Origin of the sequence: Agrobacterium fabrum str. C58, assembly GCF_000092025.1 — a bacterium.
GTDB classification, from domain to species: Bacteria; Pseudomonadota; Alphaproteobacteria; order Rhizobiales; family Rhizobiaceae; genus Agrobacterium; species Agrobacterium fabrum.
Window position 1 is genome coordinate 115,344 of record NC_003065.3, and the last position, 98,890, is coordinate 214,233.

Consider the following 98,890-nt stretch of genomic DNA (forward strand, 5'->3'; position numbering starts at 1 on the left):
CCCTGAGCATTTTAGCGCGCTGTCGCTAGAGCGTCAGAAGGCAATCTCGTGCTCATATGCTTCGCTGCTCGCTATGAACGTCATACATCGATTAGAGGCGTTGAATGGCCTGGAAAAATTCGCCCTCTACATCGATTATTGCGCCGAGGTACTGGATCTCATCAGTCTCAAGGAACTGACGATCGCTCGATATGTCTTCGCCCCCGAAAATGGCTTAACTGACCAACTCAGGACGCGGAAAGTAGCTATCACAAACAACTTCGTGAAACTGAAAAAGGGTGGCGGCAAAGGCTTGACACCCGTCAAAGTACTGGAGCGCATCGCTTTGAATGGAGCCAACGACCTGAAGCTGATTGCTGCTGCAGATATCGTGAACAATTCGCGCGAGCAGTTCAACTTCGGGATCATCGAGCATGATGTCTGGATCGCAACGAGCGACGATAAGCTCTACGAGTTTTGCTGCGCCTGCCCGGGCTACATGGGTCGGGAACGTGGCGGTCCCCTGGCTAGATATGTCGAGACACATACTGACATAAAGGGAACCCGCTACTGGCGGGATTCCATCGAAATACAGCAGCGCAGACTTGAGGAGCGCTATTTCACAGTAGATCGCGAAAAGGAAATGGACTCAATTGTGCAGTCAGCCTTTGATATCGAGGCTGACCTGCTGAACGGTAAAGCTGACGATTATTTCAGACTAAGGTCATGGCGATCTGCGCGAGTGATGCATGACTAATACGGGTCCTCGCCCCGGGCCTCTAGACGCAAGCGTTCGAACCCATGCTTTCGCTCCTGCCCCTTTAGCTGTTGAGGCAGTACGGCAATGTCCTCGCTTTTCATCACGCGTTCCAATTTCTTCCTCTGTCCTGGGACCAAGAACACCAGTGCGTGCGATGGCCCTGTTACCAACACCCCAACGCGCGCACGCTGTTCTCACCAGCTCAATCTTACCGCGCCTCTGAATTGATACCAAAACCGGCCTCTGAGGAGAGCAGATCTCGGCGAGATCCGCATTCGCTATAAGGTTTGCTCCCGCATGATCATTGTCGGTTGAACGAGGTCCATAGGAGACGTCCCATTCCGCTCTTGATGGATGGCTTCCTGGTCCGGCCCCGGATCTCCGACGATCAACCCGCTGCGGGGTCGGCTAGCAAGCTGCCGCCGCTCGGCTTCGCCCTCGCGGTGATCGCGACCGGTTCCGGACACTGACGGGAGCCATCGAGCGGGAATGGCCCGCTCCAAAGAGGGAGCCTTCAGATGAACACCGATCTTTCCCTTGCGCAGAACCATGCCTTCCAGCTTTCCCGCACCCTGATGGTTCCGGTCACGCTCTTTAGGTCCGGTAACGAGTTCGGCGTTCTGCCGAGCGACGAACTCGACGACGAAGACGATCTGGAGATCGTGCATGAATACGTTCCGGGCGGGTCTCATTGAGACCCTTCTCGCCTTTTTGGTGCCGCTTGCGAGCCGCAGGCGGCAAGGGAAGCTTCGCCGCTGCTGGCACCCGGGCGGTGGCCCAAGGTGCAGATTGTCATCTTGCCAGCCGCGCCCTTGCCTCCTTTGCTCTTCGCGATGTCCGGAGCGGGCCCGCAAGGTGCGGGGAAAAGAAACAGAAGGAAAGGCGGACGCAAGGGTGCGTCGGGAATTCAAATGGAAAAGAAGGAACTGGAAGAACTGCGGGACCGCGTGCAATGCGCTGCGGTGCTGGAGCAGGCAGGGTTTGCCATCGACCTGAAGGAGAGCACCCGCAGGGCGGTCAAATTCCGCGGCGGCGGGGCCATAATCATCGTGATTCACGAGGGCAGGGGCTGGTTCGATCCGCTGTCCGATGCCAAGGGTGACGTGTTCGGTCTTGTCGAGCATCTCGACCGAGTGCCCTTTGTCGAAGCCCTCGACCATGTCGCATCGCTGGTCGACTTCGTCCCGAAGGAGCCGGTCTGGACCCACGCTGCGCGCGAGATCGATCTGCCGGCCGGAGTTTCAGAACGATGGACGAAGCGCCGCAAGCCGTGGCCGGGTTCGATGACCTGGCGCTATCTCCGCGACGACCGCTGCGTTCCGGAAGCGACCATCCGCGCAGCGATCCGGCATGATCTCGTGCGCGAAGGTCCGCGCGGCAGCATGTGGGCCGCGCACCGTGACAGCGAGGGCGCCGTCACCGGCTGGGAGGAACGCGGGCCGGAATGGCGCGGCTTTTCGACGGGAGGCGCGAAGGTGTTGTTCAGGTTCGGCGCGATCCATGCGCCGCGCCTTTGCGTGACGGAGGCTGCCATCGACGCCATGAGCCTTGCCGCGCTGGAGAGTAATCGGCGCGATAGCCTCTATGTCAGTACCGGCGGCGGCTGGGCCCCTGCCACCGATGCGGCGATCCGTTTATTGGCGGCGCGTAAGGGTATTTTGGTGGTCGCCGCCACGGATAATAACGCGCAGGGCGATATCTACGCTGATCGGTTGGAAGCAGTTGCCCGGGACGCTAACTGCGGCTTTGAGCGCCATCGTCCCCGCCACGAGGACTGGAACGAGGACCTTTGCACTCAGCTGCGCGCGAATTCGAGGAGAGGCGCGATGTCGTGATTATCCGCGGCCTGCAGTGCCGCGACGTATCGCGTGCGCAGATCTCCCACGTCGCCCAGGCTTCCGCTACCCCAGCTGAAGGGCTCGGCGCCCAGTTTTTCCACGAGCAGATCGGCGGCCAGCCGCGCGTGACGTCCGTTGCCGTTTGGAAACGGATGGATGGCGACCAGGCGATGGTGGAAACGTATTGCGATCTCGTCGGCTGCGAAGGTCTCATGCTGGACCCAATACCGCACGTCATCCAGCAAAGCCGCAAGTTCGACCGGGATCCGGTAGGCCTGGATGCCAATATTGCGCTCCGTCGTTCGGAAGCTGCCTGCCCATTGCCAGACCTCGCCGAACATGCGTCGGTGCAATGTACGCATAAAGTCTTCGGTCAGCATCCTGCCGACCGGCATGCGCCGTCGTCCGCGAGCCCAGGCTGCGCCCTCGACGATATTTTCCTGTTCAGCCTCGTTGAGATCCTGCCTGTGGGTGATCCAGCTTTGAAGCAGGCCCTCGCGCTCCTGAGGCTCGAGCGGTGTTGCGTCCTCTGGCTCCTGGAAGAGGTCGGTCATTTTTCTGACCAGAGATCGCGCTCGGAAAGCTGGTTGCGGATGTAGGCCTGGACGCGGGCCTCGAGATCTCCGTCATCCGTTCCCTGTGCCTCCAGACGCATCGTATGCGCGACCCGCTGGAGTTCGCGCATTGCGATCTTGCGCGCTCGCTCATCGACGGTGGCCTCGAGCGACGTATTCGGGACCAGTGCGTAGACGAGGGTGCAGTCGAGTGCCTCTGCCGCGCGTCGCAACGTACTGAGCTGGATCGTTCCGGATGCCTCCGACTTCTCGATCGCTTCCACGGTCTGGGGCCGGATTCCCATCCTCGAGCCGAGCTGCGCTCCTGTCATGCCGAGCGCGTCGCGCAACGCCCGGACCCATCCTTTTGGCGGTGCCCTGAAGCCCTCTGCCGGCTGCAGCCCGCGAAGACGCTCGTCAAGCCTTCTGCGCGCTCGCTTTCTTGCGTCGTCCTTCATCGTTCAACTTTCTACTGCGGCTGATCATCAGACAACAGGCTGATTGTTGCGCACAAATTATCAGGTTACACCCTGATTATCAATGCCAAATAATCAGCCCAAAGTATGATAGAGCGAGCGATCAAACCAGACTGTAAGCTGATTTCACTGAATGAAATAGCAAGGAGGGGAAGGAAGGAGGGGAAGGGGAAGGGAAGGGAAGGCCAGTTGCCGCATGCCCGCCAGCCGCGTCAAGGGTAAAGCTTCGCCCGCTGCGCGGCCCTTGACCCGACCTTGCGGAGAGGCGGCGCCAAGGAGGGGTCAGGAAGGGCTGAAGAGGATGGCGACATCGCGAGGATGAGCCGCGTGTCCTTCCCGACGAGGCTGAAAGGAGCCCGCCGATGACCGTCTCTCCAATACGTAAAGTCTTTGAAGGCATTGCCGACCGCCGGCAGATGTACCGCTTGTTCGACCGCCACGCGCAACGCCTGAACCGCTGGGAGAGCGACGACAGCGCGCTCTATCGAGGCGAATGGTTCGAAGTCGCCCAGGCGCAGCACGATCACATGTTCGAGATCCTGCCGCCGCTGTTCATGCGGGGCGATATGTTCGCCATGCGCGAGTTCCTCACCGACAGCATCACCAGCATCTTTTTCACGCTGACGATCGACGACCGGATGCGGTATTTCCACGGCTACTGCGACTTGTCCGAGAAGGGCTCGCCGGAGCGGATGCGTGCCGCAATCGTAGAGCGCGAAACCCGGCCTGTTCGGGCGATGACGCGCGAGGAACGCCTGGACCACATCTGGTCGAGCACCCATGATGACTATCGCGGCTATGCCGGCGAGCGCTGGCCGGAACGCAACCACGGCAAGCGGACCGTGCTGTTCTACGGCGGACGCCAGGGCACCGTCCTGGAGCTGCTCGACGACCTCACGGATGCGCAGATCGCATCAAAGCTGCCGGTGCATCTGCGCTACCTCCCTGACGCGATAGCGGCGTAAGGGAGGCGGCGATGTTCACCTTTTCCGTGACGGACATCCACGTCGTCATGATGCGCGGACGGCTGGACGCCTACCTCAACGGCGGTTTCCGCAATCCCCACTACGGAGTGTTTCCGGGCCGCGATGAGAAGCCCGGTCTTTGGCTAATCGGCGACGAGGGCGTCTACATCCTCTCCAACGGTAAGCTCGCCGTAGGGCAGCGGCCGTTCGTCGTCTATGCCGAAGAGTGCGATCCGAAGACCAACCCTGACTATTGGCAATACAAGCGCCAGCATTTCGGCGGCGATGACGGGGTCGAGTTTCTCGACGGTGCCATGCTCGTGAAGCTTATCGCCGCCAGCCCCGGCTGCACGCATCTGAGGATCGCCTTCCACGAGGATTCGATGCAATTCACCGTGATCGCGCGAGATTAGCGATCCGTCGACGCTCGCTGTCTGGCGGCCGTCCAGCCCACCCAGTCCTCTTCATCCCCGCACGTCGTCAGCCGACTGGAACCTTCCTTCGGGACGGCGACGCGCGCCTTCACCCAGGAGATTCCAGCATGTCACATGACGATCCCTTCACGATCGATCTTTTCGGCAACACCGCGCTTTCGTCAGGCCTCGGCCTTGGCGTGATGGCCTTCGCCAGCAACTTCGGGCCCGACGACGATCCGGATCCCACAACTCCGGCGCCGGCTTTGCCGATCGCCGCGGTCGTCCGACCGTCGTGCCCGCCGTGTCGTGCCCGTGGCCTTAACTTCCATCTCGCCGATGACCGCGGGCTTGCCCGCCGCTGGAAGGACCGCGCGCGCGCCAATATTGCCGCGATCCGGCTCGCTGCCGAAATAGAGGCGGGCCAACGTTTTGCGACGCGCGAGGAACAGGAGACACTGATCCGCTTCACCGGCTTCGGTGCGTCCGATCTTGCCAACGGCGTCTTCCGCCGTCCGGGCGAGCTCGAATTCCGCAAGGGCTGGGACGAGATCGGTTCCGATCTGGAGGATGCGGTCTGCGAGACCGACTATGCCTCGCTTGCCCGCTGCACCCAGTATGCCCATTTCACACCGGAGTTCATCGTCCGGGCGATCTGGTCAGCGCTTCAGCGTCTCGGATGGCGCGGCGGCCGGGTGCTGGCGCCGGGAATCGGCACGGGCCTGTTTCCGGCGCTGATGCCGGAAGCGCTTCGTGATCTTTCGCACGTAACCGGCGTCGAGCTCGATCCCGTAACGGCACGCATCGTCCGGCTTTTACAGCCGCGGGCGCGGATACTCACTGGAGATTTTGCCCGCACGGAGTTGCCGGCGAGCTTCGACCTCGCCATCGGCAATCCGCCATTCTCGGACCGGACCGTACGCTCCGACCGCGCCTATCGCTCGCTCGGGCTGCGATTGCACGACTATTTCGTCGCCCGGTCGATCGACCTGTTGAAGCCCGGGGCTTTCGCAGCCTTTGTCACCAGCTCCGGCACGATGGACAAGGCGGATTCCTCCGCGCGCGAGCATATTGCAAAGACGGCGGACCTGATTGCCGCCATCCGCCTGCCGGAAGGCAGCTTCCGGGCCGACGCGGGAACCGACGTCGTCGTGGACATCCTGTTCTTCCGCAAGCGCAAGGTCGCCGAACTCGAGGGCGATCTCTCGTGGCTAGACATCGAGGAGGTGCGGCCAGCGACTGCCGACGAGGGTGCCATCCGGGTGAACCGATGGTTCGCGCAGCATCCGGATTTCGTGCTCGGCACCCATGCGCTAACCTCCGGCCCCTTCGGTGAGACCTATACATGCCTTGCCCCCGATGGTGAGGATCTCGACGCCGCACTGTCGGCCGCCGTCCATCTCTTTCCGGAAGGCCGCTATGACGGCGAGCCCACCCAGATCGATCTCGATCTTGAGGACGCCACCGACGATAGTCCTCGCGATCTCCCTGCCGGCCGGCATGTCCGCGAAGGTAGCTTCTTCGTCGATAACGCCCGAGGCCTCATGCAGGTGATCGACGGCGAACCCGTTGCTGTGAAAGTCCGCAAGGGTCGCAATGCCGACGGTATTCCGGAGAAGCATGTCCGGATCATCCGTAAGCTGATCTCGGTCCGCGACGCGGTGCGTGTGGTGCTGAAGGCCCAGGAACTGGACCAGCCCTGGAAGGATTTGCAGGTCAGGCTGCGCATTGCCTGGTCGAGCTTCGTCCGCGATTTCGGCCCGATCAACCACACCACCGTCTCGATCACCGAGGACCCGGAGACTGGCAAGACGCGCGAGAGCCATCGCCGCCCGAACCTCCAGCCGTTCGCAGACGATCCCGATTGCTGGCTGGTCGCCTCGATTGAGGACTATGACCTCGAAAACGATACGGCGAGGCCCGGACCGATCTTCACCGACCGTGTCATCTCGCCGCCCGCGCCGCCGGTGATCACCAGTGCGGCGGACGCGCTCGCTGTGGTGCTCAACGAACGTGGGCACGTCGATCGCGACCATATCGCGGAACTTCTGCACCGTGATCCCGAAGACGTCGTCACTGAGCTTGGCAGCGCGATCTTCCGCGACCCCGCCGACGGCTCCTGGCAGATGGCCGACGCCTATCTGTCCGGTCATGTCCGCGAGAAGCTCAAGGTCGCGGACGCTGCGGCAGGGCTCGATCCCGCCTATGAGCGTAACGTCTCGGCGCTCACTGCCGTCCAGCCGGTCGATCTGCGCCCGTCGGACATCACCGCGCGCCTGGGCGCTCCGTGGATACCGGCTGGAGATGTCGTCGCCTTTGTCAAGGAGATGATGGGAACCGATATCCGGATCCATCACATGCCCGAACTGGCGTCATGGACCGTCGAGGCCCGCCAGCTTTCCTACCTCGCCGCCGGAACATCCGAATGGGGAACGGACCGCCGCCATGCCGGCGAACTGCTGTCCGATGCCCTGAACAGCCGGGTGCCGCAGATCTTCGATACGATCAGGGACGGCGACAGCGAAAAGCGGGTTCTCAACGTCGTCGATACTGAAGCGGCCAAGGAAAAGCTTCACAAGATCAAGCAGGCCTTCCAGCGCTGGATATGGTCCGATCCCGATCGCACCGACCGGCTGGCACGCGTCTATAACGACCGCTTCAACAACATCGCGCCGCGAAAGTTCAACGGCGATCATCTCAAACTTCCAGGCGCCTCAGGCGCCTTTGTTCTTTATGGACATCAGAAACGCGGGATCTGGAGGATCATCTCTGCCGGCTCGACCTATCTTGCCCATGCCGTCGGCGCCGGCAAGACCATGACGATGGCAGCAAGCATCATGGAGCAGCGCCGTCTCGGCCTGGTCGCCAAGGCGATGCAGGTCGTGCCGGGGCATTGCCTTGCGCAGGCCGCGCGCGAGTTCCTGGCGCTCTATCCCACGGCTCGCATCCTCGTTGCGGACGAGACAAATTTTTCGAAGGACAAGCGCGCCCGGTTCCTGTCGCGCGCGGCGACGGCAACCTGGGATGCGATCATCATCACGCATTCCGCCTTCAGGTTCATCGGTGTGCCGGCGGCGTTCGAACAACAGATGATCCACGACGAACTGGAGCTCTACGAAACCCTGCTCCTGAAGGTCGAGGATGAGGACCGCGTCTCTCGCAAGCGTCTCGAGCGCCTGAAGGAAGGGCTGCAGGAGCGGCTCGAAGCGCTTTCCACCCGCAAGGACGATCTCCTCACCATCGCCGAGATCGGCGTCGACCAGATCATCGTCGACGAGGCGCAGGAGTTCAGAAAGCTCAGCTTCGCAACCAATATGTCGACGTTGAAGGGCGTCGATCCGAACGGCTCGCAGCGGGCCTGGGATCTCTATGTGAAATCCCGTTTCATCGAGACGATCAATCCGGGTCGCGCGCTTGTGCTCGCGTCGGGCACGCCGATCACAAATACGCTCGGCGAAATGTTCTCGGTCCAGCGGTTGATGGGCCACCCGGCGCTGATGGAGCGCGGGTTGCACGAGTTCGACGCCTGGGCCTCGACCTTCGGCGACACCACCACCGAGTTGGAGCTTCAGCCATCCCGCAAGTACAAGCCGGTGTCCCGCTTTGCGAGCTTCGTCAACGTGCCAGAGCTGATCGCGATGTTCCGGAGCTTCGCGGATGTCGTGATGCCGGCGGACTTGCGCGAATATGTAAAGGTGCCGGCGATCTCGACCGGCAGGCGCCAGATTGTCACGTCGAAGCCGACACAGGCGTTCAAGCACTACCAGATGGTGCTGGCCGAGCGCATCAAGGCGATCGAGGAGCGCGAAGGGCCGCCGCAGCCGGGCGACGACATCCTGCTCTCCGTTATCACGGACGGCCGGCATGCGGCGATCGACCTGCGCCTCGTGGATGCCGACAATGACAATGAGGCGGACAACAAGCTCAACAACCTCATCTCGAACGCCTTCAATATCTGGAAGGCGACCGAGGGCAGCACCTATCTCCGCCATGACGGCAAGTCGTTTGAGCTGACCGGCGCGGCACAGATGATCTTTTCCGATCTGGGCACTATCAGCGTCGAGAAGACCAGAGGCTTTTCGGCCTATCGCTGGATCCGCGACGAACTGATCCGCTTAGGCGTGCCGGCGTCGCAGATCGCCTTCATGCAGGACTTCAAGAAGTCTGAGGCGAAGCAGCGGCTGTTCGGCGACGTCCGGGCCGGCAGCGTCCGGTTCCTGATCGGCTCCTCGGAGACGATGGGAACCGGGGTCAACGCCCAGCTCCGCCTGAAGGCGCTGCATCATCTCGACGTCCCCTGGCTTCCCTCCCAGATCGAGCAGCGGGAGGGCCGCATCGTGCGTCAGGGCAACCAGCATGACGAGGTCGATATCTTCGCCTATGCCACCGAGGGCTCGCTGGACGCGACGATGTGGCAGAACAACGAGCGCAAGGCGCGCTTCATCGCCGCTGCGCTCTCCGGCGACACCTCGATCCGGCGGCTCGAAGATCTCGGCGAGGGGCAGGCCAACCAGTTCGCAATGGCCAAGGCCATCGCATCGGGCGATCAGCGGCTGATGCAGAAGGCGGGACTTGAAGCCGATATCGCCCGCCTGGAGCGGCTGCGTGCCGCCCATCTGGACGACCAGCATGCCGTTCGCCGGCAGATCCGCGATGCCGAACGCTATGTCGAGTCTGCCACGCGGCGGATCGCGGAGATCGGGCAGGATATCGAGCGCCTGGTTCCGACATCGGGCGACGCCTTCTCGATGACCGTCATGGGCAAGGTCTATGCCGAGCGCAAGGAGGCTGGTCGTGCCTTGATGAAGGAGATCCTAACCCAGGTGCAACTCCAGAGGCAAGGCGAGAAGGTCATCGCTTCGATCGGCGGCTTCGACCTCAAATATGGTGGGGAACGCTTCGGCCGTGACGGTTATCGTTACACCACAATGCTGATGCGCACCGGCGCGGATTTCGAGATCGATCTGGCCGTGACGGTGACGCCGCTCGGGGCCGTCTCCCGCCTCGAACACGCACTTGGCGATTTCGAGGGTGAACGCGAGCGTAATCGCCAACGCCTCGCCGATGCGCGCCGCCGGCTCGCATCATACCAGTCGCGCGACGAAGGCCGCGATTTCGCCTTCGCCGGTGAACTGGCCGAGAAGCTTCGGCAGCTTGCCGAGGTCGACGCGGCACTGGCGACTGATGTCGATGAGCGGATCGCGGCTTGAAAAGCGATACTCGATTTATCGCGAATTTTGCGAGGGATCGGATAGACCTGCAAATGCGACCGATCATTTTGATTTTACAAAATCGCTCTTCTGAAATGAGAAAATAAGGAAGGGGAGAAGCTTGCTCGCAGATCGGGCAGGCCGCTGACGCTTGCGCTCAACCGCGCCACTCGCGATCCCGGCCCGTCGTCCTGCGCAGGGCTGTAAGCCCTGCTTGGCCAGCCGGGCAGGGATGCTCGGCCGCAGTTGCACCGGCCCGTCCGCTCCGCGGTCCGGGAAGTGTCTTTGGAAAGAACTGAAGACTGAAAAGGGCTGGCAAGGCGCCGGTCCATCAATCCCGGAAGGAGCCAATCTCATGCAAATCCTTAAACTTGATCCCCGTGCGCTGAAGGACAATCCCGATGACACGCGTCGCTCGAAATCCTCGCCACAATCCGACGCGCTGTTGCTTGCGACGGTGAAAGCGGTCGGCATCATCCAGCCGCCGGTCATCTCGCCGGAAGTCGACGGTGGCAATGGCTACATCATCCAGGCCGGACACCGCCGCGTGAAGCAAGCGATCGCAGCGGGACTGGAGGAAATCACCGTCCTCGTCGTCGCAGCGGCCAACGACAATGGCGCGATGCGCTCGATGGTGGAAAACATCGCCCGCGAGCCGCTCAACCCCGTCGACCAATGGCGCGGCATCGAACGCCTGGTTGCGCTCGGCTGGACCGAGGAAGCGATCGGCGTGGCTCTCGCACTGCCGGTCCGCCAGATCAGGAAGCTCAGGCTCCTGGCCAACGTGCTGCCTGCCATGCTCGACCATATGGCGCTCGGCGACATGCCGAACGAGCAGCAGCTCCGGACCATCGCCGCAGCCTCGCTCGACGAGCAGAGGCAAGTCTGGAAAGCTCACAAGCCGAAGAAGTCCGAGCGGGCCGACTGGTACAACATCTCTCGAGCACTCTCCAAGACCCGCATGTTCGCCAAGGATGCGAGCTTTGGCGATGACCTCGCTCAGGCCTACGGCATCGAATGGGTCGAGGATCTGTTCGCTCCGGCCGACCAGGACAGCCGCTACACCACCAACGTGGAAGCGTTTCTCGGCGCCCAGCAGGAATGGATGACGAACAACCTTCCGAAGAAGGGGTCGATCATCGAGGTCAACAACTGGGGCCAGCCGGAACTGCCGAAGAAAGCGGAGCGCGTTTACGGCAAGCCGTCCAAGTCCGATCACGTAGGGATGTATCTCGACCGTGACGGCAAGGTGCAGTCAGTCGCGTACCGGATGCCGGAGGATAAGAAAACGAAGAAGGGCGGTTCGTCCAAGACGGGCGGTCTGGCCGAAGCCGATGATGCAATCGTCGACGCGCCGAAGCCGCGCCCCGATGTGACCCAGAAGGGGCAGGACATGATCGGCGACTTCCGCACCGACGCCCTGCATGAGGCGCTTGGACGCGCCCCGATCGAGGACGACATGCTGATGGCCCTGCTCGTGCTTGCGTTCGCCGGCCTGAACGTCCGCGTGGATTCCGGCGCGACCGATACCGTGTTCGGGTCGAAGCGCTTCAAGCGCCACGCCGCCCGGCTGATCGGCGAAGACGGCAGGCTCGCCTTCGACGTGGAGACACTGCGCGTGGCCGCGCGTTCGATGCTGATCGATGTGCTGTCGTGCCGGCGGGGTATGTCCAACGGTGGCGTGATCTCCAGGATCGCAGGTCACGCGATCGGCGCCGACAACTTCCTGCCGAACATGGGCTCGGAGGACTTTCTACTGTGCCTGTCTCGTCAGGCGATGGAAGCAGCGGCGAAGAAGGCGAACGTGCTTCCGCGCCAGAAGGTGCGGGAGACTCGTGCGGCTCTCGTTGATCATTTCAGGCAAGAGCGCTTCGTTCACACGACCGCACTCTTCGCGCCCGATCCGCAGGACATCGTGGATCTCATCAGGAGTGGCGAGGTTCTCGATGACGACAGCGCGGAAGAAGCAGACGTCGATGAGTCCGCCCTTGATGGAGAAGAAGGCCTCGCCGCCCCCGAAGACGAGGCCGATCTTCCAGACATCGCCGACGACACTCCCGAAGCCGTCGATCCTGACGAAGAGCAGGATGCTTACGGGATCGCCGCGGAGTAGCCGCGTCCCTCCTTCCCCTTCCGAACGATTGTCCGCCGCCGGTGATTTCCACCGGCGGCGGCTTCGTTTCCAGCCCTAAAGATCAAGGAGATCAACATGTCCGCACATCTCGCATTCCTGGCGCCGATCGGCACCGTTCTGGCCTGGTCCAACGGCCAGCCGCGCCCGCCGGAGCGCCATCGCAAAAAGCTCTCCGCGTGGAAGACCAACAACAGCAGAGGCCGGCTGATACGCAAGCAGGACGAGCGCGGCGCCGGCAACATCAACCTGCCGCCCAGCTTCACGCTCCACGAAGGCGACTATGGCAGCGGCGGTGTTATTGCGATCCGCGTCCACCGCACATTTTCGCTGGAAACCAGCCTGATGTTCACCATCGTCGAACGTCCGGCGGTCGGCAGTTGCCGTGTCTTCGACCGCCCTGGCGACAGCGCCGACCTCGTCCATCTCGCGACGAGCCGGAAGGCTGCCGAGGAATGGCTGACCACCCATGGCTATCCGTCCGCCGTCCTCGAGGACGTCACGGCGGATGAGATAGCCGCCGATGTCGTGGAAGGGAGGGCTGCCGCATGATCGATCTTCCCAACACGAACACGCCCGACTGCACCCCCGGATTTCCGGGGGTTTCCTTTGGTCTGTCCTGCGAAGGGTTCCCCGTCGCCCGCGTCGGCGATCACGCCTTTGCCATGCTGCCAGGTCATGCCGGACGGCATTATCTGGCCACCGGCTGGAAGATTGGGCGTCCGCTTCCCGAGTGGCGACGGGGAGACTTCTACGGCCATTGCGGCGAACTCGCCGATGAGGCGGCGTTTAGTGCACACGTCCTTGAACAGGCCGAACATCAGCGCGAAATACAGGCGCTCGGACGTCGGAATACCGCCCCCCATGTGCATACGCCATGGGGTTCGGCCCAGCACTCGACAACCTATGCCGAGGGGATCGAATTCCACTCCACTGCAAGCCACGGCGGCTTCAGGCTCTCGGCCGACCGAAACCGCATTGTCCATCCGCTGCTCCGGGCGGACGACGGGTTCTACGAGGAGGATTGCGCCTGGGCTGCCGTGGCGCTCACCTTCCCTGAACTGTTCACCAGCTTCGAGCAGCGTTGCGCCAGCGAGACGCTAAAGGACTGGGAGCCCGATGCGTGGGAGGCGATTTTCGCGACTGTGCTTGCTCACGGCGAATCTCATGTGAAGGATCGCCGCGCGTTCAAGCTGGAGCACGCCAGCGACTGGATTGTGATTTCGGCACTTCGATCGGATCATCATCCAGGCATGACCGAGGTGATCGCCACGCGAGCAGGCAGGCGCGATCATGGCGGCGAGGAACGGCGATTTCTCGTGCCGTCACCCGAATACGAAGCAGGCCGTTTCGGCTACGTCATCGATGAAGCGCGCCATGCAGCCTACGACGGCCCATCAAGCTTTGCCTCATGGAAGGGGAGGACGGCGGCATGAACCGGTCCATCGATCGACAGGCGGAAATGCGGCGCATGGAAGAAGCGTGCCGGCAGACGCGGCATCAGCTCGACCTGATCGAGCGCCAGATCATTCGCAGGATGACCGCGCTGATCCCATCGCTTGGACGGCGCAAATACGGATATCGCCGCGGCAGGCCTCCTGAACCCGAAGCCTTCCTCACCCGCTACCGCTCCAATCTTGCGGCGATCACCGCGCAGCGCCAGCCAGAGATCGATGCTCTGACGCGCAAGCTTATGCGTCAGCAGTCCGCGATTGCGGCATTGCAGGAGACGATGCCATGAACCGCTTCCGTCCCTCACGGATCAGGAGGTAAAGGCGCTTCAGCATTACGCAGCGAGGCACGGCCGATCATGGAAGCGCATCCTCAACACCGTCTCGATGGGCGAAGGGCGCTGCCATGACGGCCAGATTCTTCGCAAGCTGCGCAACACGCACGGCCCGACCTGGCTGGACCGCTATCGGCTGCCGAAACCTTGAGCAATCGGCACAGCCCTGATCAACGCTTGCGCACGAACTCGGTGCGCAGGACCAGGCCTTTGATTGCGTCATGCCGGCAGTCAATCTCTTCCGGCTCGTCTGTCAGCCGGATCGAGCGGATGACCGTGCCCTGCTTCAAGGTCTGGCCGGCGCCTTTGACCTTCAGGTCCTTGATCAGCACGACGGAGTCGCCATCGGCCAACACGTTGCCGGAGGCGTCGCGCACTTCTGCGGCTTTTGCTTTTTCGGCGGAAATCTCGGATGCCGGACGCCATTCGCCGGTTGCTTCGTCATAGACATAATCGTCGCCGCTATGATCGCTCATCTGCGGTGTTCCTTTCGCGAATACTGTTGGTCGGTCGTAACGCCAGATGCGCGTCTATCGTGGAAAGGCGGCGCAAGCAAATCAGGGTGTTCTGACAGGCACTTCGGCATATCGGCGATCCATTCTGGCAACGCGGAGTTAGCCGTGGCGTCAGCAGGGAAGGACCAGTTTGCAGGTGCGGGCCTGGCGCGCATTTTGAATGACCTCCTTTCCGGCTTCGGCATCCGGGATCAGCCCCTTGGCCGTTCTGTCCTTCGGTTTCGTGGCGGTCTGAACCAGCGCCCGTCCGGTTCAAGGCCGCTGTCGCGCCGCGGGGCGGCCGGTCATGCCGCTCTCGACAAAACAGGCACGCGGGCTTCGCAGAACCGTGGGTTCCGCTTGCCCGCCCACCTGCTTCGCTCGATCAGGCCTGCCCGGACCCTGAACCGCCCGGCTTGCGCCGGTTCTTTTCGACCGCACCGAAGGACAGAACGGCCAAGGGGCCGAACGCTTCGGGCAAACCGAAAAGGAAACCATCATGGCAAAGCCCGCAACCTCTTCCCGTCAAGCTTCTCGCCCTGCCGCCCGTGTCGTGCAGCTCCGCAAGGGCGCCACGATCGAAATGGTCCGCCTGACATGCCCCGACGAAGCGCAGGCGCTCCGGATCGTCGAAAGCTTCGGAACGGCCATCCTCGACAGCGACGGCATCCGCGACATGCACGAGCGCCTTATCGTCGAAACCGCGACTGGCCTCTCCGACGGCCTCGGCGAACGGGCGATGCAGATCCATCTCCAGCGCATCGTCGGCGCCTATGTCGGATCGGCCCATGGCGCTGGCCAGTTCTACAGCAAGGCCGTCACCGAAGCACGCGATGCGACCGCCAAGGGTGCGTCGGACGCTCGCGACGAGGATCTCGATGGCCCGGTCGGTTACGACAGCGCCGCCCAGCGCAAGCGCGAGTTCGCAGCCGACATGGGTATTCAGGCCCACGCGCTCCGCCTGGCAGCTGAAGGCGCCGTCGCAGCCTACGAACAGATTGTCGGCGAAGCGTGGAAGCCATTCGATCGGCCGGTCGACAACCCCGGCCAGGCGCTCGACCGCAAGGCGGCCGCAGCACAGATGGACGCTCTTGGCTGAGACGTCTCCGGCGGAGCATCCAGCTCCGCCTTCGTCGGGACGAGGCCGCCTCACTCCGAGGCGGCCATTTTTTGTGTCGCCGTTGGAGTAAAGCTCAATGGGGAAACAGAGGAAAGACGAAGAGACGCGGGGCGACATCCCTGCCCCGTCCCGTTCGTCGGTCCTGCAGGATCCGGCGGCAAGCCGCAACGGCTGCGCCGTCCTCCACTGGCGTTCCGGCCGTTCCGGTGCGCCTTCCCCGATCGCTCCTGCTTTCGGCCCTCCGCGACGGGGCCGCGATGGGCGCGGCCTCCTGAAACGGAGGTTTGGAAATGAGCAGGAAAACAGCAAACACGCGGACCGACATTTATGCACGCATCACCGACAGGATCGTCGCCGATCTGGAAAAGGGCGTGCGCCCATGGGTGCGGCCGTGGAGCGCGGCCAATCTATCGGGCCGGGTGAGCCGGCCGCTTCGTCACAACGGACAAGCTTACACCGGCCTCAATGTTCTCCTTCTGTGGTCGGAGAGCGTCGCCAGTGGTTTCATGTCGTCAACATGGATGACGCTGCGCCAGGCAAACGAACTCGGCGCTCACGTGCGCAAGGGCGAGAGCGGCGCGACCGTCGTCTATGCCAGCCGCTTCACCAAAACCGAACCCGATGCGGGCGGCGGAGAGGTCGAGCGCGATATTCCCTTCCTGAAGGCCTATACAGTTTTCAATTGTGATCAAATCGATGGCCTTGCAGATCATTATTACAGTCGCCCCGAACCGATCGCGAAACCGCTCGAGCGTATCGAGCATGCCGATCGCTTCTTCGATAACACGGGCGCTGTCGTCCGATACGGCGGCGACAAGGCCTATTATTCTCCTGCCTCCGACCACATCCAGCTGCCGCGGCCCGAACAATTCCGGGACATGGCCTCTTTCGTTGCGACGAGAGCGCACGAAACCTTGCATTGGGCGGGCGGTCCCGCCCGACTGAACAGGGACCTGAGCCGCTACCACAAGGATCGCCGCGAGAGGGCGTTCGAAGAGATGCTGGTGGAGCTTGGGGCAGCGATGATCTGCGCCGATCTGGGTATCGTGCCGGAGCTGGAGCCTCGGCCGGATCATGCCGCCTATATCCAGAGTTGGGCCGAAATCCTCGGATCCGACAAGCGGGCGATCTTCAATGCGGCGGCGCATGCGCAGCGCGCTGTCGCCTATCTGCACGACCTTCAGCCGCAGCCGGCTTCCGGACAGGAGGCGGCCTGATGCTACTGGTTCCGAACTTTACCGGGGACGGCGCGTCCTCCCCGATCCGGCTGCGGGCGCTTTCGCTCGGCGCCGGCGTCCAGTCCACCACCATGGCGCTGATGGCAGCGCATGGTGAGATCGGGCCGATACCCGATTGCGCGATCTTCGCCGATACCGGTTGGGAGCCGAAAGCCGTCTACGATCATCTCGAATGGTTGATGTCGCCGAATGTCCTTCCGTTCCCGGTCCATGTCGTGTCGGGCGGCAATATTCTCGACAATCTCATGGACGCCGCCGCCGGCAAACGGTGGGCTTCGATTCCGGCTTTTGCGAAAACCGTGACGCCAGCCGGGAGCGCACGACCGGTTCTCGATGAGGACGATGACGGCGAACTCGTCCAGATCGGTTCCCGCGCGACATCGCGCGAGACCGTATCGATCGGCATGATGCGCAGGGCCTGCACTGCGGATTACAAGATCGTGCCGATCCGGAGGAAGGTCCGGGAATTGTTGGGCCTCACGCGCAAGCGATCACCGGATCATGCGGTCGCGGAGCAGTGGATTGGCATTTCGACAGACGAGGCCAGCCGGATCAAACCCTCGTTCGAGGACTGGCAGATCAATCGTTGGCCGTTGATCGAACAGCGCATGAGCAGGCGCGATTGCCTGGCCTGGTTGCGCCGTCATGATTATCCGACGCCCCCGAAATCGGCCTGCATCGGATGCCCGTTTCACGATAACGGACGCTGGCGCCACATGCGTGATCATGATCCGGAAGCCTGGGCAGAGGCGGTGATAGTCGATCGAGCGCTGCGGACCGGCATTCGACGCATCCGTGGCGAAGTCTATCTTCATCGCTCATGTGTTCCTCTTGACGAAGCCGACCTGTCGACGGCCGCCGATCATGGCCAACTCGATCTCTGGCCCATCTAATGCGAAGGCATCTGTGGCGTCTAGGGCAGCCTTCTGGCGCTGCGGTAACGGATGACCGCTCCATTTGGAGCGGAAGAGGCACCGCCATATGGTGGAACTCTGCCGTGAAAGACGCCGGCCCAGTCAGTTCCTGAAGCGGGGGACACGTTCCATGCCGACCAGCCGTTGCGGTGTGGGGCGCGGAGGGCAAGGGGGATTGCAGCATAGCCGAGGCCCTTGCCGGTTGGGAGGAGACACCATCCAGTCGAAGATGGCTCTGCTGTCGAACGGTCGGTAATGCAGACTCACCCATCGGCGATGGCGTCGAAGGGAACTGCAGGTCCGCAGCCGTGACGTGGTGTGAGAATGGTGCCGAAAACGATTGAGCCAGGGGCGTGCTGGTGGTGAGTTCAACGATTGGTCTCGCGGTAGGTCGTGGTCGATCCGGTTCGGACAGCCACACCCACGCAGACCTCGATCGATCTGGTGTGACCGAAGGACGCCTTCGTCTCGACCGCCTTGGCCGCAACGGCCATACGCAACTTTCTTCCCCTGCGAACAGGTTCGCATTCCTCGCGGGCCAAGAAAGCCGCTCCCGGCCGTCCTCCACTTCGTTCCGGCCGCCAGCGGTGCGGCGTCGATCGCCGTCGGTCTTAACACCGTCATCGAGGACGCGATGGGCGCGGCCCGAGCAAACCGGAAAAGGAACACGACAATGGCAGTCATCGGCGAATTCACCACCAACGGCAACAACTCCATCATCGGCAACGTGCGCACGCTCACCGTCAGCATGAAGGCCCGCCTGAACCCCATCGAGCGCGTCTCGCGCGACGCTCCGGACTTCCGCATCACCGGCGGCAACGGCGTTGAGGTCGGCGCGGGTTGGAACAAGGTCTCCAACGACGGCGAGCCCTTCATCTCCGTCAAGCTCGACGACCCGAGCTTCAATGCCCCGATCACCGCAGCCCTTTGGCCGGGCGAGAAGGAAGGCGACTACGCCCTCATCTGGAACCGCCCGAAGCGGGAGGCCTGATCACCCAGAGGAGCTCCGCTCGACAAGGCGGGGCTCTTTTTCGTCTTTTTCTCACATGGTGAAGCCGGAGGTGGGCATCGAGCCCATTTCATCACTCGGTCGCGATGGATTTCACAGCTGAAGCGACGACGGCGAGAGCATTCTCATCAAGGCCGATCACACCATCCTGTTTTTCGCCGATCAGCTTGGGCGTCGCACCGCTATTGTCCCAAATCCAGGCTCTGTCAGCTCGTTCGAGAAACCACGGAAGTTGATCGAGCGATCTTGCGTAACGGGCACGCACTTTATCAGCCGGAACGTCGTGTCCACCCTTCGCAACGCGAAGTTTGATACGTTCGATCGACCGCTCCGGGCTGTCCAAAACGGTGTAGAAAAGCCAGATGGCAAATCCCACGGCTTCAGCCGCCTCAACCAGACGGCGGTACTTATCCGTCGATAAAACGGTCTCTACCCCGATCGTCTTATGAACGGATATCGATGACTGAATCCAGGCCTCAATGCGCTGAACAGCAACCAAGTTGGCTTCCGGAAGTGGTTTGTTTTCTACCTCACTGATCCGGCCGGCGAGAAGATCGGGGTTGACGATCCATACGGAGCGCCCTTCCAACTCGAGATCCGCATTTGCGTAGACGCTGCTCTTACCGGATCCGTTCGGGCCAGCAACAATCAGAAAGACGGGCTGCTCAAGCTTTTTCAGGCGCACGATCGACAACGCCAGTCACGGCCTTATTATCACGGCGGGCCTTGGCGACATTCCTGCTGAAGACATAGGTAAGATCTTGCCCGAAAGTTTGGCTCTTTGCGTCGATCGTCCGCACAGTGACGAACTGCCCGCTGCTCGAATCCCGAACCCGTTTCTCCGTAACCGCTTTGCCACGCACTCCGGACTTAGGGCCATTAAGCTTTTTCACGACGACTTTTGCCATGTCTGCTCCAATTTTTCACCTTAATATAGCAAGCATCATAGAGCACGAAAAGACCAGTCCTCCTAATGCGTACTCTCGATTCATCCGGTGTCGCCGAGCAGGTTGCGAACAGGATCGCTGTTCGGTAGCCGACCGCTTGGGAGGCGAGAGACGAGACTGCAGAAGCATCGCGCAAACGCTGCCTGAGCACGTTCTACGTTCGCGGCTTGGCCAAGTTCCCCCGTGTGAACGATGCTGCCGCGGGCGTGGTAGAGTTCAATGATACTTTGCTGATAGGAGGAAACGCGGGGAACGCCTTTCATGCAAATTCCAGCCCGGCGCTTGATGCGTTCCGCCACGCCTGGCTGATAGTGGTCGGTGAGCAACGTTTCGAACGCCACCGCAAGAGCGACAATCGCCTCCGACTCGTTGGCATGTGAACCGAATGACTGTCGGAACCAGTCGAGCGCGGTGACGATGCGCTTGTAGAACCTCGCCTCCATCTTTGAGCCGGCCGTGAGATGGACGTGCCGGAAATATCCCTGCTCGACAGTCTTGAGCGCAGCCACGATTTGTCTTTCGAAACGCTTCATCGTGTTCGTCTCCATCGCCTCTGTCGAGACTACGGCGGCGACATCCGACAGTCTCGCGAGATCCAGCGCCGACACGTTCATGGGGACGCGCCGGGTGGCAATCTTTCCAGAGCGTCGACCTTCCCCGATCAGATAGTGGCGGATGTCGAGTGTTTCCCAGTTGTTGACGTGAGCGGACGAGCTGAATTTGTCGATCGAGCCGTCCCGCTCGACCGACAGCGCGTGAAGCATCAGGAGCGCGGACGCAGCCGACCGGATCTTGAGAGTGTAGACAAACTGGTTTTCATACATGTCTCCCGTGTGCGATGTCAGCTTGACGAGCAGCAACGGGTTGGTTTTAAGCCATTGCGCAGCATGCGAGAAATGTTCGATGTCGCCTCGCTCTATACGTTGCCGTATGCCCAACCCGCGTGCCATTTCGATCAGGCGGTCATGTGCCCGCGCGACTGAATTGGTCTGGGCGCTGACGGCAAACCCGGCCGCACGAAACAGGATGTGGCTTTTCAGTCCCGAATTCCTCCAAGGCAGCATCTCCATCTTCATGCCGAAGCTGGTTAGCGGATAAAGGACGAACCCGGGACGCTCGACTCCGGCCGAAGCGAGATCACTCAGCATTTTTCCGGGAACGCCACCCCCACCTTGCTTAGCGCATGCGAGAACATGCTCATCCAAGAGAGACGTACCGACATAAATTTCCTTTGACCACAGCGATCGGGCGATAGCCGCGCGAATATTTACGATATGGTGTTCGATTGCGCCCCGTTCACTGTCGCTGAGTTTCTTCTCATCCGTAACCAGATGATCGATCGAGTTGAACAGATTGAGCTGATTGTGTTTGCTGGCAAGGAAGGCGTCGGACTGGTTGACCGACTTTGACTGCGGAGTGACGACCGTGGCGATTGAGGGATGGCGCAACTGCTCACCATGATGGAGTTTGGACAGAGAAGGTTAATCGAAGCGGCAAAAATCGCCGAATTTTACGAGTAGCTGATGAGCTGCGTCCGGCTTTTCTGCCAGGCCTCGTTGAGATCCAAACGATGCCGTTCAATCCAGGCTACAATCTCCTCCTCGTACGGGCCGGCGCTACCTTCAAGTCGCCGGAGGGTGTCGAGGTTGAAAGCCACGTTGATTCCTCCGCCACGAACGACAACGTTTGCCGGCATCGCGAGATCAGCACAGGTTACGACAGCACTTGCACGGTCATACCCGTGTCGCGACGCGACAACCTCGCGCAATTCCTCCAAGGCCGCTTTCCCTGCCGTATAAATTCCCACGTTCTCAAGCTCGTGGCGGCCGTGAAGTTCGAAGTCATACGGGATGTAGCCGTCCTCCGTCCGGTATAATACTTCTTCAAATTCCTTAGGATCGATGGGCCGGAACGAGAGATACCAGGTCTCTTCTTTCGTCGCTGTCATCAACATCACTCTTTCCAGCTCCGAAGCGTTCAGACCCGCCACGGACTCGACGCAGGAAAGGCCCATGAACTTCGCGAACCTCGGACCGTCGTTTTTCCGGGACCAGGCAGAATAGTTGAAAAGCTTGCGGTCCCGCGTCGGAATTTTGACCTTAATTCTGATGCGCGTCTTATCGGCCGTCCACACACGCCCCTGGCGAAGCTTCGTTTGCTCGACTTTTTCAACATAAGAACGGTGCACTGGATCGAGTTGTTCTCCCGTCGTCAGTCCGTGCCCCTCGTGGCTTTCATCGGTCGTCAGCCATACGACGTCGCGCAATGGCTCTCCGGACCGCCTGGTGACGTGACCCTGGTTGAGCTGAGATGCCAAAATTCCCTCGGCAAGGGAAACAGAAGTATGATGAAAAAGGATCATTGTTATTCCGGGAGACAAATGACTGGAAGTTGCAAACTGCTATAGACCATCGAAATGCGAATGTTTACCCCTGATGGATTGATGCCGCTTAGGTCTGCCGGAAACTATGTAAGTGAAGGGAAGCGCAGCAGATGGCTGAAATTCCGATCCGATGTTTTGCCGTATCCGTCGTACTTCTTCGCAGCGTCGCCGCTGGACCCGAGGTACTGCTTTTACGCCGGAATCGCACGCTGATCGGCGAGTGGTGCCAGATTGCCGGTGGAATTGAAGAGGGGGAGAAAGCATGGGAAGCAGCGCTGCGCGAAGTTCGTGAAGAAACCGGCCTGACTTGTGGTCAGCTCTATTCGGCAGACATATGTGAGCAGTTCTATGAGGCGGATCGCGACGCAATCAGCATGCTGCCGGTCTTCGTTGGTTTCGTGGATGCTGGGGCAACTGTTGTCATCAATCACGAACATAGCGAATTTCGATGGGTGCCGTTCGAAACGGCCTTGGGGATGGTGCCTTTTGCGGGTCAACGCCATGTGCTGAAGCATGTGCAGGCCGAGTTCGTACAGCGACAGCCGGTTCGACACCTCCTTATCTATTCGACGCGTGGAGCAATGCGATGTTCATGACGTCGAGTCAGAGCCGTCTCGGCATCGCTCGACTGTCGAACCACAGGTAGTTCAGACGCACCCATCGGCGATGGCGTCGAAGGAACGGCAGGTCCGCAGCCGTGACGTGGTGTGAGCAGGGTGCCGAAAACGATTGTGCCAGCGGCGTGCTGGTAGTGAGTTCAACAATTGGTTTCTCGGCATGTCGTGCGCAATCCGGTTCTGGCTGGCCACACCCACGCAGACCTCGATGGATCTGGTGTGACCGAAGGACGCCTTCGTCTCGATCGCCTTGGCCGCAACGGCCATACGCGACTTTCTTCCCCTGCAAACAGGTTTGCATTCCTCGCGGGCCAAGAAAGCCGCTCCCGGCCGTCCTCCACTTCGTTCCGGCCGCCAGCGGTGCGGCGTCGATCGCCGTCGGCCTTAACACCGTCATCGAGAACGCGATGGGCGCGGCCCGAGCTAACCGGAAAAGGAGCACGACAATGGCAGTCATCGGCGAATTCAACACCAACGGCAACAACTCCATCATCGGCAACGTGCGCACGCTCACAGTCAGCATGAAGGCCCGCCTGAACCCCATCGAGCGCGTCTCGCGCGACGCTCCGGACTTCCGCATCACCGCCGGCAACGGCGTCGAGGTCGGCGCGGGTTGGAACAAGGTCTCCAACGATGGCGAGCCCTTCATCTCCGTCAAGCTCGACGACCCCAGCTTCAATGCCCCGATCACAGCAGCCCTTTGGCCGGGCGAGAAGGAAGGCGAATACGCCCTCATCTGGAATCGCCCGAAGCGGGAGGCCTGATCACCGCAACGAGCTCCGCCGAAAGGCGGGGCTCTTTTCGTGTCGCGAGGGAGAGCCGGGCGCAGGCATCGAGCCTGCTTCCGGCTTTTCCGGTGCCATACGAGGAGTTGTGGGCTGCTCAGTTCGTCCAAGGGTGCCATGGCGAAACGAAGGCGTCCAGCACGAGCGGCGCCTCCAATTTGCTCCTTCCGCCTATGGCGGCTCCCGCAAATCGGTTCCTCCCCTCGCCGCCTCCGGCGGTCGCGTCCCGCGATGCTGGACCCCTCCGCTCCGCCATGACGCGCGGCGTCGTCTTTCACAAACGTCAAGGAGACGACGATGACGATTTCTCTCGAAATTCAGCGCGAAGAGCTTCGGGCCGAATTCAGGAATGCCTGCGATCCGGCCGAGCGCCGCCGGATTGCGGCGGAGCTGGAGATGGTACAGGCGGAGCTTGCAACGATCGAGGCCGAACAGGACGGACGCATCAGCGCGGAGCCTCCTTTCTAGGAGGCTTCCATCATGCTGCCGTTTCCGGCGGCGTGGTCGCTTCAGCCGTTCAGTGCGTCCTTGACCGCTTTGCCGGGCGTAAAGGTCAGCTTCTTCGATGCCGCGATCTTGATCGTAGCACCCGTCGCCGGATTGCGTCCCTCGCGCTCCGGAGTGTCCTTCAGCTTGAACTTTCCAAATGATGGGATCGACGTTTCTGCGCCAGCAAGCGCCGCGTCGGTGATCTGCTTGAAGACGCTCTCGACGATCGTCTTGGCCTGCGCCTTGGTCAGGCTCTGTTCGGCTGCGATCTTGTCGGCGATTTCGTTGGTCGTGGTCATATGGGGACATTCCTCATGTTGTTTCGGTCCCTCAGCTTTGGCAATGAAGATGTGGCGAAGAAAGGGGCAGAAAGGCAGGAATCCCCGGAAGGAGCGCGTAAGCCACAGGAAATGCAGCAATGCGGTCGATTGAAACCGGCTATTCGGTGTTGCCCGCGTCCCGATAGCCACGTCGCCTCTTCGTTCGTTCGAGACAGGAGAGTGCTGTGTTCGCATCATCCGGATGATCGAAGGTCTGCATCATCGTCTGGCCGCCCGATCCGATCCGGCCCCAGTTGCGGATGACCGAAGCCCCGCCGAACAGTGTCGGCTGGATCGCCAGAATGTAGAAGCGCCGCATGTTCTGCGCCGTCTCGATGCGGTGAAGATGAACCGGGCATGTCTCCTTGTCTTCCATGCCCTCATTGTCGCTATCTCGGCAAGCCGCGTCCAACGAGTTATCTGAATCGATCCGGTGTCACCGATTCATCGCCGTGATGATTTCAGAGAGGGAACTGGGCGAGGCGGCTTCAACGCATGGCTCTATGCGCAAGCGCACCGAACCCGCCATGCGGTTTCGGCCGATCCCGGTTACGATCCATCTCTCATGGCCGGCGATGCCGGCGGATGATAACATTGGAACGGCCTGGTTTGCGGTCAGCTATCGCACCAGCTTCGACGCGCTCCGTCCCATCGACGCGCAAGGCCTTCTCCCACGAGAATCTCGCCAAACGATTGCCCTTTACGGCTGACAGTCCTGAGCTTGCGACCATACCTGTCTTCGTCGCGCAATCCCGTGCTCATCGAGAATGGGCCAACGTTTAGGAGAACCAGAATACGTGCTTTGGCCGCCTCGCCCTTGACCCGTTCTGCCGTGCAACGGGGCGGGCTGAGTTCAGGTGTGTCGATATCGGCGATCCGGATTTTCTCTCCCTTGAACCAGAAGGTGTCGCCGTCGACGACGCAGTTCATGCGGCGGTCTTCACCACAGATCGAGAACGACGCTGAAAGCGTGTCCTCTGCAGGAGCAGAGGTGAGCGCGACCGTCCGATCCAGCCCGCCGGTGCGCTCGAAGCACAACACACCGCCAACCACGAGCACCGCAACCCACATCGACCGATGCATCACGTGCTGACCGTTCTAGCATTCGCCGCAGTGTCGCGTTCGTCCGCCTGCTGCCGACGCTTGCCCTTCGTTGAACGAATTCGGTTCAGGATGGGCGGCAGAAACGCAATGTCTTCCCATATCTCGGCACCTTCGAAGAGCGTCTCGCTGTTGCGATTGCGCCACCGCACCTCTTCTCTCGTCACGATAGGCGGCGCGATCTCGGCAAGGGCTGCGAGCGGCGCAAGGATCAGGACACAGAACATGCCGATTGCTTTCAGGGCCGTTTCCCCAAGCAGCGGGAGCACGCCAAGAGAGGCGATAGCTGCCACACCGAAAAACGGCGTGACGATAATGAACGCGACCCAGATCATCAGCGGGCCGATCAGCGAGTACCAGGTTGTTCTCCAATGCCTCATGGGCGCGTCCCTTCCTTCTGCCATGGCGGCGCATGTTCAGTGTGCGTATCGGTTCCGGTTCCAGTTCGATGGAACCTGTTCTCGCCGACACAGGCTTTCATGTCATCACGGCGGAACCAGATGGCCCGGCCGCACCGGAGCGGCGGATTGCCCGAGGTGAAGACGATCTGCTCGTCGCTGCGCATGTGCAGAACTTCATGCGGCAGGATCAGCGGCCGGCGACTGAGCTGCTTCGATCTCGATCGCGAAGATCCCTTCATTCCGGTTGAACGGTTGGTCTGGTCGACCTCGACGGTGGTGTCTCCACAGCGCTTCGAGATATAGTCGGCGGTATCGGGATCGTTAATTGCCGCAAACGAAATCCACGATGCGGATTCGAACCATTTGCTGGTCGCATCACGCCCGCCATAGGCCTCACGCATCTGGCCGAGCGACTGGAAGATCATCGTCAGCATGATGCCGTATTTGCGGCCTGCGTCGCGAGCGGTTTCGAGGATGCGCAGGTAGCCGAGACGCGCTACCTCGTCGAGCAGGAAGAGGGTGCGACCCTTTACATTGCCGTTGCGGTTATAGATCGCGTTGAGCAGCGAGCCGATGACGACACGCGCGAGGCCGGGATGGGCTTCCAGCACCTTCAGGTCGAGCGCGATGAAGATGTCCGTTCCGCCGTCGGCGAGATCGTCGGTCGAAAAGCTGTCGCCCGATACAAGTCCGGCATAGTTGGGATAGGACAGCCAATGGGTTTCCTTCACCGCATTGGCATAAACACCGGAAAACGTCTCCGGCGTCATGTTGACGAACACTGACACATTCTCCTTCACGAAGTCGGATTCAGACCCTTCGTAGATCTTCGTCAGACGCGCGCGCAGCTTGGGTTCCGGTTCGGACAGGTTGGCGCGGACGCGGCGCAGCGTCTGGTCTTCCGTTTCCGTGTGCCCTGACAGGCACACGTCGGCGATCAGGGCGGTCAGCAGCTGCATGGCGGAAGCGCGGAAGAAGTCGTCGCGGGCGGATGCCGTTCGGGGATTGTCGGTCATGATCCATGTGGCGACGGCGACGATATCCTCTTCCTTGGTATTGCCATGACGGCCGATCCAGTCGAGGGCATTGAAGCCGACACCGCCGGCTGTCGGATCGAGCACGATCACCTTGCGGCCGGCCTGACGCCTGTGCTCGCAGACCATCGGCGCGACCTCGCTTGACGGGTCCAGAACGACAAGCCCGCCGCCCCATTTGAGCGCGGTCGGGATCGTCACCGATGTCGTCTTGAAACCGCCGGAGCCGGCGAAGACGATGCCATGCGACGATCCGAAGGAACCGTCGAAGCAGAGCAGCGGCGACTTGCCGCCAGCGCCCCAGCTTTGTCGATCGTCAGCGCGAAACGGCATGGCGGCAACACTGTCGCGATCAACCCGATAGCGCTCGCCGATGATGATGCCGCCTCGTTCGGGAAACAGTTTTGCCGCCTCCTGGATCTTCATCCAGTCGGCCTCGCCATGCACAGCCCGCTTGCCGCCGATCCGTTTGGGCGCTGTTGTTGCGAACGCGGCATTGCCCTTGATCGCGACACGCAGCGCGAACATTCCGCTGATGAAGGCAATGCTTGCGCCGATCATCGTCACCGGATCAGCATAGGCCAGAACCGATTGTTCGGCCGGCACGCTGCTTGCGATGCTATTCAGGCGGATTACTTCGCGCAGTGTTGCGATGGTAATGACCACGCCGCTTCCGGCCAGCACGCTCAGACCGGCGGCCTTGATGTTGGCCGATCCGTTCGCGGCGAAGAGGCCAATTATGCCGATCGCCACCGCAGCGATGTAGGGGAGCGCGAGCCCGGCGCGTCCCAGCATCAGCTTCGCCTGCGGGGACGTTCCGAATGCCGCCAGTCGCTGCTCCATCCCGGATGTCGCGAACATCGCCGCGAGCATTATGATTGCCGGCAGGATCAACAGCAAAAGCCTATTCATCGTCATGGCCGAACGCCTCCGCGCCGATGGCGGTCAAGCGTGACCGCTCTTCTTCGTCGCCCTTGAGCCGGCGGCCGCCGTCGACCAACAGCCCGAGCAACAGCGCCCGCTTTTCGTAACGCAGTCCTGCCTTGACGATCAGCCCGCCGAGCTCGATTTTTTCGCGGGTGTCCTTCTTGCGTGCGTTTGACGTCATCGACTTTGCCATCCGTTCAAGCCTCGCCAGACCCGCCTTCATCCGCGCCAGACGCGAGCGCCGCGGACGGCTCGGTACCGGTCCGGCTCTCTCCGGCTTGTCTCTTTCCGGTCGCCGAGCCCTTGCCGCCACGAAACCGTTTGGCGACTTCCTCGAAGGCTGCCTGAAGCTGTGACTCCTCGATGTCGATTTCACCAAGACCGGCCTTCAACGCAATCCTGCCGATTCGTTCGGCCTCGCGTGTTTCGGCCTGTTTCAGCTGGTCCTGCAATCTGGCAATTTCTTCCCTGATCTTCGATGATGGTTTCTTCATTCCGGTCGCATCTCCCTGGAAATCCTGCGGCGTCTGTTCCGCTGCAAGATTTCCTCAAAAGCACTTCGGAAGGAATGTGCAGATCTGCACGTCGGCAAAGCCGACACTTTGGAGGATGATCCCGCCGCTCGACGAGAGCGGATCCAAGGGCGCAATTATACGTCGCTGACGCGACGCCTTGCGTAGGGGGCCAAACAGGGGCCCACTGTGGCCTCACCGCTCCCGACGAACGACGTTCAAACGGGAGCTTTTACCGCCGTGGCCATCGCCCACTTCTCAGCCAGCATCGTCAGCCGCGGCGACGGCCGCAGCGTGGTGCTGTCTGCGGCCTACCAGCACTGCGCGAAGATGGAATACGAGCGCGAGGCCCGCACCATCGACTACACCCGCAAGCAAGGGCTGGTGCATCAGGAATTCATACTCCCGGCGGATGCCCCGAAATGGGTCCGCGCGTTGATTGCAGACTGTTCTGTCGCCGGGGCCTCTGAGGCCTTCTGGAACAAGGTCGAGGCTTTCGAAAAACGCTCCGACGCGCAGCTGGCCCGCGACCTGACGATTGCACTGCCGCGGGAGCTTACATCCGAGCAGAACATCGCCCTGGTCCGTGATTTCGTGGAGAAACATATCCTGGGGAAGGGCATGGTCGCCGACTGGGTCTATCACGACAATCCCGGCAATCCGCACATCCACCTGATGACCACATTGCGGCCGCTAACCGAGGACGGGTTCGGGGCCAAGAAGGTAGCGGTCATTGGTGAGGACGGCCAGCTGGTTCGCACGAAATCCGGCAAAATCCTCTACGAACTTTGGGCCGGTTCGACGGACGATTTCAACGTCGTGCGCGATGGATGGTTCGAACGGCTGAACCATCACCTGACGCTTGGCGGCATCGATCTCAAGATCGATGGCCGCTCCTACGAGAAGCAGGGAATCGACCTCGAACCGACGATCCATCTCGGAGTTGGCGCCAAGGCAATCTCGCGGAAAGCGGAACAACAGGGTGTTCGGCCGGAGCTCGAAAGGATCGAACTGAACGAAGAACGCCGCTCGGAAAACACCCGCCGCATCCTCAAAAATCCAGCCATCGTGCTCGACCTGATCATGCGGGAAAAGAGCGTCTTCGATGAACGCGACGTCGCGAAAGTGCTGCACCGCTATGTCGACGATCCCGCCGTCTTCCAGCAGCTGATGTTGCGCATCATCCTGAATCCGGAGGTGCTACGGCTGCAGCGCGACACGATCGAGTTCGCGACCGGAGAGAAAGTGCCGGCGCGCTATTCGACACGGGCGATGATCCGGCTGGAAGCGACGATGGCGCGACAGGCGATGTGGCTGTCGGACAAGGAAACGCATGCCGTTTCCACGGCGGTGCTCGCAGCGACTTTTGGGCGGCATGGGCGGCTGTCGGAGGAACAGAAAGCAGCCATCGAGTGCATCGCCGGTCCGGCACGCATCGCCGCGGTCGTCGGACGCGCGGGTGCTGGCAAGACCACGATGATGAAGGCGGCGCGGGAGGCGTGGGAGCTGGCCGGATATCGTGTCGTCGGTGGCGCGCTCGCCGGCAAGGCGTCGGAGGGTCTGGATAAGGAAGCCGGCATCGAGAGCCGCACGCTCTCCTCCTGGGAGCTGCGCTGGAACCGCGGTCGTGACGTGCTCGACAATAAAACCGTCTTCGTCATGGACGAGGCCGGCATGGTGGCCTCGAAACAGATGGCGGGCTTTGTCGATGCCGTCGTCAGGGCAGGGGCAAAGATCGTGCTAGTCGGCGATCCCGAGCAGCTTCAGCCGATCGAAGCGGGGGCCGCTTTCCGCGCCATTGTCGATCGGATTGGTTACGCTGAACTCGAAACGATCTATCGCCAGCGCGAGGACTGGATGCGAAAGGCGTCGCTCGATCTGGCGCGCGGCAATGTCGAGAAGGCGTTGGCGCTCTACAATGCCAATGCGAGAATTGTTGGCGAACGTCTGAAGGCGGAAGCGGTTGAGCGCCTGATCGCCGACTGGAACCGTGATTACGATCAGACGAAGACGACATTGATCCTCGCCCATCTGCGCCGCGACGTGCGCATGCTCAACGTCATGGCGCGCGAGAAGCTGGTCGAGCGCGGCATCGTCGGCGAGGGCCACGTCTTCAGAACGGCTGACGGCGAACGCCGTTTCCACGCAGGCGATCAGATCGTCTTCCTGAAGAATGAGACCTTACTTGGGGTCAAGAACGGCATGATCGGCCATGTCGTTGAGGCTGTGCCAAACCGCATCGTTGCGGTGGTCGGGGATCGGGATCATCGGCGGCATGTTGTGGTCGAACAACGCTTCTACAGCAATCTCGATCACGGCTATGCGACGACCATCCACAAGTCTCAGGGCGCCACTGTCGACAGGGTCAAGGTGCTGGCCTCTCTCTCGCTCGATCGGCATCTGACCTATGTCGCGATGACCCGCCATCGCGAGGATCTCCAGCTCTATTACGGATGCCGTTCCTTCGCCTTCAACGGTGGCCTAGCCAAGGTTCTTTCCCGAAAGAACGCCAAGGAGACGACGCTCGATTACGAGCGCGGCAAACTCTACCGCGAGGCGCTGCGCTTTGCCGAAAACCGTGGCCTGCACATCATGCAGGTGGCTCGAACAATGCTGCGCGACCGGCTCGACTGGACGCTGCGCCAAAAAACAAAGGTTTCCGATCTCGTTCATAGGCTTCGTGCGCTCGGTGAGCGCCTCGGCCTCGACCAATCCCCAAAAACCCAAACGATGAAGGAGGCCGCGCCCATGGTCACAGGCATCAAGACATTCTCCGGCTCTGTTGCCGATACGGTCGGTGACAAGCTCGGCGCCGATCCCACGCTGAAGCAGCAATGGGAGGAGGTCTCGGCGCGCTTCCGCTACGTCTTCGCCGATCCCGAAACCGCCTTCCGCGCCGTCAACTTCGATACGGTTCTGGCAGATAAGGAGGCAGCGAAAGCGGTCTTGCAGAAGCTTGAGGCGGAGCCGGCATCGATCGGGGCGCTGAAGGGCAAGACCGGTATTCTGGCCAGCAAGACGGAGCGCGAAGCGCGCCGCGTCGCAGAGGTCAATGTTCCCGCCCTGAAGCGCGATCTGGAGCAATATCTGCGGATGCGCGAGACCGCGACGCTGCGGATAGTGACCGAAGAACAAGCCCTGCGCCAGCGCGTCTCGATCGACATCCCGGCGCTCTCGCCGGCCGCACGCGTGGTGCTTGAGCGCGTGCGCGACGCGATCGACCGGAACGATCTGCCGGCGGCCCTTGGATATGCGCTCAGCAATCGCGAGACCAAGCTCGAGATCGACGGGTTCAACCAGGCTGTTACCGAACGCTTCGGGGAGCGGACCCTGCTGAGCAACGTGGCGCGCGAGCCGTCCGGAAAGCTGTACGAAAAACTCTCCGATGGTATGCGGCCGGAGCAGAAAGAGCAGTTGAAGCAAGCCTGGCCGATCATGCGCACGGCCCAGCAGCTCGCCGCCCACGAGCGCACCGTGCAGTCGCTGAAACAGGCCGAGGAATTGCGGCAGACGTTGCGCCAGGCACCGGTGCTGAAACAATGAGCAAACGCGCTGTCATCCGGTTTCTCGGTGTCGCAGGCCTCGTCTTGAGCGGCGCCACCGTCATGGGGCTCATCGGTGGTTATCGAGTGAACGTCACGCCGAGCGAACCCCTTGGGCTCTGGCGTGTGGAAAAGCTCCGACGCCCGGTTCAGTCCGGCGATCTGGTGTTTGTCTGCCCGCCGCACAACGCCTTCTTCGAGGAAGCCTGGCTACGCGGCTATCTCCGTTCCGGGCTCTGCCCAGGTTGGTTCGCGCCGCTCATAAAGTCCGTTCTGGCGCTTCCCGGTCAGCGCGTCGAAATCGCCGATCGGATTGTCATCGACGGTCATCCCGTATCGGCTTCCACTGTCAGCGCGACGGACAGCGAGGGCAGGGCGATCGCGCCCTTCGCCGGCGGCGTCGTGCCGCCAGGATTTCTATTTCTCCATTCTTCCTTTGCGAGTTCCTATGATTCACGATACTTCGGCCCGATCCCGGACAGCGGTCTTCTCGGCCTGGCGCGGCCGGTGTTCACGTTTGACCCGTGACCGCTGGCGTGTGGCGCTCCTGATCCTGCTTTCGATCGCCGTCGGAGCGGTCGGCTGGAGCGGCGAGGCCCTCCTTCTTCCGACAGCCATGCTCTTTCCGTTGCTATGGGCGCAATCTCCATCACGACTGGTTGCGGGCGCGGTGTCTGCCGGGTACTTCCTCACCGCCTCGCGCGGCCTGCCGCAGGGTGTGGCGAACTTCTACGCCGCCGATTTCTGGCACGGCCTCCTGCTATGGCTGGCGGCCTCGGCCGGCTTTGTCGCCGTGCATGCGGCGTTCTGGCCCGCGCGCTTGCAAAAGAGGCTTCCGGGAAGGGGCGCTCTGGGTTGGGGAAAGCCGGTGCGCTACCTTGCGGCCGCGGTGCTGATGGGGCTGCCGCCCTTCGGCATCACCGGGTGGGCGCATCCACTAACCGCAGCGGGCATTCTGTTTCCCGGCTTTGGATGGTGGGGGCTGGGTGCGACCACAGCCGGCCTCGCGATGATGACATCGCGATACTGGCCGGCTGCTGCCATTGCCCTGGGAGGCTTCTGGTTCTGGTCCGCCGCTACGTGGACGCAACCTGTCCTACCGGATGGATGGAAAGGCGTCGACCTCGAACAGGGTCAAACGCTTGGACGTGATGGTTCGCTTGACCATCACCGTGACCTGATCGCAACGGTGCGCGCGGCGGCAGGAGCGGAAACCCGTGTCATCGTTCTTCCCGAAAGCGCCCTCGGCTTATGGACCCCGACTGTCGCACGGCTTTGGCAGGCGGGCTTGCGAGGGGCGGACGTCACCGTGATCGCCGGCGCGGCCGTCATCGATCCGGGCGGCTACGACAACGTCATGGTGACGGTCTCGGAGGGTGAAACACGGATCCTCTATCGCGAGCGGATGCCGATCCCGGTATCGATGTGGCAGCCATGGTTGCAATGGACCGGGCAGGGCGGTGGCGCTCAAGCGCATTTCTTCGCCAACCCGGCCGTGGATCTCGCTGGCACGAGGATCGCGCCGCTGATCTGCTACGAGCAGCTCATCGTCTGGCCCATACTGCACTCGATGCTGTTTTCCCCCGCCGCCATCGTCGCCACGGGCAACGGATGGTGGACCGAGGGAACGTCGATCGTCGCCATCCAACAAGCAGGCGTGATCGCCTGGGCGAAACTCTTCGGGCGACCCGTCGTCACGGCTTTCAACACATAAGGAGACTTTCGCGATGGTCGATTCCGCCCTCATCAAGGAATGCAGCGATCCCGGCCTGAAACCCGCGATCGTCGAACAGTTCATCGAACGGGCAGGGGCGCCGGACCCGCTCGCGGTCACTGTCCGCTCCGGCAACCGCATCGTGCTTGTGCCGAGGCCGACAACGCCGGACGAGGCGCTCGCATTGATACGCCAGAACCTCGGTCGCAATATCGTTCGGGTCGGCTTGACGCAGTATCCCGCCGGGCTCGGTATCGTCGAGGCGGGCCAGTTGAAGCCGGACCTGATCGAGCCTTGCGAAAACATCAAAATGGGCACGGCCCTGTTCGCCAAAGTCTATCGTATCGTCACCAAATGGTACGGTAACCCTACCGAAAGCGAGGTCCTTCCGCAGGTTTTTGAAGACGCGATCATCGCATGGCAAACGGGGTATTTCGAGGGGACAGCGGTGTTCCGGGCAGCCGATCCGGGCGACGTGAAGCTGCCAGAGCCGGATCCTGGGGTGGAAGCGGAAACGTCCGAAGCCGGTAGTGACAAGATGAAGGGCGGCAACGTCGATACTGCACTCGAGGCGGAACCAGCTGACCCGAACAAGGCCGGTATTCGGATCGACCTTTCCGGCATCGGCGCGCGCGGGAAGTGAGGAACAGGTTCCTCGCGTCTGCGTCGATGAACGCGGGCCAGGAGCGAAAAATTGCTCGGTCCGTGTGCCAAGCGAATCGCAGTTAATGAGACCGTGGCGGAAAACAACTAAGTGTCGTCACGCTTCAACAATGCATTCTAACCCTGGTCGCAAGTCGCGTTGATTTCTTCTTCGAAAGCATAGGCCTTGAGGTATTTTGTGCCTTGCATCGAGGTGGGCATGTGAAGATTTGCACCGTCGTTCTGTCGATCGGCGCTGGCATCTCTTTGGAATGGCTCTTATAAAGGGCATGACGCAGTACGCGCTGTGTTGCGGCTTAGAATCCGCAGATGAACGGTTGGCGCTGACCGAAACGGTGCCAGGAACCCTCTGACCTTGTGGCCGGGGGCCTGTGACTCATGTCCAGGCGCCTCGGTGCTAAAGGTCTCAGGGCCGATTCATCTCGGATTCTAACCCCCGGCTAGGGTTCAAAGGGTTCAACGTCAGCGGGGGCGCACCGCAGACAAAACCAGGGTTAGGTCAGGAATGGAATCGGAAGATGCAACATTGACGAAAAAAGTTGAGCTCCGGCCACTGGTCGGCTTAACTCGTGGACTACACCCGGCTGACCTCGAGAAACTGACCATAGACGCAATCCGTGCGCATCGACGACTGGTCGAAAAGGCCGACGAACTTTTCCAGGCCCTGCCGGAAAGCTATAAGTCGGGAAAGGAAGTCGGAGGCCCACAGCATCTGTGTTACATCGAGGCCAGTATCGAGATGCACGCGCAGATGAGCGCTGTCAGCACGCTGATCAGCATTCTTGGCTATATCCCGAACGCCACCGTGAACTGAACCGGTTTCCGTTTGTCTCATGGCTAATTTTTATAGCGGGCTATGATGTCATACCCTGAACTATTGCGGCAGCTCAGACCCGCTATCTTCATCGGAGGAAAGGCGGCCTGACACGAGCTCCTCCGTTCGGTCTCTTTGATAACGACTGCGGTGGAACCCTACGCAGCGAAGACCTGGGCAGCGCGGGTCGACTGTTTGGCGACTGGCGCGACGGATGGCTGATGAACCTGGCCAGCAAACGCTTGCGTTCGGCCGCTATCATCGAACCTGAAATGCTCCAGCAGCTCGAATAGCGCGGCGGCCTCGCGAGCAAGGCTGTGGCTGGCCGCCGTCTGCTCCTCGACCATCGCGGCGTTTTGTTGCGTTCCCTGATCGACGCTGTTCACGGCCTTGTTGATCTCACCGAGAGCGTTCGACTGCTCGCGTGCCGCTTCGACAATCGCGACGACATTCGTGTTGATGTCGTGGACCTGGGTTGCGATTTCCTGCAGCGCGGAACCGGCTTTCGTGACAAGCGATACCCCGCTCTGGACCTGGCTGCCCGACGAGGTGATCAGCGTCTTGATTTCCTTGGCGGCCTTGGCCGATCGCTGCGCGAGCTCGCGGACTTCCTGCGCGACGACCGCGAATCCCTTGCCCGCTTCGCCGGCACGGGCCGCTTCGACACCGGCATTCAGCGCCAGGTGGTTGGTCTGGAACGCGATCTCATCGATGACACCGATGATGTTGGAGATCTCGCGAGAGGACGTTTCGATCTGATCCATGGCGCCGATCGCGTCGCGCACCACCTCCCCGGAATGCTCTGCATGTTCGCGGGTGCGTGCAACGAGTTGGCCAGCCTCCTCCGCCCGACGACTGGAATCCTTGACCGTTGTGGTGATTTCCTCGAGCGCAGCGGCGGTCTCCTCGACCGAGGCGGCTTGTTGCTCGGTGCGTTTTGCCAGCTCGTCGGCGGCGGTCCGAATCTCGCTGGATCCCGCGGAGATCGCCCTGGCGTTGTCGGCGACAGTCGCCATCGCGCGCTTCAGCTTGTCGGAGGCGGCGTTGAAATCGGTGCGCAAACGTTCGAGCGAGGGGATGAACGGTTTTTCGATTTGCTGCGCCAGGTCACCGTCCGCCAGACTGTTCAGGCAGCCCGCGAGCTGTTCGACGTTTTCGACCCGGGTGGTCACGTCGGTCGCGAATTTCACGACCTTGAAAACTCTGCCGTTCATATCGAAGATCGGATTATAGGATGCCTGGATAAAGACCTTGCGACCACCCTTGCCGAGCCGCATGAACTCGTCCGCCATCAAATCCCCGCCTGCAAGCATCTTCCAGAAATTCCGATAGTCGGGCGACGCGGTATAGGATGGTTCGCAGAACATCGAATGGTGTTTGCCCTGGATCTCGCTCAGAGAATATCCGAGGGCGGACAGGAAATTCTCATTTGCGGTCAGGACGTCGCCGGTCGGCGTGAACTCGATAATCGCCTGCGCCCGCGACAAAGCCTCGATCTTGCCGGCATCTTCTGCAACTTTCAGCTTCTGGGCGGTGATGTCGGTGGCGATCTTGACAACCTTGACCGGCTTGCCACGGCGCATGACAGGGTTATAGGACGCCTCGATCCAGACTTCCTTGCCGCCCTTGCCGATGCGCTTATATTGCTGCTGGTCGAAGTTGCCGGCGGCGAGTTTCGCCCAGAACGCCTTATAGTCTGCCGATTTCACAAATGCCGGTTCAACGAACATGCTGTGATGTTTGCCGATAATTTCTGATAGCTCATAGCCAAGCGCCCGGCAGAAATTGTCGTTGGCAGTGAGTATCCTGCCGGACAGATCGAATTCGATCATGGCCTGAGACTTAGAGAGGGCAGCAAGTACCGCGCATGCATTGGCACCACGATTGAGAATATTCACCAGGCGACCTCCCAAGGATACTTACCGGACCGAAGGTCGCGGCAGAGCGCGAATAGTTGCATACGATGTTTAATCTTCATTTAAACATGGAACTGGCATCCATCAATTATGCCCGCTTAAAGCGCTCGAAGAGAAGGAGGAGATTGTATCAACAATCATGTGCCGCTCGATAAGGGCTTCCATGTTGCGATTGAGCAAAGACAGCAGCAGCTCTTTTGTGACGGCCCGGGTCTCGATTTTTTCGAGATAGAGCGGACGCCACGTGAGGTCGAGATCCTGGCTTAGGTCTTCGTGCAACTTGACTAACTCCTGCCGGGCCGCTTCCAGGCTATCGAAAAACTGAACGGTGGTGTGCCCGTGCAGCCAGTGCGCCTGATCATCGGCAGTCGCCTGAGAATAGGTGTAGAACGTATAGGAAGTTACTGACATCATTCCTCTCCCCTGGTTTGTCTGTCACGTTTTCAGATCAGCTTTCTTCTGATTGCGAGGGCGGTGAGATGGGCCTTGCTGCGAACGTCGAAGCGCTTCATGGCCTCGCGGAGCTTGACACGGACGCTGTTGTACTTGACGCCCTCCACGTCTGCGACTTCCTCCATTGTCATGCCGACGGCGATCCATCTGAGATAGGTCGCCTCTTTCGGATCGAGCCAGGCGGCATCTTCCACTGTCGGAGTGGTCTGAAGGAAAGAGATGCGGGCATGGAGCTGCCCGACGGCGCCCGCGGCTGCGGCCGCGTCGATCTCACGGTCGAGGTCGATCGCCGGCCTTTCCGACGCCAGCGTGAACATCGACATTGATCCGTTGGCGGTCTTGATCGGAATGGTGATGCCGGAGCGGATGCCGAAATCGGCCGCATGCGCGTAGAAGGCACGCTCTTCCTTCGATAGCCGCGATCGTTCCTGTTCGCCGGACCAGGCAAAGACGTGCTTCCTGGATTTCGCGCGCTTGACGACCGGATCGAGCTTGTCGAAGTTGTTCTCGAAGTAAGCCGATCGCCAGTCACGATGATAATTGGTGACCGCGATGGTGTGTTTGTGCTGGATATGGAGATAGGCATAGCCGGTGAAGCCGAAATGTTCGGCAAGGTCGGCAAGGCCATCCTTCAGGATGCACTCGTCGCCCTGAATTGCGGCAAGATCGGTCAACTTGTCCAGCCAGTGCTGCATTCCATACCCCCATATGCTGGTGTGCGATGCCTACTCTAACGTTTGCTCCCAGCAGCCGACCGCCGGGCTGAATCTGCTTTCATCCTCTTTTACCCAGACAACTCAGGCTGAGCCGAAGCATTTTTCCACGAGGCATACATGCTCCAACGCTTCACGAATATCCGTACTATCCCCCTGTACATGCTATCGAGCCGGGGAAGCGGCACTTGCGTGCAGTTCACTCGACGATCTGCATCTCGCTCTGACCAGATGCGGCAATGCTCGCCTTGCGGTCGGCAAATGAGATCTTCAATTCAGCAAAAGCATCGCCGTGTTGCCATGAAAGCACCAACGCTCCGGCATCAGCAATGGTGGCCTTGAGCGCTCCACCGAAGGCGGGATGGGTGTTCCTGAAACGGATCAGATTTGAAAGGCGATGGAAGAGCGGCGTCTCAAGGGCCGTACCGATTTCGTCGTTGCCGTAATAGTGCCGGTTAATGTCACGCCCCACGCCCGTTTTGGCGAGCAGGTCCATATCGTTTACGCCGCCCAATAAACCGACATAATAGACTTGCGGAATTCCTGGAGCAAAAAACTGAATTGCCCGAGCGATGAGATAATCATTATCGTTGCGACCAAGCGCGTCATAGTAGGTGCAGTTTACCTGATAAAGGTCCAGATTCGATGCAGCGGCCCCCGTCGCCTGGCGGCTCTGGCCATCCGATCGCCTATGGATCTCTCCCACAAGATTGTCGATCGCCTGGGGTTCGAGGAGGCCCGCCCGGCCGTCGCTATGGGCACCGACATCTATAACGCCAATCCCGTCATGGGTGTCGAGAACGGTGATCGCGTTACGGGGGCTTATTGCCAGCCACTTTGCCAGCGGCGTGGCGTCTCCCGTAAACAATGCATGCAAGATGAGCGGTGGTAGTGCGAAATCGTACACCCGGTCGACCTTCTTCGCGATCTCGATTTGGTCACGATGATAACTATGAATCTCGACCAGAACCTCCATGCCGCGGTTGCGGGCCTTTCCAGCCACTTCTTCGAGGAATGCGTAGGTATCGTCGATCATGAAGCAACTGCTGCCCGCTTTCTTGATCGCGTATCCCGCGGCGTCGAGGCGGATCGCCGTCACATTCGCCTCCGAAAAGCGATCGAGGATCGTTTCGAGATAGGTTGTGCCTTTGGCGCTGTGGACATCGATGTCGATCTGCTCCGGTGTGAAGGTTGTCCAGAGCATCCGCTGAGTACCATCAGCCAGGGTCACCTTCGAAAACGGTAAACCGGGGCGCGGTCGATAGATCCTCAGAAGGTCTTCTTCGGTGGCGCCATCGGGAAATACCTTATCGAACGTCATGAACATGTCGGCAAATTCGGACGCCGAACCCTTGGCAATGAAGTCCGTGAATGCGCCGGATTGCGATGAGACATGGTTGACGATAAGATCGGCCATGATTTCCACGGATCCCGACAAAGCCCGCACATCCTCCCAGTCGCCGAGGCGCGGATCGACGATCGTGTGATCTGTTGGATCGAATCCGGCATCAGCGCCATCGATCGGATTGAAGAAAGGCAAGACATGGACGCCGCCGAACAGGCCAGCGAACTTGCCATCGACCAGTTCCTTCAATTGCCTGAAACCACCTCTGGTCAGGCGGTCAACATAGGTGATAAACTGCACTTTGTTTTGCATTTCAATTTCCAGTATGTGTCGTCTTACGAGGACGAGTTGATTTTCTTTCACTCAGTCTGCAGAGCCGCCCGCGATGAGACGGCTCTCGCCCAGTAATCCTTGCTCGTCCATGATCGGGTGAGCAACCGAGACGATATGCGCGTTGATCCGCTTGAGATCACGCAAGATGTCGAGGTGAAGCGAGCTGGTTTGAAGGCTGTCGGTGCGCCCGTCGCGCAGACGTTCCAGGTGGCGCTCGGAAGACTGTTTTTCCATGTGCCGGACTTCGACTTTCCGCTCCATGAGCTGACGCGCGAGATTGATGTCCCGGGTGATAAGGATTGTTTGTGCGATCCGGAGATTATCGACGGTGAGCTGGAAGAGTTGTGTTAGTTCGGAGAAGCCGTCATCAGAGAATTTCAAACCGTGGGCGATCTTCTTCGTGACCTCGGGCAGCAGACCTTTCTCGACAATATCCCCGATATGTTCGAGGTTGATGGCGTAGTCGATGATGACGATCGAGCGTCGGCCTTCGTCTTCCGACAGTCCAGTACGGCCGAGTTTCGATAAGTAGACCTTGACCTCCTGCTGTAACCGGTCGACCTGGCGCTCAAGCTGCGCAATATCCTTCAATCTCGCGGCGTTGTTCTGTTGGAACGCGTCCGACACTCTCAAGAGCATTCTTTCGATCAGGTCTCCAACGCCAAGCACTTCGCGTGCAGCACTCGTCAGTGCTACGACTGGTGTTGATAGCTCATCCGGATCGAGGAATTTCGGTGTGTTGTCAGCCTGTTCGGACGCGGGGATGAGGACCCCCATCCACCGTGCAAGAAGGCGGGAAAACGGCATGGCCAGGAGAGCCAGGCCGATATTTAACGCGAGATGCGCGTCCACGGGAAGTTTGGACGCTGGGACCGGCAACATCGAAAGCCAGCTGGCCAAAATATCGGCCACTGGCAGGATCAGCAGGCAGCCGATTGCCCGGACAATCAGATTGCCTAGTGTGACCCGCCTGGCCGCCGCCGATGCTGATAACGACGCGATCACCGGAGGTATTGCGCCACCGAAATTGGCTCCAAGAACCAGCGCTACGACAAGCCCGCCAGAGAGGATTCCGGTGGAGGTCAACGACAAAATCAGAACGACCGCAGCCAAGCTTGAAGATGACGCGAATGCGATGGCCGCGGAAAAGATCATCGCGACCGGCCAGGCGTTTTCAAGCAGGCCGATAAACGCTGCGAGCGCCGGCGAATGGCGAAGCGGCTCGGTCGCGTTGCTGAGTAGGTGTAGTGACAGCAGCATCAGCGCGATACCGAGCAACGCTGTTCCGGCGCCCTGCCTGGAGGTCGAACCGCCTCGATAGAGAATGATGCCGACGAAGAGTAGGGCAGGGGACACCCATTCGATGCCCGTTGCGACGATCCAGGCGGTGACCGCCGTTCCGACATTGGCGCCGAGGAGGACGACCTGCGCCATGCGAGGCTTGATAAGCTCTCGTTCCACAAACGAGGAGACCATCAGCGCCGTCGCTGTAGAACTCTGAAGCGCGACTGTGGCGACGAACCCTGATAGAAACGACCGGGCGCTGCTTTTCGTGCCGGAGGCGAGGCCCGTTCGCAATCTGGCCCCAAGCGCACGGGAGGCTCCGTCCTTCACCTGGGCCAGGCCGAACAGCAGCAACGCGACGGCGCCGCAGAGATTTATGAGAACGATTGTCGATTCCAAGTCGCGCCTCTCGCTAATTCTGTTGGAAGTAAGCCTTGATCAGCGAAGCGGCTGCTCGCAACAGAGATCGGCCAGACGGGTGCCGTCTTGATTTGTCTCGAGAGGGAAGCGGTTCTCGTCGCAGACCTTGTCCAGCTTGCGGTTGATGAGGGTGCCGGTGGGCGAGCAGGGAGGAGAGCTGCCCACCGGCATCTTGCCCGCGCCGTATCGCAGGCAAGATGAATTCCAACTGGTTTCGTATTGTGGTCGTGCGGAGTAGCGCTGATCCGCGCCGGTTTTGTTGACGGCAGTTCGACATTGAATGAGTCATCACTCCTCCTAGAAGCTTACGATTTTGGTGCGGTGCGAAAGTGAGCGATTTCGATCACACTAACAAAGGCTTCCGCTTAGCTACCCGAAGCTTCTTGATCCCCAACAATGCGTAATCGTTTGTAATGTATTGTTGCGTTGCAACAAAACTGTCACCAAACTTTCATTTGACGAAGAACGATTACGCTCATAGTATGAGCGATATAGACCATTTCTTGTTGGAAGGGAAGCGTTGGTGTTCAACTCAACTCAGGACCGCCAGGCGAAAATCGTTGAGCTTTTGCGCGATGAGCAGTTTTTGGCTATCGGCAGATTGACGGAGCACTTCCAGATTTCGGTGGCCACTGCGAGGCGCGACTTGAGCGAACTCCACGAGGCCGGACTCTTGCGTCGAACTCACGGCGGTGCGGTCAGCGTCACGCAGGTTACACAGGACAAGCCGAACGCTGCCCGCGCCGTCTGGAATCGGGCGGAGAAGGCGGCCATAGCCGGAGTCGTTGCCGGTATGATCGTCGAGGGTGACACGGTTCTTCTGGACGCCGGTACAACTGCGCTGGAAGTTGCCAAGAAGCTCGCTGACCGCAGAAACCTCACCTTCATCTCGAATGGTCTCGACATTGTCGAGGAATTGACGAGAGGGGAGGGCAAAAGCATCTATTCGGTCGGGGGCGAGTATACCGAAACGAACCGCTCCTTCCGCGGCCCTTTGGCGGAGCAGTTTATCCGCCAGTTCAATGTCGACAAACTCATTCTCAACGCGGCGTCGATCGATGTTGATCGCGGATTGATCTGTACGTCGTCGCCCGTGAACGCGAGTGTCGCTCGCGCCATGATCGAAGTTTCGAGCCGCGTGATCGTCGTCGCGGATCATTCGAAATTCACAAAATCGAGCCTCTCGGTGACGGCCAGGATCGAGGATGTCGGCGTGATCGTCACCGACTCTGGAACCCGAACCATCATTGAGACAATACCGGAAAAGCTGCGGAAGAAGTTCGTTGTTGCGAACTAGGTTCGACGGCCGCGCGCGAATTAAAGCCTCATTCAACAGAGCTGGGAGGAAAACCACATGCTTAAGACCAATCGCAGGAATTTTATGATGGGCACCGCGGCGATAGCGGTCGCTTCAACTGCCGGTGCGAAGTTCACCTTCGCGCAAGAACGCCGGGCGCTTCGCCTGGGTGTGAACGGATTGCCGAACTCGCTGGAGCCGGTCAATGCAATCAGCAATGTCGGCCCGCGTATCGTCAACCAGATATTCGACACGCTGATAGCGCGCGATTTTTTCGCGAAGGGAGCTCCCGGCAATGCCATCGACCTCGTTCCGGCACTTGCCGAGAGCTGGGAGCGCATCGATGAGAAATCGGTTCGCTTCAAGCTGCGGCAGAAGGTCATGTTCCACGATGGTGTTGAACTGACCGCGGACGATGTCGCATACACCTTTTCTTCCGAACGCCTTTGGGGTCCCGAAGCGATCAAGAAAATCCCGCTTGGGAAATCCTATTCGCTTGATTTCGATGAGCCCGTGGTCGAGGACAAATACACAGTCACACTTCGCACAAAGACCCCGAGCTATCTCATCGAGACCTTCGTCGCATCCTGGATGAGCCGCATTGTTCCCAAAGAATACTACAAGAAACTGGGAGCAGTAGATTTCGGTAACAAGCCCGTTGGAACAGGCCCGTACAAGTTCGTGGAATTTGTTGCCGGCGACCGTGTGGTGCTGGAAGCCAACGACGCCTACTGGGGTCCAAAGCCGACTGCATCGAAGATCACCTACCAGATCGTCGCAGAGCCAGCCACACGCGTCGCGGGTCTGATCAGCGGTGAATACGATATCATCACTACCCTGACGCCGGACGACATTCAGCTGATAAATAGCTATCCAGACCTCGAAACGCGCGGGACGCTCATCGAAAACTTCCACATGTTCACCTTCAATATGAACCAAGAAGTTTTCAAGGATAAGAAGCTTCGGCGCGCTCTTGCTCTGGCTGTCAACCGGCCAATCATGGTTGAAGCGCTCTGGAAGAAACAAGCATCTATCCCGGCCGGCTTCAATTTCCCGAACTATGGGGAAACCTTCGATCCAAAGCGTAAGGCCATGGAATATAATGTCGAGGAGGCCAAGCGTCTCGTCAAGGAGAGCGGCTACGATGGAACGCCGATCACCTATCACACGATGGGCAACTATTATGCCAACGCCATGCCTGCGTTGATGATGATGATCGAAATGTGGAAGCAGATCGGTGTGAACGTGGTCATGAAAACCTACGCACCGGGTAGCTTCCCCCCGGACAACCAGACCTGGATGAGAAACTGGTCCAACGGCCAATGGATGACCGATGCCTACGCCACGATCGTCCCCGAATTCGGGCCGAATGGTCAGGTTCAAAAGCGTTGGGGTTGGAAGGCGCCGGCCGAGTTCAACGAATTATGTCAGAAGGTCACGGTTCTGCCGAATGGCAAGGAGCGCTTCGACGCCTACAATCGCATGCGGGACATTTTCGAAGAGGAGGCGCCAGCCGTCATTCTCTATCAGCCGTATGACGTTTATGCCGCGCGCAAGGATGTCCACTGGAAGCCCGTGAGCTTCGAGATGATGGAATTCCGCAACAATCTCAGCTTCGGCTGAACTCGTTAATCGAGAAGGCGGCGCGCGCGAGATGTGCGCGTCGCCCTGGAGGAGCCTAAGTTGTCAAATCTACTAACAGTTCGCGACCTGATCGTTCAGGTGCCGGCGCGCGATATCACAATCATCAACGGTGTCAGTTTTTCACTGGATGCAGGGCAGACGCTTGGACTCGTCGGGGAGTCGGGCTGCGGAAAGAGCATGACATGTTACGCAATAGCCAAGGCATTGCCGCGAGGGATTTCGCAGACGGGCGGAACTATTGAGCTGGACAGTGGACCAAAGGCTGATGGCAAGCCGGCTATTGCCATGATCTATCAGGACCCGACCAGCAGCCTCAATCCGGTTCATTCGATCGGTTATTATCTCGAGAGCAGCCTTTATCGCCATCAGGGTCTGGAGGGCAACGATGCACGGCTCGAGGCCATGCGTCTTCTCGAACGTGTCGGTATCGACCGCGCCAAAAGTCGGCTGCGATCCTATCCTCATGAGTTCTCGGGCGGTATGAACCAGCGCGTCATGATTGCCCACGCGCTCGCTGCGAAGCCCAAGCTGATGATCGCCGACGAGCCCACGACAGCGCTCGATGTCACGACGCAGGCGCAGATCCTTCATCTTCTGGAGGAACTCAGATCTGAAACAGGCATGGCGCTTTTGATCGTGTCGCACGATCTCGGCGTGATCGCCCGCCTCGCGGATCGTGCGGCGGTCATGTATTGCGGAAAGATCGTCGAAACGGCGCCGGTTGCGGAATTGTTGGAGCGTGCAGCGCATCCTTACGCTCGCGCCCTGATCGGCTGCATGCCAACGATCGATGCGGACGACCTGGAGCCGCCAGTACCAATCCCGGGTTCTGTTCCTCTTCTCGATAACCTGCCTGCCGGATGTTATTATCACCCACGCTGTCCCCGCGCGAGCGAACAATGTTCCGTGAGCTTTCCCGGGCCTGTCAACGTCGGCGCGTTCCATGACGCGGCCTGTTACCATCCGGTGAGCCCATGAGTGCGCCTCTTCTTCAGGCCCGCGGGGTCACCAAGGTCTTTCGCCTGAAATCCGGGCTTTTCGTAAAGCCATCGGTACATGTGGCGGTTAATTCAATTGATCTCGAACTTGCGCCGCGTGAGCGGGTAGGTGTCGTCGGTGAATCTGGAAGCGGGAAATCGACACTCGGTAGACTTCTGCTCGGCTTGACCTCCACCACCGAGGGAGAGGTCTTGTTCGAAGGACTCGCGCACACAGATCGTAGCGCGCGAGACTGGTCGACGTTCCGAAAGGAGACCTCCCTGGTTCAGCAAAACCCGCTGTCCGCCCTTAATCCACAAATGACGATCGGCGAGCAAATCGCTGAAGCCGTCTGGGTTCACCGGGTTGCCAACCGCGCGGGCGCGCGTGATCGGGCGGCAACCATGCTGGACCGGGTCGGCCTCTCGAGCGCGATGATGAACCGCTATCCACATCAGATGTCGGGAGGGCAGCGACAAAGAGTTGTTATTGCCCGAGCTTTGATCCTCGACCCCAAATTGGTCGTATTCGATGAGGCGGTATCTGCGCTCGACGTTTCTGTGCAAGCCCAGGTCGTTGCGTTGCTTCGGCAGCTCTGGCAGGAGCTTGATCTGGCGTATGTGTTCATCACCCACGACCTGCGCATCGTTCGCCATCTCGTTGATCGTATTGTCGTGATGTATCTTGGCCGCGTCGTCGAAACCGGCGATATCAAATCTGTCTATGCGTGGCCACGCCATCCCTATACCCGCGCATTGCTTGCCTCCGTCCCCACTATGGACCCGACGGTCCGCAATATTGAACCACCGATCAAGGGGGAACTCGACGCTGGCAAGGTAATGACTGGCTGTGCCTTCCGGTCACGCTGTCCTTTTGCAATCGAAAGATGTGCGAAAGAAACGCCGCTGCTTCGGCCTGCGGGCGGGCAACTGGCAGCGTGCCATAGAGCGGAAGAGTTTCCGAGATCTATAGTCGCGCAGACTGATCCGGCGCAGATGATGGAGGTGGCGCGATGATTAGTTTCATCCTTGCACGCCTCGTTCGAGCGATCATTGTCATGATGCTGACCGTGACGTTTGTCTTCATCATTCTCAGGTTGGGTGGAGATCCAGCTCGGGCCATGTTGGGCGAGAACGCGACGCCAGAGGCGCTGGCAGCATTCCGAACAGCATGGGGCCTGGACAGATCCATTCCTGAACAGTTCCTGATCTATCTCGCCAGCGCGCTCAGAGGCGACTTCGGGGTATCGGCAGCCGACGGTCGTGAGGTATTCACCGTCATCTCCGAACGTATACCCAAGACATTGACGCTGACGATCTCAGCATTCGTGCTAAGCATACTCGTCGGTATCCCCGCGGGAATCATCGCAGCAGTCCGCCGCGACAGTGCCGCCGACAAATCCGTCATGGCAGGCGCTGTTCTCGGCTATAGCGTACCAAATTTCTTGCTCGGACTGACGCTCATCTTCGTGTTTGCCGTCTGGTTTCGTGTGCTGCCGAGCTCGGGAAGTTCCACCTGGCAGCATGCGATCCTGCCCGTTGCGACATTCGGTCTTGTCAATGCGGCTGCGATTGCGCGCTTCGCGCGTTCCGCGCTGATCGAAGTTCTGGAACAGCCCTATATCGCAGCGGCTCGCGCCGATGGTATTCCCAAGTGGGAAGTGGTTATCCGCCACGCGCTCCCGAACGCGGCGATCCCGATGGTGACCATGCTGGGTTTCGTTGCAGCTGGCTTGCTGGGGGGGTCGGCTATCGTAGAGACCGTATTCGCCTGGCCCGGGCTTGGTAGCGGTTTTGTTCGAGCAATCACGCTCAGCGATCTCAATGTCGTTCAGGCAATGATCCTTCTCTTCACGGCGTTCATGGTCACGATCAACTTGATCGTCGATGTTCTCTATGCGGTGCTGAACCCGAAAATCAGGCTTCAAAAAAATGGCTAATACGACACTCTCATTACCAAAGCGGCAATTCCTGAAATCTGCCCGCCGCATTCCGATCAGTATCTGGCTATGCCTGATCTGGATTGCGGTTGTCGTCTTCGTGGACATCACGGCGCAATGGTTGGCACCGTTCGACTATCTGCAGCAGTCACCTCTGGCGCGATTTGCGCCGCCGGGTGCGCCGGGACATTTGCTGGGAACTGATTATCTCGGTCGTGACGTGCTCAGCAACATTCTGGTCGCTACCCAGACGTCTTTGATGATCGCTCTTGTCGGTTCTCTCATCTGCGCGTTCATCGGGACGACCCTCGGATTTCTTGCGGCACATTTCGGTGGCTGGGTCGACAATCTCATTATGGGCTTCGCAGACGCGAAGGCTTCCGTGCCCTTTATAATCTTCGCGCTTGGTGTCCTGGCGTTTCTCGGGTCAAGCCCGCTGATACTTCTTATGCTCGTTGGTGTCGCATCATTCGAGCGTTATGCGCGGCTGACGCGTGGCCTCGTCTTGAGTGCGAACCAGGAGGGATATGCGGAGGCGGCGCGCATCGTCGGCGTACCATCGCTTCGGATCTATGTGCGCCACGTCCTTCCAAACATTGCTGGTCCGCTCATCGTTCAAATCACCCTGAATTTCCCGGATATCATCCTGCTCGAAAGCGGATTGAGCTTCCTTGGGCTTGGGATCCAACCGCCGGAAACGAGCCTTGGGCTGATGGTCGCAGACGGCAGAAACTATATCGCGATTGCCTGGTGGCTCATCGCGTTGCCCGGCGTTGTTATTGTTCTCACCACCCTGTCCATCAGCCTGCTCGGCGACTACTTGCGCGATCGCTTCGACGCGCGCCTGCGATAAACGAAAGGAATGAAAATGAACCCTCTCAGAATGACACCGGAGACGATCCGCTTGGGCGGCCATCGCGGCCACAGCGCCGGCGCGCCCGAAAACACGCTCGCGGCGTTTCGGAAGGCGTTTGAATTCGGCGGACGTAACGTCACATGCGAAACCGATCTCGGAATTACCCGCGATGGAGAACTTGTGCTGATTCACGACAAGACCGTCGACCGCACAACAGACGGTCACGGCATCGTTCACGACATGACCTATTCGGAGTTGTCGAAACTCGACGCAGGGAGTTGGTTCAGTTCGGAGTTTGTCGGAGAGCGTGTGCCGCTACTTAAGGACGCGCTTCAGCTCGCCCGTGAGCTTGGCATTATCTATCAGCTTGAACTGAAGATCTACGACGCGAACGACGTCTTCTTCCCAAAGTTGAGGACGCTCATCGATGAATTGGGCTGTGCGGATCTCCTCCAGTTCTCTTCCTTCGACTACGTTCAGCTGAAGGCCGTCAAGGAAGCAATTCCCGAGGTACCGACCGTTGGCCTGATGCATTCGCGCCTCATCGATCCAGCCGCCCTTGCCCGTCAGGCCAATCTCGATGCCATGAACATCGAGATCTACCATTTCGCCAGCGGTGAAGCCCGCCAACTCCACAACGAGGGATTTGCCGCTTTTTGCTACCTACCGACGGGGTACCATGAAAAACTCGCGCAGTACGGCGTGGACGTGGAAACGCAGCTCGTTCAGTGGGTTCGTGAAGGTCAGTTGGATCAGTTGCTCGGAGACGACGTCGCACAGGTCGCCAGGCTCAAGGACCGTGCAAATGGCTGATCGGGACACATCGACCTCTCACGCAGGAGAAACAGCTTCGATTGTGGAAGAGATCGCGCGCAAGGCAGGCGACCTTGCCCTCGCTCATTTCCGCTCCCTATCGAGCCTGTCGGTCGAGACCAAGGGACATCTCGATCTTGTGACGAAGGCGGACAAGGAGGTCGAAACATTTCTTATCGCGCAGTTGCGGGAGGCGTTTCCCGCAGACGGCATATTTGGAGAAGAAGGGGGCGAAATCAAAGGGCGTTCAGGTCGTATCTGGGTGATCGATCCGATTGATGGAACATTCAATTTCGTCCGCGGCGGTCAGAACTGGGCAATTTCCATCGGTCTCTATGAAAACAAGCGTCCTACATTCGGGGTTATCTTCGCTCCAGTCCGAAACCTGATGTTTGTTGGAGGGAAAACGGTGGAGACGAAGCTCAACGGCATGGCGGTCAAGCCACTTCCGCCGCTCGATATGTCGCGTGCATCGACCGGGTTCAGCTACCATCCTTCGGCTTCGACAGCGGACAGGCTCGAAGTCATCCGTTATATCTCGGATGATCTCAATATCAGCTTCCGTTTCTGCGGCGCTGCGACACTCTCGATGGTCGAGGTGGCCATGGGCGAGACAGATGGCTACGTTTCATTGGGAGACTCGACGTGGGACGTTATGGCAGCGTTGCCTATTTTGAGCAATCTGGGTGTTGCGGATACGATCGACTGGGACAGGACCGACTTGTCGGCCAAACTCCGGTTTGCTTGTGGCAGCCACGACTTCCTGGAGAAGGTGAAGCCGTTGCTCGATAAAGTGGCGCTGGCCGCATAATGCGGCGCGCCTCTGACAATAACGGTCACAGATCGCCACTGGTCGACGCGGACCAATGCGGCGCGATTTGCGTACGCTCGACAAGCCTTGTTAACAGCGAGATGGAAGCGCTTCTGATCACCAGCCGCGAAACTGGCCGCTGGGTAATCCCCAAGGGCTGGTCGGAGGGCAGGAAAAAGCTTCATCGAGTCGCACGGGAGGAAGCTTGGGAAGAAGCCGGCGTGCGGGGAAGAGTCTGCAAAAACCCGTATGGTCACTACCGATATGACAAGAAGGTATCACATGACGAATTCATCCCTTGTCTGGTTCAGGTTCACCTGCTGACCGTATCGACCCTGAAGGATGATTTCCCCGAGAAAGGACAACGCCAGATCAGGTGGTTTTCTCCGGAGGAAGCTTCTGGATTGGTTATCGAGCCGGAGCTCAAACAACTGCTTTTAAAGCTGCGACAGCAGTGACCCACACAATTGAGGACGACATGGACATCGAACTTCTCAAGAAAACACCCGACCTAAGAGCCATAGCAGATATCCGGCTGGCGACCCTCGAGGACGGTCCGGCGCGTGGCCAACGGCTGTTGATCGCTCGAAATGCAACAGGAATTGCGTTCGAAGTGGCGTTGGATCGCGGCTTCGATATTTCCAGCCTTTCGTTTAGGGGGACCAATATTGGTTGGAACTCGCCGACTCAGATGCGTTTTCCAATGGTTGATCCAGGCTCCGAAGGCGGCTGGGCTTTCATGCGCAACTTCGATGGCTTCCTTGTGACATGCGGGCTCGACCACATCAGCCGTCCTCTGGAAGTTGATATTGCCCACTATAATCATCCGCACCTGAAGACGAAAAGCATGCCTCAGCATGGCCGAATCTCGACCGAAAAAGCAAGATTGGTCGGATATGACGTGGACCCAGAATCCGGTGAGATCTTCTGTGAGGGGATCGTCAGGCAGGCAAGTGTCTTCGGCGAAAACCTGGAGCTGAGACGGAGGATCACTTTACCAGTCTTTGGTCAGGCGCTGCGGATTGACGACACAGTGACAAACCGGGGGTTTCGCCCGTCTGGACATGCAATAATCTATCACCTGAACTACGGCTATCCGTTTCTGGATCAGAACCTCGAGATCACGGGTCTTCCTGAGCTCCTTGCGGCAAAATTGGTCGTGGATCCACCTCGGCCAAGTGACGATTACGGCGAATACGTCGACTCGGTCGATAGCCTAGAGATTCCGGAAGCGGATCCGATCGTTGTCAGCAACCGTGAACTCGACATATCCGTCGGCCTGACGTTCACTCGCGACCAACTGAACAAGCTTGCTATCTGGAGAGCTTATCAGTCTGGAGTGTTTGCGCTCGGCGTCGAACCCCGCACCGACCTGGCACAGGACAGACCTTTGCTTCTGCCTGGCGAAAGCTGCAAGAACTCGTTGCAAGTTGAACTGACCGATTGCTGTTGTTCCAACTAAAGGAGCTGGTAGGGCCTCAAACGGGGGACAGGAAATGAAACGCGTCATGATCGTCGGTTGCCCAGGTGCTGGAAAATCCACGCTTGCGAAGCAACTCGCCAAGATCACCGATCTTCCTCTCGTACAGTAGCTCGACGCGCCGAGCACGCCGAGGAACAGTTCCGCCTCGCGGATCTCACCGGTCTTGCGATCGACAATCGGCACCTTCTTGCCGGAATAATCAACGAAGACTTTGTCGCCGGCGATGTGTTCCTGGCGCATCGTCGGTGACAGGCGCTTCTCAAAGCCGCGGAACAGCTCGCAAAAACGGCTATATCCATACCCATCCGGATGGGCGCTGCGGTATTCCTCCCAAAGAATCAGCAGCGTCACGCCTGGCTTCTTCAGCTCGATTGAAAGCGGTCCCCAGTCGGGCTCTTGGCGCAGTCGCTGGCCCCGCTTGACGCCGGGGTGAACGAAGAGCTTGGCCTCGAGAACATCGTCTGTCAGGCCGCTGGCGAGGGCCCAACTCAGCCCTGCCATCGCAGCCCGCTTCAAGTTGTCCTGCACGGTGCTGCGAGCAATGCCAAGCATTACAGCGATCTCGCGGCTACTCGTTCCGCTACCCGCAAGCCGCAGCATTTGTCGTATGTGTCGCATGGTCAGCTTTCTTTTTGCAGGCATTAAATTCCCCTCGTGGATATCGAGGGGACACATGCCAATGTTGCTGACCCAGGGGAACTTGAGTGCCGGAAACTGACCGGTTATTGATAGGAATGGTGGCCGGCTTCAGATCGGAACGGTGGCCGGTCAATGATTGGAATGGCGGCCGGGTTCAGAGTGGAATTCGCACATCTAACTTTTGTGCTTAAAATGGACAATGCCTTTGCGGCAAACTTAGGCGCAATCCCTACAGCTTTCCACCAATTCCGCGACGGACAAAGTTGGTCGACGGTAGCCTGCGGCCTGTGCGACGAGCGCCTCAAGCACCAAAGCCGGAAATATAATTTCGACCATATTACAGATGAAACGAGATTCAAATTTGTCGACATATCTTTTGTTGCTACGTTAAACCGAAGGCTTATTATTGAAGCTAAGGCTTTGAATTCCCATACGGTTTACGTCGATTCTGGTATCGACTTCGATGAAAGTATGTAAAAATGATCACGAGCAGCATTTCTGGGACCGACCAGCAGTTTCAAAACGCCACGCAGCCAAAAGAGCTCGATCCTGATGCTGTTCCTGTAAGCAGGCTTGATTCTGAAGGCCATGAAATTTTTGCTGAATGGCGACCTAAGCGCCCGTTCCTTCGGAGGGAGGACGGCGTCTTTTTGGTTCTCCGCGCGGATGATATCTTTCTGCTGGGCACCGATCCTCGTACGAGGCAAATAGAAACAGAACTCATGTTAAATCGAGGCGTAACCCGCGGCGCCGTTTTCGACTTAATCCGCTACAGCATGCTCTTTTCAAACGGCGAGGTCCATGTGAAACGGCGCTCAGCCTTTGCGAAGACCTTTGCATTCCGGATGATCGACGCGCTACGCCCGGAGATCACGAAGTTAACGGAGCATTTGTGGGACGATGTACCGAGAGTTGACGATTTTGACTTTGCTGAAATGTACGCGTCGAAATTGCCTGCGCTAACGATTGCCAGTGTACTTGGTTTGCCATTTGGGGATGCACCTTTCTTCACACGACTTGTTTACAACGTTTCGCGCTGCTTAAGTCCTTCGTGGGGAGAAGACGATTTTCCGGAGATTGAGGCTTCTGCCGTCGAGCTCCAGGATTATGTCCGGGCAGTGGTAGCGGATCGCAGCCGACGTATAAGCGATGACTTCCTCTCTTGCTACTTGAAAGCGGTGCGGGAAGAAGGAACGCTTTCACCCATCGAGGAGATCATGCAATTGGTGTTTCTCATACTCGCCGGAAGCGATGCAACTCGTAACGCGATGGTGATGCTGCCGACTCTTTTGCTGCAAAATCCTGTTGTCTGGTCCTCTCTATGCCACGATCAATCCGGCGTCGCGGCCGCAGTGGAGGAAGGGCTTCGCTTCGAGCCATCAGTTGGGTCTTTCCCGCGGTTGGCGCTCGAAGATATTGATCTGGATGGGTACGTATTGCCAAAGGGAAGTTTCCTAGCCCTAAGCATCATGTCCGGCCTGCGGGACGAGAGACACTACGAGCATCCTCAGCTTTTTGACATAAAACGCAAACAAATGCGCAGGCACCTCGGATTTGGCGCGGGTGTGCATCGGTGCCTCGGCGAAGCTCTGGCGCGGATTGAATTGCAAGAAGGACTTAGAACACTTCTGCGCCGCGCGCCGAGCCTTAGGGTGACAGGCGACTGGCCACGGATGATAGGTCACGGGGGTGCACGGCGCGCCACGGGGATGACAGTCAATCTGGGCGTCGATCGGTGAGGTCACCGTTCCGTTCGGTTGACGGAGATGAGGTTGAGTATCACAGCCAGGATTAAATGAACCGGGAGAACTCCCAATGCAATTGGCACCAGTGGATCGCGTAACCACAATCGACGACCTTACACTTGATCCCTATCCGATTTATCGCCGAATGCGCGCGCAGACCCCGGTGGTGCGGGTCGCCTCAGTGATGCGAACGTTTCTGACCAAGGCCTCCGATACGAAGATGGTGAAGGATCAGCCCAGGCGCTTCAGTTCGGATGACCCCAACACGCCAATGAAGCCGGCCTTCCAGGCCCATACTCTAATGCGCAAGGACGGCGCGGAACACGCCCGCGAAAGAATGGCCATGGCTAAGGCCTTTGCTCCCAAAACGACCGCGGAGCATTGGGCGGCGATCTATCGGGACATTGTAAACGAGTATCTTGATCGCCTTTCCCGCGGCAGCACAGTAGATCTGTTCGCGGAGATCTGCGGCCCGGTGGCTGCCCGTATCCTGGCTCATATCCTTGGAATTAGCGAAGCATCCGACGCAGAAATGATACGTTGGTCGCAGCGGCTAATTGAAGGGGCGGGCAACTTCGGATGGCGGCCTGAGCCTTTCGAGCGGGCAAACGAAGCCAATGCGGAGATGAACCGGCTCTTCGACAACTTGGTCGAAAAGCACCGGGCGGAACCGAACCCCTCGGCTTTCGCGATCATGGTGACCGCGTCTGATCCCATACCCATGAGCCAGATTTACGCCAACATCAAAATCGCCGTCGGCGGAGGCATCAACGAGCCTCGCGACGCTCTTGGCACGATCATCTATGGATTGCTGACCAATCCGGAGCAGTTCGAGGAGGTTAAGAGGCAGCAGTGCTGGGGGCAAGTCTTCGAGGAGGGCGTGCGCTGGGTTGCTCCGATCCAGGCGAGTTCGCGCCTCGTCCTGGAGGACACGGAAATTCGCGGTTTTCTTGTCCCGAAGGGCGATACCGTGATGACCATCCAAGCCTCTGCCAATCGTGATGAAGATGTCTTTGACGACGGAGAGCGCTTCAATGTCTTCCGCCAGAATAATGCGCACCAGTCCTTCGGCTCGGGGCCGCATCACTGTGCCGGTGCGCAAATCTCGCGTCAAACCGTCGGGGCGATCATGTTGCCTACGCTGTTTGAACGTTTTCCGAACATGACGCTGACTAACCCGGACGCGGTGCAATGGCGCGGCTTCGGCTTCCGCGGACCGATTAGTCTACCGGTTACGCTTATATAATCGTAACCACTGTCGCTTGGCATTAAGCCGTAGAAAGGGATCAGAACAAGATTAGTGCGAAATCGTACGTTTGGCCGGGAAAGTGATGATCGAGATGGATATCCGTTCCCAAAACTGAGTCTTAAATAGCATTTCACCCTAAAACTTCTTATTCAGCACAGGCCGCAAACTACGGGAAATATGCACGAATTCGGTTAGACCAGATGAGCGATTTTTGGCGGTAAAGCCGCTAGGTTTTCCTTGCTGAGCCAATATTGGTTTCGAAGGGAAAAGCCATGGAGAAAATAGTTTATGTAGGCCTCGACGTTCATGCTGACACGATAGCTGTCGCCATTGCTGACGACGGTCGGAATCGAGAGATCCGATTTCACGGTGTGATTGAAAATACTGCAGATAGTGTTCTAGGTCTCACCAAGCGGCTTGTTGCCGCAAACACCCAACCCATCTTCTGCTATGAAGCAGGCCCATGCGGATACGGTCTGCATCGCTTGCTCACGAAGCTTGGATTTGATTGTGCTGTCGTCTCTCCGGCCATGATCCCTCGTCGTGCAGGCGACCGGATCAAAACCGATCGACGCGATGCGGAAATGCTGGCGCGGCTGTGGCGAGCAGGCGAATTGACCCCGGTCTGGACACCGGATGAAGAACAGGAAGCTATGCGGGATCTGATCCGAACCCGCAAACAGTCCCTGGATGCGCTGAAGATTGCAAAACAGCAGCTCCAGAGCTTTCTGCTGCGGCATGGCCTTCGCTACAATCGACCTACTTACTGGACCAAAATCCATTGGCGCTGGGTCAATGAGCTGCGCAAATTCCGCTTTCCACATCAGCAACTGGCTTTTGAGGAACTGAAGCGAACCATCCGCCAGATCGAAGAGTGCATCGCCACGTTGGATCAGGCCATTAAAGATGCTGTAAAGGATTGGCGTTTTGGTGCACTGGTCGATGCCCTGCGATCATTGCACGGCGTCAACACGATCATCGCTGCGACACTGGCCGCAGAGATCGGCGACATCAACCGCTTCGACAATCCACGCCAGCTCATGGCCTGGTTGGGGCTGGTGCCAAGTGAGCATTCCAGCGGCAGCACAGTCAGACGGGGGCGCATTACAAAGACAGGTAATGCCCTGGCCCGAACCATGATGGTTGAAGCTAGTTGTCGTATCGACACCCACCTCGAGAAAGACATCCTTTTTTGAAGCGCAGTCAGCATCAGCCTCAAGAGATTAAAGATATTGGCTGGAAAGCGCAGACGCGATTGTGCAAGCGGTACCGGGACCTTTCAAAAACCGGGAAACCACAACCTCGTGTTCTGACCGCTATTGCGCGCGAACTTGCTGGCTTTATCTGGGATATTGCCCGGCACGTGCCGATCCCAGCATAGCCCGAGACGTACCGCACCTTTCTGCCTGTGCAGCATGCTGGAGATGACGGCCAAAGAACAGGGAACCCTCGACTTACGTTGGGATAGATATCCGTCCTTAGAGAGAGGCAAGCCCGCATCGAATATGGTCAGGCGGTGAAAATCCGCGGATGAGAGTATGATAACCATCGGTTCGGATCGCCATCTCCAGCACCGTGCACAGGCTGCATCAATTGACTGACCTCGCGAAAACGGGGTAGTTTAAATGCGCCCGGAAAACCTAAATCGCTCATGAGAGCGTACGATTTCGCATTAATCTTGTTCTGCCCCCAGGAATGCGACCGTTTCGACGTGGTTCGGTATCTTATTCGAGAATCGAAATGTAAAGATTCTCTTTATAATCAGTCAGCCTGCAGCATGTGCGTTAGGAGAAAAATCATGCTATAGTCTGATTAATATTACTCTATAAGATCGACCATAAGCTATTTTCTTATATCATTCCGCCTGTGGCAATCGGAATCGCTTGGCGCTTAAACGTGAGGGTGACCATCTACGGCGCTAAGACACTACTCAAGCTTTGGTTTCGGAAAATGACTACTTCAACATCGTGCATTTTCACCAGGTCAATTGAATCACAGGTTGTTAATTGCAAAAGTAATACAATAAAAATTGAGGCTCTCTCTTTATCACAGTAGGTTCCGACCGATTGAGAGAAAGAAGGAGCATGCACGATGGAGCCCAGCCAACGAAGCTTAAGTGATGAATCCGAAGCGTCCCGTACGGAAGTCCATTCTACATCGACAAATAGGGATATGCCTCCCGAGCTTTTGGCTAAGGTGGCAACTTATATTCCTACCCAGGACCCGGTAGAAACGGCACGAAATCTTGGAAGCCTGGAACGTACAGGGCGTGCAGGTCGTGAAGCCGTTACAAGTGATCCCGTCGGAAAATATCACGCGCGAATGAAACGAATTGGCGCCTCCGCCAAAACCGTGTTCGATACGGTCATTCCCGGAAATCAATTACCTGAGTGGGAGACGAACCGACCCTCTCCGACGGCCAGAACGCGAGCCGTTGGCCCAATTCTTAAGTTCCAGTCTGAAGCGGGAAAATCGAGATTTGTCACCAATATACTCAATTTGCCTGAATCTGCTCAGTGCGACGCAATTCTTAGTGTCATAAAACACTTGAATGATCTTGGTGAAGCAAACAAGACGCGACTTATCGAACGCTCTATCGAAATTTTGCGGCTAGAACCCCCTTTGACCTGGAATATGGGCCAGAAATGCCCTGCGGTCGACGTGCTGGTCCAAGGCGAAAAGTACCTAAATGCGGATCAACTGGCTCGCATACAACAAGAGAGGAGCAGCCGTCCGCGGCTGTCTCCCCTGTTTGGCCGAGCCATAGCCGATTTCGAGGTTCAAAAAACCATGGACGCAAATCCTAGACGATATAGGGACGCGGCGGGGCCTGAGGTCAGAGCTGTAGACACAGTAATTGAGACAATTGAGAGATATAGTGCGTCGTTAGCAAGAGGCGGTCCAAATGCAGTGGGACTCCTAACGACGAACGAAAGCTTTGAGAAAAATATCAATGAGGTCTACAACCGTACGCGAGCCGAGCTAGACGCTTCTTCACGTGACAGAAGTCGCTCTGGACTATCGCGATAATTTCCTGGATCCACCGCGCTGTTGTAAGTTGACACATCGCATCGTCTTGCCGCTGACGGGACTTTTGGGGACGTCTTTAGTTGAACCGCCCCATGACGCGAATGCTGTTTGATCCCGTATCACTTCCCTCGCAAATTCTGAAGGGACATCAGGTCTCGAATGTACGGCCCCATTTGTTTCAAATGAAGCTTTCGCCGGCGTTTCTGAAATCCTTCTGAAAACGTCCGACCCTACGTTCGTCTGAAGGGGCCGTGTCAACCGGACGTGATAGGGATGGTAGACGCAGCGGTTTTTCCGGTTTCACGCTGCGGCCTAAAACGCCTAGGTTGGAAAGCATTACCTATCCGGCCCCACCCCTCTGGTTGCGATCTGGTGCAACACGGTGATGCAACGTCGACTGCACTGAACTAAAAAATGCAAAGGGATATCAATTGAGCCGATCTTCCCTGAGTGCAGCCTTTGGAAAAGAGGACGGTTTCGGAGCCTTGTCCATGCGCGGAAATAAACAGGCGAATACGGGGCCTGAAAATTCTCAAAGTGGCGATAGTGCAACGGCGCGGCCCGCCTCCGGGGTTGCGTTTTGCTGTCCGTGAACTGCAATGTCTCGAAGCACCGGAGCGCGTGCGAATGAGCGCGTGGATCGCCTCATGGCGCTCGGAGCTTCAGGGGAATCCGCCGCCCTCAACACTTCATACCAAACAGAAACATGGAGATGCCGAAAACGCCATCCTAGTGGAATCATCGTCCGCGCTGAGAGATTGCTTCTCATCAAGCAGACGGGGCGACTGCAAGGCAGGGCTTGCTAGGCGACTGACTCCTCATCTCAAAGCTCAACGTAACAGCAATTCCATAGTATCGGAATGGCTTACCTTCTTTTAGTCAATCTAAATAGGATCACCTATGAAACTTATGCTACCCACCCTGTTTGGGATACTTTTGGCTACGGCTGCAAACGCTGCCAATGATAGTCATGTACTAGCAACCTTTCCCGAGATTGCGCTTGCACTGACTACCGGCAAGCCAGTGGACGTTATGGTCGATTTAAGTTTGTGTACTCCGGGGACCGACGATACACCGCCGACGAAGACGCGCGGAGGCATTCGCATAGATGGGTATAGAATCACTTCTGACGGCACCCTCGCTTTTGCGGATCAGCACTTTACGATTGATCGTGACGGTAAGCCTATTCTTCAGTTTCTTCGCTACCAAATCCGGTTGGACGGTGACGCCGAACTGACTATGGTCGTATTCAACATGCCAAGCTACGAGAGAAAAGGTACCAGCTTGGCCTACAAGTGCGCGATCAGTCACGGGTTGAGTTTCTTCGCTCCATAGTGATCTCTGACTCCTGTGTGACGCCAATCAGAGTTGGCTTAATCTGCCCGGCGAGGCAATTTGCAGATGGTGGTTCGAGTATGAAAAAGGTACTCGTCATAGCGCAAGCGCTCGTTTTAAAATAAAGGCGCTGGCCATGCGATTGATCTTGGCTGAGCGGGCGCCGATCGCCTTGGCGGTATCGCGCCAGGTTGCGGTCATGGTCGCGACCTCTTTGATTATCGCGCGGGCCTGCGGCAGCGTGAGAGCGCGAAAAACTCCGACGCGGCTTCCAGCAGATCGAGCGAGCAGGTGCCCTCGTCGAGATGGATGTTCGCCGTCAGCTCCCGAGCCTTCAGATCGGTCGGAACGGGTTTGAGGTCGTATGCCGGCGAGAGCGACCAGTCCGCCTTTCCCAGTCACAGGAAACCGTGATTGCGCAGGTGATCGTCGACATTGGAAATCAGCACATGGAAGACGACACGCCGATAGAGGACATGGGCGTCCGTCTTACCTTGGGCGCCGTGTTTAGCAAGGGCATCGACGATCTCCGGAGAGCTGCCGCGCTCGCCGCCCATCGTCGCCATCGTCGACAGGAACGGGGTGCGGATCGCCCCTTCGCGATCGAAGCGTCGCGACAACATGACGGCCTTGCCGGCGAGGTCGATCAACTCGTGCCGAGGAGTGGCGATACCTGCCTGGCCGGCCAGCCGCAGCGCGATCTCTTCCCAGCTCTCCATGCTGTAGTCGTTGGTCTCCTTCGGGAATTTCGCGATTGAGAGTCGACCATGTTGGTCGATGACCGAGGCCTTCGGGCAGGCATCGCCAAGGGAGGAGCCTGGGGCAAAGATGAGCTGCAGGCCTTCATCTTAGCGGCATAATTGCGGGTGATAGCAATGAAAGCTCAATTCATGAGGTTTCTTTCCGCATCCTTCAACGAATCCCTGCCTCGACGAGGGTGCGATCTCAAATGTATCGTGAAAGCGGTTCGGCCGACCAGGCCCAAGTGGTAGAGCCGGAGCCATATTGGAGGCTGATCTACGAAGGGAGAAAAGCAGCAGACTGGCATCCCACAAGGCTCTCTCGGCGTTGGATGCAATGCCGAACGAAAAACTCATTTTCCGCCTGAATTGCTCGCCGAATTCGCGACGCACTTGCCATTCGGCAATCCATTGGAAACGGCAGATAATCTCACGAATTTTTCAGCTCGCAAGTCGCCAAGTGCGGGTGCGGTTTAGGGTAAGCGCGCAATACCCCGCACCTTTTTCCGTTGAATGAGCTGAGGCATTTGGTGTCCACCTAAAATGAGGTGGACGCCAAATCATGGAAGATGATCAGAAACTGCGTGTGAGGCTTATAGGCCGGAACGGGCGACGTCGTTTTGATCCGGTATCGAAGGAGCGGCTTGTCGCAGCCTGCCTTGAGCCGGGGGCATCGGTATCGAGACTTGCGCTCGAACATGGGGTCAATGCCAACCTCCTTTGGAAATGGATAGGCAAGTGAGTACTGACCGGCCCAATGCGCTTCGGACCGAGGAAGCTAAGCGCTTGAGCACCGAACGTCCGGTTTAAATGCGCAAAAAATGACGCCAAGGTTGTACTCATGATCCGGACGCCAAGGTTTCTTGGATAGCAGGTCGCATATTTCGCATGAACCTTGCGATCAGAGCGGATGTTCATCGGACTTCTTTTGGGGTATTGGCATTTTGCCCTGGTCGTTGACACTATCGCCACCCCGTGTCAGCGATACGCCCTGTCACCAACTTAACCTTTGGTGACAGGGCTAATATTCAATAGATCCCCCGACCCTCAATTAGTTTGGCTAAATAGAGCACAAGCTGCGCTTGGCGGCTGGCCATCAGTTCTTTTGAACGTTTTCGAACGGCGCCTGCTCAAAATTGCGAGCTTCGATCAGCGCTTCAATAATCGCAATAGTCAGGCGCATGGTACAATAATCGGTGCTCCATCGATGACCTTCGGATGTCGAGCGCAGCAAATCCAGTCCCTGGCCGACACAATCTCCTCGGCCCGATTAATCGCCCATTCCATAAAGGTTTTTGAACCTGATCGTTTTTCCCGATAACCACAACTATCCGTGTTGCCTCCGCATTTCTAGGACGGGAAGAAAAACAAGCAGTTAAGGCGCAGCGCGTCGTCCGCTGCATGCCGGGTAACGCTATTGCTCTAAGATCACGCAGCACCAGTTCCACACCTTGCTGCTTTCAGCGAAGGCACCGGTCCGCGACGCACAACCGACCTCATCTAGCTTTAGATCAAACAATATCAGATGCACCAACCTGCCATTGTAAAAATAGGGTTCCTCTTCGTTGCTAATTGCGTTCGCGTTTCTTGTAAGGAGATGGAGCCGCTGGCCGATAGCGGCGCGAACAGTTTCTGCAATCCGACTGGGGACCTATTGACGTATCGTGGGAACATGAGTGCCAGCCGTCCAAGACAGCCCGTTCATGAATGATGCGAGGGGCGAGCGCGGCAGAATGGCCAGCCCCGCTCAAAGATGTTTTCAGCCAGCTGTTCAACACGGTTACGACGAACCGATCCTGTGCAGCACGCCTTTATAGCGAGCTCCTGAGCTTGAAAAGCGATCTGGATGACTCGTATCGATCCGTTCTCTTTCGAGCAGTGAATCCGGTAGCCGTCGCAAAACACTACTGAGCAAGCGAGCGTGGAACCGGAAAGTCTAATACTTTGCTTGTGTAACTTTCTACCAAGGTACTAAACGGCGTGCCGTCAGGAAGTTTCAGCACAGCACGATGTTCGAGCAGGAATGGCGGCAGGGTAGGAGATCCCCTTCCAGACGCAATCAAGCCGTCCATGTCCCAGCCTTCTGATAGAGGAGACCAGAGTAACTTGGCAGATAGATTGGTGCGTGTGAAATTGAGAGCCTGAACGGCTCTGCCAAACGCGATATCGCTGGTATTCAATGCCTGATTCATCTCGGCCGTTAATCTTGCCGGCACATACCAATTGTCGGCCTCGGACAAGACGCGGTCGCCGCAGACCAGGCGAACGCGGCGATAAGCGATCGGCTCGTCGGGTCCGACGGTCAGTAGTTCACGGATGTGATCATCGGCCGGCTTGGCTTGCCCGCGCACACGCTGAGCTAGGATCTTGGAACCTTCCGGTGCGAGCTTGTGCCCGGCGCACCAGCGGTCAAGGGTCAACGTAGCACTGGCGTTACTCAGGAGATTGGCATTCAAGGTCTGGAGAACCGCAAGCGCTTCCACTCGAGATGCCGGCGTGTTCAACCACTGAGACCCTATAGACGGTTCTTGCGCAATTGCGATCTGGGTGCCCAGCACGATGGAGGCCGCTGCAAGTGCGGCGATGCGAAAGCATTTCGAAGGGCATAATGACACGGAGAATGAAATCCTTTGTGGAGCAAATTTGATGGGCGAACCCTGCGGTCAAATTGCGTTGATTTTGGGAGGCGAGCGCGCGTTGTCAGCATATATGATACCGGCAGCAAGATCTGGCCTGCGCCTTGGGCGCACCGTATACCGGTCAGGTTCCCGATTGACTTTCTCACCATCTTTTGATGTTCCTGCCGCGCAGGTTCGCACCTGTTGAAGCCTAGGTGCCCGAGCCGTTCTTTGCTTGCGTCGCATTGATGTTGTCCATGATATCCTCCGTCCACTCGCCGACCTATAGTTGGAATTTGCAGGTGTTGACGAGTGAGATACCACGTTGGTTTTCGTCCAGCGTGGCGACAATTTTCATCGTGGCACTTGGAAATCCAATGGACTTGGGTTTCAAACCAGGAGCGCGGCGGCTGGTTGGATTTCTCCCAAATCTATCGAATCGTTATTCTCACTTGCGAGTCAGCGCTCTTGGTCTTCCCCCTCGCGCGTTGCAAGATGCTCGTATAGCTGGATCGGATAAAATAGTTCGCAACCGAACGCAAAATCCAAGAGCAGTTGCTCGAAAAAGGACCTCTTCGTCGAAGTCGGGCGCTGCTGCCGGTCGGGCGATAGTTGTAGATCAGGCAGGGATACGCCGTCGATAGTTGCCAATCGCAGATGCGAGTAGCCCAGGCGCTTGTCTGATTTCTTTTGGTGCCCCATGTCATCGTACTCCTTATGTAAGCTTACCGACGATATGTGCAGTCCATCAGCAGTATAATGATTACAGGAGACCAAAAATTGGTTTCAAATGTAACCGAATAAGCCTGCTGTACGTAATGGCAATCGGTCGATATCAGTCGGCACAGCCACTCGTCTTGCTGAGATGCAATGTCGACGTGTAACCAAAATGACTTTGATGGAAGTCGACTTTGAAGCCTGACCGACACCGGCTAATCGAAATCTGCAACTGCTGGAACTCGGAAGCGGCCAAATCCCTCGAGGACCGAGCGCCGGCCGAGGTGCTTCGAAAGAAATCACTTACTCAAATAAGATGTGCGAATAGCTTTGGCGCGCCGCATGTCGCGCTTGGAGGTGACGCCGACCGATGCTGCGCCGCCGATGGCCATCCAACACGCAGGTCAAATGATGAAGCGGCGAATCACCGAATTCGCGTCAGCGTGACCGGGCAAACAGGCTGTCCTGCGCCATCTTCTGGCCACTGAGGAAAATCGCGCTCCTGCGAGAGCGCATGTTCAAGATATTCATTAGCTATGGCCTCTATGAGCTCTACGTGCCGCCCTGCATCAATATTTGGCAACTGGCTGATTGCGAGATCGTGTTTGCGCGCAAAACGAATTGCGCAGCGATATCCGTCGATATCTTCCAAAATCGGTCGAGCGGCAGGGTAGTTCCAGAGTTCCGCCAACTCCTCCAACAACGAGGGGCGATCTTCCCGGATGGCAAACATTTCCGCAACGCGTTGCTTGGCTCGGGTGAGAAAGGCGTCCGAATCCCCAAGACGTAGCCGCTTGACATGCCATTGAAAACCCGATCTCCAAAACGGACTTTTAGCCATGCAATTGAGAAGCGAAATCGACCCGCCCTCGAGAATAAGACCCTCTTCGGACTTCCGCCAATCCACTTCGAATATGAGTCGACGATGGGCACTCTCAGCGTCAAGGATGCCCTCGGTGAGGGGGCGGGAATCCAAATATATTCTCCGCGTTGATTGCAATTCCGATTCCAAAGGTCTTCCGCTACCTGTCGCGATTTGAGGACAGCATTGCACACGATCAAGGGCAACCACCGGCCACCCGGTTTCTTGTGCGATTTGGATCGCCATGTCCGTTTTGCCGCTGCAAGTCGGTCCGTAGATGAGATGGAGTAACATGTGCGCCTCATATAAATTTAATGGGATATCCCATCTGTTCCAAACCAGATTTTTCAATTCGGATTATGATGTTTTACTGCATGATTTTTACCAGCTTTACGCAATCTGCTGAACTAATATCGCGCTACATTTGTAATCGTACATTTTTGACGTTGCCGGCTCATTCGGCCATGAGAGTTTCCATCCCGTTGTCCTCCTGAACAATTGAGGAGTTTGGCCCCGACACCTGCTTATGGTGAATGCAGCGGACCCCGTTAACGCAACGTCGAAAAGCGGATAGGCGATTTGAGTAGGGAAGCCACATCGGCCGCGCGGTATGCTCCGTCAGCACCTGACAGTTCGTGTTGCAGCTTTGCTTGGTCACCTGAAACGAAAAATGCCGCTGAAGAATATTTAACGGATATGCACACGAAAAAGCCGGTTGGGTCTCATATGCCGCTGACGTCCTGGCTTCGTTTCGAAGCCGACAGCCTCTAAGGTGGTACGAACACAGACCTAATATCCGCTAGTGTCCGCGGCAGCCGCCACGGCAGTTCTCGCTGCGCATAGCATAGCAACTTGCCCTGTCGACGCATGATCAGCCATATTGTTAATGTCGACGATTTCATTTTTCTCGGTGCAAACGGCGACATCCTGACCATATCGATCCTACCAGCCACCGCGCGGAGTCAAAGAACACCTCGGCAACCGGAAACATCCATTGGAATGCCGAGGCTGTGTTTCATTTGAAACACACTGAGTCGACGTTTGTTGCTTCAAACCCATTTACAAACCCTACTGTGCGGCCTAAGGGCCAACGGGGTGGGACTGAGCGCTGGTACGAGGACGTAAGTGCGGATGAATGGAAGGTATTCACCGTCTCGGCAAGATTTCAAGACAGGCGCCAAGCCTTGGTCTATCCTGGCCTTGGTAGTTGCTGCAATGATTTTTGCCTTGATGGCGATTACGTCTTGGCAGGACAATGAAACCAATCGGGCGATCCTGACCCAATTGCGAGCTATTAACATCGACAGTGCTTCGCTGCAGCGGGATGTACTCCGCGCGGAAGCGGGTGTGGTGGCGAACTACCGGCCCATTATCTCCAGGTTGGGAGCTTTGCGGAAGAACCTGGAAAATTTGAAGCGACTATTTAAACAATCTCATCTTGTGATCGGCAATGATTTCTCTCAACTGCTCGACAAGCTAAAGGTGTCTGTGGATACGACCGACGCGGCCGTTGCAGCCTTCGGAGCGCAAAACGTGCTCCTGCAAGATTCGCTTGCCAGCTTCACTCGCGCGCTTAGTATTCTTCCCAAAATGTCGTCGACGGATCAGACGGTCGAAAATTCGAACGAATTGGGCAGCCTGATGCTGCGGTTTGTGCGTCAGCCAAGCCCAGCACTCTCGTTGGAGATCAGTCACGAACTCGACATGCTCCAAAAAGCTAGCGGTGGGGCTGAAGTTCCTATCCGTATACTTGCACGCGAGGGTCGCGTCATCTTGTCGATTTTGCCCCGTGTGAACGATGCCGTAAACATGATTCAGACCTCCGACACCGCTGAAATTGCCGAAAGATTGGAGCGCAAGTGTTTGGAGGCCTATAGCTTGCAAAGCGTGAGGGAGCAGCGGGCACGGATCTTCTTGGGTTCCGTTTCGGTGGGCCTTTGCATCTACATCATCTCACTGGTCTATAGGCTGCGTCGGAAAACGGCTTGGTTAACGCGGCGTTTGGATTACGAAGAGGTAATCAAAGAGATTGGGGTTTGTTTCGAGGGGGGAGGGGCCACAGCGTCGTCCCTCAATTCGTCCGCGCAAGCTGCGCTTGGAATTATTCAACGCTTCTTTAATGCGGAATCGTGTGCACTAGCATTGGTGGACCATGGTGACAGGTGGGCTGTCGAAAGTTTCGCTGCGAAGCTGCCTGAGCCCGTCTGGGAGGACCTCGCGCTACGCGAGATGGTTTCTCTTGCCAGAGCGGATGAGCGTGCGTCAGTATTCCGCATCATGTCGACGCGAAAGGTCAGCTGCCTTCCTCCGGAGACTCCGGGCGTTTCTATGCTGCTGGCACACAAATCTACGGATCAACTGATAGCGATTTGTTCCCTCGGTTACCAGGGCTATCGTCTGAAATCTTGTCCAGGCGAAGTTCAGCTTCTTGAACTCGCCACCGCCTGCCTCTGCCACTATATCGATGTCCGGCGTAAGCAGACCGAATGCGATATTCTGGAGAGGCGATTAGAGCATGCGGAACGTCTTCAGGCAGTTGGTACACTTGCTGGTGGAATAGCGCATGAGTTCAACAACATTTTGGGAGCAATCCTCGGGTACGCTGAAATGGCGCAAAACATGCTGCGTCGGTCATCTGTCACCCGAAGACACATTGACCAAATTATTTCGTCGGGTGACAGAGCCAGGCTCATTATCGATCAGATCTTGACTCTAAGTCGAAAACTAGAACGCGTGACAAAGCCGTTCAGTGTCTCCGAACTCGTAATGGAAATTGCTCCCTTATTGCGTGTTGCATTGCAGCGCAACATCGAGCTGAAGTTCAAGTTTGACGACAAGAAGAGCGTAGTCGAAGGAAGCCCGCTAGAGGTTCAGCAGATGCTGATGAATCTTTGCAAGAACGCTTCCCAGGCGTTTACCGCCGATGGTCAAATCGACATCATCGTTAGCCGAATTTTTGTATCTCGACAGAAAGTACTGGCGCATGGTGTTATGCCAGCTGGCGACTATGTTCTTCTTTCTGTCAGCGACGACGGTGAAGGCATTGCCGAAACTGTGCTCCCCCACATTTTTGAGCCTTTCTTTACAACACGCTCTTGCAGCGGCGGCACGGGTCTAGGTCTTGCTGCCGTGCACGGTCATGTCAGCGCGCTTGCAGGATATATTGACGTTACTTCAGCCGTAGGGCGAGGGACGCGCTTCGACATTTATCTACCTCCTTCCTCGAAGAAGCCCGTCAGCCCGGACGCGTTTTTTGGGCCCTGTAAAACACCGCGTGGCAACGGAGAAATTGTGGCATTGATTGAGCCAGATCCTGTCTTGCGGGAGGTGTACGAAGACAAGATCGCCGCTCTGGGCTATGAGCCGGTGGGCTTTAAGACATGTGCAGACCTTTGCAATTGGATATCAAAAGGCAAGCAAGCCGATCTGGTTCTAGTTGACCAATCGTCTCTTCCCGAGAATCAGAGTGCTACTGCTTTGCACGCAGCCTTCAAGACGGCGTCCATCATCATTGGAGGAAGTGATCTTAAAATGTCACTTTCCAGCGATGACATGACGTCCGCGCTTTTTCTGCCCAAACCTATATCCTCCAGGACGATGGCCTACGCGATTCGTACCAAGATCAAAGCCTAGAGTTGAGGATGTTTTTCAGGAGACTCGACCAGGGTAATCAGCACGTCTGTTCGGCGCGCCTATAGCTATGGTTTCTCGCAATCGCTTTGGGCAGTCGGTTGTGGCGGTGCGTCTTCTGAGACCCGAAGGTTGGCGATTATCTGCTGGAGGTCTTCGATACCGTCTTCGAAGAACAAGACATATGTTCGCTGAGCTCGGACATAGGATAGTCGGCATAGGCGGATACCCTCGCCACGCAAATGGCGCGATCGACACCCTGATCGGAGCCTGCGAAGTGCCACAGTTTATTGGAACCATCCCCCGTTCATTCCGCCCTGGAATTTCACTTCGACGGCATTCTAGATCCTCGCCGTTGTCTTAGAGAGCCATCTTTCGTCGGCGCACCCTTAAGTGCATGGAAAGCCGTTTTCGCTTCAAATGAAATCGAAAAGAAGAAAACAAAAATCCTAGAGTAACCGACCCTCCCGATAATCGTGAACATCAGATGACAGCATTTCTTCCGACCGAAGTGGCTGTGTTGGTTATGAGCTTGGGGAGATGGGGAATGTTGAAGGCAACAGGGCCGCTGTCGATTATCTTACTGGCCTCCACGTGCCCGTCGAGTGGTGCTGCCCCACTTTCATTTGCTGAGTTCAATAATTTTGCACGCGAATGCGCTCCATCCGTTGCTCCATCTACGCTTGCAGCGATCGCTCAGGTCGAAAGTCGCTTTGATCCGCTTGCTGTGCATGACAATACCACCGGCGAAACGCTTCACTGGCAGAACCAGGCTCAAGCAACGCAAGTCGTGATGGACCGTCTCGAAGCACGGCATTCGCTGGATGTTGGGCTCATGCAGATCAATTCCCGGAATTTTTCCGTGCTCGGTCTGACACCTGACGGAGCCCTTCAACCTTGCACGTCATTATCTGTCGCCGCAAACTTGCTTGGGAGCCGCTACGCTGGCGGCAACACGGCTGACGACGAGCAATTGTCGCTTCGTCGGGCAATCTCCGCCTATAACACCGGTGATTTCACGCACGGCTTCGCGAACGGCTACGTGCGAAAAGTTGAAACGGCCGCTCAACAGCTCGTCCCCCCGTTAACCGCGCGTCCAAAAGATGATCGTGAGAAGCCGGGATCCGAGGAAACATGGGATGTTTGGGGGGCATATAAGCGTCGTTCCCCGGAGGGCGGAGCTGGCGGGTCATCCGGTCCGCCTCCGCCGCCAGACGAGGACAACCGCAAATCCGAAGACGACGATCAACTCTTGTTCGACTTAAATCAAGGAGGTCCGCAATAATGCGATGCTTTGAAAGATACCGTGTACATCTGAATCGCCTCTCGCTCTCGAACGCGGTGATGCGCATGGTATCCGGCTATGCGCCGAGCGTGGTCGGTGCAATGGGGTGGAGCATTTTCTCCTCTGGGCCGGCCGCGGCCCAATCTGCAGGTGGCGGCACTGACCCAGCCACAATGGTTAACAACATATGCACGTTTATCCTTGGTCCGTTCGGCCAGTCACTCGCTGTTCTTGGCATCGTGGCCATCGGAATCTCCTGGATGTTCGGTCGCGCTTCACTCGGTCTCGTTGCCGGCGTCGTCGGCGGCATTGTCATCATGTTTGGAGCCAGCTTCCTGGGCAAAACGCTGACTGGAGGTGGCTAATGAATGATCGTCTGGAAGAAGCAACCCTTTACTTGGCGGCGACACGGCCCGCATTGTTTCTTGGCGTGCCGCTGACGTTGGCGGGGCTACTCGTGATGTTTGCCGGCTTTGTCATCGTCATCGTTCAGAACCCGCTGTACGAAGTCGTTCTCGTGCCCTTGTGGTTCGGAGCGCGGCTTGTGGTGGAACGAGACTATAACGCGGCCAGCGTCGTTCTACTTTTTTTGCAGACGGCGGGAAGGAGCGTTGATGGTCTGATTTGGGGCGGCGCAAGCGTTAGCCCAAATCCAATCAAGGTTCCCGCGCGAGGGAGAGGAATGGCGTAATGCTCGGAGCAAGTGGCACAACCGAAAGGTCTGGCGAGGTCTATCTACCCTACGTCGGGCACGTCAGCGACCATATTGTCCTTCTAGAAGATGGATCGATCATGACGATGGCGCACGTAAGTGGCATGGCCTTCGAACTCGAAGATGCCGAAATGCGCAATGCACGTTGCCGTGCATTTAATACGCTCTTGCGCAATATCGCTGATGATCATGTGTCAATATATGCTCACCTCGTACGTCATGACGATGTGCCGCCGTCACCCGCGCGACATTTCCGCAGCGCTTTTTCCGCCAGTCTGAGCGAAGCTTTTGAGGAGCGCGTTCTCTCCGGCAAACTCCTTCGCAATGACCACTTCCTTACGCTGATCGTGTCTCCCCGGGCCGCGCTTGGCAAAGTGAGGAGAAGGTTCACCAAACGCTACAGACAAAAAGAAAACGATCTCACAGCTCAAACCAGGAACCTGGAAGATCTCTGGCATCTTGTCGCTGGCGCTCTCGAAGCGTACGGCCTGCGTCGTCTTGGTATTCGTGAGAAGCAAGATGTGCTTTTTACGGAGGTTGGAGAAGCTCTGCGGCTGATAATGACTGGTCGATTCACGCCGGTTCCCGTCGTTAGCGGTTCGCTCGGCGCCTCGATCTATACCGACCGAGTTATTTGCGGCAAGCGGGGACTCGAGATCCGAACACCAAAAGATAGTTATGTGGGATCTATTTACTCGTTTCGCGAATACCCCGCAACGACGCGACCGGGTATGCTCAACGTGCTACTGTCTCTCGATTTTCCGCTTGTTCTGACGCAGAGCTTCTCGTTTCTGACTCGCTCGCAAGCCCACTCGAAGCTCAGCCTCAAGTCCAGCCAAATGTTGAGTTCTGGCGACAAAGCCGTCACCCAAATCAGCAAGTTATCCGAGGCGGAGGACGCACTAGCGAGCAACGAATTCGTATTGGGGGCGCATCATGTGAGTCTTTGCATATATGCAAATGATCTCAATAATCTTGCAGATAGAGGTGCCCGCGCCCGGACGCGATTGGCGGATGCGGGAGCTGTTGTTGTCCAAGAGGGCATCGGCATGGAGGCGGCTTATTGGTCGCAGCTGCCAGGCAACTATAAGTGGCGCACGCGTCCGGGAGCGATCACATCGCGCAACTTCGCTGGTTTAGTCTCATTCGAGAATTTTCCCGAGGGATCCGGCTCAGGTCACTGGGGCAACGCGATTGCGCGCTTTCGTACCAATGGTGGAACCCCTTTCGACTACATCCCGCACGAGCACGATGTCGGCATGACGGCGATATTCGGTCCCATCGGGAGGGGTAAAACGACGCTCATGACCTTTATCCTCGCGATGCTCGAGCAGAGCATGGTCGACCGCGCGGGTGCGGTTGTCCTCTTCGACAAGGACCGCGGCAGTGAGCTGCTGGTTCGCGCCACCGGGGGAACATATTTGGCGCTCCGTAGAGGAGCGCCGAGCGGATTGGCGCCATTGCGTGGCCTGGAAAATACAGCGGCTTCACATGATTTTCTGCGCGAATGGATCGTGGCGCTCATTGAGAGCGATGGCCGTGGAGGAATATCCCCCGAGGAAAATCGCCGTCTGGTGCGGGGTATCCATCGGCAGCTCTCGTTTGATCCCCACATGCGCTCAATCGCGGGGTTACGCGAATTTTTGTTGCATGGACCCGCCGAAGGGGCGGGAGCGAGACTCCAACGCTGGTGCCGTGGCAATGCACTAGGCTGGGCGTTCGACGGCGAGCTCGACGAAGTAAAGTTGGATCCTTCGATTACTGGTTTCGACATGACGCATCTTCTCGAATATGAGGAAGTATGCGCTGCCGCCGCAGCATATCTTCTGCACCGCATTGGAGCCATGGTTGACGGCCGTCGGTTTGTGATGAGTTGCGATGAGTTTCGCGCCTATTTGCTAAATCCTAAATTTGCGGCGGTCGTCGACAAGTTCCTGCTTACTGTCCGCAAAAACAATGGGATGCTGATACTGGCAACGCAGCAACCTGAGCATGTCCTGGAATCGCAGCTAGGCGCCAGTCTCGTCGCGCAATGTATGACGAAGATTTTCTATCCTTCACCCACGGCAGATCGATCGGCTTACATCGATGGACTGAAATGTACTGAAAAGGAATTTCAGGCGATCCGTGAAGACATGGCAGTAGGTAGCCGGAAGTTTCTGCTTAAACGAGAAAGCGGAAGCGTCGTCTGCGAATTCGATCTGCGGGAAATGCGCGAATATGTCGCCGTACTTTCGGGGCGCGCCAACACGGTGCGCTTCGCGGATCAGCTTCGCAAAGTACAGGGGGACAACCCATCAGCCTGGCTCAGCGAATTTATGGCTCGTTACCACGAGGCAAAAGATTGATCAAAGGTGGGGAACTATGAAGATCATGCAACTTGTTGCTGCGGCCATGGCCGTCAGCCTTCTTTCGGTCGGGCCCGCGCGGGCGCAGTTCGTTGTCAGCGATCCGGCGACGGAAGCTGAGACGCTGGCGACGGCGCTCGAGACTGCGGCAAATCTCGAACAGACCATAACGATGGTGGCGATGTTAACCTCGGCTTATGGCGTCACCGGCCTACTAACTTCGCTCAACCAAAAAAATCAGTATCCCTCGACCAGGGACTTGGACACGGAAATGTTTTCGCCGCGAATGCCAATGTCGACCACGGCACGTGCGATCACCACCGATACAGATCGCGCCGTAGTTGGTGGCGACGCTGAAGCGGATCTGTTGCGATCGCAGATCACCGGTTCCGCAAATAGCGCGGGCATTGCGGCTGACAACCTGGAGACGATGGACAAACGCTTAACAGCGAATGCCGAGACCTCGACACAGCTTTCTCGCTCTCGCAATATCATGCAGGCAACCGTTACCAACGGTTTGCTTCTCAAGCAGATCCATGACGCAATGATTCAAAATGTACAGGCGACCAGCTTGTTAACGATGACCACCGCGCAGGCTGGCCTTCATGAGGCGGAAGAGGCGGCCGCTCAACGTAAGGAGCATCAAAAGACTGCGGTCATCTTTGGGGCCGTCCCCTGAGACTGGGCGACTTATTCGTGCCGCCCATCTGCACATTTCAGGATGCGAGTTCATTGTATCCGACATTCTGCGACAAGCCAGTCAAGGTCAGGTCCAAACGATGAATTTCACGATCCCGGCGCCGTTTACGGCCATTCATACGATCTTCGATCTAGCCTTTACGACAAGCCTGGACACAATGCTTGGGACGATCCAAGAGGCGGTGAGCGCGCCATTGGTCGCCTGCGTCACTCTTTGGATTATCGTTCAGGGTATTCTGGTCATGCGTGGCGAAATCGACACGCGCGGCGGTATCACTCGGGTGATCACGGTCACCGTCGTTGTTGCCCTTGTCGTCGGGCAGGCCAACTACCACGACTATGTGGTTTCAGTCTTTGAAGAGACGATTCCAAACTTTATTCAGCAGTTTAGTGGCAGCGGCCTGCCTCTGCAGACCATTCCCGCTCAGCTCGATACAATGTTCGCCCTAACCCAGGCTGCATTTCAGAGAATTGCATCTGAAATCGGCCCGATGAATGACCAGGACATCCTTGCTTTCCAGGGGGCTCAGTGGGTCTTTTACGGCACGCTCTGGTCTGCCTTCGGAATCTACGACGCCGTCGGAATTCTCACGAAAGTGCTTCTGGCGATCGGCCCTTTGATCCTCACGGGATATATCTTTGATCGCACGCGCGACATCGCGGCAAAGTGGATCGGGCAACTTATCACCTATGGTCTCCTACTTCTCCTGCTAAACCTCGTGGCGACAATAGTCATCCTAACCGAAGCGACTGCACTCACGCTTATGCTTGGTGTAATCACCCTTGCCGGTACGACCGCGGCCAAGATCATTGGTCTTTACGAACTCGACATGTTCTTTCTGACTGGTGACGCACTCATTGTCGCTTTGCCGGCAATCGCCGGCAACATCGGAGGCAGTTATTGGAGCGGCGCGACCCAATCTGCCAACAGCTTGTACCGTCGCTTCGCTCAGGTCGATCGTCGTTAGGTCCCGCAAAAAAATTCACGTCGGTGGAGAACTCTATGAAATATTGCCTGCTGTGCCTGGCTCTCGCTTTAGGCGGCTGCCAGACAAACGATAAATTGGCGAGCTGCAAAGGCCCAATATTCCCGCTGAATGTGGGGCGATGGCAGCCTACGCCGTCAGATCTTCAGCTCAGCAACGTAGGTGGTCGCCATGAAGGGGTCTGAATACGCCTTGCTAGTAGCGCGGGAAACCCTGGCTGAGCACTACAAGGAAGTGGAAGCTTTCCAAACTGCGCGTGCGAAATCAGCGCGGCGCCTCTCCAAGGTCATTGCAGCTGTCGCAACCATCGCGGTTTTGGGGAATGTTGCGCAAGCCTTCACAATTGCCACCATGGTGCCGCTGATCAGGCTTGTGCCGGTATATCTTTGGATACGGCCGGATGGCACCGTTGACAGCGAGGTGTCCGTCTCCCGATTGCCTGCAACTCAAGAGGAGGCCGTCGTTAACGCCTCACTGTGGGAGTATGTTCGGCTGCGCGAGAGCTATGATGCCGATACCGCCCAGTATGCCTATGACCTGGTCTCGAACTTCAGCGCCCCAATGGTGCGCCAAAATTATCAGCAATTCTTCAATTATCCCAATCCAACTTCGCCTCAAGTCATCCTCGGCAAACACGGCAGGCTAGAGGTCGAACACATCGCTTCGAATGATGTTACTCCGGGTGTGCAGCAAATTCGCTATAAGCGAACCCTCATCGTTGACGGCAAAATGCCGATGGCGAGCACTTGGACTGCTACGGTTCGTTATGAAAAGGTGACCAGCTTGCCCGGCAGATTGAGACTGACCAACCCGGGAGGCTTGGTTGTCACCTCCTACCAGACATCGGAAGATACCGTTTCGAACGCAGGCCACAGCGAACCATGACGAAAAAAGCATTTCTCACTCTGGCATGTTTACTTTTTGCGGCGATTGGCGCGAGGGCTGAAGACACGCCAACGGCGGGCAGACTTGATCCGCGCATGCGTTATCTCGCTTACAATCCCGATCAAGTGGTGCGCCTTTCAACGGCGGTTGGAGCCACTTTGGTTGTTACTTTCGGGGCTAACGAAACGGTGACAGCTGTTGCCGTTTCCAATAGCAAAGATCTCGCGGCCCTTCCACGCGGAAATTATCTTTTCTTCAAGGCTAGCAAGGTTCTCCCACCCCAGCCAGTGGTCGTGCTAACTGCGAGTGACGCCGGTATGCGACGCTACGTTTTCAGCATCTCTTCCAAGACGCTGCCGCACCTCGATAAAGAGCAGGCCGATCTCTACTATAGCGTACAATTCGCTTACCCTGCCGATGACGCAGCGGCTCGCCAGAAGGCGGCACAAGAGAAGGCTGTTGCAGACCGTATACGTGCGGAAGCGCAATATCAACAGAGAGCAGAGGGTTTATTGGAGCAGCCTGCCACGACCGTTGGTGCCGAGGACAAGAATTGGCACTATGTCGCTCAGGGCGATCGTTCGCTGTTGCCGCTCGAAGTCTTCGATGATGGATTTACGACGGTATTTCACTTCCCAGGTAATGTACGCATACCCTCCATCTACACGATAAATCCGGATGGAAAGGAAGCTGTCGCTAACTATTCAGTCAAAGGGAGCTATGTCGAGATTTCTTCGGTTTCCCGTGGTTGGCGTCTGAGGGATGGCCACACGGTATTATGCATTTGGAATACCGCCTACGATCCCGTCGGCCGCAGGCCGGAGACGGGCACTGTGAGGCCCGATGTGAAGCGCGTCCTAAAGGAGGTGAGAGGATGAACGACGACAATCAGCAATCGGCGCATGATGTCGATGCGTCGGGGTCCCTGGTCTCCGACACACATCACCGGCGCCTTTCGGGGGCTCAAAAGTTGATCGTAGGAGGTGTAGTTCTCGCGCTATCACTTAGCCTCATTTGGCTTGGCGGGCGTGAAAAGAAGGAAAACGGGGACGCACCCCCGTCAACCATGATCGCCACGAACACCAAGCCATTTCATCCGGCTCCGATTGACGTTACACTTGATCCTCCGGCTGCCCAGGAAGCTGTTCAGCCGACTGCTCCTCCGCCAGCACGAAGTGAGCCGGAACGGCATGAGCCGCGGCCGGAAGAAACACCGATTTTTGCGTACACCAGTGGTGATCAAGGGACCAGCAAGCGCGTTCAACAAGGCGAAACGGACCGAAGACGCGAAGGCAATGGGGAAGACAGTCCTTTGCCGAAGGTCGAAGTGTCCGCCGAGAATGATCTCTCGATACGCATGAAGCCCACCGAGCTGCAGCCCACCAGGGCTACGCTCTTGCCTCATCCCGACTTCATGGTGACGGAGGGGACGATTATTCCATGTATCTTGCAAACGGCAATCGACACCAGTCTGGCAGGCTATGTAAAATGCGTGTTACCCTGGGATGTTCGTGGAACAACGAACAACGTTGTGCTTCTTGATCGCGGCACCACCGTTGTTGGCGAGATCCAGCGCGGTTTGCAACAGGGAGATGCGCGTGTTTTTGTGCTCTGGGATCGGGCGGAGACACCCGACCATGCCATGATTTCGCTTGCGTCACCAAGCGCTGACGAACTCGGTCGCTCGGGATTGCCGGGCACCGTCGACAATCACTTCTGGCAGCGCTTTAGCGGGGCCATGCTCTTGAGTGTCGTCCAAGGTGCCTTCCAGGCAGCGAGCACCTACGCTGGCAGCTCGGGTGGAGGGACGAGCTTCAACAGCGTCCAGAATAACGGTGAACAAACGGCAGACACAGCCCTCAAGGCCACGATCAACATACCGCCAACCCTGAAGAAGAATCAGGGCGACACGGTCTCCATTTTTGTCGCACGGGATCTCGATTTCTCAGGCATATACCAGCTTCGTATGGCTGGTCGCGCGGCGCGGGGGCGGGATCGCCGTCCATAACGAATTCAACTTATCACTTACAGATGGAGATACGATACAAATGGAGGTGGATCCGCAATTACGAATCCTTCTCAAGCCGATTTTGGAATGGCTCGATGACCCGCGGACCGAAGAAGTTGCGATAAATCGACCTGGGGAGGCATTTGTGCGCCAGGCCGGCGCCTTCCTCAAGTTCCCTTTGCCTGTCTCCTATGACGATCTCGAAGATATCGCTATTTTAGCAGGCGCGCTGAGAAAACAGGACGTTGGACCACGCAACCCACTTTGCGCAACTGAACTTCCAGACGGCGAGCGGCTGCAGATCTGTTTGCCGCCGACGGTACCATCGGGCACCGTCAGCTTGACGATTCGACGGCCAAGTTCCCGTGTTTCTAGTCTCAAAGAAGTCTCGTCCCGTTACGATGCTCCGAGGTGGAATCAGTGGAAGGAACGAAAAAAACGGCATGATCAGCATGATGAAGCTATCCTTCGGTACTATGACAACGGGGATCTGGAGGCGTTTCTGCACGCATGTGTCGTTGGTCGGTTGACGATGCTGCTTTGCGGACCCACCGGGAGTGGCAAGACAACGATGAGCAAGACCTTGATCAACGCTATCCCGCCGCAGGAAAGGCTGATTACCATCGAAGATACGCTCGAACTCGTCATTCCACACGAGAACCACGTAAGGCTGCTTTATTCTAAGAATGGGGCTGGGCTGGGCGCAGTTACCGCTGAGCACCTGCTACAGGCTAGCCTGCGCATGCGACCGGACCGAATACTGCTCGGCGAGATACGCGACGATGCCGCGTGGGCTTATCTGAGTGAAGTCGTCTCAGGGCATCCGGGATCGATTTCCACAATACATGGTGCCAATCCCGTCCAAGGTTTCAAAAAGCTATTTTCGCTCGTGAAAAGCAGCGCTCAGGGGGCTAGCTTGGAAGATCGCACCCTGATTGACATGCTCGCAACCGCAGTTGATGTCATCGTACCCTTCCGTGCCCACGGTGACATTTACGAGGTGGGCGAAATCTGGCTCGCTGCCGATGCGCGTCGGCGCGGTGAGACAATAGGCGATCTTCTTAACCAGCAGTAGTTGTGATCCATGTTTCTAAATGCCGCATGGCGCGTTGTAGAATTACGTTTGTAGCAATGCTCAGCAATCTTTGTCATCAAACGGAGACATCTAGTTTGCATTTCTGTCGTGCGCGGTTTGGTCGAAATCTTGCCGAAATGCCCGTGTAGTGAGAGAAAATTAAAGAGTGGAGTCTAGCAAATACAACCTTTACGTGTATAAATTCTGTTGAGCTGCAAATGGCTGGCCAGGATCCTAGATTGAGAGGTGAACCGTTGAAACACGTTCTTGTCATCGATGACGATGTCGCTATGCGGCATCTTATAGTCGAGTATCTTACGATCCATGCCTTTAAGGTGACTGCGGTAGCCGACAGCAAGCAGTTCAATCGTGTACTCTGCTCCGAGACGGTCGATGTCGTGGTCGTCGATCTTAATTTGGGTCGCGAAGATGGGCTTGAAATTGTTCGTAGTCTGGCCACGAAGTCCGATGTTCCAATCATAATTATTAGCGGCGCTCGCCTCGAAGAGGCGGACAAAGTTATTGCGCTCGAGTTGGGAGCAACCGATTTTATTGCCAAGCCTTTTGGGACGCGGGAATTTCTGGCGCGCATCCGTGTTGCGTTACGCGTGCGGCCCAGTGTCGCGCGAACCAAAGATCGACGCTCATTTAGTTTCGCTGACTGGACACTTAATCTCAGGCGACGCCGCTTGATTTCGGAAGAGGGCAGTGAGGTGAAACTCACGGCAGGTGAGTTTAATCTCCTGGTTGCTTTCCTGGAGAAGCCGCGCGACGTCCTATCCCGGGAGCAGCTTCTGATCGCCAGTCGGGTACGCGAGGAGGAGGTGTATGACAGAAGTATTGATGTCCTCATTTTGCGGCTGCGCCGGAAGCTTGAGGGGGATCCGACGACCCCTCAGTTGATCAAGACTGCAAGAGGTGCTGGCTATTTCTTTGACGCTGACGTGGATGTTTCGTACGGGGGTGTGATGGCGGCCTGAGGTAGAGGTGCATTTCGCCTTTAGCAATCTGTTCCCAACGTGAGCAGATTGCTATGCGGCTTGGCAAAGCTGCCTTTCCTCGGTACTATCCGAAAAACTCAGCACTGCGGAGTGATTGGATGGGTCCTATCTTTTGAGAGATCAGCTGTTCGTTGCCTTCTCCCGAGCAAAGAAACATGCAAGCGCTGCGGTAGCCAGCTTGTGGCCGAAAGCCCGGGCGGTCTCCAATCCCAATGGATCAAAGTGATTGCGAGCGGCTTCTATTAGCGAGACCGGGAACATGCGGGAGGTCTGAACGATGATTGATTTTTCGAAAGCTGTGTGAGGGATCGGATAACTCTTCGGAGCCGCACGAAACGATCCATCCGCCAGCATGTTTTCAAAATCGCCAAGCGCACGGCGCAAGATCATTTGTAGCGACTTGGAAGGACTGTATTGCAGGATCAGGTTGTCATATATCTTCGATACTTCAGGCGCGGGCGGGCGCGCTGAAAGGAAGACCTGGATCTTTTCTGGCGCTGTCGTCGAACTCAAAGCATCCACGGTCAGCATCGATTGCTGATCAGAGCTGTGACAACGCTTGGCGGTGGCTGGGGCAGGTCGTCGATCTTCCTCGTCGAGATTTTCAGGCGGCTGCGGCAGGGTCGAGTTTTGGGTGGCAACAGGCAAAGAAGGATGGACGATTTCGGGTCGAGCGGCGGCAAGCCGCCTGGCCTCCCCGACAGACAAAGCGGGTTTGCGAATTCCCATCTTCACCCCTCCAAGGCTTCGCTAACCAATTTGGAGATAGTGACGAGTTCCTCCATGGCGATTCTGAGATTCCGTTCGAGGAGGCGCATTGTCGGATCGGTTCTCATATTCAGCAATGTGAGATGCAACATGCCACGTTCCTTCATCGCGGCAAATGCGTCTCTCTCGTGCATGGGAGACTGTACAACTGGAAGGCTTGCGAGCATGTCCGACATCGCGCGCTGCGATGTGGTCAATCGACCAACCGGCACGCGTTGGCGCAATACGGCTGTCGGAATTGCCAAGTTCTCGCTCAGCAGCAGTTCAATGACATAGCGGTAGGTCGACAATGCTTCATCGATATCGAGCGGAGTTAACATGGTCGGGATCAGAAGCAGGTTTGAGCTGGCAATGATCGTGTTGTTGAGTTCGCTCGAACCACCATGCGTATCGGCCAGCGCATAATCAAATCCCTGGAGTTCGGCGTCCTCATAGGCCGCCTCAAGGAGTGCCATTTCCTCGGCGGCGTAGACTTCGCAGAAGGAGCCCCAGGTATTGCTGCGAAGGGCGTTTTCTTTCCATCGCGTTAGTGGTCGGTTTTCATCAGCGTCGAAGAGAGCCAATCGTTTGCCGTCACTTGCAAAGGCGGCGCAAAGACCCATGAGTGCCGTGGTTTTGCCGGCTCCTCCCTTGAAGGAGCAAAATGTCAGAAGTTTCATGTCCTTATCCTGTCGATTTTGTGAAGCGGAAGTGTGTCTGTACTTTTATTTGTGTGTATGATTTTGCGATAATTCATAAGTAATGTAGTAATTACCTGATTTTATATTTCAATTTTATTGTAATATAATTTCAATTGTAATAATATAAAAATAAATATCCCTTATGTGTTCTTGATTTCGTTTTGTATATGGCTAGATTCCCATCTGCCACGACGAGGAAATGCTACGGCGGGGCAAGTTCAGATCTTTCCGTCTTCTATGGAGGAAGCTATGTCGCAAGGCAGTAGGCCCACCTCAAGTGACATTGCCGTCAACCAGCGCGAATGCGTGAAGGTTGAAGGCTTCAAGGTCGTCAGTACCCGATTAAGATCGGCCGAATATGAGAGTTTTTCTCATCAGGCACGCTTGCTGGGCCTCTCCGACAGCATGGCCATACGGGTTGCGGTGCGCCGCATTGGTGGCTTTCTTGAAATCGACGCAGAGACTCGTCATAGGATGGAGGCCATACTACAATCCATAGGAACACTCTCAAGCAACATTGCCGCGCTGCTATCTGCCTATGCCGAAAATCCGACAATGGATTTGGAGGCTTTGCGAGCTGAACGTATCGCCTTCGGTAAATCTTTCGCTGACCTCGACGGCTTGCTCCGTTCCATTTTGTCCGTATCACGGCGGCGGATCGACGGTTGCTCGCTGCTGAAAGACGCCTTGTAGCACTGACGTAGCACTTGGCGGGGAACATATTCGATGCCCGATCGAGCTCAAGTTATCATTCGCATTGTGCCGGGAGGTGGCACCAAGACCCTTCAACAAATTATCAATCAGTTGGAGTATCTATCCCGGAAGGGCAGGCTGGAGCTGCAGCGTTCAGCCCGACATCTCGATATTCCCCTGCCACCGGATCAAATCCACGAACTTGCCCGAAGCTGGGTTCAAGAGACTGGAACTTATGACGAAAGTCAGCCAGACGAGGAAAGGCAACAGGAGTTGACCACCCATATTATTGTAAGCTTCCCCGCCGGTACAAGCCAGGTAGCGGCTTATGCGGCGAGCCGGGAGTGGGCAGCCGAGATGTTTGGGTCAGGCGCAGGGGGGGGCCGATACAACTATCTTACGGCCTTCCACATCGATCGCGACCACCCACATCTGCATGTCGTCGTCAATCGGCGCGAACTTTTAGGACACGGCTGGCTGAAGATATCTCGGCGCCATCCCCAACTGAATTACGACGCCCTGCGCATAAAGATGGCCGAGATTTCACTTCGTCATGGCATTGCCCTCGATGCGAGCCGACGAGCAGAACGTGGCATCACCGAGCGGCCGATCACTTATGCCCAATATCGGCGCCTTGAGCGGGAGCAGGCTCGCCAAATCCGTTTCGAAGACGCGGATTTGGAACAGTCGTCGCCGCAAGGAGATCATCCAGAATTCAGCCAACCTTTCGATACATCCCCATTTGAAGCATCCGCGGGCGGACCGGAGGACATGCCTCGGCCCAACAATCGGCAGAATGAGTCGCAAGTTCATCTCCAGGAGCCAGCTGGTGTCAGCAACGAAGCCGGTGTCCTTGTGCGGGTTGCATTGGAGACGGAGCGCCTTGCTCAACCATTCGTTTCCGAAACCATTCTCGCGGACGACATAGGGAGCGGCTCTTCGCGTGTTGCCGAGGGCCGTGTGGAGAGCGCAAACCGCACTCCCGATATTCCTCGCGCAGCAACTGAAGCTGCCACGCACACGACACACGACCGGCAGCGGCGTGCAAAGCGTCCTCATGATGACGACGGAGGGCCGAGTGGAGCAAAACGTGTGACATTGGAAGGCATCGCGGTTGGGCCCCAGGCGAACGCCGGCGAACAGGATGGCAGTAGTGGCCCCTTAGTACGGCAAGCTGGAACGTCTCGGCCATCTCCACCGACGGCCACGACGCGGGCCAGCACCGCAACCGATTCATTGTCTGCTACAGCCCACCTCCAGCAACGGAGAGGTGTCCTTTCAAAGCGTCCGCGTGAAGATGATGATGGAGAACCGAGTGAACGCAAACGCGAGAGAGATGAGCGCAGCAAGGACGGGCGTGGGGGAAATAGGAGATAGAGAAGGACCGAGTGATGGCAAATGAAGAGTTCACCAGACACTATGCGTGGCCCGTTCCTGTGGCTTCGAATGATGAAGGGCGTGGGACCGCGCGGATCCCCATCCAGGCACAATCAATCGTTGCTGGAGAAGACGGTCGGGACACTTCGGTCCCAACGGCTTTGTCGCGACCGCCAATTGAAGATATGCCGCACGGCGTCCAAGAAACATCGGCGAGTGGCGGACGACTGGGAGCGGCCCGTCTGCGGGATTCCGTAATCCCGCCAGGAATATCCGAAGCCCGCACGGACCTATCCGCAATTTTGCGGAAAAAAAGCGGTTCTTTCCGCACCGGTATGCAGTATCTGCGTGGGCTTGAACGGGAAAATTTTGATAAACAAGACAGGGAAGCCAGTGCGTTGCCAGATTTAAGTGCAAGGGGCATAAAGCGACCGCGCGAAATTGAGTATCCCGGCAATGCAAGCGGATTAACCATAAAGAGGCAAGACGGCTTAGGCATAGAGATCAATACTATCTCGGCATCTTCGCCCGTGAACCGGGCCGCGCATTCGTCGAACTGGCAAGGCGCGCCGGAACCGGGCGTGTACAATGTTCAGCCATCGGCAGATAGAGCACAGAACTCTGCGCAGGAAAGTTCGACGTTTCCCGATGGCACTTCTGTTTCCGCTCTCTATTCAGGCCCACTCGCAGAATGGTTCGAGAGGGATACTGGCAGCGAGACGACCAGGAATTCAGGCAACACCATTTCGTCACCGCTCCGAGGGCTGGAGGAGTTCGGCGATTCCGCGGACAGCCGGTATCTTGGGCGCGAAGCTCAGAGTCTTTCAGTTACCGTAACAACGCCTAATTCGAATGCTGAGGCAAGTTCTCATAGCGCACACACTGAAACTCTCGACGATGTCAGCAGTGACCGCTCGAGCGAACAGGGGAGGGGTCCCCTTGGCGCCGCAATCCTTGGATCCCATCATGACCTTTCACCGCGTGCGCAGAAGTTATCACAAACAAACCGCGATTCCCCTGAACTGACCGACGCCGACCTGGCAAAAGTCGATGCGGTGTTCGAATCTCTCTCCAAGGGGCCCCCGGCGGGGGAGAGCGCCGCACCGGACTTTCGTGAGCGCGGACCAGGCAGCGCTTTCCAGAAAGAAGGCGTGTCCGACAGGGCGAACGGGGTGCCCACTAACTGGGAGGTACCTTTTGGTCGCGGTGGCGGGCATTCACCGCAAGCGCTGAGGTCCTCAGGAGTGGAGCTCGATGACTTCCCTGATTTCACCGAGGCCGAACTGGCAAAAATCGACGCACTAGTCGAATCTCACTCCAACAGATCTTTATCAGTGCGAAATATAGTACCAGATTTGCGCGGAGCGGGAGCAGACAACGTCTTCCGGAAAGAAGGCGTTGTCGAACGCGCGGAGAAGATGCCGATCGATAGTGTGAGTCTTACCAGACTGAATGGCGAGCGTTCACGTTCACCGAAGACATCGCAAGCAAGCCTTGAGGATTTCCCCGATCTAACCGATGCCGATCTGGCCCATATCGAAGAGTCGGAGCGGATCGCAAGAACTGCTGTTGAAAAGGGGAAGCAAAAAATCTCGACCGAAGCCGATACGCGGTTTGATTTGGGCAACTCTTCTGCACCCCGGGTTAGCCCTCGATCGGTTACCCCGTTGGTTCCCAATGCCAATCAGCCGATTACATCGTGGTTCTACGAGGCACAAAAGACTTGTGACAAATTGGTAGAGAACACTTACGTGAAGCCGGCCGTTGACAGTTCTAGGGCGCGAAATGACGTCGAAAACACCGCTGCCAGGCTTGGTGACCCTGCTCCTGCTTTGGGGCATGACAATCTTGGTAGAACTCGCGCGTTAACGCCCGTTCGCGACGTGATGTCTAGACCCAGCGCGGACCGACAACTGGCTAGTCATGCGGCAGAACATTCGGCAATAGACGACATTTGGAAACGGGATGACCGTGATCGCAGGACACACCCTTATAGAGGATTGGATTCGCGTTCACGTGAAGGTTGCGGGCGGTAAAGGCTGTGTTGTTCGCAGCAACACCCAAATCAAAAGCCCAATTTGCGATCGATCGAAGAATCTCGGTGAAGTGATGAATTCGAGCAAGACTACGCCCCAGCGTTTAGCTGTCAGCATCGTATGTTCGCTGGCAGCCGGTTTTTGCGCGGCAAGTCTCTATGTAACATTTCGCCATGGTTTCAATGGCGAAGCGATGATGACGTTTAGCGTCTTCGCCTTTTGGTACGAGACCCCGCTCTATATGGGTCATGCGACCCCCGTCTTCTATTGCGGTTTAGCCATTGTCGTCTCGACGTCTATTGTTGTGCTGTTAAGCCAACTTATCATATCGTTTCGCAATCACGAGCATCATGGCACGGCTCGTTGGGCGGGATTTGGCGAAATGCGGCACGCCGGTTACCTGCAGCGCTATAATCGTATCAAGGGGCCAATCTTTGGCAAGACGTGTGGCCCTCGTTGGTTCGGCAGCTATCTGACCAATGGCGAACAGCCTCACAGTCTTGTTGTCGCGCCAACGCGCGCCGGCAAAGGCGTTGGCGTCGTTATTCCGACGCTCCTAACCTTCAAGGGTTCGGTGATAGCCCTCGACGTCAAAGGCGAGCTTTTTGAGCTGACTTCCAGAGCACGCAAAGCGGGCGGCGACGCCGTTTTCAAGTTCTCGCCTCTGGATCCAGAGCGACGGACTCATTGTTACAATCCCGTCCTCGATATTGCAGCTTTACCGCCCGAGCGGCAGTTTACCGAGACGCGCCGCCTCGCCGCAAACCTCATCACGGCCAAAGGCAAGGGAGCGGAAGGCTTTATCGACGGCGCGCGGGACCTTTTCGTTGCGGGCATCCTTACCTGTATTGAGCGCGGTACGCCAACAATTGGTGCGGTCTACGACTTATTTGCTCAACCTGGAGAGAAGTACAAACTTTTTGCGCACCTCGCGGAAGAAAGCCGAAATAAAGAGGCTCAGCGCATTTTCGACAATATGGCGGGTAACGACACGAAAATTTTGACTTCTTATACATCAGTGCTCGGCGACGGCGGACTTAACCTGTGGGCTGATCCATTGGTTAAAGCAGCGACAAGTCGATCAGATTTTTCCGTCTATGATCTGCGTCGGAAGAGGACCTGCGTCTATCTTTGCGTCAGTCCCAACGACCTCGAGGTCGTGGCGCCATTGATGCGCCTCCTTTTTCAGCAGGTCGTGTCAATTCTGCAGCGATCACTGCCAGGTAAAGATGAGCGGCATGAAGTTTTGTTTCTCCTTGACGAATTTAAACACCTGGGGAAGCTTGAGGCAATCGAGACCGCGATTACAACCATCGCCGGTTACAAAGGCCGCTTCATGTTTATTATTCAGAGTCTCTCGGCCTTGACGGGCATCTACGATGACGCGGGCAAACAAAACTTTCTCAGTAACACTGGCGTGCAAGTATTTATGGCCACGGCCGACGACGAAACACCGACCTATATCTCAAAAGCTATCGGCGACTATACGTTCAAGGCGCGTTCGACCTCATACAGTCAAGCCCGAATGTTCGATCATAACATCCAGATTTCCGATCAGGGGGCACCGCTTTTGCGCCCCGAACAAGTGCGCTTGCTTGACGATAACAATGAAATCGTCCTTATTAAAGGGCATCCGCCTCTCAAACTACGAAAGGTGCGATATTATTCCGATCGTATGCTGAGGCGCCTTTTCGAATGCCAAATTGGCGCCCTCCCTGAGCCCGCATCTTTGATGCTTTCGGAAGGTGTCCATCGGGATGGGCAAGACCTCAGTCAACAAGCCGCCGTCACGGAGGCGCAGGGCTTAGGTGACATCGATTCGATACCTAATAATATGGAAGCCGCTACACCGCAAAACAGTGAAATGGATGACGAGCAGGACAGCCTCCCAACTGGAATTGACGTCCCCCAGGGCCTTATTGAAAGCGATGAGGTGAAAGAAGACGCCGGTGGCGTGGTGCCAGATTTCGGTGTTTCAGCTGAAATGGCTCCAGCTATGATTGCACAACAGCAGCTGCTGGAGCAGATCATTGCGCTTCAGCAACGATATGGACCCGCGTCCTCGCACTCGGTGAAATGACTTCAAGCTGCCTTTCACATTGGAATCATTCGATGCGGGGCGTCGTCAGATATTCCGGTTGTATCGAATGCGGAGCTAGACCCCGAGGTTGCCGATTAAGCAGATATCGCCATGAGACCTTCAGGAAACCCGAACGTCGATCTTAGCGGTTCGACTGCATCGCTTGCCGAAGTTCCCGCCGGAGCTACCCCTGTCCTTAATCTAATCGAGCCCAGGAACCGTCCGGCTGACGACTCGCTTGAGGGCCAAACCGATCGCGGCGAGCATCCATCTGCATCATTTGACTATGATGGCATGAAGCTTGGCGCCGCGGAGCGTGAAGCATACGAGAACTGGTGTCCATCGAACCGGCCTACATGGAAAGATCTGGTACTCAGGGCGCGCCTTGATGCAATCGACAGTTCCGCTTGGCTCCCCGATTTGGGCGAGGAGTCGCCTTTGATCTTCAGATATGAAGGGATTCCGCTGGGTGAGGGGGAACGGCAAGCCTACAAAGAATGGCAAGAGGAGGCTCAGCCCACATGGGAAGACCTCGTTGTCAACGCACGAATGGCGGTACCTGATCCTTGTGCTGACGTTGCAGACGAGCACAATCCCCTCAAAGAAGGCGAGGAGTTTCGGTCTGAAGCGTCGAAACGCAAGCGGAAAAAACCGATCGACCAGGACGAGAATTCTCCTACATCGTTTTACTATGACGGGATGAGGCTCGGAGAACCCGAGCGCGAGGCATATGATAACTGGGGCAACGCGGAGCCGCCCACGTGGAAAGACCTGGTACTTAAGGCGCGCCTTGATGCAATTGACAGCTCCGCCTGGCTCTTTGCTTCAGAAGGGTCTTCCTCGACTTTTGAGTATGAGGGAATTCCACTGGGTGAGGGGGAACGGCAAGCCTACAAAGAATGGCAAGAGGACGCTCAGCCCACGTGGGAGGACCTCGTCATTAATGCACGCATGGCAGAACTCGACCATCCTTCTTGGATTACAGACGAGCACAATTCCCTTGAAGAAAACTTAGAGTTTCGGCCCGATGCAAGACAGGCCAGCCTGAAGGACTCGACCGACCAGCGGAAGAGTTCTTCCGCGTCATTTATCTATGATGGAATGAAGCTCGGGGAACCCGAGCATGCTGCATACGAGAACTGGAGCAAACCGGAACGACCGTCATGGGAAGCCCTCATCCTAGATGCGCGCCAGGCTTCCATAGCAAGCTCTTCGGTTTCGAATTCGTTACTTGCAAAGACATCCTCGCCAGTCTTTCTATACGAGGGAATGTCGCTAGGGGATGCGGAACGTCAATCGTATGGAAGGTGGAGGCAGCCTGCCCAACCGCGATGGCAAAATCTTGTGGTGAACGCGCGCCTTGCGGATCTTGATCCGTTGGCCTGGATTCCCGATGAACATGATCCGTTTGCGGAAGCCGAGGCGCTTAGCCCCACTTCGCAATCGAGTGGCGCCAACAAGTCCAACCGCGCTTTGGGTCAATCAGATTCAGGCCGGCCCGCCTTCGCATATCTGGCAGCACAAGAGGCGAGTCACCTGCAATCACCGGCATGCTCACAATTGGAAACGAGGCGTGCATTAAATTTCGGGTCGCCTGGACCGGATGCAAATCCAACGGAAAGCATCGCCAAATGTAATCGTTTGGATGGCGTCAGTAAAATTAAGCGATTAGGCACCAAAGGCCGCCGGGCAGTAAACGCGACTATTCACGGCGGCAAGTTCGGTGCGCAAGGACTGTTGTCCGAAGATTGCGGACAAGCGGCTGAGCCCTCTCCATCGGAACAAACTACTCGGCCGCGAACCGATAATATTGGTACCTATGCAAGCCGGAAAAACGAACGAGCTCGGCTGGCTACAGAGACCGGGAAATACGAATCGGAGCACATTTTCGGATTTAAGGTCGTCCACGATACTTTGCGGGCGACCAAAGAAGGCCGTCGTCTCGAAAGGCCAATGCCGGCATACCTCGAATACAAGGAGCTTCATCGGCAACACGTAGGGACAGGAAGAGGACGGACTGGACTGGTCGGGCGCGGATGGCCAGATGATGCGAGCTATCGCGCAGATCAAAGGGCAACCCTGTCGGACCCTGTTGCGTCCGCGGAAGGTGCAACAGCTTCAAATGGGTACCAGTTGAACCAGCTGGGCTACGCGCACCAGCTCGCCACCCATGGTCTCCAAAGTGAAACGCCCGATGGGGTTACCATGCCAATTCAAGTTGCGACAATTAGCTACAACTATACAGTGAGTCGTGATCCGGTCCTTTCACCACCCAGCAAAGAACAAGCGCCCCCATTGCTACACCTTGGGCCTCGTGGGCAAACGGAAGCTGTGCTTGCCCGCGAGACCGCATTGACCGGAAAATGGCCAACTCTCGAGCGTGAGTGTCAAGTGTATCAGCGGTTTTTGGCCCTGTACGACGTAAAGAAGGATCTGGACGCCAAACAACTTGGTGTACGGCAGAAAAAGCAGGCACTCGTTGCGGCGTTGAACCGGACCGCCGGCTTAATTGGCGCGTCACCTTTGGAAGCCCAATCGTCGACCGCTGAGGTTGAATATACTACCGACGAGCCCGATGAACGACGGGTTTATGATCCGCGCGATCGAGGCAGAGACAAAGCGTTCAATCGCTGACAAAGTCGCCTAGACAATGATTGTTACGGACTTCGCAATCGATTTCTTGACAGCAGTGCCATTCAACTTTTGATCCACCATCTGCTTGTCTCGTCCCTGGAAAATAATCGGCGGAGAAACGCACGACAGCTTCTATTGCCAAGCCCCGTGCGATCGATCTCATGGCATATTCCCGTTATGGTCGATTTTTCGAGGGGCCGCGCAACCTCTCTCAGCAAAGATGAAGTTCTCGCGGGTCCGCCATGGGTCTCCAGGAAAATCCTGGGCGTCACGGTCGGTAAAGAATTGAAGACTTTAAGCAAACGCGAACTTGACGTTCAAAGATTACGCGCCGCGGAACGCGCCCTCGATAAACAAGTCTGGCAGAATCCTCCCGTTAACCCCTCCCGGTCGCAACGAGGAGATGCCAATAGTCATCTTCGAAACGAACGCGATGAGCGGCTAGAGTCGGAGATGACGATCGCGCATCAAGCCGCTTCCGTCTCCGTTGGCGAGGATCGCCAAGCTCTTGATGCCGCTCGATCGACCTTGAATGAACTGCACAACTCGCCATCGTCGGATGATAGGGCAAACTTGAGTTTGCCGAGAGCCGAAATTTGCGACCGTACAACGTATCCGCCGTCTCCATCCCATTGAATACGGATATTCCTGAGCATTGAGGTCCGTGCCAATACGTCTCCGGCAAGAGCTGGAGATTTGGCATGGCGGATGATGAGGGATTTGCTGGGCGCTTTGAGATTGTCGAGGCGCGTCGAGGAATACTATCCCCCTCGACAAGCGAAGAGTCTGATCCGTGGGGTCGAGGCCTGCAGAACACCGTAAACGCTAACGGCGGGATCCCGAATGACCAGTCATTGTGGCATTCCGAAAGAATTACATTCACACGGCACCGGTTACTCGATCACTATCTCCTGCGGCCTTATTCGATAAAGTCGTGCTAACTCCGTGACTTGGCAAGAATTACATATGAAACGCGATATTCGTTTAATGACGGAGGCTCGGATGGTAGATTCACCGAAGGCTCAATTCTATTAGGAGTCTTGATTGTGTCCGAAGAGTGACTGCCGCTGCAGCAGCCTAGAAAGCAATGCACGGTGATGATGTTGATCGGACGGCTTTCGTCCCGCGCAGGCTGCCGGCTGAAGCCGCTTACGTCGATAGTCAAGTTGACCTGGCGGCAAACCGACAACCTCACTGTGTGACTTGTTTTGAGCGACTTTTGGTTCAAGAGAAAGATGAAAACCGTCGACGATTGTGGGCTTCCGGCAAAGCATGCGCCACGTCTGAAGAGAGTTGTGCAGGAGGCCCTACACTCGCACCGGGCCATTCGGGGCCATGAAGATGGAGCAAACCTTAATTTGCACCGATAATTTTCCGTTCGATGGATTTGGGCTGGGCAGGATCGGAGCGGAAGGCACTAGGAAAATCGTAATTTCTGTAGGAGAAACAATGATATGGTGATCATCAAGCTAAATGCGAATAAAAACATGCCTGTCTTGGCGGTTGAGAAGCCGCAAGAAATTCACAAAGAGGAGTTGAGCGACCATCACCAGTCAAATGGCTTTACGAGTTTGGATCTCGAAATGATTGAACTGGAGAATTTTGTCCTTCACTGCCCGCTCCCCGAAGAAAACCTAGCCGGCTAAAAGGAGTTAGACGATGGATCCGAAGGCCGAAGGCAATGGTGAAAATATCACTGAGACCGCAGCAGGCAATGTCGAAACTTCTGATTTCGTGAATTTGAAGCGCCAGAAGAGGGAGGGCGTAAATTCCACCGGGATGTCCGAAATTGATATGACGGGTAGCCAAGAAACTCCCGAACACAACATGCACGGAAGCCCGACTCACACGGATGATCTCGGCCCGCGGTTGGATGCGGACATGCTCGATTCTCAGTCAAGTCATGTTTCTAGCAGCGCTCAAGGCAATCGGTCTGAGGTTGAAAATGAGCTATCCAACTTATTCGCGAAGATGGCTTTACCAGGCCATGATCGGCGTACCGACGAGTATATTCTTGTGCGGCAAACCGGACAAGACAAGTTCGCAGGTACTACTAAATGTAACCTCGATCATCTGCCCACCAAGGCGGAATTCAATGCGAGCTGCCGGCTCTATAGGGATGGAGTCGGCAACTACTATCCCCCGCCCCTCGCATTCGAGAGGATCGATATCCCGGAGCAATTGGCTGCACAATTGCATAACCTGGAGCCAAGAGAACAGAGTAAACAGTGTTTTCAGTACAAGTTGGAAGTCTGGAATCGCGCTCACGCAGAGATGGGCATCACTGGCACCGACATCTTCTATCAAACAGACAAGAATATTAAGCTCGACCGAAATTATAAATTGAGGCCTGAGGATAGATATATACAAACAGAGAAATACGGGCGCAGAGAAATTCAAAAACGCTATGAGCACCAGTTTCAAGCTGGTTCACTGCTGCCGGATATCTTAATCAAGACCCCGCAAAATGATATACATTTCTCGTACAGGTTTGCGGGCGACGCTTACGCTAACAAGCGATTTGAGGAATTCGAACGCGCAATCAAAACTAAATACGGTAGCGATACCGAGATCAAGCTCAAATCCAAATCTGGGATTATGCATGACTCCAAATATTTGGAATCATGGGAGCGGGGCAGTGCGGATATCCGTTTCGCAGAGTTCGCCGGCGAGAATCGAGCTCACAACAAGCAGTTTCCGGCTGCGACTGTGAATATGGGAAGGCAGCCAGATGGCCAGGGAGGGATGACTCGCGATCGCCATGTAAGCGTTGACTACCTATTGCAAAACCTACCCAACTCCCCTTGGACGCAAGCCTTGAAAGAGGGAAAGTTGTGGGATCGAGTTCAGGTCCTTGCTCGCGACGGAAACCGTTACATGTCACCTTCAAGACTGGAATATTCCGACCCCGAACACTTTACCCAACTGATGGATCAAGTTGGTCTGCCCGTGTCGATGGGTCGGCAAAGTCATGCGAATAGTGTCAAGTTTGAGCAGTTTGACAGACAGGCAGCGGTTATTGTTGCGGATGGCCCGAACTTACGTGAGGTTCCAGATTTGTCCCCGGAAAAGTTGCAACAACTGTCTCAAAAAGATGTCCTGATAGCGGATCGCAATGAAAAGGGGCAAAGAACCGGCACTTACACTAATGTTGTGGAATATGAGCGCCTGATGATGAAATTACCGAGCGACGCAGCGCAGCTTCTCGCTGAACCGTCCGATAGATATTCACGTGCTTTTGTCCGGCCGGAGCCAGCATTGCCCCCCATCAGTGACAGCCGGCGGACTTATGAAAGCCGACCGCGCGGCCCAACCGTAAACAGTCTGTAGATTTCCTGATACCGCGTCAGTGACGAAGCCCTTTAGTTCAAAATATGCATTTGAAAGGATTCAACAATGGTCGACACGACGAAGAAGAGTGTCGCGAAGTCGCTTACGGCTGACATGCGCCGTTCTGCTAAGCGGCTTTCTAAGCAAATGCGTAAAGCCTCGCTTACTGAAGAGGAGGCAACAAGGAATCTAGCCCGGCTCGAAACGCCGGACCAGAAGCGAAAATATGTCGCCGATATGCAGATAATCGACAAGCTGGAAGACGGCTTTCGAGGCGAAATAAGCTATAAAATGCTGGGAAATAAACAGCTTCGGGTCGACAGCCCAAAAGAATTAACGCGCGAGCATGGTATAATAAGAAAAACAAGAAAGGTTCTGAAGCGTAACGCAGAGACTGGCAATGTTTACTTGGGTCTCCACGAAAAGAAGACCTGGAGGAGCGTTAGCAGCCATCTTTATGCCGAGGACGGTACACTTCGCGCGAAGCATGTGAAATACAAAGACGGACGCTTTGAAGAAAAATGGGAACGAGACGAAAATGGCCTGCTGTTCCGCACGCAGTTTGTCAACCGAAATCGGCTATTTCAACCTATTTCCGAGAAGGTCAGCACACCCTACCGGAGCGGACCGGAAAACCGGCTCTTTCGTGAACTAACCCGTCGAAAAGGTTCCAAGCAGGAAACTTTTGAGCGGGACGAAAAAGGCAACCTCGAGCTCATCGGCAGCAAACGTCTCGGCTTTTCCAAGAATTCGACGAAAGCCGTGGATCGTCAGACCTCTCAGACGACGATTCGAAAACTTGGTGGCGCATTCAGCAAATCTTATAGATCCCTGCTAGACACAGAGGGCAACGAACTTGGCCGAGATATATCGAGTCATCGACGGCTCTTCAACAAGCGATCGGCTGTCTACGATGAGGCTAGCGGGCAATTGACGAGCACCAAGCATACGTTCGGTAAGATCTACAAGAGTGAAACAGCGTATTTGAACGCTGATATCAAAAAAGTCTCAAAAAAGATACTCGGCGTGACGGTTCGTCGGAAACTGACGACGCTAAGTGAACAAGAACACGACGCTCAGAAGCTGCGAAATTCGGAATCCATTGAGCATAGGAAGGCTTGGCAAGAGCGCGCAGTTATCCCTAGATCGCCTCCACGGGAGACGGCAAATGTGGATTCGGCGCCGCAGTCGCATCTGGTCAACTCTCTTAGAGACGGCCGTCGTGATGAGGCTGAGCCTAGGGTTGTGCCTGCAAAAGACCGACGATTAGAAGGCGTTATACAAAATTCACCCTTGTTTCGGCAACCGAACTCCGAGCGACGGGTCGGTTCCCAAACACTACCTCCATCGTCAAATGTGCGTGCCTCAGATCCAGTTTTTCCAAGGGAAGGCGCTAAGTCGGAAAAAGGGCCAGTGGCGGTCAATCTCCAGCGTGATAATGAAAGGGAAAAGCAAGAGGAAAAAAACCTCAGTGAGAGGCGGGGAAATCTCTTCCGGTCAAGCCGGTCAATAACAGAGACGTCGTTTCCCGGATCGCCGGAAAGAATAACGATGTTAGGTTCGCGGCGGGCCTCGATAAACCCATCCGCCGATCCGCAATCGCCGGTCGGCAGAACGGATTCCCAAGCGCCGCCGATGTCCTTATTTCCGATCAATAATCATCAGTCGGATCCAAACGAGCAAGAGCTCTTGAGTTTCCTGCATAGCGTGCCAGTCCCGCCGCCTTTGGAAGTACATGGCGCACCAGGCGGGCGTGTTGAGGACAGCCTCCGTGGAGCTTCCGGAGACAGCCTGGTGCGAACGAGTTCAGTGTCGGAGAGTGTGTTCGATGAACATTCGCAAGGGCCTTTGGAACGCGATCACTCGACCAATGCGACAAGTGAGCGCTTTGATCCGCAGGCTTTGTTTGGCGAACCGGGCTTGTCGCGCGTCTCAGAAACACGACCAGAACTCTCGATGCAAGGCGACCATTTGACAAATTCGGAACAGCAAGCGTTACTGAATGAACTGCTTAGTGTGCCATTACCGGGTCCTTTGCCGAAGGCGGATCATGAGCGACCGAGGGTTTTGGAAAGCTCACGGAGCCGAGAGCGCTCCATGTCAGGAGGGCTTTCACTTTAGAATGAAATTACCGATTCAAGTGTCCACCCAGTGGCTTGATTGAAACAGGCCAAGATGTGCGGAACACACCACTTCGAGGTGGTGCTCGAGGAATAGTTCAGAGTTGTGACATCCCGCTGCGCAGCCTCTACGCATATTAGATGACTCTGCGAGAACGTTTGTGTAGCTTGCAATGTAGCTATGTTGAACCGCCAGCCCATAGGAGCAATGCCGTGAGTGTCTCATCAAAGCCCACCTGCCGTGTCGTGCGGCCCCGCGATACCTATGCCGGAAAACAGGGCTTCAGCGTAACCGATGTCCTACCCCCCCGTTGTTCTCGCCGCCCTAATCTGTGATCGGCTTTCCATGGACGAGCAACGGGAGTTTCTCCATGGAGAGTACATTGGAGTTTCTCACAACCAGGAAGTCTGGACGTGAGATTCACCGGCATTGGCCGGACGAGGTCAAGGCGCAGATCGTTTCGGAAAGCTTGAGACCTGGCGCGCGATGGTGAATGAGGGCGCCGAGCGCTATGGATTGCGGGCGAACCGCCTTTCGACTTGGCGAACGATGGCGCGGCAGGGCAAGCTTGTTCTACCTGCACCCGATGACCCAGTGGAGTTCGCAGCGTTAGTCATCGATCCACCCGTTGCGGAACCGCTGATCAATAAAACTAGCCGCCCTGAGATCATCGTCGGCGCTGTCACCATCCGCCTGGAAGAAGGTGCGTCTGCCGCCCGCATTGCCGCTATTGCGCGTGCCTGCGCGGTTCCGGCATGATCTTTCCGTCGAACCGCGTACGGATCATGGTCGCGACCAAGCCGGTCGACTTCCGTAAAGGTCATGATGGATTGGCGGCATTGGTCAAGAATGAGCTGCGCAAAGATGCCGTAATCGGCCGCATGCGCATAGAAGGCGCGCTCTTCCTTCGACAGCCCCGGCCGTTCCTGCTCCCCGACCATGCGAAGACATGCTTCCTGGATCTTGCGCGTTTGACGACCGGATCGAGGGCGTCGAATTTCTTGTCGAAATAGGTTGATTGCCACTCGCGGTGATAGTTGGTCACCGCGATGATATGCTTGTGCTGGATGTGAAGGTAGGCAAAACCGGTGAAGCCGAAATGCTCGGCGAAGTCCGCGAGCCCGGTCTTCAGGATGCATTCATCGCCCTCGATTGCGGCAAGATCGGTCAACTTGTCCAGCCAGTGCTGCATTCCATACCCCCATCTGTGATTACAACTATCCTTGTCGTCGCGGTCCGCCTCGACAGTCGGCGACCGGGAGCCCCAAGGACCGGGGCCATGGCGCGCAACTGATCGCGGAAATCGAGGCCGCGATAGTTGGATTCCAGGTAGGCGTGGCTGAAGTCGATCAGGGCTACGACATCCGGATGATTGACGGCTTTCACCGTTGCGGCAACTTCGGCCGGAGTCTGACGATACTGGCCCGGCTCCGTTGTGAAAATATTCTCAAAGGCGATGCGAATACCGTACGCTTTGGCATGCTCGCCCAATTCGAGCAGCGCTTCGCATTGACGCTCGTCAGCGCCGGCGCGTTGAGCGATCTGATCGGCGCGCAGAAAGCCCGCGTGCTGGACGAGAACGCGGGCGTCGATGCTGTCGCAAATCTCGACCAGTGCCTTTGCAGCATCGACCTGGTGCCGGCGCGTTGCCGGGTCCATGAAGTTCGAGGACACGAGGCCGTGCACGGTATAGCGGAAGGAAAACGTCTCAAGAAGGGTTCTGAGCCGATCGCCACGCTCTTTGACGATGCGGCCACCTGCGATCAGATCGAGGCTGGAAAGGGCGAGTTCGACCGTGTCGACGCCGATTGCCTCAAGGCGGCGCAGCTCTCTCTCGAGGCTGTCAAGCTCGCCGTCCGTCGATGCCGTATTGAAGCCCGTTGCGATAATATTGTTCATAATGATTTCCAGTTCTGAGGCGCTTAACCCGCTTTGGAGGCGACGGCGGCGGCCCGTTGGATTTCTCGTTCTTCGAGCCTCGCAAAGAGGCCGCGTAGCTCCGGCTCGCCGACCGCCGATGCCGCCAGACGGGGACTGAACCATTGAAGCTCGCGTTGATGGCGTTCCGGAAAGTCGTCTTCCATCCGCTGGACATCGAGAAGATGGACCTGGACCATTGCCGGAATGAACTCGCCGTCACCAAGCCTCTTCACGTAGGTGTAATGACCCCAAGCCTTTTTTCGGACGCGTCCCCGGACACCAGCCTCCTCCCAGGCTTCCTGGCTTGCGACCTCATGCGGCTTCTTTTTCGCCATTGGCCAACCTTTGGGTATGACCCAGCGCCCGGTACCCCGGCTGGTAATAAGGAGAACCTCGATTGGGCCTGAACTGTCATCGGTTCGCCGATAGCAAATAGCGGCGTACTGGGTCCTGATTTCGCCGGTCCAGAGCTTGTCAGCTACCATTGCCAGTCGTGCTAAAGCTGTTTGTCCTGCAGGTTCACCGGGCATGGCGTGATCCACCCTCGAATTGAGAAAGCGTAGCGGTCATCCCTGGCGCGGGTGCCGACGCGTTCAACGAACTGAATATTCCTTTCCGATGCAGGATTCCTTCGAAACAAGAACCGCATCCGGCTTTTGAGCGGCGCCGCGGCCTGTAAAGGCGCTGCGCCACGATTGCGAAGAGGTGTTCAATCAAAGCGCCGGGGCTTCGACTACGCGGCCGCTGAGACCTTTTCGATCAGTGGGCGCACCTTGCTGAGGAATTCCTCGCTTCCGCACGCAAAACGGAGCTTCGACGAGAGATCGATCCTGTCCCAGTCGATCGTATTGGAGATACCGAGATGGCCGAGTATCGGCAGTGCCGCCATCACATCCCAGGTCGAATCCCCGAGCGACACGTAGCCGTCGGTCTCGCCCATCACCACTTCGATCATCGACAAGGTCGCGGCGCCGCAGAACCGGAAGCTGATCTTCAGATCATCCGAAATAAAGCGGCTGAAACCGGTCGAGGCACGCGACATATCAAGCGCTGGCAGCGGCTTGATCGGTTGACCGTTCAACCGTGTTGGAACGGTCTTGCCGCCGACCAGAATCAGATCTCGAACAGGTGCATAAATCACGCCGAATGACGGACGACGGTTCTCGTACAGACCAATCGAGATCGCCCAATTCTGGCCGCCGCGGACGAAGTTGAATGTTCCGTCGATCGGATCGATGACCCACACGCGCCCGGAGGCGCCAGGAATCTCGCCACTTTCTTCACCCATGATGCCATCATCGGGGAACGCCTCCCGCAAGCTGCCAATCAGGAATGCCTCAACGTCCTTGTCGGCCTCGGTAACGAGGTCGAGGTGTCCCTTTGTCTCGACGGGAAGGCTCGACAGGGAACGAAAGTGATCGAGGGCACGCTCGCCGGCTTTGCGGGGCGATCTTCTCGACAATGGCAGCGGTATCCTGCTCGGCAGACTTTGGCATATTCTGATCAGCCATTTGCTTCTTCTTTCAGCCTTGCAACCTGTGCGACATCATCTCCGAGAAACTGGTCGAGCTCCCCGTCGCGGATTCCCTGGATAACCTGAGCTTCGACATTGATGCCGTACTGCATCAGCTTTTCATGATGTCCGGCTGGCAGGTAGCAGAATGCCGCGAAGCCCTTGTCTCGAAGCTGGCGCGCCTCGCCGCTGGCGAAGTGGTATATCTCGATGTTCATCGCATCGAGGTCGGCCTGGCGGGCAATAGCGGCAGGGTCGATCAGCCGGGAATGCATCAGGCCGACAGTCGGAACTTCGGGTCCCCGACCTGTACCATTCGGTGAGCAATGGAGAGGGGAGTTGATATCGTCAACCGTTCACTTCTAAAGAAATAGCGCCACTCAGCTTCCTCAGCGGCTTTATCCAGCGATTTCCTATTATGTCGGCATAGTTCTCAAGATCGACAGCCTGTCACGGTTAAGCGAGAAATGAATAAGAAGGCTGATAATTCGGATCTCTGCGAGGGAGATGATATTTGATCACAGGCAGCAACGCTCTGTCATCGTTACAATCAACATGCTACCCTCCGCGAGATCATCCGTGTTTCAAACCCGGCAGCTTGGTTGCCGTTCTTCCGAATAGCATCGGTAACATGAGCAAAGTCTGCCGCCTTACAACGGCTCTCCCGCTGACGCCGTCCCGGACTGATGGGCTGCCTGTATCGAGTGGTGATTTTGTGCCGAGCTGCCGGTCGGGGAGCTGTTGGCTGGCTGG

Annotated in this window: 90 protein-coding genes and 8 pseudogenes (1 of these 98 running past the window's edge); 65 read left to right on the forward strand and 33 right to left on the reverse strand. The window is 57.2% G+C overall.

Annotated elements, in window-relative coordinates; translation table 11 throughout:
• The 3 genes from ATU_RS23470 to ATU_RS23475 form a co-directional block, all read left to right on the forward strand.
• On the forward strand, positions 1-736 hold the 3' portion of the coding sequence (locus tag ATU_RS23470; protein WP_010974876.1) for a hypothetical protein. Its footprint begins 383 nt before the window's first position; 736 of the gene's 1,119 nt are visible here — the last part of the coding sequence; the start codon falls outside the window, past its left edge; the stop codon is at positions 734-736.
• A gap of 521 nt (positions 737-1,257) precedes the next feature.
• Entirely contained in the window at positions 1,258-1,434 is a 177-nt protein-coding gene (locus ATU_RS26610; protein WP_045024681.1) for a hypothetical protein, read from the forward strand.
• Between the two features lie 216 nt (positions 1,435-1,650).
• The gene (locus ATU_RS23475; protein WP_046033750.1) at positions 1,651-2,574 is read left to right on the forward strand and encodes a DUF3991 and toprim domain-containing protein; all 924 of its coding nucleotides are present in this window, start codon (positions 1,651-1,653) and stop codon (positions 2,572-2,574) included.
• Here ATU_RS23475 and ATU_RS23480 read toward each other — a convergent pair.
• A complete protein-coding gene (locus tag ATU_RS23480) occupies positions 2,535-3,131 on the reverse strand; it encodes a mobile mystery protein B (RefSeq protein ID WP_010974878.1) in 597 nt (198 codons plus the stop codon). The two genes, ATU_RS23475 and ATU_RS23480, sit on opposite strands and share 40 nt — an antisense overlap.
• On the reverse strand, positions 3,128-3,589 hold the full coding sequence (locus tag ATU_RS23485) for a mobile mystery protein A (RefSeq protein WP_010974879.1): 462 nt from the start codon (positions 3,587-3,589) through the stop codon (positions 3,128-3,130). The genes ATU_RS23480 and ATU_RS23485 overlap by 4 nt, the downstream gene beginning before the upstream one ends.
• A gap of 380 nt (positions 3,590-3,969) precedes the next feature.
• Between ATU_RS23485 and ATU_RS23490 the strand changes: the two genes are divergently transcribed.
• The 7 genes from ATU_RS23490 to ATU_RS23520 all read left to right on the forward strand — a co-directional run bounded on the left by ATU_RS23490 (position 3,970) and on the right by ATU_RS23520 (position 14,067).
• On the forward strand, positions 3,970-4,572 hold the full coding sequence (locus tag ATU_RS23490) for a DUF1419 domain-containing protein (RefSeq protein ID WP_010974880.1): 603 nt from the start codon (positions 3,970-3,972) through the stop codon (positions 4,570-4,572).
• Between the two features lie 11 nt (positions 4,573-4,583).
• Positions 4,584-4,985 (forward strand): DUF3085 domain-containing protein, encoded by a 402-nt coding sequence (locus ATU_RS23495; protein WP_010974881.1) that lies wholly within the window; start codon positions 4,584-4,586, stop codon positions 4,983-4,985.
• Between the two features lie 128 nt (positions 4,986-5,113).
• On the forward strand, positions 5,114-10,195 hold the full coding sequence (locus ATU_RS23500; RefSeq protein WP_010974882.1) for a lactate dehydrogenase: 5,082 nt from the start codon (positions 5,114-5,116) through the stop codon (positions 10,193-10,195).
• A 355-nt stretch (positions 10,196-10,550) separates the two neighbouring features.
• Positions 10,551-12,308 carry a ParB N-terminal domain-containing protein gene (locus ATU_RS23505; RefSeq protein WP_010974797.1) on the forward strand — a complete coding sequence of 586 codons (1,758 nt, stop codon included), beginning with the start codon at positions 10,551-10,553 and terminating at the stop codon, positions 12,306-12,308.
• 96 nt (positions 12,309-12,404) lie between these two features.
• Positions 12,405-12,878, forward strand: coding sequence for a hypothetical protein (locus ATU_RS23510; protein ID WP_010974883.1), 474 nt, complete (start codon positions 12,405-12,407; stop codon positions 12,876-12,878).
• Positions 12,875-13,762 carry a DUF7007 domain-containing protein gene (locus tag ATU_RS23515; RefSeq protein WP_010974884.1) on the forward strand — a complete coding sequence of 296 codons (888 nt, stop codon included), beginning with the start codon at positions 12,875-12,877 and terminating at the stop codon, positions 13,760-13,762. The genes ATU_RS23510 and ATU_RS23515 overlap by 4 nt, the downstream gene beginning before the upstream one ends.
• On the forward strand, positions 13,759-14,067 hold the full coding sequence (locus ATU_RS23520) for a hypothetical protein (protein WP_010974796.1): 309 nt from the start codon (positions 13,759-13,761) through the stop codon (positions 14,065-14,067). Before ATU_RS23515 ends, ATU_RS23520 begins: the two co-directional genes overlap by 4 nt.
• A 215-nt stretch (positions 14,068-14,282) precedes the next feature.
• Here ATU_RS23520 and ATU_RS23525 read toward each other — a convergent pair whose 3' ends face one another.
• Positions 14,283-14,588, reverse strand: a complete 306-nt coding sequence (locus ATU_RS23525) for an alkylphosphonate utilization protein (RefSeq protein ID WP_010974886.1) — start codon at positions 14,586-14,588, stop codon at positions 14,283-14,285.
• 517 nt (positions 14,589-15,105) lie between these two features.
• Here ATU_RS23525 and ATU_RS23530 point away from each other — a divergent pair.
• From ATU_RS23530 to ATU_RS23540, 3 genes are all read left to right on the forward strand, one after another.
• Positions 15,106-15,705: a hypothetical protein gene (locus tag ATU_RS23530; RefSeq protein WP_010974887.1), complete on the forward strand. Its 600-nt coding sequence runs from the start codon at positions 15,106-15,108 to the stop codon at positions 15,703-15,705.
• Between the two features lie 311 nt (positions 15,706-16,016).
• Positions 16,017-16,943, forward strand: a complete 927-nt coding sequence (locus ATU_RS23535) for an ArdC family protein (protein WP_010974888.1) — start codon at positions 16,017-16,019, stop codon at positions 16,941-16,943.
• A complete protein-coding gene (locus ATU_RS23540) occupies positions 16,943-17,857 on the forward strand; it encodes a hypothetical protein (protein ID WP_010974889.1) in 915 nt (304 codons plus the stop codon). Before ATU_RS23535 ends, ATU_RS23540 begins: the two co-directional genes overlap by 1 nt.
• Positions 17,858-18,246: 389 nt before the next feature.
• Here the strand turns inward: ATU_RS23540 and ATU_RS26950 are convergent, their stop codons facing one another.
• The gene (locus tag ATU_RS26950) at positions 18,247-18,378 is read right to left on the reverse strand and encodes a hypothetical protein (RefSeq protein ID WP_256367400.1); all 132 of its coding nucleotides are present in this window, start codon (positions 18,376-18,378) and stop codon (positions 18,247-18,249) included.
• 173 nt (positions 18,379-18,551) lie between these two features.
• Between ATU_RS26950 and ATU_RS23545 the strand changes: the two genes are divergently transcribed.
• The gene (locus ATU_RS23545; RefSeq protein WP_046033433.1) at positions 18,552-18,869 is read left to right on the forward strand and encodes a DUF736 domain-containing protein; all 318 of its coding nucleotides are present in this window, start codon (positions 18,552-18,554) and stop codon (positions 18,867-18,869) included.
• A gap of 91 nt (positions 18,870-18,960) precedes the next feature.
• On the opposite strand, the gene ATU_RS23550 is transcribed toward ATU_RS23545, so the two are convergent.
• The 4 genes from ATU_RS23550 to ATU_RS23565 form a co-directional block, all read right to left on the reverse strand.
• Positions 18,961-19,581 carry an ATPase gene (locus ATU_RS23550; RefSeq protein WP_081880124.1) on the reverse strand — a complete coding sequence of 207 codons (621 nt, stop codon included), beginning with the start codon at positions 19,579-19,581 and terminating at the stop codon, positions 18,961-18,963.
• Complete coding sequence (locus ATU_RS23555) at positions 19,553-19,795, reverse strand: hypothetical protein (protein WP_003524955.1); 243 nt, start codon at positions 19,793-19,795, stop codon at positions 19,553-19,555. Before ATU_RS23555 ends, ATU_RS23550 begins: the two co-directional genes overlap by 29 nt.
• Positions 19,796-19,875: 80 nt before the next feature.
• Complete coding sequence (locus ATU_RS23560; RefSeq protein ID WP_010974890.1) at positions 19,876-21,282, reverse strand: HEPN domain-containing protein; 1,407 nt, start codon at positions 21,280-21,282, stop codon at positions 19,876-19,878.
• A gap of 62 nt (positions 21,283-21,344) precedes the next feature.
• On the reverse strand, positions 21,345-22,196 hold the full coding sequence (locus tag ATU_RS23565) for a DUF4160 domain-containing protein (protein WP_003524951.1): 852 nt from the start codon (positions 22,194-22,196) through the stop codon (positions 21,345-21,347).
• A gap of 131 nt (positions 22,197-22,327) precedes the next feature.
• Here ATU_RS23565 and ATU_RS23570 point away from each other — a divergent pair, with 131 nt between their 5' ends.
• Positions 22,328-22,813, forward strand: coding sequence for an NUDIX hydrolase (locus ATU_RS23570; RefSeq protein ID WP_010974891.1), 486 nt, complete (start codon positions 22,328-22,330; stop codon positions 22,811-22,813).
• Positions 22,814-22,864: 51 nt separating this feature from the next.
• Here ATU_RS23570 and ATU_RS23575 read toward each other — a convergent pair whose 3' ends face one another.
• Positions 22,865-23,101 carry a hypothetical protein gene (locus ATU_RS23575; RefSeq protein ID WP_046033434.1) on the reverse strand — a complete coding sequence of 79 codons (237 nt, stop codon included), beginning with the start codon at positions 23,099-23,101 and terminating at the stop codon, positions 22,865-22,867.
• Positions 23,102-23,280: 179 nt separating this feature from the next.
• On the opposite strand from ATU_RS23575, the gene ATU_RS23580 reads away from it, so the two are divergent.
• Positions 23,281-23,598 (forward strand): DUF736 domain-containing protein, encoded by a 318-nt coding sequence (locus ATU_RS23580; RefSeq protein ID WP_045024646.1) that lies wholly within the window; start codon positions 23,281-23,283, stop codon positions 23,596-23,598.
• A gap of 318 nt (positions 23,599-23,916) precedes the next feature.
• Positions 23,917-24,087 carry a hypothetical protein gene (locus ATU_RS26615; RefSeq protein ID WP_162936979.1) on the forward strand — a complete coding sequence of 57 codons (171 nt, stop codon included), beginning with the start codon at positions 23,917-23,919 and terminating at the stop codon, positions 24,085-24,087.
• Positions 24,088-24,128: 41 nt separating this feature from the next.
• Here ATU_RS26615 and ATU_RS23585 read toward each other — a convergent pair whose 3' ends face one another.
• The 7 genes from ATU_RS23585 to traC all read right to left on the reverse strand — a co-directional run bounded on the left by ATU_RS23585 (position 24,129) and on the right by traC (position 28,385).
• Positions 24,129-24,407 carry an HU family DNA-binding protein gene (locus tag ATU_RS23585; RefSeq protein ID WP_010891541.1) on the reverse strand — a complete coding sequence of 93 codons (279 nt, stop codon included), beginning with the start codon at positions 24,405-24,407 and terminating at the stop codon, positions 24,129-24,131.
• Between the two features lie 139 nt (positions 24,408-24,546).
• The gene (locus ATU_RS23590) at positions 24,547-24,804 is read right to left on the reverse strand and encodes a WGR domain-containing protein (RefSeq protein ID WP_010974892.1); all 258 of its coding nucleotides are present in this window, start codon (positions 24,802-24,804) and stop codon (positions 24,547-24,549) included.
• 239 nt (positions 24,805-25,043) lie between these two features.
• Positions 25,044-25,511 (reverse strand): thermonuclease family protein, encoded by a 468-nt coding sequence (locus ATU_RS23595; RefSeq protein ID WP_052706870.1) that lies wholly within the window; start codon positions 25,509-25,511, stop codon positions 25,044-25,046.
• Positions 25,511-25,909: a hypothetical protein gene (locus ATU_RS23600; protein ID WP_010974893.1), complete on the reverse strand. Its 399-nt coding sequence runs from the start codon at positions 25,907-25,909 to the stop codon at positions 25,511-25,513. The genes ATU_RS23595 and ATU_RS23600 overlap by 1 nt, the downstream gene beginning before the upstream one ends.
• Positions 25,906-27,882, reverse strand: coding sequence for a Ti-type conjugative transfer system protein TraG (traG, locus tag ATU_RS23605; protein ID WP_010974894.1), 1,977 nt, complete (start codon positions 27,880-27,882; stop codon positions 25,906-25,908). Before traG ends, ATU_RS23600 begins: the two co-directional genes overlap by 4 nt.
• Positions 27,869-28,114 carry a type IV conjugative transfer system coupling protein TraD gene (gene traD / locus ATU_RS23610; RefSeq protein ID WP_010974895.1) on the reverse strand — a complete coding sequence of 82 codons (246 nt, stop codon included), beginning with the start codon at positions 28,112-28,114 and terminating at the stop codon, positions 27,869-27,871. Before traD ends, traG begins: the two co-directional genes overlap by 14 nt.
• Complete coding sequence (gene traC / locus ATU_RS23615) at positions 28,089-28,385, reverse strand: conjugal transfer protein TraC (protein ID WP_010974896.1); 297 nt, start codon at positions 28,383-28,385, stop codon at positions 28,089-28,091. Before traC ends, traD begins: the two co-directional genes overlap by 26 nt.
• A 258-nt stretch (positions 28,386-28,643) precedes the next feature.
• Here traC and traA point away from each other — a divergent pair, with 258 nt between their 5' ends.
• The 5 genes from traA (at position 28,644) to ATU_RS23640 (ending at position 35,136) form a co-directional block, all read left to right on the forward strand.
• Entirely contained in the window at positions 28,644-31,946 is a 3,303-nt protein-coding gene (gene traA / locus ATU_RS23620; protein ID WP_010974791.1) for a Ti-type conjugative transfer relaxase TraA, read from the forward strand.
• On the forward strand, positions 31,943-32,473 hold the full coding sequence (gene traF / locus ATU_RS23625) for a conjugative transfer signal peptidase TraF (RefSeq protein WP_010974897.1): 531 nt from the start codon (positions 31,943-31,945) through the stop codon (positions 32,471-32,473). Before traA ends, traF begins: the two co-directional genes overlap by 4 nt.
• Positions 32,463-33,659, forward strand: coding sequence for a conjugal transfer protein TraB (locus ATU_RS23630; RefSeq protein WP_010974790.1), 1,197 nt, complete (start codon positions 32,463-32,465; stop codon positions 33,657-33,659). The genes traF and ATU_RS23630 overlap by 11 nt, the downstream gene beginning before the upstream one ends.
• A 13-nt stretch (positions 33,660-33,672) precedes the next feature.
• Complete coding sequence (locus ATU_RS23635; protein WP_010974898.1) at positions 33,673-34,302, forward strand: TraH family protein; 630 nt, start codon at positions 33,673-33,675, stop codon at positions 34,300-34,302.
• Between the two features lie 525 nt (positions 34,303-34,827).
• Positions 34,828-35,136, forward strand: a complete 309-nt coding sequence (locus ATU_RS23640) for a transcriptional repressor TraM (RefSeq protein ID WP_003523843.1) — start codon at positions 34,828-34,830, stop codon at positions 35,134-35,136.
• A gap of 158 nt (positions 35,137-35,294) precedes the next feature.
• On the opposite strand, the gene ATU_RS23645 is transcribed toward ATU_RS23640, so the two are convergent.
• The 6 genes from ATU_RS23645 to ATU_RS23670 all read right to left on the reverse strand — a co-directional run bounded on the left by ATU_RS23645 (position 35,295) and on the right by ATU_RS23670 (position 41,765).
• Positions 35,295-37,034 carry a methyl-accepting chemotaxis protein gene (locus ATU_RS23645; RefSeq protein WP_010974789.1) on the reverse strand — a complete coding sequence of 580 codons (1,740 nt, stop codon included), beginning with the start codon at positions 37,032-37,034 and terminating at the stop codon, positions 35,295-35,297.
• Between the two features lie 102 nt (positions 37,035-37,136).
• Complete coding sequence (locus ATU_RS23650) at positions 37,137-37,466, reverse strand: hypothetical protein (RefSeq protein WP_010974899.1); 330 nt, start codon at positions 37,464-37,466, stop codon at positions 37,137-37,139.
• A gap of 29 nt (positions 37,467-37,495) precedes the next feature.
• Positions 37,496-38,200: an autoinducer-binding transcriptional regulator TraR gene (gene traR / locus ATU_RS23655; protein WP_010974900.1), complete on the reverse strand. Its 705-nt coding sequence runs from the start codon at positions 38,198-38,200 to the stop codon at positions 37,496-37,498.
• 217 nt (positions 38,201-38,417) lie between these two features.
• On the reverse strand, positions 38,418-39,875 hold the full coding sequence (gtfA, locus tag ATU_RS23660; RefSeq protein WP_010974901.1) for a sucrose phosphorylase: 1,458 nt from the start codon (positions 39,873-39,875) through the stop codon (positions 38,418-38,420).
• A 51-nt stretch (positions 39,876-39,926) separates the two neighbouring features.
• Complete coding sequence (locus tag ATU_RS23665) at positions 39,927-41,579, reverse strand: Na/Pi cotransporter family protein (protein ID WP_003523851.1); 1,653 nt, start codon at positions 41,577-41,579, stop codon at positions 39,927-39,929.
• 39 nt (positions 41,580-41,618) lie between these two features.
• Positions 41,619-41,765, reverse strand: coding sequence for a hypothetical protein (locus ATU_RS23670; protein WP_162936978.1), 147 nt, complete (start codon positions 41,763-41,765; stop codon positions 41,619-41,621).
• Positions 41,766-42,120: 355 nt separating this feature from the next.
• Between ATU_RS23670 and ATU_RS23675 the strand changes: the two genes are divergently transcribed.
• The 17 genes and pseudogenes from ATU_RS23675 (at position 42,121) to ATU_RS23755 (ending at position 59,419) form a co-directional block, all read left to right on the forward strand.
• The gene (locus tag ATU_RS23675; RefSeq protein WP_010974787.1) at positions 42,121-42,897 is read left to right on the forward strand and encodes a DeoR/GlpR family DNA-binding transcription regulator; all 777 of its coding nucleotides are present in this window, start codon (positions 42,121-42,123) and stop codon (positions 42,895-42,897) included.
• Positions 42,898-42,954: 57 nt separating this feature from the next.
• Entirely contained in the window at positions 42,955-44,520 is a 1,566-nt protein-coding gene (locus tag ATU_RS23680) for an ABC transporter substrate-binding protein (protein WP_010974902.1), read from the forward strand.
• 60 nt (positions 44,521-44,580) lie between these two features.
• Entirely contained in the window at positions 44,581-45,519 is a 939-nt protein-coding gene (locus ATU_RS23685; RefSeq protein ID WP_046033426.1) for an ABC transporter ATP-binding protein, read from the forward strand.
• The gene (locus ATU_RS23690; RefSeq protein WP_010974903.1) at positions 45,516-46,535 is read left to right on the forward strand and encodes an oligopeptide/dipeptide ABC transporter ATP-binding protein; all 1,020 of its coding nucleotides are present in this window, start codon (positions 45,516-45,518) and stop codon (positions 46,533-46,535) included. Before ATU_RS23685 ends, ATU_RS23690 begins: the two co-directional genes overlap by 4 nt.
• Positions 46,532-47,458 carry an ABC transporter permease gene (locus ATU_RS23695; RefSeq protein WP_010974904.1) on the forward strand — a complete coding sequence of 309 codons (927 nt, stop codon included), beginning with the start codon at positions 46,532-46,534 and terminating at the stop codon, positions 47,456-47,458. Before ATU_RS23690 ends, ATU_RS23695 begins: the two co-directional genes overlap by 4 nt.
• Positions 47,451-48,311, forward strand: a complete 861-nt coding sequence (locus ATU_RS23700) for an ABC transporter permease (protein WP_010974905.1) — start codon at positions 47,451-47,453, stop codon at positions 48,309-48,311. The genes ATU_RS23695 and ATU_RS23700 overlap by 8 nt, the downstream gene beginning before the upstream one ends.
• Before the next feature lie 15 nt (positions 48,312-48,326).
• The gene (locus ATU_RS23705) at positions 48,327-49,127 is read left to right on the forward strand and encodes a glycerophosphodiester phosphodiesterase family protein (RefSeq protein ID WP_010891519.1); all 801 of its coding nucleotides are present in this window, start codon (positions 48,327-48,329) and stop codon (positions 49,125-49,127) included.
• A complete protein-coding gene (locus ATU_RS23710) occupies positions 49,120-49,938 on the forward strand; it encodes an inositol monophosphatase family protein (RefSeq protein WP_010974906.1) in 819 nt (272 codons plus the stop codon). Before ATU_RS23705 ends, ATU_RS23710 begins: the two co-directional genes overlap by 8 nt.
• A 101-nt stretch (positions 49,939-50,039) precedes the next feature.
• Positions 50,040-50,396, forward strand: a complete 357-nt coding sequence (locus tag ATU_RS23715) for an NUDIX hydrolase (RefSeq protein ID WP_233278960.1) — start codon at positions 50,040-50,042, stop codon at positions 50,394-50,396.
• 20 nt (positions 50,397-50,416) lie between these two features.
• Positions 50,417-51,400 carry an aldose 1-epimerase family protein gene (locus ATU_RS23720; RefSeq protein ID WP_010974785.1) on the forward strand — a complete coding sequence of 328 codons (984 nt, stop codon included), beginning with the start codon at positions 50,417-50,419 and terminating at the stop codon, positions 51,398-51,400.
• A gap of 34 nt (positions 51,401-51,434) precedes the next feature.
• Positions 51,435-51,530 carry an AAA family ATPase gene (locus ATU_RS23725; protein WP_323131629.1) on the forward strand — a complete coding sequence of 32 codons (96 nt, stop codon included), beginning with the start codon at positions 51,435-51,437 and terminating at the stop codon, positions 51,528-51,530.
• Between the two features lie 662 nt (positions 51,531-52,192).
• Complete coding sequence (locus tag ATU_RS23730; protein ID WP_045231714.1) at positions 52,193-52,537, forward strand: hypothetical protein; 345 nt, start codon at positions 52,193-52,195, stop codon at positions 52,535-52,537.
• A 2-nt stretch (positions 52,538-52,539) separates the two neighbouring features.
• Complete coding sequence (locus ATU_RS23735) at positions 52,540-53,799, forward strand: cytochrome P450 (RefSeq protein ID WP_010974908.1); 1,260 nt, start codon at positions 52,540-52,542, stop codon at positions 53,797-53,799.
• A gap of 76 nt (positions 53,800-53,875) precedes the next feature.
• Positions 53,876-55,051, forward strand: a complete 1,176-nt coding sequence (locus tag ATU_RS23740) for a cytochrome P450 (RefSeq protein WP_010974909.1) — start codon at positions 53,876-53,878, stop codon at positions 55,049-55,051.
• Positions 55,052-55,326: 275 nt separating this feature from the next.
• A pseudogene (locus ATU_RS23745) lies at positions 55,327-56,435 on the forward strand (IS110 family RNA-guided transposase).
• A 710-nt stretch (positions 56,436-57,145) separates the two neighbouring features.
• Positions 57,146-58,084 (forward strand): hypothetical protein, encoded by a 939-nt coding sequence (locus ATU_RS23750; protein WP_010891511.1) that lies wholly within the window; start codon positions 57,146-57,148, stop codon positions 58,082-58,084.
• A gap of 900 nt (positions 58,085-58,984) precedes the next feature.
• The gene (locus ATU_RS23755; RefSeq protein ID WP_010891509.1) at positions 58,985-59,419 is read left to right on the forward strand and encodes a VirK family protein; all 435 of its coding nucleotides are present in this window, start codon (positions 58,985-58,987) and stop codon (positions 59,417-59,419) included.
• A gap of 96 nt (positions 59,420-59,515) precedes the next feature.
• Here the strand turns inward: ATU_RS23755 and ATU_RS23760 are convergent.
• A pseudogene (locus ATU_RS23760) lies at positions 59,516-60,267 on the reverse strand (type II toxin-antitoxin system HipA family toxin); the annotation flags it as partial.
• Between the two features lie 454 nt (positions 60,268-60,721).
• On the opposite strand from ATU_RS23760, the pseudogene ATU_RS23765 reads away from it, so the two are divergent.
• A pseudogene (locus tag ATU_RS23765) lies at positions 60,722-60,898 on the forward strand (transposase); the annotation flags it as partial.
• Positions 60,899-62,063: 1,165 nt separating this feature from the next.
• Here the strand turns inward: ATU_RS23765 and ATU_RS23770 are convergent.
• The 3 genes from ATU_RS23770 to tzs form a co-directional block, all read right to left on the reverse strand.
• The gene (locus ATU_RS23770; RefSeq protein WP_010974912.1) at positions 62,064-62,774 is read right to left on the reverse strand and encodes a hypothetical protein; all 711 of its coding nucleotides are present in this window, start codon (positions 62,772-62,774) and stop codon (positions 62,064-62,066) included.
• A gap of 462 nt (positions 62,775-63,236) precedes the next feature.
• A complete protein-coding gene (locus ATU_RS23775; protein WP_045023278.1) occupies positions 63,237-63,479 on the reverse strand; it encodes a hypothetical protein in 243 nt (80 codons plus the stop codon).
• Between the two features lie 439 nt (positions 63,480-63,918).
• On the reverse strand, positions 63,919-64,650 hold the full coding sequence (tzs, locus tag ATU_RS23780; RefSeq protein ID WP_010974913.1) for a (dimethylallyl)adenosine tRNA methylthiotransferase: 732 nt from the start codon (positions 64,648-64,650) through the stop codon (positions 63,919-63,921).
• Positions 64,651-65,487: 837 nt separating this feature from the next.
• On the opposite strand from tzs, the gene virA reads away from it, so the two are divergent.
• The 13 genes from virA (at position 65,488) to virG (ending at position 78,964) form a co-directional block, all read left to right on the forward strand.
• On the forward strand, positions 65,488-67,989 hold the full coding sequence (virA, locus tag ATU_RS23785) for a two-component system sensor kinase VirA (RefSeq protein WP_010974914.1): 2,502 nt from the start codon (positions 65,488-65,490) through the stop codon (positions 67,987-67,989).
• A 544-nt stretch (positions 67,990-68,533) separates the two neighbouring features.
• Complete coding sequence (locus ATU_RS23790) at positions 68,534-69,271, forward strand: type IV secretion system lytic transglycosylase VirB1 (protein WP_010974915.1); 738 nt, start codon at positions 68,534-68,536, stop codon at positions 69,269-69,271.
• Positions 69,271-69,636 carry a pilin major subunit VirB2 gene (gene virB2 / locus ATU_RS23795; protein ID WP_010891502.1) on the forward strand — a complete coding sequence of 122 codons (366 nt, stop codon included), beginning with the start codon at positions 69,271-69,273 and terminating at the stop codon, positions 69,634-69,636. Before ATU_RS23790 ends, virB2 begins: the two co-directional genes overlap by 1 nt.
• A complete protein-coding gene (locus ATU_RS23800) occupies positions 69,636-69,962 on the forward strand; it encodes a type IV secretion system protein VirB3 (protein WP_010891501.1) in 327 nt (108 codons plus the stop codon). The genes virB2 and ATU_RS23800 overlap by 1 nt, the downstream gene beginning before the upstream one ends.
• Positions 69,962-72,331 (forward strand): type IV secretion/conjugal transfer ATPase VirB4, encoded by a 2,370-nt coding sequence (gene virB4, locus ATU_RS23805; protein WP_010974916.1) that lies wholly within the window; start codon positions 69,962-69,964, stop codon positions 72,329-72,331. Before ATU_RS23800 ends, virB4 begins: the two co-directional genes overlap by 1 nt.
• A 16-nt stretch (positions 72,332-72,347) precedes the next feature.
• Complete coding sequence (virB5, locus tag ATU_RS23810) at positions 72,348-73,010, forward strand: pilin minor subunit VirB5 (RefSeq protein ID WP_010891499.1); 663 nt, start codon at positions 72,348-72,350, stop codon at positions 73,008-73,010.
• Between the two features lie 100 nt (positions 73,011-73,110).
• A complete protein-coding gene (locus ATU_RS23815; RefSeq protein ID WP_010974917.1) occupies positions 73,111-73,998 on the forward strand; it encodes a type IV secretion system protein in 888 nt (295 codons plus the stop codon).
• A gap of 35 nt (positions 73,999-74,033) precedes the next feature.
• Entirely contained in the window at positions 74,034-74,201 is a 168-nt protein-coding gene (locus ATU_RS23820; protein ID WP_010891497.1) for a type IV secretion system lipoprotein VirB7, read from the forward strand.
• On the forward strand, positions 74,188-74,901 hold the full coding sequence (locus ATU_RS23825) for a type IV secretion system protein VirB8 (RefSeq protein ID WP_010891496.1): 714 nt from the start codon (positions 74,188-74,190) through the stop codon (positions 74,899-74,901). Before ATU_RS23820 ends, ATU_RS23825 begins: the two co-directional genes overlap by 14 nt.
• Positions 74,898-75,779, forward strand: a complete 882-nt coding sequence (gene virB9, locus ATU_RS23830) for a P-type conjugative transfer protein VirB9 (RefSeq protein ID WP_010891495.1) — start codon at positions 74,898-74,900, stop codon at positions 75,777-75,779. The genes ATU_RS23825 and virB9 overlap by 4 nt, the downstream gene beginning before the upstream one ends.
• Complete coding sequence (gene virB10 / locus ATU_RS23835) at positions 75,776-76,909, forward strand: type IV secretion system protein VirB10 (protein WP_010891494.1); 1,134 nt, start codon at positions 75,776-75,778, stop codon at positions 76,907-76,909. The genes virB9 and virB10 overlap by 4 nt, the downstream gene beginning before the upstream one ends.
• Before the next feature lie 40 nt (positions 76,910-76,949).
• Positions 76,950-77,984, forward strand: coding sequence for a P-type DNA transfer ATPase VirB11 (gene virB11, locus ATU_RS23840; RefSeq protein ID WP_010974918.1), 1,035 nt, complete (start codon positions 76,950-76,952; stop codon positions 77,982-77,984).
• A gap of 218 nt (positions 77,985-78,202) precedes the next feature.
• Positions 78,203-78,964, forward strand: a complete 762-nt coding sequence (gene virG, locus ATU_RS23845) for a two-component system response regulator VirG (RefSeq protein WP_010891492.1) — start codon at positions 78,203-78,205, stop codon at positions 78,962-78,964.
• A 141-nt stretch (positions 78,965-79,105) separates the two neighbouring features.
• Here virG and ATU_RS23850 read toward each other — a convergent pair whose 3' ends face one another.
• Both ATU_RS23850 and ATU_RS23855 read right to left on the reverse strand, forming a co-directional pair.
• Positions 79,106-79,714, reverse strand: coding sequence for a conjugal transfer protein VirC2 (locus ATU_RS23850; protein WP_010891491.1), 609 nt, complete (start codon positions 79,712-79,714; stop codon positions 79,106-79,108).
• A 2-nt stretch (positions 79,715-79,716) separates the two neighbouring features.
• Positions 79,717-80,412 (reverse strand): conjugal transfer ATPase VirC1, encoded by a 696-nt coding sequence (locus ATU_RS23855; RefSeq protein WP_010891490.1) that lies wholly within the window; start codon positions 80,410-80,412, stop codon positions 79,717-79,719.
• Between the two features lie 270 nt (positions 80,413-80,682).
• Between ATU_RS23855 and virD1 the strand changes: the two genes are divergently transcribed.
• From virD1 to ATU_RS27010, 12 genes and pseudogenes are all read left to right on the forward strand, one after another.
• Positions 80,683-81,126, forward strand: coding sequence for a T-DNA border endonuclease subunit VirD1 (gene virD1, locus ATU_RS23860; protein WP_010891489.1), 444 nt, complete (start codon positions 80,683-80,685; stop codon positions 81,124-81,126).
• A gap of 33 nt (positions 81,127-81,159) precedes the next feature.
• On the forward strand, positions 81,160-82,503 hold the full coding sequence (locus ATU_RS23865) for a T-DNA border endonuclease VirD2 (protein WP_010974919.1): 1,344 nt from the start codon (positions 81,160-81,162) through the stop codon (positions 82,501-82,503).
• Between the two features lie 302 nt (positions 82,504-82,805).
• Positions 82,806-84,539, forward strand: coding sequence for a protein virD3 (locus ATU_RS23870; RefSeq protein ID WP_233285029.1), 1,734 nt, complete (start codon positions 82,806-82,808; stop codon positions 84,537-84,539).
• A 73-nt stretch (positions 84,540-84,612) separates the two neighbouring features.
• Complete coding sequence (virD4, locus tag ATU_RS23875) at positions 84,613-86,619, forward strand: type IV secretion system ATPase VirD4 (protein ID WP_010974920.1); 2,007 nt, start codon at positions 84,613-84,615, stop codon at positions 86,617-86,619.
• Positions 86,620-86,730: 111 nt separating this feature from the next.
• Positions 86,731-89,253: a virA/G regulated protein gene (locus ATU_RS23880; protein WP_010974921.1), complete on the forward strand. Its 2,523-nt coding sequence runs from the start codon at positions 86,731-86,733 to the stop codon at positions 89,251-89,253.
• A gap of 177 nt (positions 89,254-89,430) precedes the next feature.
• On the forward strand, positions 89,431-89,889 hold the full coding sequence (locus ATU_RS23885; protein ID WP_162993138.1) for a virA/G regulated protein: 459 nt from the start codon (positions 89,431-89,433) through the stop codon (positions 89,887-89,889).
• A 451-nt stretch (positions 89,890-90,340) separates the two neighbouring features.
• Positions 90,341-90,592, forward strand: a complete 252-nt coding sequence (virE3, locus tag ATU_RS23890; protein ID WP_010974776.1) for a type IV secretion system virulence effector VirE3 — start codon at positions 90,341-90,343, stop codon at positions 90,590-90,592.
• Positions 90,593-90,707: 115 nt separating this feature from the next.
• Positions 90,708-90,899, forward strand: coding sequence for a type IV secretion system effector chaperone VirE1 (gene virE1 / locus ATU_RS23895; RefSeq protein WP_010891482.1), 192 nt, complete (start codon positions 90,708-90,710; stop codon positions 90,897-90,899).
• A 13-nt stretch (positions 90,900-90,912) separates the two neighbouring features.
• Entirely contained in the window at positions 90,913-92,583 is a 1,671-nt protein-coding gene (locus tag ATU_RS23900; RefSeq protein ID WP_010974922.1) for a type IV secretion system single-stranded DNA binding effector VirE2, read from the forward strand.
• A gap of 66 nt (positions 92,584-92,649) precedes the next feature.
• Complete coding sequence (locus ATU_RS23905; protein WP_010974923.1) at positions 92,650-94,704, forward strand: virA/G regulated protein; 2,055 nt, start codon at positions 92,650-92,652, stop codon at positions 94,702-94,704.
• 486 nt (positions 94,705-95,190) lie between these two features.
• Positions 95,191-95,463: an IS66 family insertion sequence element accessory protein TnpB gene (locus tag ATU_RS23915; RefSeq protein WP_202033836.1), complete on the forward strand. Its 273-nt coding sequence runs from the start codon at positions 95,191-95,193 to the stop codon at positions 95,461-95,463.
• 26 nt (positions 95,464-95,489) lie between these two features.
• Positions 95,490-95,537 (forward strand): annotated as a pseudogene (locus ATU_RS27010) (hypothetical protein); the annotation flags it as partial.
• A 30-nt stretch (positions 95,538-95,567) separates the two neighbouring features.
• Here the strand turns inward: ATU_RS27010 and ATU_RS26770 are convergent.
• The 5 genes and pseudogenes from ATU_RS26770 to ATU_RS23945 form a co-directional block, all read right to left on the reverse strand.
• Positions 95,568-95,896, reverse strand: a pseudogene (locus ATU_RS26770) (autoinducer binding domain-containing protein); the annotation flags it as partial.
• 71 nt (positions 95,897-95,967) lie between these two features.
• A pseudogene (locus ATU_RS23930) lies at positions 95,968-96,603 on the reverse strand (sugar phosphate isomerase/epimerase family protein); the annotation flags it as partial.
• A gap of 23 nt (positions 96,604-96,626) precedes the next feature.
• Positions 96,627-97,154: an NUDIX hydrolase gene (locus tag ATU_RS23935; protein WP_010974775.1), complete on the reverse strand. Its 528-nt coding sequence runs from the start codon at positions 97,152-97,154 to the stop codon at positions 96,627-96,629.
• A gap of 203 nt (positions 97,155-97,357) precedes the next feature.
• Positions 97,358-98,135, reverse strand: a pseudogene (locus tag ATU_RS23940) (inositol monophosphatase family protein).
• Positions 98,128-98,436 (reverse strand): annotated as a pseudogene (locus ATU_RS23945) (phosphodiesterase); the annotation flags it as partial. The pseudogenes ATU_RS23945 and ATU_RS23940, both read right to left, overlap by 8 nt.
• Positions 98,437-98,890: the final 454 nt, after the last annotated feature.

Bases quoted from the DNA above. Each gene is read 5' to 3' on its own strand.
- ATU_RS26610 (WP_045024681.1), top strand. From the start codon at position 1,258: ATGAACACCGATCTTTCCCTTGCGCAGAACCATGCCTTCCAGCTTTCC.
- ATU_RS23475 (WP_046033750.1), top strand. From the start codon at position 1,651: ATGGAAAAGAAGGAACTGGAAGAACTGCGGGACCGCGTGCAATGCGCT.
- ATU_RS23480 (WP_010974878.1), bottom strand. From the start codon at position 3,131: ATGACCGACCTCTTCCAGGAGCCAGAGGACGCAACACCGCTCGAGCCT.
- ATU_RS23485 (WP_010974879.1), bottom strand. From the start codon at position 3,589: ATGAAGGACGACGCAAGAAAGCGAGCGCGCAGAAGGCTTGACGAGCGT.
- ATU_RS23490 (WP_010974880.1), top strand. From the start codon at position 3,970: ATGACCGTCTCTCCAATACGTAAAGTCTTTGAAGGCATTGCCGACCGC.
- ATU_RS23495 (WP_010974881.1), top strand. From the start codon at position 4,584: ATGTTCACCTTTTCCGTGACGGACATCCACGTCGTCATGATGCGCGGA.
- ATU_RS23500 (WP_010974882.1), top strand. From the start codon at position 5,114: ATGTCACATGACGATCCCTTCACGATCGATCTTTTCGGCAACACCGCG.
- ATU_RS23505 (WP_010974797.1), top strand. From the start codon at position 10,551: ATGCAAATCCTTAAACTTGATCCCCGTGCGCTGAAGGACAATCCCGAT.
- ATU_RS23510 (WP_010974883.1), top strand. From the start codon at position 12,405: ATGTCCGCACATCTCGCATTCCTGGCGCCGATCGGCACCGTTCTGGCC.
- ATU_RS23515 (WP_010974884.1), top strand. From the start codon at position 12,875: ATGATCGATCTTCCCAACACGAACACGCCCGACTGCACCCCCGGATTT.
- ATU_RS23520 (WP_010974796.1), top strand. From the start codon at position 13,759: ATGAACCGGTCCATCGATCGACAGGCGGAAATGCGGCGCATGGAAGAA.
- ATU_RS23525 (WP_010974886.1), bottom strand. From the start codon at position 14,588: ATGAGCGATCATAGCGGCGACGATTATGTCTATGACGAAGCAACCGGC.
- ATU_RS23530 (WP_010974887.1), top strand. From the start codon at position 15,106: ATGGCAAAGCCCGCAACCTCTTCCCGTCAAGCTTCTCGCCCTGCCGCC.
- ATU_RS23535 (WP_010974888.1), top strand. From the start codon at position 16,017: ATGAGCAGGAAAACAGCAAACACGCGGACCGACATTTATGCACGCATC.
- ATU_RS23540 (WP_010974889.1), top strand. From the start codon at position 16,943: ATGCTACTGGTTCCGAACTTTACCGGGGACGGCGCGTCCTCCCCGATC.
- ATU_RS23545 (WP_046033433.1), top strand. From the start codon at position 18,552: ATGGCAGTCATCGGCGAATTCACCACCAACGGCAACAACTCCATCATC.
- ATU_RS23555 (WP_003524955.1), bottom strand. From the start codon at position 19,795: ATGGCAAAAGTCGTCGTGAAAAAGCTTAATGGCCCTAAGTCCGGAGTG.
- ATU_RS23565 (WP_003524951.1), bottom strand. From the start codon at position 22,196: ATGATCCTTTTTCATCATACTTCTGTTTCCCTTGCCGAGGGAATTTTG.
- ATU_RS23570 (WP_010974891.1), top strand. From the start codon at position 22,328: ATGGCTGAAATTCCGATCCGATGTTTTGCCGTATCCGTCGTACTTCTT.
- ATU_RS23575 (WP_046033434.1), bottom strand. From the start codon at position 23,101: ATGGCCGTTGCGGCCAAGGCGATCGAGACGAAGGCGTCCTTCGGTCAC.
- ATU_RS23580 (WP_045024646.1), top strand. From the start codon at position 23,281: ATGGCAGTCATCGGCGAATTCAACACCAACGGCAACAACTCCATCATC.
- ATU_RS26615 (WP_162936979.1), top strand. From the start codon at position 23,917: ATGACGATTTCTCTCGAAATTCAGCGCGAAGAGCTTCGGGCCGAATTC.
- ATU_RS23585 (WP_010891541.1), bottom strand. From the start codon at position 24,407: ATGACCACGACCAACGAAATCGCCGACAAGATCGCAGCCGAACAGAGC.
- ATU_RS23590 (WP_010974892.1), bottom strand. From the start codon at position 24,804: ATGGAAGACAAGGAGACATGCCCGGTTCATCTTCACCGCATCGAGACG.
- ATU_RS23595 (WP_052706870.1), bottom strand. From the start codon at position 25,511: ATGCATCGGTCGATGTGGGTTGCGGTGCTCGTGGTTGGCGGTGTGTTG.
- ATU_RS23600 (WP_010974893.1), bottom strand. From the start codon at position 25,909: ATGAGGCATTGGAGAACAACCTGGTACTCGCTGATCGGCCCGCTGATG.
- traG (WP_010974894.1), bottom strand. From the start codon at position 27,882: ATGACGATGAATAGGCTTTTGCTGTTGATCCTGCCGGCAATCATAATG.
- traD (WP_010974895.1), bottom strand. From the start codon at position 28,114: ATGAAGGCGGGTCTGGCGAGGCTTGAACGGATGGCAAAGTCGATGACG.
- traC (WP_010974896.1), bottom strand. From the start codon at position 28,385: ATGAAGAAACCATCATCGAAGATCAGGGAAGAAATTGCCAGATTGCAG.
- traF (WP_010974897.1), top strand. From the start codon at position 31,943: ATGAGCAAACGCGCTGTCATCCGGTTTCTCGGTGTCGCAGGCCTCGTC.
- ATU_RS23635 (WP_010974898.1), top strand. From the start codon at position 33,673: ATGGTCGATTCCGCCCTCATCAAGGAATGCAGCGATCCCGGCCTGAAA.
- ATU_RS23640 (WP_003523843.1), top strand. From the start codon at position 34,828: ATGGAATCGGAAGATGCAACATTGACGAAAAAAGTTGAGCTCCGGCCA.
- ATU_RS23650 (WP_010974899.1), bottom strand. From the start codon at position 37,466: ATGATGTCAGTAACTTCCTATACGTTCTACACCTATTCTCAGGCGACT.
- traR (WP_010974900.1), bottom strand. From the start codon at position 38,200: ATGCAGCACTGGCTGGACAAGTTGACCGATCTTGCCGCAATTCAGGGC.
- gtfA (WP_010974901.1), bottom strand. From the start codon at position 39,875: ATGCAAAACAAAGTGCAGTTTATCACCTATGTTGACCGCCTGACCAGA.
- ATU_RS23680 (WP_010974902.1), top strand. From the start codon at position 42,955: ATGCTTAAGACCAATCGCAGGAATTTTATGATGGGCACCGCGGCGATA.
- ATU_RS23690 (WP_010974903.1), top strand. From the start codon at position 45,516: ATGAGTGCGCCTCTTCTTCAGGCCCGCGGGGTCACCAAGGTCTTTCGC.
- ATU_RS23695 (WP_010974904.1), top strand. From the start codon at position 46,532: ATGATTAGTTTCATCCTTGCACGCCTCGTTCGAGCGATCATTGTCATG.
- ATU_RS23700 (WP_010974905.1), top strand. From the start codon at position 47,451: ATGGCTAATACGACACTCTCATTACCAAAGCGGCAATTCCTGAAATCT.
- ATU_RS23705 (WP_010891519.1), top strand. From the start codon at position 48,327: ATGAACCCTCTCAGAATGACACCGGAGACGATCCGCTTGGGCGGCCAT.
- ATU_RS23710 (WP_010974906.1), top strand. From the start codon at position 49,120: ATGGCTGATCGGGACACATCGACCTCTCACGCAGGAGAAACAGCTTCG.
- ATU_RS23715 (WP_233278960.1), top strand. From the start codon at position 50,040: ATGGAAGCGCTTCTGATCACCAGCCGCGAAACTGGCCGCTGGGTAATC.
- ATU_RS23720 (WP_010974785.1), top strand. From the start codon at position 50,417: ATGGACATCGAACTTCTCAAGAAAACACCCGACCTAAGAGCCATAGCA.
- ATU_RS23725 (WP_323131629.1), top strand. From the start codon at position 51,435: ATGAAACGCGTCATGATCGTCGGTTGCCCAGGTGCTGGAAAATCCACG.
- ATU_RS23730 (WP_045231714.1), top strand. From the start codon at position 52,193: ATGATTGGAATGGCGGCCGGGTTCAGAGTGGAATTCGCACATCTAACT.
- ATU_RS23735 (WP_010974908.1), top strand. From the start codon at position 52,540: ATGATCACGAGCAGCATTTCTGGGACCGACCAGCAGTTTCAAAACGCC.
- ATU_RS23740 (WP_010974909.1), top strand. From the start codon at position 53,876: ATGCAATTGGCACCAGTGGATCGCGTAACCACAATCGACGACCTTACA.
- ATU_RS23750 (WP_010891511.1), top strand. From the start codon at position 57,146: ATGGAGCCCAGCCAACGAAGCTTAAGTGATGAATCCGAAGCGTCCCGT.
- ATU_RS23755 (WP_010891509.1), top strand. From the start codon at position 58,985: ATGAAACTTATGCTACCCACCCTGTTTGGGATACTTTTGGCTACGGCT.
- ATU_RS23775 (WP_045023278.1), bottom strand. From the start codon at position 63,479: ATGGGGCACCAAAAGAAATCAGACAAGCGCCTGGGCTACTCGCATCTG.
- tzs (WP_010974913.1), bottom strand. From the start codon at position 64,650: ATGTTACTCCATCTCATCTACGGACCGACTTGCAGCGGCAAAACGGAC.
- virA (WP_010974914.1), top strand. From the start codon at position 65,488: ATGAATGGAAGGTATTCACCGTCTCGGCAAGATTTCAAGACAGGCGCC.
- ATU_RS23790 (WP_010974915.1), top strand. From the start codon at position 68,534: ATGTTGAAGGCAACAGGGCCGCTGTCGATTATCTTACTGGCCTCCACG.
- virB2 (WP_010891502.1), top strand. From the start codon at position 69,271: ATGCGATGCTTTGAAAGATACCGTGTACATCTGAATCGCCTCTCGCTC.
- ATU_RS23800 (WP_010891501.1), top strand. From the start codon at position 69,636: ATGAATGATCGTCTGGAAGAAGCAACCCTTTACTTGGCGGCGACACGG.
- virB4 (WP_010974916.1), top strand. From the start codon at position 69,962: ATGCTCGGAGCAAGTGGCACAACCGAAAGGTCTGGCGAGGTCTATCTA.
- virB5 (WP_010891499.1), top strand. From the start codon at position 72,348: ATGAAGATCATGCAACTTGTTGCTGCGGCCATGGCCGTCAGCCTTCTT.
- ATU_RS23815 (WP_010974917.1), top strand. From the start codon at position 73,111: ATGAATTTCACGATCCCGGCGCCGTTTACGGCCATTCATACGATCTTC.
- ATU_RS23820 (WP_010891497.1), top strand. From the start codon at position 74,034: ATGAAATATTGCCTGCTGTGCCTGGCTCTCGCTTTAGGCGGCTGCCAG.
- ATU_RS23825 (WP_010891496.1), top strand. From the start codon at position 74,188: ATGAAGGGGTCTGAATACGCCTTGCTAGTAGCGCGGGAAACCCTGGCT.
- virB9 (WP_010891495.1), top strand. From the start codon at position 74,898: ATGACGAAAAAAGCATTTCTCACTCTGGCATGTTTACTTTTTGCGGCG.
- virB10 (WP_010891494.1), top strand. From the start codon at position 75,776: ATGAACGACGACAATCAGCAATCGGCGCATGATGTCGATGCGTCGGGG.
- virB11 (WP_010974918.1), top strand. From the start codon at position 76,950: ATGGAGGTGGATCCGCAATTACGAATCCTTCTCAAGCCGATTTTGGAA.
- virG (WP_010891492.1), top strand. From the start codon at position 78,203: ATGGCTGGCCAGGATCCTAGATTGAGAGGTGAACCGTTGAAACACGTT.
- ATU_RS23850 (WP_010891491.1), bottom strand. From the start codon at position 79,714: ATGGGAATTCGCAAACCCGCTTTGTCTGTCGGGGAGGCCAGGCGGCTT.
- ATU_RS23855 (WP_010891490.1), bottom strand. From the start codon at position 80,412: ATGAAACTTCTGACATTTTGCTCCTTCAAGGGAGGAGCCGGCAAAACC.
- virD1 (WP_010891489.1), top strand. From the start codon at position 80,683: ATGTCGCAAGGCAGTAGGCCCACCTCAAGTGACATTGCCGTCAACCAG.
- ATU_RS23865 (WP_010974919.1), top strand. From the start codon at position 81,160: ATGCCCGATCGAGCTCAAGTTATCATTCGCATTGTGCCGGGAGGTGGC.
- virD4 (WP_010974920.1), top strand. From the start codon at position 84,613: ATGAATTCGAGCAAGACTACGCCCCAGCGTTTAGCTGTCAGCATCGTA.
- ATU_RS23880 (WP_010974921.1), top strand. From the start codon at position 86,731: ATGAGACCTTCAGGAAACCCGAACGTCGATCTTAGCGGTTCGACTGCA.
- ATU_RS23885 (WP_162993138.1), top strand. From the start codon at position 89,431: ATGGTCGATTTTTCGAGGGGCCGCGCAACCTCTCTCAGCAAAGATGAA.
- virE3 (WP_010974776.1), top strand. From the start codon at position 90,341: ATGCACGGTGATGATGTTGATCGGACGGCTTTCGTCCCGCGCAGGCTG.
- virE1 (WP_010891482.1), top strand. From the start codon at position 90,708: ATGGTGATCATCAAGCTAAATGCGAATAAAAACATGCCTGTCTTGGCG.
- ATU_RS23900 (WP_010974922.1), top strand. From the start codon at position 90,913: ATGGATCCGAAGGCCGAAGGCAATGGTGAAAATATCACTGAGACCGCA.
- ATU_RS23905 (WP_010974923.1), top strand. From the start codon at position 92,650: ATGGTCGACACGACGAAGAAGAGTGTCGCGAAGTCGCTTACGGCTGAC.
- ATU_RS23915 (WP_202033836.1), top strand. From the start codon at position 95,191: ATGGTGAATGAGGGCGCCGAGCGCTATGGATTGCGGGCGAACCGCCTT.
- ATU_RS23935 (WP_010974775.1), bottom strand. From the start codon at position 97,154: ATGCCCGGTGAACCTGCAGGACAAACAGCTTTAGCACGACTGGCAATG.